The organism is Betaproteobacteria bacterium, from assembly GCA_016720925.1.
In the GTDB taxonomy this organism is placed as follows: Bacteria; Pseudomonadota; Gammaproteobacteria; order Burkholderiales; family Usitatibacteraceae; genus UKL13-2.
The window spans coordinates 1-115,343 of the sequence record JADKJR010000019.1; the positions used below are offsets into that span (position 1 = coordinate 1).

Annotated in this window: 95 protein-coding genes (1 of these 95 running past the window's edge); 40 read left to right on the forward strand and 55 right to left on the reverse strand. The window is 58.1% G+C overall.

From position 1 onward, the window contains the following. The 7 genes from IPP88_18980 to IPP88_19010 all read right to left on the reverse strand — a co-directional run. The coding region (locus IPP88_18980) for a spermidine synthase (protein ID MBL0124700.1) at positions 1-2,264 on the reverse strand (2,264 nt) is incomplete at its 3' end. A 259-nt stretch (positions 2,265-2,523) separates the two neighbouring features. Continuing rightward, positions 2,524-2,943, reverse strand: a complete 420-nt coding sequence (locus IPP88_18985) for a prepilin-type N-terminal cleavage/methylation domain-containing protein (GenBank protein ID MBL0124701.1) — start codon at positions 2,941-2,943, stop codon at positions 2,524-2,526. A gap of 347 nt (positions 2,944-3,290) precedes the next feature. Continuing rightward, a complete protein-coding gene (locus IPP88_18990; protein ID MBL0124702.1) occupies positions 3,291-4,976 on the reverse strand; it encodes a GAF domain-containing protein in 1,686 nt (561 codons plus the stop codon). Next, entirely contained in the window at positions 4,976-7,363 is a 2,388-nt protein-coding gene (gene tadA, locus IPP88_18995) for a Flp pilus assembly complex ATPase component TadA (GenBank protein MBL0124703.1), read from the reverse strand. Before tadA ends, IPP88_18990 begins: the two co-directional genes overlap by 1 nt. Positions 7,364-7,584: 221 nt before the next feature. Then, positions 7,585-8,349 (reverse strand): 3',5'-cyclic-nucleotide phosphodiesterase, encoded by a 765-nt coding sequence (locus IPP88_19000; protein MBL0124704.1) that lies wholly within the window; start codon positions 8,347-8,349, stop codon positions 7,585-7,587. Between the two features lie 276 nt (positions 8,350-8,625). Next, the gene (locus tag IPP88_19005; protein ID MBL0124705.1) at positions 8,626-9,423 is read right to left on the reverse strand and encodes an FHA domain-containing protein; all 798 of its coding nucleotides are present in this window, start codon (positions 9,421-9,423) and stop codon (positions 8,626-8,628) included. Positions 9,424-9,497: 74 nt separating this feature from the next. Next, complete coding sequence (locus tag IPP88_19010) at positions 9,498-10,298, reverse strand: Stp1/IreP family PP2C-type Ser/Thr phosphatase (protein MBL0124706.1); 801 nt, start codon at positions 10,296-10,298, stop codon at positions 9,498-9,500. A gap of 287 nt (positions 10,299-10,585) precedes the next feature. Here IPP88_19010 and IPP88_19015 point away from each other — a divergent pair, with 287 nt between their 5' ends. The 5 genes from IPP88_19015 to lpdA all read left to right on the forward strand — a co-directional run bounded on the left by IPP88_19015 (position 10,586) and on the right by lpdA (position 19,369). After that, positions 10,586-12,292, forward strand: a complete 1,707-nt coding sequence (locus IPP88_19015) for an iron ABC transporter permease (protein MBL0124707.1) — start codon at positions 10,586-10,588, stop codon at positions 12,290-12,292. A 34-nt stretch (positions 12,293-12,326) separates the two neighbouring features. Beyond that, entirely contained in the window at positions 12,327-13,415 is a 1,089-nt protein-coding gene (locus tag IPP88_19020) for an ABC transporter ATP-binding protein (GenBank protein ID MBL0124708.1), read from the forward strand. A 122-nt stretch (positions 13,416-13,537) separates the two neighbouring features. Next, a complete protein-coding gene (gene aceE / locus IPP88_19025; protein ID MBL0124709.1) occupies positions 13,538-16,210 on the forward strand; it encodes a pyruvate dehydrogenase (acetyl-transferring), homodimeric type in 2,673 nt (890 codons plus the stop codon). Between the two features lie 36 nt (positions 16,211-16,246). Next, the gene (gene aceF, locus IPP88_19030; protein MBL0124710.1) at positions 16,247-17,566 is read left to right on the forward strand and encodes a dihydrolipoyllysine-residue acetyltransferase; all 1,320 of its coding nucleotides are present in this window, start codon (positions 16,247-16,249) and stop codon (positions 17,564-17,566) included. Between the two features lie 9 nt (positions 17,567-17,575). Further along, complete coding sequence (lpdA, locus tag IPP88_19035) at positions 17,576-19,369, forward strand: dihydrolipoyl dehydrogenase (GenBank protein MBL0124711.1); 1,794 nt, start codon at positions 17,576-17,578, stop codon at positions 19,367-19,369. A 186-nt stretch (positions 19,370-19,555) separates the two neighbouring features. On the opposite strand, the gene panB is transcribed toward lpdA, so the two are convergent. After that, entirely contained in the window at positions 19,556-20,377 is an 822-nt protein-coding gene (gene panB, locus IPP88_19040) for a 3-methyl-2-oxobutanoate hydroxymethyltransferase (GenBank protein ID MBL0124712.1), read from the reverse strand. 75 nt (positions 20,378-20,452) lie between these two features. Here panB and IPP88_19045 point away from each other — a divergent pair, with 75 nt between their 5' ends. The 5 genes from IPP88_19045 to IPP88_19065 all read left to right on the forward strand — a co-directional run bounded on the left by IPP88_19045 (position 20,453) and on the right by IPP88_19065 (position 26,290). Then, positions 20,453-20,806 (forward strand): phage holin family protein, encoded by a 354-nt coding sequence (locus IPP88_19045; GenBank protein MBL0124713.1) that lies wholly within the window; start codon positions 20,453-20,455, stop codon positions 20,804-20,806. 253 nt (positions 20,807-21,059) lie between these two features. Continuing rightward, complete coding sequence (gene grpE, locus IPP88_19050; protein MBL0124714.1) at positions 21,060-21,632, forward strand: nucleotide exchange factor GrpE; 573 nt, start codon at positions 21,060-21,062, stop codon at positions 21,630-21,632. 62 nt (positions 21,633-21,694) lie between these two features. Beyond that, entirely contained in the window at positions 21,695-23,668 is a 1,974-nt protein-coding gene (dnaK, locus tag IPP88_19055; protein MBL0124715.1) for a molecular chaperone DnaK, read from the forward strand. A gap of 96 nt (positions 23,669-23,764) precedes the next feature. Beyond that, a complete protein-coding gene (gene dnaJ, locus IPP88_19060; protein ID MBL0124716.1) occupies positions 23,765-24,892 on the forward strand; it encodes a molecular chaperone DnaJ in 1,128 nt (375 codons plus the stop codon). A 264-nt stretch (positions 24,893-25,156) separates the two neighbouring features. After that, entirely contained in the window at positions 25,157-26,290 is a 1,134-nt protein-coding gene (locus IPP88_19065) for an ABC transporter substrate-binding protein (protein MBL0124717.1), read from the forward strand. Positions 26,291-26,394: 104 nt separating this feature from the next. Here the strand turns inward: IPP88_19065 and IPP88_19070 are convergent, their stop codons facing one another. Together IPP88_19070 and IPP88_19075 are read right to left on the reverse strand one after the other, a co-directional pair. After that, on the reverse strand, positions 26,395-26,952 hold the full coding sequence (locus IPP88_19070; protein ID MBL0124718.1) for a DUF4287 domain-containing protein: 558 nt from the start codon (positions 26,950-26,952) through the stop codon (positions 26,395-26,397). Positions 26,953-27,055: 103 nt separating this feature from the next. Then, the gene (locus IPP88_19075) at positions 27,056-28,711 is read right to left on the reverse strand and encodes an AMP-binding protein (GenBank protein MBL0124719.1); all 1,656 of its coding nucleotides are present in this window, start codon (positions 28,709-28,711) and stop codon (positions 27,056-27,058) included. A 336-nt stretch (positions 28,712-29,047) separates the two neighbouring features. On the opposite strand from IPP88_19075, the gene IPP88_19080 reads away from it, so the two are divergent. Beyond that, positions 29,048-29,611 (forward strand): phasin family protein, encoded by a 564-nt coding sequence (locus tag IPP88_19080; GenBank protein MBL0124720.1) that lies wholly within the window; start codon positions 29,048-29,050, stop codon positions 29,609-29,611. 236 nt (positions 29,612-29,847) lie between these two features. On the opposite strand, the gene IPP88_19085 is transcribed toward IPP88_19080, so the two are convergent. Next, on the reverse strand, positions 29,848-30,108 hold the full coding sequence (locus IPP88_19085; protein MBL0124721.1) for an acyl-CoA-binding protein: 261 nt from the start codon (positions 30,106-30,108) through the stop codon (positions 29,848-29,850). Positions 30,109-30,331: 223 nt separating this feature from the next. On the opposite strand from IPP88_19085, the gene IPP88_19090 reads away from it, so the two are divergent. Both IPP88_19090 and IPP88_19095 read left to right on the forward strand, forming a co-directional pair. Next, complete coding sequence (locus tag IPP88_19090) at positions 30,332-31,879, forward strand: wax ester/triacylglycerol synthase family O-acyltransferase (GenBank protein MBL0124722.1); 1,548 nt, start codon at positions 30,332-30,334, stop codon at positions 31,877-31,879. A gap of 19 nt (positions 31,880-31,898) precedes the next feature. After that, a complete protein-coding gene (locus IPP88_19095) occupies positions 31,899-32,561 on the forward strand; it encodes an oxidoreductase (GenBank protein MBL0124723.1) in 663 nt (220 codons plus the stop codon). An 11-nt stretch (positions 32,562-32,572) separates the two neighbouring features. On the opposite strand, the gene IPP88_19100 is transcribed toward IPP88_19095, so the two are convergent. The 8 genes from IPP88_19100 to IPP88_19135 all read right to left on the reverse strand — a co-directional run bounded on the left by IPP88_19100 (position 32,573) and on the right by IPP88_19135 (position 38,852). Continuing rightward, positions 32,573-33,424 (reverse strand): NAD(P)-dependent oxidoreductase, encoded by an 852-nt coding sequence (locus IPP88_19100; protein ID MBL0124724.1) that lies wholly within the window; start codon positions 33,422-33,424, stop codon positions 32,573-32,575. Between the two features lie 13 nt (positions 33,425-33,437). Further along, entirely contained in the window at positions 33,438-33,821 is a 384-nt protein-coding gene (locus IPP88_19105; protein ID MBL0124725.1) for a RidA family protein, read from the reverse strand. Next, positions 33,818-34,849: a pyridoxal-phosphate dependent enzyme gene (locus IPP88_19110; GenBank protein MBL0124726.1), complete on the reverse strand. Its 1,032-nt coding sequence runs from the start codon at positions 34,847-34,849 to the stop codon at positions 33,818-33,820. The genes IPP88_19105 and IPP88_19110 overlap by 4 nt, the downstream gene beginning before the upstream one ends. After that, complete coding sequence (locus tag IPP88_19115; GenBank protein MBL0124727.1) at positions 34,797-35,558, reverse strand: hypothetical protein; 762 nt, start codon at positions 35,556-35,558, stop codon at positions 34,797-34,799. The genes IPP88_19110 and IPP88_19115 overlap by 53 nt, the downstream gene beginning before the upstream one ends. Before the next feature lie 16 nt (positions 35,559-35,574). Then, complete coding sequence (locus IPP88_19120; protein MBL0124728.1) at positions 35,575-36,270, reverse strand: TetR/AcrR family transcriptional regulator; 696 nt, start codon at positions 36,268-36,270, stop codon at positions 35,575-35,577. Positions 36,271-36,356: 86 nt separating this feature from the next. After that, on the reverse strand, positions 36,357-36,656 hold the full coding sequence (locus IPP88_19125; GenBank protein MBL0124729.1) for a 4Fe-4S binding protein: 300 nt from the start codon (positions 36,654-36,656) through the stop codon (positions 36,357-36,359). Between the two features lie 137 nt (positions 36,657-36,793). Then, the gene (locus IPP88_19130) at positions 36,794-38,059 is read right to left on the reverse strand and encodes a patatin-like phospholipase family protein (protein MBL0124730.1); all 1,266 of its coding nucleotides are present in this window, start codon (positions 38,057-38,059) and stop codon (positions 36,794-36,796) included. A 223-nt stretch (positions 38,060-38,282) separates the two neighbouring features. Beyond that, a complete protein-coding gene (locus IPP88_19135) occupies positions 38,283-38,852 on the reverse strand; it encodes a phasin family protein (GenBank protein ID MBL0124731.1) in 570 nt (189 codons plus the stop codon). 283 nt (positions 38,853-39,135) lie between these two features. Here IPP88_19135 and IPP88_19140 point away from each other — a divergent pair, with 283 nt between their 5' ends. Both IPP88_19140 and IPP88_19145 read left to right on the forward strand, forming a co-directional pair. Continuing rightward, positions 39,136-41,133: an SDR family oxidoreductase gene (locus IPP88_19140; protein ID MBL0124732.1), complete on the forward strand. Its 1,998-nt coding sequence runs from the start codon at positions 39,136-39,138 to the stop codon at positions 41,131-41,133. A 640-nt stretch (positions 41,134-41,773) separates the two neighbouring features. Beyond that, the gene (locus tag IPP88_19145) at positions 41,774-42,241 is read left to right on the forward strand and encodes a peroxiredoxin (protein MBL0124733.1); all 468 of its coding nucleotides are present in this window, start codon (positions 41,774-41,776) and stop codon (positions 42,239-42,241) included. 94 nt (positions 42,242-42,335) lie between these two features. Here IPP88_19145 and IPP88_19150 read toward each other — a convergent pair whose 3' ends face one another. Genes IPP88_19150 through IPP88_19160 form a run of 3 tightly spaced genes read right to left on the reverse strand, consistent with a single transcriptional unit; the run spans position 42,336 to position 44,286 of the window. Continuing rightward, positions 42,336-43,271, reverse strand: a complete 936-nt coding sequence (locus IPP88_19150; protein MBL0124734.1) for an alpha/beta fold hydrolase — start codon at positions 43,269-43,271, stop codon at positions 42,336-42,338. Continuing rightward, positions 43,253-43,582: an AzlD domain-containing protein gene (locus IPP88_19155; protein MBL0124735.1), complete on the reverse strand. Its 330-nt coding sequence runs from the start codon at positions 43,580-43,582 to the stop codon at positions 43,253-43,255. The genes IPP88_19150 and IPP88_19155 overlap by 19 nt, the downstream gene beginning before the upstream one ends. Continuing rightward, positions 43,579-44,286, reverse strand: a complete 708-nt coding sequence (locus IPP88_19160) for an AzlC family ABC transporter permease (GenBank protein MBL0124736.1) — start codon at positions 44,284-44,286, stop codon at positions 43,579-43,581. Before IPP88_19160 ends, IPP88_19155 begins: the two co-directional genes overlap by 4 nt. Positions 44,287-44,399: 113 nt before the next feature. On the opposite strand from IPP88_19160, the gene IPP88_19165 reads away from it, so the two are divergent. The 3 genes from IPP88_19165 to IPP88_19175 are packed head-to-tail and all read left to right on the forward strand — an operon-like array spanning position 44,400 to position 48,437. Then, entirely contained in the window at positions 44,400-46,463 is a 2,064-nt protein-coding gene (locus tag IPP88_19165; protein ID MBL0124737.1) for a fused MFS/spermidine synthase, read from the forward strand. Continuing rightward, positions 46,460-47,734: a D-amino acid dehydrogenase gene (locus IPP88_19170; protein ID MBL0124738.1), complete on the forward strand. Its 1,275-nt coding sequence runs from the start codon at positions 46,460-46,462 to the stop codon at positions 47,732-47,734. Before IPP88_19165 ends, IPP88_19170 begins: the two co-directional genes overlap by 4 nt. Then, entirely contained in the window at positions 47,724-48,437 is a 714-nt protein-coding gene (locus tag IPP88_19175) for a hypothetical protein (GenBank protein ID MBL0124739.1), read from the forward strand. The genes IPP88_19170 and IPP88_19175 overlap by 11 nt, the downstream gene beginning before the upstream one ends. A gap of 223 nt (positions 48,438-48,660) precedes the next feature. On the opposite strand, the gene IPP88_19180 is transcribed toward IPP88_19175, so the two are convergent. Beyond that, positions 48,661-49,671, reverse strand: a complete 1,011-nt coding sequence (locus tag IPP88_19180) for an NADP-dependent oxidoreductase (protein ID MBL0124740.1) — start codon at positions 49,669-49,671, stop codon at positions 48,661-48,663. Between the two features lie 82 nt (positions 49,672-49,753). Beyond that, entirely contained in the window at positions 49,754-50,182 is a 429-nt protein-coding gene (locus IPP88_19185) for an SWIB/MDM2 domain-containing protein (protein MBL0124741.1), read from the reverse strand. Positions 50,183-50,392: 210 nt separating this feature from the next. On the opposite strand from IPP88_19185, the gene IPP88_19190 reads away from it, so the two are divergent. Then, positions 50,393-50,944 carry an NUDIX hydrolase gene (locus IPP88_19190; protein ID MBL0124742.1) on the forward strand — a complete coding sequence of 184 codons (552 nt, stop codon included), beginning with the start codon at positions 50,393-50,395 and terminating at the stop codon, positions 50,942-50,944. After that, positions 50,941-51,585, forward strand: a complete 645-nt coding sequence (gene pdxH, locus IPP88_19195) for a pyridoxamine 5'-phosphate oxidase (protein MBL0124743.1) — start codon at positions 50,941-50,943, stop codon at positions 51,583-51,585. Before IPP88_19190 ends, pdxH begins: the two co-directional genes overlap by 4 nt. Before the next feature lie 3 nt (positions 51,586-51,588). Here pdxH and IPP88_19200 read toward each other — a convergent pair whose 3' ends face one another. After that, a complete protein-coding gene (locus IPP88_19200) occupies positions 51,589-53,256 on the reverse strand; it encodes an amidohydrolase family protein (GenBank protein ID MBL0124744.1) in 1,668 nt (555 codons plus the stop codon). A gap of 212 nt (positions 53,257-53,468) precedes the next feature. On the opposite strand from IPP88_19200, the gene IPP88_19205 reads away from it, so the two are divergent. Further along, complete coding sequence (locus tag IPP88_19205) at positions 53,469-54,320, forward strand: zinc-dependent peptidase (GenBank protein MBL0124745.1); 852 nt, start codon at positions 53,469-53,471, stop codon at positions 54,318-54,320. A 106-nt stretch (positions 54,321-54,426) separates the two neighbouring features. Here IPP88_19205 and IPP88_19210 read toward each other — a convergent pair whose 3' ends face one another. The 3 genes from IPP88_19210 to IPP88_19220 form a co-directional block, all read right to left on the reverse strand. Beyond that, positions 54,427-54,564: a hypothetical protein gene (locus IPP88_19210; protein MBL0124746.1), complete on the reverse strand. Its 138-nt coding sequence runs from the start codon at positions 54,562-54,564 to the stop codon at positions 54,427-54,429. Positions 54,565-54,658: 94 nt separating this feature from the next. Continuing rightward, on the reverse strand, positions 54,659-54,997 hold the full coding sequence (locus IPP88_19215; GenBank protein ID MBL0124747.1) for a P-II family nitrogen regulator: 339 nt from the start codon (positions 54,995-54,997) through the stop codon (positions 54,659-54,661). A gap of 59 nt (positions 54,998-55,056) precedes the next feature. Then, on the reverse strand, positions 55,057-56,655 hold the full coding sequence (locus tag IPP88_19220) for an NAD+ synthase (protein MBL0124748.1): 1,599 nt from the start codon (positions 56,653-56,655) through the stop codon (positions 55,057-55,059). 70 nt (positions 56,656-56,725) lie between these two features. On the opposite strand from IPP88_19220, the gene IPP88_19225 reads away from it, so the two are divergent. After that, on the forward strand, positions 56,726-57,871 hold the full coding sequence (locus IPP88_19225) for an N-acetyltransferase (protein ID MBL0124749.1): 1,146 nt from the start codon (positions 56,726-56,728) through the stop codon (positions 57,869-57,871). Here IPP88_19225 and IPP88_19230 read toward each other — a convergent pair. From IPP88_19230 to IPP88_19280, 11 genes are all read right to left on the reverse strand, one after another. Beyond that, positions 57,868-58,023, reverse strand: coding sequence for a hypothetical protein (locus IPP88_19230; GenBank protein MBL0124750.1), 156 nt, complete (start codon positions 58,021-58,023; stop codon positions 57,868-57,870). The genes IPP88_19225 and IPP88_19230 overlap by 4 nt on opposite strands. 45 nt (positions 58,024-58,068) lie before the next feature. Next, positions 58,069-59,880 (reverse strand): hypothetical protein, encoded by a 1,812-nt coding sequence (locus IPP88_19235; protein ID MBL0124751.1) that lies wholly within the window; start codon positions 59,878-59,880, stop codon positions 58,069-58,071. Between the two features lie 25 nt (positions 59,881-59,905). Further along, entirely contained in the window at positions 59,906-60,685 is a 780-nt protein-coding gene (locus IPP88_19240) for a 3'-5' exonuclease (protein ID MBL0124752.1), read from the reverse strand. A gap of 4 nt (positions 60,686-60,689) precedes the next feature. After that, a complete protein-coding gene (locus IPP88_19245; GenBank protein MBL0124753.1) occupies positions 60,690-61,205 on the reverse strand; it encodes a YdbL family protein in 516 nt (171 codons plus the stop codon). Beyond that, positions 61,202-61,417 carry a hypothetical protein gene (locus IPP88_19250; GenBank protein MBL0124754.1) on the reverse strand — a complete coding sequence of 72 codons (216 nt, stop codon included), beginning with the start codon at positions 61,415-61,417 and terminating at the stop codon, positions 61,202-61,204. Before IPP88_19250 ends, IPP88_19245 begins: the two co-directional genes overlap by 4 nt. Positions 61,418-61,481: 64 nt before the next feature. Then, positions 61,482-62,378, reverse strand: a complete 897-nt coding sequence (cysM, locus tag IPP88_19255) for a cysteine synthase CysM (GenBank protein ID MBL0124755.1) — start codon at positions 62,376-62,378, stop codon at positions 61,482-61,484. Positions 62,379-62,385: 7 nt separating this feature from the next. Further along, positions 62,386-63,282: a CysB family HTH-type transcriptional regulator gene (locus IPP88_19260; GenBank protein ID MBL0124756.1), complete on the reverse strand. Its 897-nt coding sequence runs from the start codon at positions 63,280-63,282 to the stop codon at positions 62,386-62,388. Between the two features lie 255 nt (positions 63,283-63,537). Continuing rightward, positions 63,538-64,875, reverse strand: coding sequence for an aspartate aminotransferase family protein (locus IPP88_19265; GenBank protein ID MBL0124757.1), 1,338 nt, complete (start codon positions 64,873-64,875; stop codon positions 63,538-63,540). 1,248 nt (positions 64,876-66,123) lie between these two features. After that, positions 66,124-67,359, reverse strand: a complete 1,236-nt coding sequence (locus IPP88_19270; GenBank protein MBL0124758.1) for an efflux RND transporter periplasmic adaptor subunit — start codon at positions 67,357-67,359, stop codon at positions 66,124-66,126. An 18-nt stretch (positions 67,360-67,377) separates the two neighbouring features. Beyond that, positions 67,378-69,750 carry an FtsX-like permease family protein gene (locus IPP88_19275; protein ID MBL0124759.1) on the reverse strand — a complete coding sequence of 791 codons (2,373 nt, stop codon included), beginning with the start codon at positions 69,748-69,750 and terminating at the stop codon, positions 67,378-67,380. Between the two features lie 33 nt (positions 69,751-69,783). Next, positions 69,784-70,572, reverse strand: coding sequence for an ABC transporter ATP-binding protein (locus IPP88_19280; GenBank protein ID MBL0124760.1), 789 nt, complete (start codon positions 70,570-70,572; stop codon positions 69,784-69,786). A 900-nt stretch (positions 70,573-71,472) separates the two neighbouring features. On the opposite strand from IPP88_19280, the gene IPP88_19285 reads away from it, so the two are divergent. The 6 genes from IPP88_19285 to IPP88_19310 all read left to right on the forward strand — a co-directional run bounded on the left by IPP88_19285 (position 71,473) and on the right by IPP88_19310 (position 79,551). Further along, positions 71,473-72,030, forward strand: coding sequence for a sigma-70 family RNA polymerase sigma factor (locus tag IPP88_19285; GenBank protein ID MBL0124761.1), 558 nt, complete (start codon positions 71,473-71,475; stop codon positions 72,028-72,030). A gap of 76 nt (positions 72,031-72,106) precedes the next feature. Then, the gene (locus IPP88_19290) at positions 72,107-73,147 is read left to right on the forward strand and encodes a serine/threonine protein kinase (GenBank protein ID MBL0124762.1); all 1,041 of its coding nucleotides are present in this window, start codon (positions 72,107-72,109) and stop codon (positions 73,145-73,147) included. A 13-nt stretch (positions 73,148-73,160) separates the two neighbouring features. Then, positions 73,161-74,966 carry a tetratricopeptide repeat protein gene (locus IPP88_19295; GenBank protein MBL0124763.1) on the forward strand — a complete coding sequence of 602 codons (1,806 nt, stop codon included), beginning with the start codon at positions 73,161-73,163 and terminating at the stop codon, positions 74,964-74,966. Positions 74,967-75,220: 254 nt separating this feature from the next. Beyond that, positions 75,221-76,924, forward strand: a complete 1,704-nt coding sequence (locus tag IPP88_19300; protein ID MBL0124764.1) for a hypothetical protein — start codon at positions 75,221-75,223, stop codon at positions 76,922-76,924. A gap of 211 nt (positions 76,925-77,135) precedes the next feature. Beyond that, a complete protein-coding gene (locus IPP88_19305; GenBank protein MBL0124765.1) occupies positions 77,136-78,908 on the forward strand; it encodes a hypothetical protein in 1,773 nt (590 codons plus the stop codon). 259 nt (positions 78,909-79,167) lie between these two features. After that, positions 79,168-79,551, forward strand: coding sequence for a hypothetical protein (locus IPP88_19310; protein MBL0124766.1), 384 nt, complete (start codon positions 79,168-79,170; stop codon positions 79,549-79,551). Between the two features lie 6 nt (positions 79,552-79,557). Here IPP88_19310 and IPP88_19315 read toward each other — a convergent pair whose 3' ends face one another. Then, entirely contained in the window at positions 79,558-80,070 is a 513-nt protein-coding gene (locus tag IPP88_19315; protein MBL0124767.1) for a TlpA family protein disulfide reductase, read from the reverse strand. Positions 80,071-80,282: 212 nt separating this feature from the next. Between IPP88_19315 and IPP88_19320 the strand changes: the two genes are divergently transcribed. The 3 genes from IPP88_19320 to IPP88_19330 are packed head-to-tail and all read left to right on the forward strand — an operon-like array spanning position 80,283 to position 84,615. Continuing rightward, a complete protein-coding gene (locus tag IPP88_19320) occupies positions 80,283-81,011 on the forward strand; it encodes an ABC transporter ATP-binding protein (protein ID MBL0124768.1) in 729 nt (242 codons plus the stop codon). Then, complete coding sequence (locus IPP88_19325) at positions 81,005-83,374, forward strand: ABC transporter permease (protein MBL0124769.1); 2,370 nt, start codon at positions 81,005-81,007, stop codon at positions 83,372-83,374. Before IPP88_19320 ends, IPP88_19325 begins: the two co-directional genes overlap by 7 nt. 8 nt (positions 83,375-83,382) lie before the next feature. Next, a complete protein-coding gene (locus tag IPP88_19330; GenBank protein ID MBL0124770.1) occupies positions 83,383-84,615 on the forward strand; it encodes an HlyD family efflux transporter periplasmic adaptor subunit in 1,233 nt (410 codons plus the stop codon). Between the two features lie 40 nt (positions 84,616-84,655). On the opposite strand, the gene IPP88_19335 is transcribed toward IPP88_19330, so the two are convergent. Together IPP88_19335 and IPP88_19340 are read right to left on the reverse strand one after the other, a co-directional pair. Then, positions 84,656-85,426, reverse strand: coding sequence for a hypothetical protein (locus tag IPP88_19335; GenBank protein MBL0124771.1), 771 nt, complete (start codon positions 85,424-85,426; stop codon positions 84,656-84,658). A gap of 99 nt (positions 85,427-85,525) precedes the next feature. Beyond that, the gene (locus IPP88_19340; GenBank protein MBL0124772.1) at positions 85,526-88,777 is read right to left on the reverse strand and encodes a hypothetical protein; all 3,252 of its coding nucleotides are present in this window, start codon (positions 88,775-88,777) and stop codon (positions 85,526-85,528) included. 533 nt (positions 88,778-89,310) lie between these two features. Here IPP88_19340 and IPP88_19345 point away from each other — a divergent pair. Genes IPP88_19345 through IPP88_19365 form a run of 5 tightly spaced genes read left to right on the forward strand, consistent with a single transcriptional unit; the run spans position 89,311 to position 92,456 of the window. After that, on the forward strand, positions 89,311-90,096 hold the full coding sequence (locus IPP88_19345; GenBank protein ID MBL0124773.1) for a hypothetical protein: 786 nt from the start codon (positions 89,311-89,313) through the stop codon (positions 90,094-90,096). Beyond that, on the forward strand, positions 90,077-90,802 hold the full coding sequence (locus IPP88_19350) for a tail fiber domain-containing protein (protein ID MBL0124774.1): 726 nt from the start codon (positions 90,077-90,079) through the stop codon (positions 90,800-90,802). The genes IPP88_19345 and IPP88_19350 overlap by 20 nt, the downstream gene beginning before the upstream one ends. A gap of 27 nt (positions 90,803-90,829) precedes the next feature. Then, entirely contained in the window at positions 90,830-91,438 is a 609-nt protein-coding gene (locus IPP88_19355) for a choice-of-anchor D domain-containing protein (protein MBL0124775.1), read from the forward strand. Beyond that, a complete protein-coding gene (locus IPP88_19360; GenBank protein ID MBL0124776.1) occupies positions 91,435-92,022 on the forward strand; it encodes a fibronectin type III domain-containing protein in 588 nt (195 codons plus the stop codon). The genes IPP88_19355 and IPP88_19360 overlap by 4 nt, the downstream gene beginning before the upstream one ends. Beyond that, positions 92,019-92,456, forward strand: a complete 438-nt coding sequence (locus IPP88_19365) for a hypothetical protein (protein MBL0124777.1) — start codon at positions 92,019-92,021, stop codon at positions 92,454-92,456. The genes IPP88_19360 and IPP88_19365 overlap by 4 nt, the downstream gene beginning before the upstream one ends. Positions 92,457-92,683: 227 nt before the next feature. On the opposite strand, the gene IPP88_19370 is transcribed toward IPP88_19365, so the two are convergent. The 6 genes from IPP88_19370 to IPP88_19395 all read right to left on the reverse strand — a co-directional run bounded on the left by IPP88_19370 (position 92,684) and on the right by IPP88_19395 (position 99,944). Continuing rightward, on the reverse strand, positions 92,684-93,745 hold the full coding sequence (locus IPP88_19370; protein MBL0124778.1) for an AI-2E family transporter: 1,062 nt from the start codon (positions 93,743-93,745) through the stop codon (positions 92,684-92,686). 294 nt (positions 93,746-94,039) lie between these two features. Beyond that, positions 94,040-96,709, reverse strand: a complete 2,670-nt coding sequence (locus IPP88_19375; protein ID MBL0124779.1) for a cation-translocating P-type ATPase — start codon at positions 96,707-96,709, stop codon at positions 94,040-94,042. Between the two features lie 430 nt (positions 96,710-97,139). Further along, a complete protein-coding gene (locus tag IPP88_19380) occupies positions 97,140-97,961 on the reverse strand; it encodes a class I SAM-dependent methyltransferase (protein ID MBL0124780.1) in 822 nt (273 codons plus the stop codon). A 234-nt stretch (positions 97,962-98,195) separates the two neighbouring features. Then, positions 98,196-98,648, reverse strand: a complete 453-nt coding sequence (locus IPP88_19385) for a GNAT family N-acetyltransferase (GenBank protein ID MBL0124781.1) — start codon at positions 98,646-98,648, stop codon at positions 98,196-98,198. A gap of 104 nt (positions 98,649-98,752) precedes the next feature. After that, on the reverse strand, positions 98,753-99,280 hold the full coding sequence (locus tag IPP88_19390) for a TlpA family protein disulfide reductase (protein ID MBL0124782.1): 528 nt from the start codon (positions 99,278-99,280) through the stop codon (positions 98,753-98,755). An 88-nt stretch (positions 99,281-99,368) separates the two neighbouring features. Then, positions 99,369-99,944, reverse strand: coding sequence for a hypothetical protein (locus tag IPP88_19395; GenBank protein MBL0124783.1), 576 nt, complete (start codon positions 99,942-99,944; stop codon positions 99,369-99,371). Positions 99,945-100,549: 605 nt separating this feature from the next. On the opposite strand from IPP88_19395, the gene IPP88_19400 reads away from it, so the two are divergent. Continuing rightward, the gene (locus IPP88_19400; protein ID MBL0124784.1) at positions 100,550-102,793 is read left to right on the forward strand and encodes an Ig-like domain-containing protein; all 2,244 of its coding nucleotides are present in this window, start codon (positions 100,550-100,552) and stop codon (positions 102,791-102,793) included. 81 nt (positions 102,794-102,874) lie between these two features. Here the strand turns inward: IPP88_19400 and IPP88_19405 are convergent, their stop codons facing one another. The 3 genes from IPP88_19405 to IPP88_19415 all read right to left on the reverse strand — a co-directional run bounded on the left by IPP88_19405 (position 102,875) and on the right by IPP88_19415 (position 105,966). Further along, complete coding sequence (locus tag IPP88_19405; GenBank protein ID MBL0124785.1) at positions 102,875-103,984, reverse strand: collagen-like protein; 1,110 nt, start codon at positions 103,982-103,984, stop codon at positions 102,875-102,877. Positions 103,985-104,337: 353 nt separating this feature from the next. Next, positions 104,338-105,318: an HPP family protein gene (locus tag IPP88_19410; GenBank protein ID MBL0124786.1), complete on the reverse strand. Its 981-nt coding sequence runs from the start codon at positions 105,316-105,318 to the stop codon at positions 104,338-104,340. Positions 105,319-105,438: 120 nt separating this feature from the next. Beyond that, on the reverse strand, positions 105,439-105,966 hold the full coding sequence (locus IPP88_19415) for a hypothetical protein (GenBank protein ID MBL0124787.1): 528 nt from the start codon (positions 105,964-105,966) through the stop codon (positions 105,439-105,441). 321 nt (positions 105,967-106,287) lie between these two features. Here IPP88_19415 and IPP88_19420 point away from each other — a divergent pair, with 321 nt between their 5' ends. After that, positions 106,288-106,857: a hypothetical protein gene (locus IPP88_19420; protein ID MBL0124788.1), complete on the forward strand. Its 570-nt coding sequence runs from the start codon at positions 106,288-106,290 to the stop codon at positions 106,855-106,857. A 181-nt stretch (positions 106,858-107,038) separates the two neighbouring features. Here IPP88_19420 and IPP88_19425 read toward each other — a convergent pair whose 3' ends face one another. From IPP88_19425 to IPP88_19440, 4 genes are all read right to left on the reverse strand, one after another. After that, positions 107,039-107,932, reverse strand: a complete 894-nt coding sequence (locus tag IPP88_19425; GenBank protein ID MBL0124789.1) for a DMT family transporter — start codon at positions 107,930-107,932, stop codon at positions 107,039-107,041. A gap of 62 nt (positions 107,933-107,994) precedes the next feature. Further along, complete coding sequence (locus IPP88_19430; GenBank protein ID MBL0124790.1) at positions 107,995-108,321, reverse strand: hypothetical protein; 327 nt, start codon at positions 108,319-108,321, stop codon at positions 107,995-107,997. A gap of 7 nt (positions 108,322-108,328) precedes the next feature. After that, positions 108,329-108,478 (reverse strand): hypothetical protein, encoded by a 150-nt coding sequence (locus IPP88_19435; GenBank protein MBL0124791.1) that lies wholly within the window; start codon positions 108,476-108,478, stop codon positions 108,329-108,331. 7 nt (positions 108,479-108,485) lie between these two features. Next, entirely contained in the window at positions 108,486-108,863 is a 378-nt protein-coding gene (locus tag IPP88_19440; protein MBL0124792.1) for a hypothetical protein, read from the reverse strand. 747 nt (positions 108,864-109,610) lie between these two features. On the opposite strand from IPP88_19440, the gene IPP88_19445 reads away from it, so the two are divergent. Both IPP88_19445 and IPP88_19450 read left to right on the forward strand, forming a co-directional pair. Further along, on the forward strand, positions 109,611-115,202 hold the full coding sequence (locus IPP88_19445; protein MBL0124793.1) for a hypothetical protein: 5,592 nt from the start codon (positions 109,611-109,613) through the stop codon (positions 115,200-115,202). Further along, on the forward strand, positions 115,123-115,343 hold the 5' end (the start) of the coding sequence (locus IPP88_19450; GenBank protein MBL0124794.1) for a hypothetical protein. It continues 706 nt past the right edge of the window; the window shows 221 of its 927 coding nt (coding positions 1-221); the start codon lies at positions 115,123-115,125; its stop codon lies beyond the right edge, outside the window. The genes IPP88_19445 and IPP88_19450 overlap by 80 nt, the downstream gene beginning before the upstream one ends.

A 115,343-nucleotide genomic window follows, 5' to 3' on the forward strand; every position in this document is an offset into this window, starting at 1 on the left:
ACCAGATGCTGAAGAAACTTCTTGCCGCCGATACGGCGCATTTCCAGGTCCCGAACTTCATGAATCCCCAAACGGGCCAGTTGCGCCTTCAGTAGCGGCGACTGAAACGGCGTCTCCGTCAGCGGCAACAATTTGCCCTTGGGAACGGCCATGATCACCATGTCGCCAAGCCCTACTTCGTAGGCAACGTAGTCCTCAAAATTTGCCCCCAGCGCTTTCAGTATTGACGAGACCAGTTCGATATCGATTTCGTACAGCTGAATCCATTGCACCAGCACGCCATCGTCCTGCAAATGCCGCTTGATCTGGGTATAGAACTCATTGGAAAACAAGCCGGACACACCGCTTACCCATGGATTCGACGGCTCGGAGACGATGATGTCGTACTTGTCCTTTCTTCCCGCGAAGAAGCTCTTCGCATCCTCGATGTGAATCTTGCTGCGCGGATCGGTATAGGCGCGCTCGACCATGTCCCCGAACAATCGCGCGCCTTCCACCATCGCCGGTTCTATTTCGATCGTGTCAACCGATGTGATCGAGGTGCTCCCCAGCAAGGTATGGGTCGTCAGGCCCGATCCAAAACCGATATTGGCGATTTTTTTCGCATGGGGTTTATGCGCAAGCGGCAAGGCGCCGGCGAGCACCATTGTCGACTCGTCCGCGATTGATGCGTCGCCATCCATCGACATCGCCGCGTCGGTCTTGCCGTTGGTAATGATGGCCTGAATGTTGGGATCTTTAACGACGTCAATCGATGCCGTCTTTCCGTCACGGTGATAGAGATTTTTGACTTTCTGCGGATCCTGAAGGCGCCCTTGCCGATATACGCCCGAGGCCATCTTGGATGAATCAAACTCCACCAGCAGCACTGCTGACAGCACGGACAGAACGCCCAGACCGGCCGCCCACGGAAAGACCTTGTGCAACCGGATTTGCGGAAGCCGCGCGCCCAGCACGATCGCAATGCCGATATCCACCACCGCCGCAATCACAATCAGATTCTTCAGCCCGAATGACGGCATCGCAATATGCACCGCAAACAGGACGCCCACAATCGCGCCAAGCGTGTTCCACGCATAAACTTTGCCGATGCTGGACTCGCCATAGCCCTTGTCGAGCAACGCGAAGGTAATCAGCGGCAAGGACATCCCCGCGCAAAATGCCGCCGGAAACATCACCGACAACGATATGAGGTGGCTGATGAGGTTGAAGACACCATAGGAAAATTCCGTCTTGGCCAGCGACGTCATCGTCATTTGCATCGCATCAAATGTCATGCCGTACACCGGCAAGGTCGCCAAGGCAAGAACGCCTTTTGCGATGAGAACCAGTGCCAGAACGCCGATGACATTTGCATAACTGTCGATCCTGCGTTTGATCCACAGCCCGCCGAGTGCAATACCCAGAATGAATGCGCTCAGCATGATTTCGAATGCATGGGTGGAGCTTCCCAGCACCAGGCTCAACATGCGAATCCAGCCGATCTCATAGCAAAATGATGCCGCGCCGGTGAGCAGGGAGGCGCCAAGCAACAGATACAAGAGCTGGGGCGGATGCGCCCTGGCGCGCTCAGAAGCCGCCGCAGCAGCCGGTATTGACGACTCTTCGTTCGGTGCATGGATTGAAAATTTGGTGATGGCAAACACCACCAAGGCCAATGCAATATTCATCAATCCCGCCGTGAGCAACGTGCCCGGCATGCCAACCTTCTCGATCAAATAAAAGCCGCTGGCCAAAACGCCCACCGCCGCACCAAAGCTATTGGTGAAATACAACATGGACAGCGCGGATCCCGGCGTTTGCGGGTAGATGCGCATGATGGCCGCCGTCATCAACGGGAACGTCATCCCGAGCAGGATGGACTGCGGCAAGATCAGCGCGCCGCCAATCGCCCATTTAACGGCATTGATACTTTCGGGCGAGCCGAGGGCAGGAAAGATGACTTCGTAGGCGAATGCAATGGTGTTGACAAAAACACCGTGAAAGATGAGCGCCAGGAATCCGATGGCCAATTCCGCGATGGCATAGCCTAATAAGAGATTCTTCCATCGGTCGGTGTATCCCGCGCAAATCCTGGCGCCTATCGCCATGCCACCCATGAAGATCGCCAATACCAGCGTCTGGGAATAGGCCGCGTGCCCCAGAAACAGTTTCAGGTAATGACTCCAGATCGACTCGTAAATGAGTCCCGCGAATCCGGAGATGGTAAACAGAATGAAAAAAACGCTGCGGGGAACGGTCACTTTGGCTGCTGCTGGCGTCATTGGGATCCTTGAGTTTTCAAATCGGCAGAAGAACGGACTACGATAGATTCGGACCGGCAATTCAGTGAATATTATCTGCGACAGCACAGATTGATTGGAAATAATGTTTCCATGCGACAGTGAAAAAAAACAGGACACATCATGCGCAGCAGGCGCAGAAATTTCTTGGGCGATGATGCAGTGGCGACCCAATGAAAAAGGGCCGCTTCATTTCGAAGCGGCCCGTTTCAGACTTCTCTACTCAGATTGCAGTGTCCGACTAGTACCCTGTCTGTGCCTTGGCGCAGGTGGTGGTGGCAAAATCCCAAACCACGGAAGTCGCGCTAACTTTGGGGGTAATCGTCACAACGCAAGATTTCACGGCCGCGGTACCCGTCAGAGTCATGACGTTACCGGCGTAAGTTACGGTCGCGAGTTCTTTAACAGGGACCGGGAACACGGCACCGGTTACTGTCGTCACCTTGGCGTCTGTATCGCAATTCGCTAACACACCCGCCTGGTTCTGGACGCACTCGGCAATCGCCGTCTTGAATGCGGCCACTTGGGCGATATTGTCCTGCCACTTGGCACGAGTGATGTAATCCTGGTATTGCGGAATGGCGATAGCAGCCAAGATGCCGATAATCGCAACGACGATCATCAGTTCGATCAGGGTAAAGCCTTGTTGAACTTTTTTCATGTGGTTCTCCGTAACTAGTTGGGTTGGTTGTAAACACAGTGCGGTGTGTTCGCCGGGAACTTAATGCAACCGCCGTGCCAGAATTGCGGGGGCGAAAAGCAATTGCCGTGACGATTTCACACAGATCCGCCAAGAATACAAACATCAAATTAAATCCATTTGTAATCAATAACTTGAAATCTCATCGAGCGCACGTGAAGACACAAATACCTGGATCGCATGCCGAAACAACTTGATTCACCTATCCGCCGCAAAATTGTTTGTGCGATATGGCACAAAAATGCCGCCATGTACACAAGAATTCGTTGTTACAAGTGACGTTGTACATGACGGACTGACGAATCGCGTCACTTTCTGGCTGCGTCAAACCCGGGAATGGCTGCCTGATCAACGTTATCCACCTGCACCGGGTCCAGAAACTGTTCCGCGTACTTAAGATAGACCCGCTGGCGCACAAACACATCGAACAGATCCGGATCGATGTGACCGTTCTGCTTGAGCTTGCCAAGTATTTGCAAGGATTCAGAAAGCGTCTTGCCGGGCTTGTAGGGACGATCTTTGGCGGTCAGCGCCTCAAAGATATCAGCGATGCCCATGGTCCGAGCCTGGATACTCATCTGCGCACGCGAGAGCCCTTTTGGATAGCCCTTGCCGTCCATGCGCTCGTGATGGCCGCCCGCGTACTCTGGAACGTTCTTTAGATGCTTCGGCCACGGCAATGCTTCAAGCATGGTAATCGTCGCGTCGATATGGTGATTGATGATTTTGCGTTCGGTAGTGTTCAGCGTGCCATAGGGAATATTGAGGTTGTCCCGTTCATCGTCGGTCAGGAAAGTGACCGTTTCGCCGGATGATCCCTCCAATGGATAGCAGGCGATCCTGTTTACGCGTGCCTGGTCTTCAGGGCTCATGCGCTCGCTGCCAACGTTGGCGCGTTCGAGAAAGGCACGATCTTCATCAAGTTGCTGTGAACGCGCGTAAAACGTTTCCTCGGCCTGTCGCGCAGCTTCCTGATCGCCTGATTCCGCGGCCGAAAGTTTGGCTTTGAGCATGGTGATTTCGGCATCGCGCTGCAAAATGTCAAAGCGCTGCGAAACCATGTGCACGCGGTCAAAAATTGTTTCCAGCTTGGTCGCCTTGTCAACGACGTGAACCGGTGTCGTGATCTTTCCGCAATCGTGTAACAAGCCTGCGATTTTCAGCTCGTAGCGGTCCTTGTCCGTCATGCGAAAACCGGCGAGTGGTCCTTCCTGTACCGCTGCGGCGGCTTCAGCCAGCATCATGGTCAATGTCGGCACGCGCTTGCAGTGCCCGCCCGTATACGGTGATTTCTCGTCGATAGCCGTGTTGATCAATTCGATCAGCGACTCGAACAGCATTTCCAGCTGCGTAATCAGCATGCGATTGGTAAGGGCGATCGCGGCTTGCGATGCCAGTGACTCGGCCAGCCGCTGATCCTCCGCCGTGAAGGACATTACCTGGCCGTCATTATTCTGCGCATTCAAAAGTTGCAGCACGCCGATGATTTCACCGTCGTGGTTCTTCATCGGAATGGTCAGGAAAGAGGTCGATCGATAGCCGGTTTTCTTGTCGAAATTACGCGTGCCGGAAAAATCAAAGCCCTCTGCCGTGTAGGCGTCCGCAATATTGACCGTCTCATCCCGCAGCACCGCATAGGCGGCGACCATCGACGTGTTTTCCACGCCGTCTGGCTGATGGAGGGGAATGGGGTAGAACGGCACATCGTTGCCGGTTGTACCGCCCATTGCAATATGCAGACTATCGTTGAGAACGATTTCAAATTTGAGATGGCCGTCTATCACGCGATAAAGCGTGCCGCCATCCGCATTGGTGATGGTTTTGGCAGCGTGGAGGATGGTCTCAAGCAGGCGGTTGATGTCCTTTTCGGAGGACAAAGCAACGCCGATGCGGTTCAGGTATTCAAGTGAGGTGAACAGCCCCTCGTTGACGGATGCGTCCGGTAGCGCCCGAAAGGTACGACTGATGGCCTTTGCGTCAGCGTGCGAGCTCATTACTTGATGCAGACTGCCCTAACCTGCTTCAGGTCGGTCAAGCCCATCATCACTTTCTCCATACCGTCCATCTTCAGCGTGCACATGCCTTCCTCGACGCACTTGACGAAAAGTTCGGCGACGCGGGCCTTCTCCTGGACCATTTTTTTCACCGGGTCACTTGCGATCATCAGTTCATGTAAACCTACGCGCCCCTTGTATCCGGTGCCCCCGCAGGCATCGCATCCCTTGGCCCGCTGCAATGTCAACTTTCCATCCTTGCCATATTCTTTCAGCCAATAGTCGTACAGTTTCTTGGCTTCGCCCTGCGGGTCCTTTCGCCACGGCTCGGTCTGGCGCAAGTCATTGGTGAATTCATGCATGAAAAGCTTTAGCTCTTCGGCGTCGGGGGAATACGCTTCCTTGCATTTTCCGCAAAGGCGCTTGGCAAGGCGCTGGGCCAGGATGCCGGTAAGTGCATCGGCAAAGTTAAAAGGATCCATGCCCATGTCCAGCAGGCGAATAACCGCTTCCGGCGCGGAATTGGTATGCAAGGTCGCAAATACCATATGGCCCGTGAGTGAGGCTTCAATGCCAATGTGGGTCGTTTCCGCATCGCGCATTTCGCCTACCATGATTATGTCCGGGTCGGCACGCAGGAATGCCTTCATCACAACCGGAAAATCAATTACTTTCTTGTTGACCTGAACCTGCCTGAGACCTTTCTGCGTAATTTCCACTGGGTCCTCGGCCGTCCATATCTTCGTCTCCGGGTTATTAAGTGAGCCCAATACCGAGTGAAGCGTCGTGGTCTTGCCGGAACCGGTTGGGCCACAAACAAAGAATAGTCCATAGGGTTTTGACACTGCGGCGATCAGGTTCTTCTTGTTGTTGGTGGTCAGCCCCAGTTTATCGAGCGGTATCGGTTCACCTGCAGCGAGGATACGCATGACGATATCCTCAACGCCGCCCGTCGTGGGAATCGTTGCGACGCGCAGCTCGATATCGAGTGGCCCATACTTCTTGAACTTGATCTTGCCATCCTGCGGCTTGCGTTTCTCGGAAATATCGAGATCGCACATGATCTTCAGGCGCGCCGCCAACGCGCTTCGGTAACTGGACGGCACTTCAATGTAAGGGAACAGCGTGCCATCCTTGCGGAAACGCACGCCGGTCTTGCCTTTGCCGGGCATGGGTTCGATGTGGATATCAGAAGCGCCCTGATTGTAGGCGTCAATGATGATCTTGTTCACCAGTTTGACGAGTTCATTATCCGCGGCCGCGGAAAGCTCGTCATTGCCGGTGTCGATGGTTTCGCTTTCATCGTCCAGATTGGACAGAAGATCACCAATATCTTCCGACCCGACGCCGTCGCTGCCGAAGAAGTGATTGAGCGTCAAGGTGAAATCCCGCGCGGCACAAACGCGATAGACTGGCTTCTGTTTCGGAAAAATATTCTCGACGACACGAGAGCTCTTCAGATGCTCGGGGTCCGTGGTGAGGATGATCAGGCCTTCTTTGCTTTCTTCGATCGGCAGCCAGTTTGCGGACTCGGCATAGTCCCGCTTCAGGTTTTTCAGCAGGTCAATTGGACGGATACGGTCCGGCTTGAACGGCTCGTAGGGAACGCCAAAATATTTCGCAAGCGCGGCGCCCAGCGCCGGTGGCTTGACCTGAAATTCATCAATGAGAATATCTTCGACATTCTTGTTCTTGCGCCGTGCCGTGCGTGTCGCCAGTTCAAGTTCGCCTTCGGAAATGACGTTGTCGACAATCAAATATTCAAACTTGGACTTTATCTGACCCGGAATTTGTTGCCGGACACGGAAGGCGATTGCCAGCGTCTTTGACAACTCAACCAGCCCTTCTTCCGACAGCGAGGGAAATGGTGTTCCTGGAAGATGATTGATAACCTGAACGACGCCGAGCAGTTCATTGCCGCTTTCGCCGCCTGTAATCGGGGCCACCATCATTTGCTTGGTGCGGTAGCCGGTGCGTTGGTCAACGGCTTTCAGAAACGCCAGATTCGGTGAAAAGCTCTTCAGTTCGGCATCGTCATAAACGTCCTTGATATTCATGAAGCGTTTGTTGAGCGCGGCGCACCCAGCGATCGAGCTTTCCGACAGGGGCAGCTTAATATCCTTGAATGAATTCAGACCTGATTTGACTTTCGAGACGATCGACTGGCCATCATCGGACATCGTGTAAATCGTCAACCGGTCAGCATCGAACAGCTGACAAATGTCGCGCGCCACGTCCAACATGATTTCGTCGACGTTTGACGTTGAGTGGATGCGATTCGTTACCGCCTGAATTTTTTTTGAAAACGCCAGCTTGGACGACATGTCGGCGACATTCGCACCACCACTGGGAGCACCACCGGCTTTTGGTTCCAACACCGCACTCATAACCGACCACCCCGACTCTCTCAATTGTTTGACCATCCACTACAACGCCTTTGACGCCACACTGAACTGCAAGTTGCCCAAGGGCACCTACATTAATCCAAACTCCGTCGCGATACTGCGTTACTCAAGAAATTCTGTCGCTTGCATATCAAACATATGCCGCACGCCAAAATTTCAATCGCGCCTTGTCTTACTTAGGATTTTGAATTAATAGAAGTACCCTATATCGTCATTTCCATACCGTTCTCAAGCATGCGCGGCCTCCATTTGCCGGCATTTCTGCCGATTTCGCTCATGGTGAGATGAATTTCGCCGGGCTTCAAATGGGTAACCAGGACCTCCACCGGGCGGTTCAACTTCGACAACTCTTCAGCAAGCATGCTGGGGCAAAGGTGTTTCGAAGCGATCGCGATTTCGCGCTCCTTGTTGGGAAACGCCGTTTCGATGATCAGATACTTCAGGTTTTTTACGCGATTGGCGATTTCCCACAACGCATCGTTTGTCGTGGTGTCGCCACTGAAAATCAGGGTTGCATTGCCGCTGTCAAGCAAATAGCCGACCGCAGGAACGGTGTGAACGGCGGGAATTGCCGTGATCTTGCGGCCATCGAAATCGAGTGTTTCACCAACAGAAATCTCACGGTACACCATGCACATCTGGTCGCCATTGGGGATCTCGGAGAAATCCGGCCAGATCTTCCAGTTGAACAAATGCTCCTTGAGAATCTGAATCGTCGCGGCGCTGCTGTAGACGGTAACCGGGCGGTTTCTCATCCAGCAAACCGTATCGACCAGAAACGGGATGCTCGTGACGTGATCAAGATGGGAATGCGTGACGAAAATATGGTCGATTTTTACCAGTTGCTCGATGGAGAGATCGCTCACACCGGTGCCGGCGTCGATCAGGATGTCTTCATCAACGAGCATCGAGGTCGTGCGGAGGTCGCCGCCGATTCCGCCACTACAACCTAGAACCTTGATTCGCATATTGGCCTCGCACGCTCGCTTTTGAGCCACTCATTGCTCGCGGCTTTTTGAACCTTTATCCCACATGGATATCAACCAGGGTTCACCGCAAATATTATGGCGATTATGCGCCGCCAAAGGCGGAAGAAATGTGCTGCAACTCACACCCCTTGGTTGGTCCGCCCGCGATGCGCGCCCCAGGCAGCCGACCCTTCTGGCGTCTACAGGCTCTTGTGACACGAATCATCGTTTCTGCCCATCGCGTACCCAGTGACCGACATGCTGGTTTGAACTGTTTCAAGGCTTGTAGAAAAACTCCATCTTGACGCCGGCAATCTCAATGAGGTCATGATCGCTCAGCTGTTGTGCATGGCCGCCAAGCGCCACTCCATTGATTGTCGGAAACGACGCTCCTTCAACGTGCGTGATGAAGAATCCCGTCGGGCGGCGCGTAATCACGGCAACCTGCACACCAGGTTTGCCAATGGTGGTGAGATTCTTGACGAGATCGAGGGTGCGTCCTGCCGCCGCCCCCGACAACACCTGAATCGCCGAGTCCCGCGCTGGGCCGTTAGGGTCGTGCGCAGGTGGGGCAGGCCGGACGGGAGCCGGAGATGGCGGTGTATGTGCCGCTGCCGCCTGTGGCAGCGGCGGCGGTGAAGCTGCCGGTTGCATGGAACCTGGCATTGGCAGCGGCCGCAAATTTGTCTGGGTATCTGACGATGGAGCCGATGCCACCGGAGCTGCCGGGGCGGGCTTGCGGATGATCATTGTCTTTTCAAAATCGGCAGTCGACGCGGCAGCTGGCGCATCATTAAAATACTTGAGCTTGTGCTTGCCAATTTCGATGACATCGTTATTTTGTAGAAAGTGCTTCTTGATCGGTTTTCCATTGACCAGCGTGCCATTGGTCGAATTCAGATCCTCAATGAAAGAATCATTGAGGATGGTGATGATGGCCGCGTGCTCGCCAGAAACTGCGAGGTTATCCACCTGAATGTCGTTATGCGGCTTGCGTCCAAGGGTTGTCCGCTCACGGTTGAGAGTGATCTCCTTAAGCACCGTTCCATCTACACTCAAGATCACTTTTGACATAGCTGTAATCCTAAAAAATTACTTTCGATTGCATACGTGACGAACGGGAACCCCGCCGGCACGATGCTTTTTTGTCATCCAAACCAGGATTTCACTCGAGCCCAGAAACCGCGTTCCACGCCAAAATCCTTCATCACACGCACCAGCATCACTGAAACGTTATCACGTCCACCCGCATCATTTGCCGCCTGCACCAATTGCTGCGCAGTCAGGTCCAGATTCGATCTGAGCGCGATCAGCGTCATCTGGATTTCATCGTCTTCAATCATGTCGTTCAGACCGTCGGAGCAGAGCAGATAAATGTCACCTTCCAGAACGTCATAACTGTGTATTTCTGTTTCCACGTCGGGGTCAATGCCGACAGCTCGCGTCACAAGATTCTTGTTGTGTGATGACCGTGCATCTTCCTTGGTGATCAATCCCGAATCAATCTGTTCCTGAAGCAATGAGTGGTCCCGGGTCACCTGCTCAAGCGCATCATCACGCATCCGGTAAAGCCGGGAATCACCAATGTGCCCCACGGTCATGAAATTATCATAGAACACGCATGCGACCAGTGTCGTGCCCATGCCTGCACAGTGCGGATCCTTTTGGGCAGCTTCGAAGATCGCCGTATTTGCCAGACTCACCTGCGTCTGCAGAACACTTTCGGAAAGCGCTTTCGCTTCGTCGCGATCGAGCCTTTTCAAATCCTCTTTGGTCCAGGTCTGCGTCAGGCCCGCCGCGATGAGCGAAGTCGCCATACCGCTCGCGACTTCGCCAGCGTTATAGCCTCCCATCCCGTCGGCAAGTACCACGATGCCCAAATCGGGCCGGGATTCCACACAGTCTTCATTGTGACTGCGGACCCTGCCTGGATCGGTAATACTCACTATTTGCAATGCACCCGCTGTCAATGCCACATACCCTCCCGCCACCCAATCTGTCTTTTTGATGTTTCGCTAGCTTGGGCCGAACCTATTTTTTCTGCAAGATTGCGGTCGCAACCAAAGCACAAACCCTCGCGCTTTGCCCGCTGCATCCCAAACCGCGCAAATGACCTATTTACTTGGATTTATAATAACTTAAAAAAACTATTTAAGAAACACTTCCGAAAATAGCGCAATGTCTCTGATTATTCAAGAAGAAAATCGAGCCGTTGCCACAAATAACAGGGGGATGGGTGATTCCGACTCGATACGCACGCGATCTGGCCCAAACCGTGGTTGCACTGGCTATCGCTTTGTTTTTGCTTACTTTTTTGATCGTACCAGTCGGTGCGGTCTGCTATACCGCCTTCTCCGACGGTCAAGGCGGCTTGACGTTTGGGTATTTCAGCTCCTTTTTTGGCATCTCGCTAATGCAGGAATCATTCTGGAATAGCCTCTTCGTCGCGTCGGCCAGTGTGCTCCTGGCTTCGCTGATTGCCCTTCCGCTGGCCTATTTCACGATTCGTTTTGATTTTCGCGGCGCATTGCTCATTCAAACGCTTGGCGTGCTGCCCTTGATCATGCCCCCGTTTGTCGGCGCGGTGGCCATGCAATTGATCTTTGGCAGGTCGGGCTCGATCAACCTTCTACTCAACGACTGGTTTGGTTTCTCAATCCCCTTCATGGACGGGCTATGGGGTGTCATTTTCGTGGAAGGCCTGCATTACTTTCCTTTCATTTTGCTCAATCTCTCGGTTGCCCTGAACAATATCGACAGCACCATGGAGGAAAGCGCACAGAACCTAGGTGCGCATGGCTTTCGATTATTTCGTCGAATCGTCTTTCCGCTTGCCCTTCCGGGCTACATCGCCGGTGCTTCACTCGTGTTCATCAAGGTATTTGACGACCTCGGTACGCCACTTGTATTGAATGTCACCAACATGCTCGCGCCACAGGCCTACTTGCGCATTACATCGGTGGGCCTCGAAGATCCTATCGGCTATGTCATCAGCGTTATCATGGTCGCGTTTTCGTTGCTGGCGCTATGGCTGTCCGCACGCGTCATGAAGGGTAAGGATTACGCATCCTCCCAGAAAGGCAGCGCATCACTTTCGCGTCGCCGGCTACCTTTGGGCCGTTCGATTCTCGCCTACGGCTGGATCATTGTCGTGTTGTTACTGGTGCTTTCGCCCCACATCGGCATTCTGCTTCTGTCGTTCGCCAAGGTCTGGAGTTTCTCCACTTTGCCGGACGCCTACACGCTGGATCACTACAAGACTGTGTTTGTCGACAGCCCTCGCATGATCGGCAACACGCTTCTTTACTGCGGCATCGCCGCTACACTGGATGTAGTGCTTGGTACCGCAATCGCCTACCTCATTTTGCGCACCAGGATTCGCGGGCGGCAGATTCTGGATTTCATGGCGACCGCAGCGCTTGCCATTCCCGGAATCGTGCTCGCAATTGGCTACCTGCGCGTCTTCAAAGGTGTGCAACTCCCGTATACCGATTCCCCACTGACATCGATGTGGATCATCATTGCGGTCGCCTATGCGATCCGGCGGCTCCCCTACGCACTCAGATCCTGCATGGCCGCACTCCAGCAGGTGTCGATTTCACTGGAAGAAGCGGCAGAAAACCTGGGCGCCACCAAGGGACGCACGGTTCAAAGAATTGTCGTGCCGCTTATGGCGGGTGGAATACTTGCCGGGTTCGTCACCAGTTTCATTACCGCCGCAGTTGAATTATCGGCGACGATCATGTTAACAACCAGCCAGACAGACGCGCCCATGTCCTACGGCATCTATCTTTATATGCAGTCGATTGCCGGCCGCGGCCCAGGCGCGGCGCTCGGAGTGCTCGCCGTGATCATCGTTGCCCTCGGAACCTACGTTTCACACCGGATTGTTTCCGGCAGCGCACCCACCTCCAACATACCAGCCAATGCAGACCAATTATGAAAACGGCAAACCGTGTCCAATCGGGAATCCAATCATGAACGCAGTGCGTGTCGAATGCCGCAACATCGCCCTTTCCTACGGAAATACGCAAGTTTTGAAAGGCATCAATCTTGCCATCGAGCCCGGTGAGTTTTTTGCGCTGCTGGGCCCGAGCGGCTCAGGCAAATCCACTTTGCTGAGATTGATCGCGGGCTTCAATGTCGCGCAAGCAGGGCAACTTCTGATTGATGGCAATGATCTCATCCAGGTTCCACCATGGGAGCGAAATATTGGCATGGTGTTCCAGAACTATGCGCTTTGGCCACACATGACGGTCGAGCGAAATATTGCCTTTGGTCTCGAAGAGCGCAGGTTGCCGCGCGAACTGATCAATTCAAAAGTTCGGGCAATGCTGGAACTTGTCGGGTTGACTGGCTATGCCAAACGCCGCCCGGGACAATTGTCGGGCGGACAGCAGCAACGCGTGGCGCTGGCACGCACACTGGCCATTGAGCCAAGGGTATTGTTGCTCGATGAACCGCTTTCGAATCTCGACGCCAAGTTGCGGGTACAAATGCGACAGGAGCTGAAGTCCCTTCAGCGCCGGCTTGGCATCACCACCATCTTCGTGACGCACGACCAAGAGGAAGCGCTAACCACCTGTGATCGAATTGCCGTGATGGACCAGGGCGTGATTCAACAAATCGGCACGCCGGTGCAACTCTACGATCAGCCCGTCAATCGCTTCGTCGCTAATTTTGTGGGCACGATCAATTTATTTGAAGGCGACATCCAAGCCGTTGAGAATTCATCGACGTGCCGGTTTGTCTCGCGCCAACTCGGCACGGTACCCATGCCCGGCGATGCGGCAGTTATCACCCGCGGCAAGGCGCATCTCGCGATCAGACCCCATTCGCTTACCCTCGCCGATATCAACACGAAGCCGGAAACGGATCAAGTCAGCTTCGATGCGAGCGTGACGGAAACGGAGTTTCTCGGCGAATTCGTGCGCTATCGTGTTGCAACGCAACACGCGGAATGGATTGCCGATCAGCCACACAGAACAGGCGCACAGCTTTTTCCGGTCGGCTGCAAGGTCAAGCTGATGATAAGTGTTCGCGATACACGCGTCCTGCCCGCGTAGCGTTGTTTGCCACCCGCCGATTCAGTCGCCTTTTCAATGAAGGGCGTGGCACTTGCTTATCGAATCATGTCTAATACCGGCTGTGGATATTAATTACAAATAAATCAATAGAGGAGCTTTTCATGGACCGTCCCGCATTCCTTGAAAATGACATGGACCCGCAGGAAACGCGGGAATGGCTGGATGCGCTGGAAGGCGTGCTCGATACTCAGGGCCCCGAGCGGGCGCACTTCCTGATCGAGCAACTGGTGGACAAGGCTCGCCATTCTGGCGCGCACCTGCCTTATTCCGCCAACACGGCATACATCAATTCGATTCCCCCGCACGCCGAAGACCTGTTGCCGGGCGACCAGGAAATCGAACACCGCATACGCTCGCTGGTTCGCTGGAACGCGATTGCGATGGTGTTGCGGGCAAACAAGGAAAGCTCCGACCTGGGTGGCCACATTGCCAGTTTCCAGTCAGCCGCGAACTTGTATGACATCGGCTTCGATCATTTCTGGAATGCGCCATCAGCCACGCACGGCGGCGACCTGGTATTTATCCAGGGGCATTCTTCTCCCGGCGTGTATGCCCGCGCCTATCTTGAGGGCCGCATCACGGAAGAACAGCTGGAAAATTTCCGTCGCGATGTCGAAGGCAAGGGCATCACCAGCTATCCCCATCCGTGGCTGATGCCGGATTTCTGGCAGTTCCCGACCGTGTCGATGGGCTTGGGTCCGCTGCAGGCGATTTACCAGGCGCGCTTCATGAAATACCTGCACAACCGCGGCATCCTGAATACCGAAGGCCGAAAAGTCTGGGCATTCATGGGTGATGGCGAAATGGACGAACCCGAATCATTGGGTGCCATTGCGCTGGCGACGCGCGAAGGTCTCGACAACCTGATCTTCGTCGTCAACTGCAACCTGCAGCGGCTTGACGGCCCAGTGCGCGGCAATGGCAAAATCATTCAGGAACTGGAAGCGGATTTCCGCGGCTCCGGCTGGAACGTGCTGAAGGTGATCTGGGGCCGTTACTGGGATCCGCTGCTGGCCAAGGACCACGATGGGTTGCTGCAACGGCGCATGATGGAAGCCGTCGACGGCGAATACCAGAATTACAAGGCGCGTGATGGCGCTTACGTACGCAAGCATTTCTTCGGCAAATATCCGGCGCTGGAAAAGATGGTGTCGTCGATGTCGGACGATGACATCTGGCGGCTTAATCGCGGTGGCCACGATCCATACAAGATTTACGCGGCCTATTCATCCGCCGTCAATCACAAGGGCCAACCGACGGTCATTCTTGCCAAAACCGTCAAAGGCTTCGGCATGGGCAAGTCCGGCGAAGGCCAGAATGCGACCCACCAGCAGAAAAAAATGGATGTCGGCTCACTGAAGCAATTCCGCGATCGCTTTCATATTCCCGTTGCCGACGAGGTGATCGCTGACATTCCATTTTACAAACCGGCCGATGACAGCCCGGAGATCAAATACCTCAAAGCGGCGCGCATAAAACTCGGTGGCTCGCTGCCGATTCGCCATCACAATATTCCGGCGCTGAAAGTGCCTGAATTGTCAATCTTCGAGCCATTGCTGAAGAGCACCGAGGAACGCGAAATCTCCACGACCATGGCTTTTGTACGCGCTTTCACGGCGCTGACCCGCGACAAGGAACTGGGGCCGCGCCTGGTGCCCATCGTTGCCGACGAATCACGCACCTTTGGCATGGAAGGCCTGTTCCGTCAGCTCGGCATTTATTCCTCACTCGGCCAGTTGTACGAACCGGTCGATTCCGGTGAGTTGATGTTCTACAAGGAAGACAAGGCCGGACAGATCCTGCAGGAAGGTATCAACGAAGCGGGGGCGTTCTGTTCATGGATGGCGGCGGGCACCAGCTACGCCAACCACGGCCAGCACATGATTCCGTTCTACATTTTCTATTCAATGTTCGGCTTCCAGCGCATCGGCGATCTGGCATGGGCGGCCGGCGACATGCAGGCGCGCGGCTTCCTGCTCGGCGGGACGGCCGGCCGCACGACGCTGAATGGTGAGGGCCTGCAGCACGAGGACGGTCACTCGCACCTGATGGCGGCGACGATTCCGAATTGCGTCTCATACGACCCCACTTTCAGTTATGAACTGGCCGTCATCATCCATGACGGGCTGAAGCGGATGTACGAAAAGATGGAGCACATCTATTACTACATCACCGTCATGAACGAAAATTATTCCCACCCGGCGATGCCGAAAGGTGCCGAAGCGAATATTCTCAAGGGCATGTATTTGTTCCGCGAAGGCGCGGATGCGAAGAAGCCACGCGTGCAGTTGATGGGTTCCGGCACCATATTCCGTGAAGTCATCGCCGCTGCGGAATTGCTGGAACTCGACTGGGGCGTGGCATCGGACCTCTGGAGTTGCACCTCCTTCAACGAACTGCGTCGCGATGGCATGGCGGCGGAGCGCTTCAATTTGCTCCATCCGGAAGACAAACCGCGGCTACCGCATGTCACGCAAATGCTCAAGGGCCGCAAGGGCCCGGCGGTCGCCGCAACCGACTACATGCGCAGTTTTGCAGACCAAATTCGCCCATACATCAACGATCGCAAATTCACGGTGCTCGGGACCGACGGCTTCGGACGTTCGGATACGCGCAATCAGTTGCGCAAGTTTTTCGAGGTCAATCGCTATTACGTCGTGGTCGCGGCGCTGAAGGCATTGGCGGATGACGGGCAGATTCAGGCGAAGCTGGTGAGCGATGCGATCAAGAAGTATGGGATTGACGCGTCGAAGCCCGCTCCCTGGACGGTCTAGTCTTCTGAAGACTCACAATCAAACTCTACAAAAAGAATCAAGAGGAGAATTTGCGTGGCAAATCTCGTTGAAGTAAAAGTGCCCGACATCGGCGATTTCACCGATATCCCGGTGATCGAAATCCTGGTCAAGCCAGGCGATACCATCAAGAAAGAAGATTCGCTGATCTCGCTGGAAAGCGACAAAGCGACGATGGAAGTTCCATCGACCCACGCCGGCGTCGTAAAGGAACTCAAGGTGAAGTTGGGCGACAAGGTATCGATGGGTGCGGTGGTGCTCGTCCTGGAAGAAACTGCCGCAACCAGTACCGCAGGGAACGCGGCGCCTATTCAGGCACCGGCCCAAACCCCAGCACCGGCGCGCCTTCCCGAGGCGATGCCGCCGAAAGCCCCGCCAGCATTGGCTCCCAGCCCGGTAGCCTCGCAGAATTCCACGGATCCCCTTCCGGCCAACGTGCACGCGAGCCCATCCATCCGTGCATTCGCCCGCGAACTGGGTGTCGATCTGACCAAGGTGAAAGGTACGGCGCTGAAGGGCCGCATCACCAAGGAAGACGTGCAGGGTTTTGTCAAAACCGAGTTGGCAAAGCCTAAAGGCGCTACCGGTGCCGGCGGTGCATTCGCGTTCCCGGAAATGCCGTACGTGGATTTCACCAAGTTTGGCGACATCGAGAAACGCGCCCTCTCGCGCATCAAGAAGCTTTCCGGCAACAACCTTGCACGCAACTGGGTGATGATCCCTCACGTCACGCAGCAGGACGAAGCCGACATTACCGACGTCGAAGCCTTCCGCGTCAAGACCAACGAGGAAAACGCCAAGTCCGGCATCAAGCTCACGATGCTCGCGTTTCTGATCAAGGCCAACGTCGCGGCGTTGAAAAAATTTCCGGAATTCAATGCCTCGCTGGAAGCCGGCGGCGAAAACCTCATCCTGAAAAAATACTACAACATCGGATTTGCGGCGGACACGCCGAACGGCCTCGTGGTACCGGTGATCAAGAATGCCGATCATAAGTCCGTGAGCGAGATTGCCCGCGAGATGGGTGAGCTTTCCGCCAAGGCACGCGAAGGCAAGCTCTCGCCCGCGGAAATGTCCGGCGGCTGTTTCACGATTTCGTCGCTTGGCGGCATTGGCGGCATCTTCTTCACCCCCATCATCAACGCACCGGAAGTCGCTATTCTCGGTGTCTCCAAATCCTCGATGAAGCCGGTGTGGAACGGCAAGGAATTTGTCCCCCGCCTCATCCTGCCGATGTCGCTCTCGTATGACCATCGCGTCGTCGATGGCGCGGCCGGCGCACGTTTCTCAACCTATCTCGCGGCGTTGATGTCCGACATCCGCAAGCTCGTGTTGTAAGGTCCGGATATGGCTAACCTGATAGAAGTCAAAGTCCCCGACATCGGTGATTTCACCGATATTCCGGTCATCGAAATCCTCGTCAAGCCCGGCGATACCATCAAGAAAGAAGATTCGCTGATCTCGCTGGAAAGCGACAAGGCGACGATGGAGGTTCCTTCGACGCACGCCGGCGTGGTGAAAGAGATCAAGGTCAAGCTCGGCGACAAGGTGTCGATGGGCGCGGTGGTGCTGGTGCTCGATGCGGTCGATGTGGCCTCATCACCTGCGAAACCTGCAAGCCCGGCCACCCACACGCAAGCGCCCGCAAAGGCTGTGCCAGCGCAGACCTCCGGACCTGCGCCGGCTGCCGGTTCATATACTGGTGTCGTCGATATCACCTGTGAGATGGTCGTCCTTGGCGCCGGTCCCGGCGGCTACTCGGCCGCGTTCCGCGCGGCCGATCTGGGCATGAAGACCGTCATCGTTGAACGCTACGCACAATTGGGCGGTGTGTGCCTGAACGTCGGGTGCATTCCATCGAAGGCGCTGTTGCACGTTGCGGCGATTGCCGATGAAACCAGCGCCCTCGCGGCGCACGGCATCACTTTTGGCAAGCCGGAAATCGATCTCGACAAGCTGCGCGGCTGGAAGGAAAAAGTCGTCGGCAAGCTGACCGGCGGCCTCGGCGGCATGGCCAAGGCGCGCAAGGTGGAAGTGGTTCGCGGTGTCGGCCAGTTCCTCGATCCGAATCACATGGTGGTCGAACTTACCACCGGCACGCGACAAGAAAAAACCGGCGAGAAGAAAGTCATCCGCTTCGAAAAGGCGATCATCGCAGCAGGCTCACAGGTCGTGCGATTGCCGTTCATTCCCAACGATCCGCGCATCGTCGATTCCACCGGCGCGCTGGCGCTGAAAGAGATTCCGAAGAAGATGCTGGTGATCGGCGGCGGCATCATCGGCCTCGAAATGGGCACCGTGTACTCGACGCTCGGTGCGCGACTCGACGTGGTCGAAATGCTCGATGGCTTGATGCAGGGCGCGGATCGCGATCTGGTCAAGGTCTGGCAGAAGATGAACGAGAAGCGCTTCGACAACATCATGCTCAAGACGAAGACCGTCGGTGTGGAAGCGAAGCCGGACGGCATCTACGTCACGTTTGAAGGTGAAAGTGCACCGAAGGACCCGCAGCGCTACGACATGGCGCTTATGAGCGTTGGCCGCGCACCGAACGGCAAGAAAATCAGCGCCGACAAGGCCGGTGTGGCCGTGACCGATCGAGGCTTCATCAACGTCGATTCGCAGATGCGCACCAACGTGCCGCATATTTTTGCCATCGGCGATCTCGTCGGCCAGCCGATGCTGGCACACAAGGCCGTGCACGAAGGTCATGTCGCGGCCGAAGCCGCTGCCGGGCAGAAGTCGCACTTCGACGCACGGGTTATTCCGAGCGTAGCCTACACCGATCCCGAAGTAGCCTGGGTCGGCGAGACCGAGGATACCTGTAAGGCCAAGGGCATCAAGTACGGCAAGAGTACGTTTCCGTGGGCAGCTTCAGGACGAGCGATTGCCAATGGCCGCGACGAGGGCTTCACCAAACTTATCGTCGATTTGGAAACGCATCGCGTAATAGGCGGCGGCATCGTCGGCACGCATGCCGGGGATCTGATCGGCGAAATTGCATTGGCCATTGAGATGGGCTGTGATCCGGCCGATATCGGCAAGACCATTCATCCGCATCCGACGCTTGGGGAATCGATCGGCATGGCGGCGGAAGTGTTTGAAGGCGTTTGTACGGATTTGCCGGCGCAGCGGAAGTAGTGGCTTTCGCTCTACAAGTTTCGAAAACTCCAGCATTGGTGGGCTTCTCGGGGGATTTTTCTGCCACGGACCGCGCCAGTGCTTGAGTTTATGCCGTCATTGCCATAAAGAAGGGAATCCAGGTTTCACCGCTTTCACTTTCAACAGGACTATGCCGGGGGTACCCGCGCAGACTTGAAGTACACGCTATTTCTTCACCCCAAAACAGTGCTCTAACGCCGGAAACTTGCCTCCCCTAACCTCTTCCGCATACTCTGCCGCCGCTGCTGAAACCATCTTCCCCATCTCCACATACCGCTTTGCAAATTTCGGCGTGAAATCCGGAAATAGCCCCAGAATATCTTCCGTCACTAGCACCTGCCCATCACACGCGGGCGACGCCCCGATCCCGATCAACGGCACCTTCAACGATTCCGCCACCGCGCGCGCCACCGGCTCGATGGTACCTTCGATCAATAACGCAAATGCTCCCACGCTTTCGAACTGGCGCGCGATCGTCGTCCACTTTTTCGCTGCATCATCCTCACGCCCCTGCGCCTTGAAGCCGCCCATCTCGTTTACACGTTGCGGCATCAGGCCGATGTGCGGCATGATCGGCAGCCCGCGCGCGACCAGAAACTCGACTGTCTCGACCAATTCAGCGCCGCCTTCCAGCTTCAGGCCCTGCGCACCGGATTCCGCCATCGCCCGCGCACAATTGCGATACGCCTGTTCCTTTGATTCCTGATAGCTGCCAAATGGCATGTCAAGCAGCACCGCCGCATGTTTCGAACCACGCATGACCGCTTGCGTATGGGCAATCATCGTGTCCAGCGATACATTGAGCGTGTTCTCCATGCCGTAAACGACCATGCCCAGTGAATCCCCCACCAGCAGGACGTCGCAATGCGGGTCAAGCAACTGCGCCATCGGCTTGGTGTAGGCGGTCAACATGACGATCTTGCCCGGCCCCTTCATGGCTCGAAGGTCGGGGATGGAAATGCGTTTTTGCGTGGAATGGACGCTCATGGATATTCTTTCGACTTAGCGGGTTAGTGTATTGGCGTTATTATCACGTTTTGTTTAGAGGTTTCACTCAAAATCATGTCGCTCATCATTCGCTGGTTCATCAACGCGCTCGCTCTCATGCTGGTTGCGTATCTTTATTCGGGCGTTCAGGTCAATGGGATCGTCGAAGCGCTCATTGCGGCGCTGGTGCTCGGCCTGGTCAATGCGCTCATTCGGCCGATCCTGGTTCTCCTCACGCTGCCGGTAACCGTTCTCACGCTGGGACTTTTCATCTTTGTCATCAACGCCTTTCTTTTCTGGTTTGTGGCCGAGATCGTCAAGGGCTTTACGGTCAGCGGCTTTATGGGAGCACTCATAGGATCGATCATGTTCAGCGTGATTACGATCATCACCAGCTGGCTGATATCCGGCACGAAAAGCGGCAAGTAAGGTCGGAAATCCGCAGGGCCCTCGCCGCCCCAGCCAGCGGCCTGAAGCGCCTGCCGTGTGCCCGGCGCCAAATGTGCGCAGGCACATTTGACGAAACCCCGTGGCCTCCCCAGCCAGCGGCCTGCAGGCCGCTGCCGTGCGCCCGGCGCGAAATGTGCGCAGGCACATTTGACGAAACCCCGGGCTTACCCCCTTGAAATTTGTGGGATAGCCCACAAATCCTGCAGGACCCTGTTTTTTCTGGAGTTTTTCGATGTCCGATCCGACCCAAAACGCGGCGTCTGAAGCCGACGTTACGTCGGCAGAAGCGGCTGCGCCCGAATCTGCCTCCCCTGAACAACAAATCGCGGCGCTGGAAAAAGCACTCGCTGAAAGCCAATTCAAGGCTCAGGAGAGTTTTGATCAATTCTTGCGTGCCAAGGCCGAGATGGAGAACATCCGCCGCCGGTCCGCCGAAGATGTGCTCAAGGCACAAAAATTCGGCGTAGAGAAAATCGCCGATGCACTCCTGGCGGTCAAGGACAGCATGGATGCGGCGCTGGCCGTCGAGAATACCTCTGTGGAGTCTTTCAAAACCGGCGTCGAATTGACATCGCGCCAGCTCACCAATGTGTTCGAGAAATTCTCCATCAAGGAAGAAAATCCGGTCGGCGCGAAGTTTGATCCAACCCGGCATCAGGCCATTGCCGCGCTGGAATCCGATCAGCCGGCAAATACCGTTATCAACGTCATGCAAAAGGGTTACATGCTGCATGAACGCGTTTTACGCCCGGCGCTCGTGGCGGTCGCCAAAGAAAAATCGGCTGAATCACCGGCAAATTCTTGAAAAACTCAGCAACAACCCTACCTACAGAACAACTTTAACAAATCTAGATTGAGGTAATTATCATGGGAAGAATCATCGGTATCGACTTGGGAACCACTAACAGCTGCGTGGCCATCATGGAAGGCGGCGTGCCCAAGGTCATCGAAAATGCGGAAGGCGCGCGCACCACGCCATCAATCGTCGCCTATCAGGACGACGGCGAAGTACTGGTCGGTGCCTCGGCCAAGCGCCAGGCGGTCACGAACCCCAAGAATACGTTGTATGCGGTGAAACGATTGATCGGCCGCCGCTTCGAAGAAAAAGAAGTGCAGAAAGACATCAACCTGATGCCTTACAAAATCGTCAAAGCCGACAACAACGACGCGTGGGTTGAAGTCAATGGCAAGAAAATGGCGCCACCGCAAGTTTCCAGCGAAGTGCTGCGCAAGATGAAGAAGACTGCGGAAGATTACCTTGGCGAAGAAGTCACTGAAGCGGTCATCACCGTTCCGGCTTACTTTAACGATAGCCAGCGGCAAGCCACCAAGGACGCGGGTCGCATCGCTGGTCTGGATGTCAAACGCATCATCAACGAACCGACCGCGGCTGCGTTGGCCTTCGGCATGGACAAACAGGAAGGTGACCGCAAGATCGCCGTATACGATTTGGGCGGCGGTACGTTTGATATTTCCATCATCGAAATCGCATCGGTTGAGGGCGAGCATCAGTTCGAAGTGCTTTCCACCAATGGCGATACATTCCTCGGTGGTGAAGACTTTGATCAGCGCCTGATGGATTACCTGTGCGACGAATTCAAGAAGGATCAAGGCATCGATCTGAAAAAGGACGTGCTGGCCCTGCAACGCCTGAAGGAAGCCGCGGAAAAAGCCAAGATTGAACTGTCGTCCGCGCAGCAAACCGAAGTGAACCTGCCCTACATTACGGCCGACGCAAACGGCCCGAAACATCTGGCCGTAAAACTGACCCGCGCGAAATTTGAAGCACTGGTCGATGAATTGATCGAACGCACCATTGAGCCCTGCCGCATCGCCATCAAGGATGCGGGCGTGAAAATTGCCGATATCTCTGATGTGATTCTGGTCGGCGGGCAATCGCGCATGCCGAAGGTGCAGGAGAAGGTGAAGGAGATTTTTGGCCGCGAGCCTCGCAAGGACGTTAATCCTGACGAAGCTGTCGCCGTTGGTGCCGCGATCCAGGGCGGCGTATTGAAAGGCGACGTGAAGGACGTGTTGCTTCTTGACGTCACGCCGTTGTCGCTCGGCATTGAAACGCTGGGCGGTGTCGCCACCAAGCTGATCAAGAAAAACACCACGATTCCGACCAAGGCATCGCAGGTATTTTCCACCGCTGATGACAACCAATCTGCTGTGACCATCCACGTGTTGCAGGGTGAACGCGAATTGGCGGCGGGCAACAAATCGCTGGGACAATTCAACCTGGAAGGCATTCCGCCTTCGGCGCGCGGCATGCCGCAAATTGAAGTGACTTTCGATATTGACGCCAACGGCATCATGCATGTGCACGCCAAGGACAAAGCCACCGGCAAGGAAAACAAGATCACCATCAAAGCAAACTCCGGCCTGAACGAGGAAGAAATTCAGCGCATGGTGAAGGATGCCGAAGCCAACGCCGACGAGGACAAGAAGGCGCTGGAACTGGTGAATGCCCGCAATCAGGGCGATGCACTGGTGCACGCCACCAAGAAATCGGTGGCGGAATATGGCGACAAGGTCGATGCCGCCGAAAAGTCCGCGATTGAAGCCGCCAGCAAGGAACTGGAAGAATCCTTGAAGGGCAACAACAAGGACGAAATTGTGGCCAAGACCGAAGCCCTGAGCAAAGTCTCGCAAAAACTCGGCGAGAAAATGTACGCCGACATGCAGGCCAAGGCACAAGCCGACGCAGGCGCCGCGGCGGGTGGCGCGGCGGGTCCGGCCGCTGGCGGTGCAGGCGGTGGCGATGGCCAACCCAAGGAAAAAGATATGGGCAATGTCGTCGACGCCGAATTCACGGAAGTGAAAGAAAAGAAAGCTTAATCCCAACCACTATCGTGTTGGATTAATCGGCCGGGTTGGCGCACAGGATACATCGCGCTTAACTCGGCCTTCCCGTTTCAAAGTGCTGGAAGACCCATGGCAAACAAAAAAGACCTATACGATATCCTCAGCGTCAACCGCGACGCGAGCGATGAGGAAATCAAGAAGTCCTATCGCAAATTGGCGATGAAACATCATCCAGATCGCAATCCGGACAGCAAGGACGCGGAAGAGAAATTCAAGGAAGCAAAAAATGCCTATGAAATACTTTCCGATCCGGAAAAGCGCCGCGCGTACGATGCGTATGGTCATGCCGGCATCAATCCGCAGATGGGCGGCGGCCAGGGCGGGGAAGGATTTGGCGGATTCTCGGAAGCCTTTGGTGACATTTTCGGCGAAATTTTTGGCGGCCGAGGCGGACGCGGTGGCCAGCAGGTGTATCGCGGCGCGGACCTGCGATACAACATGGATATCACGCTTGAGCAGGCCGCGCGCGGAACCGAGACCAAAATCCGCATTCCCAGCCTGGATGAATGCGATACCTGCCACGGAACAGGCGCAAAACCAGGTACGCAGCCAAAGACCTGCCATACGTGCAATGGTCAGGGTCAGGTACGGATGCAGCAGGGGTTTTTCTCGATTCAGCAGACCTGCCCTACCTGTCATGGCACGGGCAAGGTCATTCCCGAGCCGTGTACCACTTGTAGCGGCGCCGGACGTGTCAAGAATCATAAGACTCTCTCGGTAAAGATCCCGTCCGGCGTTGACAACGGCGATCGCATCCGCCTTTCAGGTGAGGGCGAAGCGGGTGTCAACGGTGGCCCGCCTGGCGACCTGTATGTCGTCGTCCAATTGAAGCCGCACTCGGTTTTTCAACGGGAAGGTGCCGATCTGCACTGTGAAATGCCAATCAGCTTCACAATTGCCGCGCTGGGTGGCGAAATTCATATTCCGACCCTGGATGGCGAGGCCAAAATCAAGATTCCCGCGGAAACGCAGAGTGGCCAAGTATTCCGGCTGCGCGGAAAAGGCATCCGGCCGGTCCGCCAGACATCCGCAGGCGACCTGATGTGCCATGTAGTGGTCGAGACCCCGGTTCGGCTGACTGATCGTCAAAAGGAGCTCCTGCGCGAGCTTGAAGAAATCAACAAGAGCGATGGCGACAAGCACAATCCACGTGCGAAGAGCTTCATGGACAAGGTAAAAAACTTCTTTGCCGGCTGACCCACATTACGGATCCAGCTGTCACACCATCAATATTTTTGTTAGCCTGACGAAAGTAGACGCGAGCAATTTTGCGACTGAATTTTCGATAACAACGCGATATGTCCAGCGAAAAAATGCTGAATCCAATCTTGATGTGCGCGCGCATTTGTCAGGCGGAATACAATCACGGTGCAAGTCGCTCTGTTCACAAAGATTGAGGTGAACAAGAAAGAGAGTGCCAGTATTGCCTGGTCCAAGATTGGATAGCCTGAGGAGCTCATTATGATTGCGTATTTCCGGCGCGCTGCATGGCTTGCGTTGTTTACCGTTTTCCCACTCTCGCAAACGGCTTTCGCCGAGGGTGTCACGCCCGACACAATTCTCATCGGCCAGTCTGCCGCGCTATCCGGCCCCGCCGAAGAACTCGGCAAGGAAATGAAATCCGGAGCCGAAGCGTACTTCGATATTATCAATAAGGCTGGCGGCGTCAATGGCCGAAAAATCAAGATCGTCTCATTGGATGACGGCTATGAACCCGAAAAGGCCGCCGCCAACACCAGGAAGTTGATCACTGAGGACAAGGTTCTTGCGTTGTTCGGATATGTCGGCACTCCCACTTCAAATGCAGCGCTACCGATCTTCACTGAAGCCAAAGTTCCGTTTATCGGTGCATTCACCGGCGCACAGAGCTTGCGCGAACCGTTCAACCGGTATATTTTCAATGTCCGCGCGAGCTATTTCGACGAAACCGAGCAGATCGTCGGACATTTGGTACAGCAGGGCATCAATCGAATCGCCGTGTTCTACCAGAATGATGCCTACGGCAAGGCTGGGCTCGCTGGCGTCGAACGCGCCATGAAAGCGCGCAAACTCGAAATTGCCGCGACCGCAACTGTTGAGCGCAACACAACGGATGTTGCAGCGGCGGTAAGTACTTTGGCCAAGTCCAAAACCGACGCCGTTATCATGATCAGTGCCTACAAGAGTTGTGCGGCGTTCATCAAGGCAATGAAAGCGGCAGGCGGTTTTCAACAATACTGGAATGTGAGCTTCGTCGGTTCCAAGGCACTCTCCAACGCACTGGGCGACGAAGGGCGCGGCGTGCAGATTTCCCAGGTCGTGCCGTTCCCGTGGGCCGACGTAAGTCAGATTGTTCACAATTACCAAAAGCGAATGGGTGAACCGGAAAAATATTCGTTCACATCGCTTGAGGGATTCATTGCCGCCAAGGTATTCGTTGAGGGGCTGAAACGCGCCGGGAAAAATCCGACCCGTGAATCCCTCGTCGATGGCCTCGCGAGCATGGGCAAAGTCGATTTGGGTGGCTTCATCGTCAATTACACGCCGACGAATCACAATGGATCGAATTTCGTCGACTTGACGATCATCTCGCGCAACGGCACGTTCAAGCGCTAATCCCCCAACATACGCAGAAGCCGACAGATACTCAGACTGGAGAAGGGGCTCCAACCCATTGCGTGATTGGGGCCAAACTCTCTTCGAAATTGGTTTTTTCCGCCCTATCCAGCTTGATCGTATGCTTGCTTTAGCCAGGACTTCACTTCCAGATCAAATTCTCCGATCGCACCAATGCGTACGCGGTGGCTGACCATGCCATTCCATGTCCCCGAGGCTTCCAGTTTGCCGGTCGGCGCCACACCTTTCAGATTGATGCCAATATCCACACGCGTCGCGGTCGACGGCTGCACCAGCGCGAATTGTTTGGCGCGACGCAGACTAACGCAAGTTTTTTTGGGCGCGAACTCAATGTCCCGTCCAAATGTCGTCACCGTTTTTGCAATCGCGTCGTAGATTGGCCGTAACGCGGCTTTTGGTCCCGCAAACAGCGCATCAACGGGGTCTTCTTCCGATACGGCATCGGGCTTGCGCGCTTCGTGCGCGATCATGTTCGCGTAACCATGGCTCATTGGTCCCTCGAGCTTAAGATACGCGACGATGTCGGCATGCCGATCGGTGCCGAGCTTGCGCGCGACATTGATCCACGCCGCAAAAGTCTTGCCGGTTCTTGCTTCGAGATTTTCACGCATCCTTGTATTGGCATCATCCAACGTACTCATGTATGTCTCCCGGCGATCGTGCAATCAACAACAGCAAAAAAAACCCGCCCCAACCAAAGTCGGAGGCGGGCCGGGCTTTCTCCTCCTCGAAGTATTGAACTGACTACGGCTTGACCGGCAGTTTTTTCACTTCACGCCGCAATACCTTGCCGACGTTCGTCTTCGGCAGTTCATCCCAGAATTCGATGATACGCGGCAGCTTGTAGCCGGTGAGGTTTGCCTTGCAGTGCACCATCACCTTTTCTTTGGTAAGCGCCGGATCTTTCTTCACGACAACCACCCTGACCACTTCGCCGGATTTCTCATCAGCAGCCGCGACCGCGCAAACTTCCAGCACGCCCGGACAAGAGGCAATTACATCTTCAATCTCATTGGGGTAAACGTTGAAACCTGATACCAGGATCATGTCTTTCTTGCGATCGACTATCTTGAAAAAGCCCTGTTCGTCCATGATGCCGATGTCACCACTCTTGAACGCACCATCCCTGGCCGTCACCTTCGCCGTTTCTTCCGGCCGTTGCCAATAGCCCAGCATTACCTGCGGCCCCTGTATGCAGATCTCGCCGGATTGACCGACCGGCAGGATGTTTTCATCATCGTCGCGGATGGTCATCACGGTGGACGAAATCGGCAGGCCGATGCAGCCATTGTAATTTTCCAACGTCATCGGATTGATGCAGGCTGCCGGAGAAGTCTCGGTCAGGCCGTAAGCCTCGATCAACGCCTTGCCGGTGACCGCCTTCCATTTCTCGGCGACCGCGCGTTGCACGGCCATGCCGCCGCCCAATGCCAGTTTTAATCCGCTGAAATCAATCTTGTCAAATCCCGGCGCATGCAAAAGCGAATTGAACAAAGTATTCACGCCCGTCAGGACATTCCAGTGCCGGGTTGAAAGCACCTTAATGAATCCGGCAATATCGCGCGGGTCCGGAATGAGCACGTTCTCGCACCCGTGCTTCATGAACACCAGACTCGAGCTCAGCGCAAAGATGTGATAAAGCGGAAGTGGTTGAATGACCACCTCTTTCCCATCCACCAACCGGCCACCGGTCCAGCTACCGACCTGTTCCATATTGGCGACCAGATTGCGGTGCGTAAGCATCGCCCCTTTTGAGACGCCGGTCGTACCGCCCGTGTATTGCAGAAAAGCGAGGTCCGTATTCACCATTGGGGGGGCTTTGAATGGCGCTGAACGGCCCGCCGCAAGTGCTGCTTTCAACGTAATCGAACCCGGCAGGTTCCATGCCGGTACCGCCTTCTTCTTGTACTTCACAACGTAGTTGACCACCATTGCTTTGGGGAACCCCAGCAGATCACCTGCCTGTGTCGTGATGACTTGTGCTATGCCCGTTTTGGCGACGATTTGCTCAAGTGTGTGCGCAACATTCTCGACGATGAGGATCGCTTTCGCGCCAGAATCGGTAAGCTGGTGCTCCAATTCTCGCGGGGTATAAAGCGGGTTGCAATTCACCACGGTGAGCCCGGCGCGCAAAATGCCAAACACTGCCACCGGATATTGCAGAATATTCGGCATCATCACCGCGACCCGGTCACCCTTCGCGAGCTTCAGCGTTCCCTGGAGGTAGCCGGCAAACGCCAACGCCAATTCATCAAGCTCCGCGTATGTGAGTGTTTTTCCCAGGCATGTAAACCCCGGCAGGTTCCGATATTTGCGGCACGCCTCATTGAAGACGTCGTTTATCGACCCGTAGCTATCCGGGTTGATGTCGGCCGGTACGCCTGCGGGATAGGATTTCAGCCAGATGCGTTCAACGGCGGAATCGACGATTGCGTTCAATACTTTCTCCTCAGGATTCAGCGCGTGAGTGCGAGCACTGTTGTTCTGCTTTCACCAATCTTAACGTACTGGCTCTAAAAGCTACAAACTGGTCGGTTAGTTAAATAGGTACGCTGAGCGGGAGAATCGCAACGTCGCGACCGTGCCGCTTCTAGTATGTTTACTCTAAAAGTTGCTCATATCATTTATCTCATATTCATGCAGGCACGGTAGGCTCAAAAGTAGATTTCACTTTGGGATCTAAAGCCTTAGCCACAGTTTCATACCAGCAAACCAATTCCGAAGGAGCTATTCATCATGGCAACAAAATTCAAGAAAACCACACGTTCCGCCAAGTCCGGCAACCCGGTTGGCGACCTTGCCGGTAAGCTCAGTGCGATGGCTTCCAATTTCGGCGATCAACCTTCCGCCAAACAAGTTTTGGATTCGGCCCAGCAAATCTGGCTCGCAGGACTAGGGGCTTTTTCCAAAGCGCAAGACGAAGGAAAGAAAGTTTTCGATACCTTGGTGAAGCAAGGTGAGCAGATCGAACAACGCACCCGCACGGTCGCGGAAGCCACCATAGAAACCGCAAGAGACCAGGCCAGCAAGACGCTGCAAATGGCCACCGGCAAGTTCGACAAGCTTGAACAGGTTTTTGAAAATCGTGTTCACAGCTCACTGAACCGCCTCGGTGTGCTGACCAGCAAAGATGTGGAAGCCCTGTCCAAACAGGTTGGCGAACTGTCTGAAGCGGTTCGTGCCCTGCTCGCGCAGGAAAAGCGTGGCGCCGCGCGTCCCGCTGCCAAGAAGGCGCCGGTTAAGGCTGCCGTCAAGAAAGTCGTTCGCAAGCCGGTCGCAAGCAAGGCCAAGCGCAAGTAAAGATCAGTTTGGCGTGCTCACCCGTTGAGGTGAGTGCGGAAGTCTCCTCCTCGTCCTGCTATCAGGACGATTCGCCCCGAAATCGCAAGGTTTCGGGGCTATTTTTTTGTGCATCTCTTGCATGCAGTTGGCAGGTATCGGCGCGGGAAGAAAATAGACAAACCCTAGCACCTGCGCGCCTTTCAGAGCATTTTAAGCTGCAACACCGCGCCAGTGCTAGGGTTTGATGTCGCCGTTCACTCTTTCATCACCCGATCGACCAGCTTGATATAGGCGGTCATCGCATCGTCCGCAGACATGCCCTTCAGCTTCGCGCAGGCATCGTACTTGGCGCGCCCGACGAAATCGGTGAAACCGGGCTTGTCGCCAGTGACATCTCCCTCGGTGGCTTGCTTGAAGTGCGCGTACAGCCGCAATTTCATGTCATTGCCCGGGTCGGACTTTGCCTTGGTGACGTCTTTTGTTGCTTTTTCAAATCGTTTTTTCAGGTCGGACATTGCGTTTCTCCTCCAGAGACTTGCGTAATAATGGGTTTCAGGGGCTTTCCATCAGGGAAAACAAAGGCTAAAGTAACTGTAACGGAATCGACTGTGGCCCGCAATTTACGGGCGATTTTCAATTCGCTGCACGCAGGAGGCACCTTTTCGACGGGACAGCGGAATTTCCAGGCGACGGGCGGCAACAAGTCACCCCAATCATAAAAAGCCCACTTGACAAAACATGGCCACGACCTCACGCATCCCTGGCATTCCCCTGCTCAACCGCGAACGCATGTCTGGCATCGACACCGCATGGTTGCGCATGGAACACCCGACCAATCTTATGATGATAGTCGGCATCATGGTGTTCAAGGAAAAACTTGATTTCAGGAAGTTGCAGACGACTCTTGAACAGCGTTTTCTCTCCTACCCCCGCTTTTCACAAAAGGCGGTGCAGGATCCCACTGGCGCGTGGTGGGAAGACGACAAGAAATTCGACATTCAGAATCATGTCAAGAAGGCCAAGCTTCCCGGACGCGCAGGCAAAAAGGAATTGCAGGAGTACGTAAGCCAGATGGCGAGCGCGGGTCTCGATTTCACCAAGCCACTGTGGCAATTTCATTTGATCGAGAACTATCAGGGCGGTTCAGCGCTGCTGACGCGCATTCATCATTGCTACGCCGACGGCATTGCGTTGATCAGCGTCATGCTGTCGATGACCGCGGATAGCGCGGACGCCAGCCTCACCAAGCCTAAGCCGAAAGAAAAGAACGGCAAAGGAAAGCATGCCGGCGAGGACATGGATTTCTGGACCAGCGTGACCAAGCCCGTGGCCAGTGTGTGGTCGGGCGCGATGAAGCTCACACGCGGCCTCGTCGAGCAAGGTCTTGAGATCGCGAAGGACCCGTCAACCATGCGCGAATTTGCGACCAAGGGCATAGAGCTCGCCGAGGAATTGCGCAAAATCGCGGTGATGGAGCCCGACTCCCCGACGCGCTTCAAGGGGATGCTCGGCCGCGGCAAGCGTGTGGCATGGTGCGATCCCCTCCCGCTGGGAGAAGTCAAGGTCATTGGCAAAGCCCTGCGCTGCTCGATCAACGATGTGGTGCTCGCCACCGCAGCAGGCGCCCTGCGCGACTATATGGTGTGCCGAGGTGACAAGACAGAGGGCGTTGAATTGCGGGCAGTGGTTCCTGTCAATTTGCGCCCGATCGAAAAGGCCGGTGACCTTGGCAACCAGTTCGGGCTGGTATTCGTGGATTTGCCCATCGGGATTGAAGATCCGCTCCAGCGCATGCTCAAGGTGCGCGAACGGATGAAGGACTTAAAGGGTTCGTCGCAGCCGATCGTCGCCTTTGTACTGCTTTCCGCAGTGGGCATGGGGCCGAAAATTCTGCAGGACCAGATCAGCGGACTCATCGGTCGCAATGCGACGGCCGTGATGACCAACGTGCCAGGACCGCAGAAGCCGCTCTTCTTCGCCGGACGCGAAATAGATGAAATCGATTTCTGGGTGCCGCAGTCTGGCGGCATCGGCATGGGGCTCTCGATTCTCACCTACAATGGCAAAGTCCAGTTCGGCCTGATTACCGACGCCGGGCTGGTTCCCGATCCGGAAAACGTCATCAACAAGTTCGGCGAGGAATTTGAAAAACTGGTGATGCAGACCTTGATGGGCCCGTACGGTCCAGAGTACGAAGTGGATCTTGAAAAGGCGTTCGGGGGCGAACCAGCGTCCGGCGGGGCCGGACAGAAGAAGACACTGAAGCGCCTGCGTAAAAAGCATTAGCCGGGAATCGGCAATTACCGTGAAATCCAAACGCACCGCGTTGCTGGCCGGTGCCACCGGCCTCACCGGTGGCCACCTGCTTTCGCTGCTGCTCGCCGATTCGCGCTACACACTCGTCCATGCACTGGTGCGCAAACCCGGCCTGCCTTCACATCCCCGGTTGCAGGAACATGCTTTCGACTACGATCATCCCGCAGCGCTTTCCACTTCCACCATGGACGATGTGTTCTGCTGCTTGGGCACCACGATCAAGAAGGCCGGGTCGCAGGCCGCGTTTCGCAAAGTCGATTTCGACTATGTCGTGAACCTGGCGCACCTTGCCCGGAAGTCAGGCGCGAAGCGTTTCCTGGTGATCAGTTCACTGGGCGCCAATGCGCACTCACCGGTTTTCTACAGCAGTGTAAAAGGCGAAATGGAAAATGCCGTGCGGGATATCGGTTTTGAAGAACTGCATATATTCCAGCCGTCGTTGTTGCTCGGCAATCGTCACGAGTCGCGACTGGCGGAACGTGCTGGAATTGCCGCGTCCGGCATCATTGCGCCATTCATGTTCGGACCGATGCGAAAATACCGTCCTGTTGAAGCGCAAACGGTTGCGGTCGCCATGTTGAAAGCCGCATGGGCCAATCGCCGCGGCAATCATGTTTATGCGTCCGACCGCATTGTCGAACTGGCGGATTAACCACTGGCAAGTTAAGCAGGCCCCGTTTCGTCCGGATCGAAGAGCGATTCAAAGTTGAACTGCGGCCGATAGCCGAGCATGCGCTCCGCCTTGTTGATCACATAGACGCGGTCGATACGCTTCGGTAACGACCAGCTTCTGTGCGCAAATGCCGCCGTGGACCAGGAATAGTGGCGTGCGATCACTCGATCGGCGGACGCAAATAGTTCTTCGCATTCATTGCGGCGAAAGACCGGCGCCGCCGAAATATTGAATATTTCAAATCCGCCAATATCGGACTCAAGTGCCAGCAAATGCGCTTTTGCAACATCGCGCGCGTCCACGCCACGGTACAAACGGTAAATCGCCATCAGTTCATCGGGTTCCGGAAAACATCGCGACATGCGCAGGCTAATGCATGGCAGTCCGGCGAGTGCAGCAGTGCGGCAAATCTGCTCCGCTGCCAGCTTGGTTTCATCGTAGATATCGCGGGCGACGGGCGAAAGCTCCTCGGTCACCCACACGGCATGATCCGCCGCAACCATGGCCGCGCCATAGAGGGATGTCGTACTGGTAAAGACGAAGCGGCCCACGCCGTATTTAAGTGCCGCATCGATGAGACATTTGGTGCCGCCAACGTTGGTTTCATGAAACGCAGCCTCTGGCCGCAAGCCAACATGAGGCGCATGCAATCCGGCTGTATGCACCACCGCATCAACCGTGGAGGTCAATGCGTCGACCAGTTGCCCATCGTTGATGCTGCCAAGCCGCGTCGTTTGCGGCCCGGCGACGATATCAAGCCCCACTACATCGTGGGTTTTCGCAATGCGCATCGCGATCACCGACCCGACACGCCCTGATGATCCAGTCACGAGAACCTTCATGACTGATTGTCGCCTATTCCGCGACGGCTGCAATCATGTCGATTTCAATCAGAAACCCGTTTCGGAATTTGCCGACGGGAACGATCGCGCGCGCCGGTTTGTGATCGCCAAAAAATGCGGCGTACTCGGCATTCACTTGCGCCCAGTAACTGATGTCGGACACATATAGCGTCGCGCGCAAAACCAGGTCTCGGCGCGAACCCGACGCGTGCAAGATCGCTTCTGCATTCATCAGCGCCTGACGGGTCTGCGCTTCGATGGTTGGCAGCGCGAAATCGCCGGGCTTTCCGGGCACGCGGGGCAACTGGCCCGACACGTAAACGATACCATTGTGAATGGCCGCGGGTGAATAGTGCCCTGATGGAGGTGGCGAACCTTCGCAGGAAACGAGCTTCATGATTGCCATGGCAGTTTGTCCAGGTCCACATTGCCGCCGGTAAGAATGATGCCGACGCGTTTGCCCTTCACGTCGAGATTGCCTTCGAGTATCGCGCCCAGCGGCGGGCAGCACGACGTCTCGCAAATGATTTTCAGCAATTCCCATGACATGCGCATGGCGCGAATCACATTTTCTTCGCTTGCTAACGCTATGCCATCGACATTGTGGCGAATGATCTCAAACGTCTTGTCGCCCAGCCCGGTACGCAGGCCGTCGCATATCGTATTCGGCACCGCATCGGTTACGCGCACGCCGCTCATGAATGAACGATAGCCGTCATCCGCCCCAGCGGGCTCGCCGCCGAATACGTTGATGCCCGGCTTGACGCCCTTCGACGCGATCGCGGTTCCCGAGAGCAGCCCGCCTCCGCCCAGCGGCGACATGACGATATCCAGATCAGGTATGTCTTCCAACAGTTCCAGCGCCGCCGTCCCCTGCCCGTTCATGACGCGATAATCGTTGAACGGGTGAATCAGTTCGAGATTCTGTTCGTCGATGAGTTTCTGCACGGCGGCTTCACGCGCCGCGACGTTCGGCTCGCAATAAACGATTTTTGCCCCGTACGCCTCGATGGCGAATTTCTTGGGCCGCGGAGCATTGTTCGGCACGACGATGGTCGCCTGAATGCCACGCAGGCCCGCGGCCCACGCCAGCGCCGCGCCGTGATTGCCCGACGAATGCGTCACCACACCACGGCGGGCGTCATCGTCATTCAGCGACATGACGGCGTTGCATGCGCCGCGCGCCTTGAACGCGCCGACCTTTTGCAGGTTTTCGCACTTGAAGAAAATTTCCGCGCCGAGTTTCTGGTTGAGGATGCTGCTCTTCAGCACTGGCGTGCGATGAATATACGGCTTGATGCGCGCGTGAGCGGCGCGGATGGTGTCAATGGTGAGTTCCTGCAAGTCAATTCCTCTTTTCAAGAAAGTGTTGTCAGTCTTCCAGCTCTTCCCGGGCCATGTCGATGTCCAGCACTTCCATGGCATCGCGGCCTTTCATCTTTACCACTTTTTCGTAGAGTTTGACGGCTTGGTCTTCTTCCTTGTCACCGAACAGCATCAGCAAGCCGTTGGCGTATTCGATATGCGTGATCGGCGCGGCGGGATTCAGCTTGATGGCCTTTTCAAAATGCTCCACCGCCAGTTCCTTGCTTGCACCATACGTGAGGCGACCGACCATTCCGCCAATCTTGTCGATGATTTCGGCATGATAGGCACCCAGCGCCGAGTGCGCTTCGGCATGCTTGGGGTCGAGTTTCAGCGTCGTTTCCAGCGCGGCTTTTATCTTGCCGCCATAGCCCTCCTTCAACGCTTTCACCACGGAGATGCTCTGACTGTAACGCCCGGCGGCGTACGCGTACTGGTAGTGCGCATTGGGGTTTTTCGGCTCCGACTTCATCAGCACCGTCGCCATCTTCATGGAATCCTGGTAAAGCGCGATCTTCGTTGCCTCTTTCTTCTCCAGAAAGTTGGCGTAAATCGACGTTGCCTTGATTTCGACCGTGTGCCCTTTACCTTCCTCGGCGGCCTCGGCAAAATTGCCGGCGTGATACTGCCGCCAGGCCTCCTGCAAGCCGGCTTCCTTTGGATACGGCTCGCCGTCACCCTTGTGCAAAGCCTCCCAGTGTTTTTTCAGCGCATCGCCCGCGTAAGTGATTGACTTCTGGTCGTGTGGAAATTTTCTCCATTTGGCCATGTTTTTCTCCTCTTGGTTAACCGGAATAATTTTCCATCAAATGCTGCAAATGCTCGCGCGCGCCACCCAGCAGAAAGGGACTCAGCAGCGACATCACCTGATAAACGCCCCGCGACAGATGCTGCTCGGGGTCCGGCTCGGCGGAGAACTTGCCGGCCGGTTTGGCGCGCAGGTGCTCGTAGTTAAGCCAGTATGTCGCGATCACCATGATATTTTCAGCCAGCGCGCGAATTTCATCTTCTGTCGCCTGCATGGCACTTGTCCCTACCAAAGCCTCGCACAGTTGCATCACGACGTCACGCTTGTGGCCGATGATGATATTGAAATGCGAGCGTAGTTTGGCATCGCGCATCACCAGATCGTCAAGATTGCGATACAGGAAACGATATTGCCAGATTCGCTCGAACATGAGGTGAAGGTACAGCCACATGTCCTCCAGTACATTCGCGGCGTCGCCGATTTCCCCCGGGCCGATATCAATGGCCTTCTCGAAATCAGCAAACAGATGGTGGATGATTTCATCCTTGTTGCGGAAGTGGTAATAGAGGTTACCCGGACTGATATTGAGCTCGTCGGCGATATGACCGGTGGTGACGTTGCCCTCGCCGTTGGCATTGAAAAGGTCGAGGCTGACGTTGAGGATGCGTTCGCGCGTGCGCGCGGAGCGCGAAGGCGGCTGCGATGCGATGGGTTCTGGGGTAACGCGGGACATGGCCCGTATGATACGACGGGACGGGGCGGACGATCGAGCCCGAAACGCGGTCTGATCAAGCAGAAGTGAAACGGGCGACTTGCAACTCAGCCGGTCGAAGGCGCCTTGGGCTGTATGCGAATGGCGTCCTGCGGGCACACTTTCGCGCACTCGCCACACTGCGTGCAACGGTCCGCATCAAAAACCGGCTTCGGCGCGGCGCCCAATTGCAGTTCAAATCGCAGCGCACCGGCGTCGCAGGAATCCCGGCAGCTCTCGCAGAACACGCCCATCGCCGCCAGGCAGCGTTCGGTCAATGCAACCCGTGGCGGGGGCATTTCGCTTCGCAGCAGAAACGCGCGGCGTGAAGCATTCGCCGGTGTATTGGCGGGGGGCTGGTCACTCACGCCTGGCTTGGCCTTTGGCAAATGAAGTCAACCCAACCCGCCACACTCAAGCACTGGCGCGCCGTTTCAGGCAGAAATGGCTGTAACGGCTCGCCAGTGCTTGAGTTTGTGAATTGCACTTGGCGGTAATGTGGCTGCTATGCGGCGCGGGTTCGCGCCACCCACTGCTCAAGATCGACGATGGCATCGGTAAGGTCAACGGTCGAATCGTGAAGCCGCTTGTCGCGCGACGGCTGACGCTGTTTGAATACGCGGCTGTCCAGCGTGCGCTTTTCATCCTTGAGCGAGTCGATATTCAGACTGATGCCAAATCGGGCCAGCACCGGTTCCAGTTCATAGCGACGCTTCAGCAAGTCGGCACGGGTGCGCTGGTAAGCATGCTCGCAAACCCGCTTGCGCGACGCATAGCTGAACAGGTTGGTGAAAAACATTTCCGGGTCGTCGGTGCCGGGCTCGAACAACACAATATTCGCAGTCTTGTATTTGCTCGCGTATTTTTCGAGGCCGGTGTGCATGCGCGAATGGATGATGGTGCGAAACGTTTGCGACAGAACGACCGGCAACCCGCCCTCAACCAGTTTTTCCATCTCCGCCTTGCCGCGCCGCTTGGCCGCGTCGCCATCGAAGGGCACCAGCGGATTGACGCCGATCACCAGTTCCGCGCCGTCTTCCAGCGCCAGCGATGCATGCAGGGTCTTCTTCAGCGCGCCATCGACGTAATAGTGTCCTTCAATTTCAACCGGCGGGAACAGCCCGGGAAGCGCTGATGACGCCTGCACCGCCTTGGCAATTGGCACATGATCGTAGCCGGGGCCGCCGAACGTCACCGCGCGACCCGTATCGAGATCGACGGCGACCGAATACAGCTTGCGTTTCAGTTGCCGGAAATCGTTGGTGCGCCCAGGTTGATTGAATGCCTCACCCAGGAAACGGGCGATGCCTTCATTGTCAAAAACGCCCGCGGGTATCGCACGGAAAAGCGGCGCGAAGGATTCCAGGGTGGTGCGGCGTATGGGGCTCGCGATGTACCGCATCAGGCCCAATACCGCGAGCCCGGGGACACTTTTCAGGCGCCGTCCATACTCGCGCCAAGCAGGCTTAAGAAACAGCTCCGGCTTCAGGGCGGCGTGGCCGACCGCGCGCAACTCGTTATCGATAAACATCCGGTAGATCTCGGTCGGCGTCAACCGGTTCGCCAGGGCCGCGGTGATGAAGCTACCGGCCGAGACGCCGACATATATATCCATTTCATTCACATCGAGGCCATCGAGCGCTTCATCGAGCGCCATCAGCACGCCAATTTCATACATCGCGCCGAGCGGCCCGCCGCCGGCCAGTGCCAGCGCGATTTTCGGTTTGGCGGAAACCGATTTGCGCGCGGCCGGCGTATTTGCCAAGGGCATGATCGTGCGTTGCTTAGATACCTTCTTGGATGACGATTTCAACGAGGGCTTGATCATTCGGGCCACGATGCCTCCGGGTATGCAAGTGGTGGTAAGAACATCGGCTTCGCCGTCTTTGCCGCGATCATGAAAAAATGGGGAACATCACAATGATATTCCCCATTCTATCGGACGTCTCGGTCACGACGTGTGACCTCTGTCAAACCTTGCTTCGAAATCCGCGTCAAACGCGAGCGCTGCGTTTGTTCAGCTGATTCAGCGCTTTCTGCAATTCCGCCATGCGCGCCTGGAGTTCACGCACATTCTGGCTGGAAGGGATGCCGAAGGTGTTCAGCGTACGCGCGACGCGCGATTCAAACACTTGTTCGAGACGGGTGATCCCTTCCATTGCGCTGGCCGCCGTGGTGTTGACGCTGCCCTTCATGTTTCTCTTCAAGGTCTTTTCCGATTTGGCGGCGAATGCTTTGACTTCCTTGGCAACGTCCCGCGCCTTGCCTTCGGCAACGGCTTGCACGTTGGACTGGATCTTCTTGCCTTCCCTCACGAAAATATTCGCTTTCCGGGTCAGCCCTTGCGCGGCCTCGGCGGTCAATTCGGAAAGTCGCTCGGTTTCGCGGGCGATCGCGCCATAGACCTTGACGGCTCTGCCCTGCATGCGCTCCGCGGCACCCAACCCGGCCAGCACGACTTTGTGGGCAACATTTGCAGTGGCCGCGGCGGGCTTGGCGGCAGACCTGACGGTACGCTTAATAGCAGCCGCAGCAGGCTTCTTGACGGTTTTCCTGGTGACCATGATGATTCTCCTGTCTGAAAGATTCGATACAATGAAAAAAAGCAATGCTTGATGATCAGTTTAGGAGTGGCAATTAGAGGATTCACACTAAACAAGTTCACCGCGAGATTGCCCCGTCGACGATTCCATGTCGCAGCGCAGCATCCATCCAACATCTGACCATCGCGTCAGAAAAGACGCCGGTCATGCGCCACACGCCACGAATTCGCAGTGTATGATTTCGCCAAAGCCCGATTGATCTCCCACGGGCTCCCATAAAAACATCCCTGGAGGAACACCCACCATGACCTACTTCGTCACTGGCGCCACCGGTTTTATCGGAAAATTCCTGGTCAAGAACCTGTTGCGGCGCGAGGGCACGATTTACGTGCTGGTACGCAAGAACTCCCTGAAAAAACTCGAAGCACTTTATCCGTGGTGGGGACTCGATGAAAAACAGAAACGCGTGGTGCCCATCGTCGGTGATCTGGCCAAGCCCAAGCTCGGTGTCGCCGCAACCGATCTCACCAAGCTCAGGGGCAAAGTCGCTCATCTGTTCCATCTCGCAGCGGTTTACGATCTCGCCGCCGATGCCGCCAGCCAGCAACTCGCCAATATCGATGGCACCCGCAACGCGGTCGAATTCGCCGAAGCGGTCAAGGTCGGCTGTTTTCATCACACCAGTTCGATTGCCGCTGCCGGACTCTACGACGGCACTTTCCGCGAGGACATGTTCGAGGAGGCCGAGGAACTCGATCACCCCTACTTCCGCACCAAGCACGATTCAGAAGCCATTGTCCGCAACGAATGCAAAACCCCGTGGCGCGTGTATCGCCCCGGTATGGTGGTCGGCCACTCGCAGACCGGCGAGATCGACAAGATCGATGGCCCCTATTATTTTTTCAAGCTCATCCAGAAAATGCGCAATGCGCTGCCGAGCTGGGTGCCGACCATCGGCATCGAGGGTGGCCGTATCAACGTCATTCCCGTCGACTACGTGGTCGACGCGATGGATTACATCGCGCACAAAAAGGGACTCGATGGCGGATGCTTTCACCTGACCGATCCGGAACCGATGCGCATCGGCGAAATCCTCAACATGTTTGCCAAGGCCGCGCATGCACCGCAAATGACCATGCGGGTCAATTCCAAGATGTTCAGCTTCATTCCCAGCTACGTGCTGCAGGGAATGATGTCGGTCGCGCCGGTGCGCCGCGCACGCAACCAGATCCTCAATGACCTGGGCATTCCGAAAGATGTCTTCACGTTCATCAATTACCCGACCAAGTTCGACAATCGCGACACCGTCAAGGCACTGAAAGGCTCCGGCATCGCGGTGCCAAAACTGCAAAATTATGCGTGGCGTTTGTGGGATTACTGGGAACGCCATCTGGACCCGGACCTGTTCATCGATCGTTCGCTCGAAGGCAAGATCAAGGGCAAGGTCGTCGTCGTCACCGGCGGCACGTCGGGCATTGGTGAAGCCACGGCCATCAAACTGGCCGGCGCGGGCGCCAAGGTAGCAATCGTCGCGCGCGATCCGGAAAAGGCACAAATCACCCTCGCCAAAATCAAGGAAGCCGGTGGACATGCGAAGTTCTATTCCTGCGATCTTTCCGACCTCGCCAGTTGCGACAAGCTGGTCGCGAGCGTCTTGAAGGACTTCGGCACCTGTCATTACCTCGTCAATAACGCCGGCCGCTCGATCCGCCGCGGCATCGCCAACAGCTTCGATCGTTTCCACGATTTCGAACGCACCATGTCACTCAACTATTTCGGCTCGCTCCGGCTCATCATGGGGTTCCTGCCGGCGATGATGAAGCAGGACGCCGGACACATTATCAACATCTCGTCGATCGGCGTGCTCACCAAGGCGCCGCGATTCTCCGCCTACGTCGCCTCGAAGGCCGCGCTGGATGCGTTCTCCGGCTGTGCGGCATCCGAGTTCGTCGACAACCACATCAGCTTCACCACCATCAACATGCCGCTGGTGCGCACGCCGATGATCGCGCCGACCAAGATGTACAACAGCGTGCCGACACTGTCGCCCGAACAGGCGGCCGACCTGGTCGTAGAAGCGATCGTCTACAAGCCTGTGCGCATCGCCACCCGCCTCGGCATCGCGGGCGCGGTGCTGCACGCCATATCACCGAAGATTACGCAGATCATCCTCAACGCCGCCTTCCGCATGTTCCCGGACTCGTCCGCCGCGCAAGCCAAGAAGGGTGAGGTCGCGAAGGAAGTCGAGATGACGCCGGAGGCGATGGCGTTTGCGCAGATTACGCAAGGGATACATTGGTAACGACGCGAGGCCTAAGAGGAGGGGCCCCGCTCGCGGGGATCCGATAGGCCGAGTCGGCGTAGGCGCGCAACAGGAAGATATGCAAACTGGGACAATCGCTATGGCAGCGCGCAATTCTCACGCCCGAGGCCACCAAAGCGGCGCGCAGGCTGCGATGCGTGCTCGCCTTCAATCCTCACATACGAAAAAGTATGCTCCGGTTGAAGGCTCCGCCGCGCCTTGCCTGCGTCCGATGTCGTGACTTCTGGCTCCATCGGGAACTCTATTTATGCCTGATAGGCCGTCGCCAGCACAAAGGAATGCCATGGCAACCTGGAAACAACTCAGCAGTCAGCCGAATTGGTGATTCGAATACATCGGTGGGTGGCGCTTGCAGTAGCAATGCTTGCTCTCGGTGTTGCGGCGGTAGTCGCTTTCTTTGCCCCAGATTCGTACTTATTTCATGGCGGTGGGCGAGTAGCGGTACGCGCTGCTAGGCATCAAGACTTTATTGGGGATTTTGTAGCCGAAGATTGCCGCCTTCCTGGCCCTTATCGGGATCTTAGCGCATGTTGCGGCCGCGCAAGTCACAGGACGAGGCATCCGAAATTTTCAGGCACCCCACCTGAGATTGCCCAGCACAACTCAACCTGGATTGACCATGTCAAAACTCAAACCAGGCGACCCCGCCCCCGACTTCAGCGGCAAACTCACCGACGGCACCACCGTGAGCCTCAAGAACTATCGCGGCAAGAAACTCGTCATGTATTTCTATCCGATGGACGACACGCCCGGCTGCACCGCACAGGCATGTTCGCTGCGCGACGCGAACAAGGAGATCGCCAAGAAAGGCGCCGCCATTCTCGGCGTCTCGACGCAGGATTCCGCGTCGCACCAGAAATTCACCGATAAATACAAACTCAATTTTCCGCTGCTGGCCGATACCGACAAATCCGTCGGCAAGGCTTACGGCACCCTCGGCGGCGGTGGCTTGCTGTCGGCGGCGAAGGCCATCGTCGGCATGGCCGATCGGGTGACGTTTATCATCGATGATAAGGGCAAGATCACGCACATCATCGATTCCGTCGATACACGAAACCATGCAGAGGAAGTACTGGCGTTGTTGTAGAAACGCCATCACACAAAGGTAAAACACAAGCACTGTAGCGCCTCACAGGCCATAAACGCCCTGAAATCCCCGCCCGTGCTAGAGTTTCCGCGCTTTATGCTGGGAAAGTGTGTTTCCTGATCGCCGTAATCACCCGATTCGCGACCGGCTCCGAAAACAGCAAACCGACATGCCCGACTGCCGATACCGGCACGCACTCGGCCCATTCCAGCACGGCGGATTCGGGCGGATACACGAGGTCGTCATTCACGGTGTAGATCGACAGGGTCGGTATATCCGGCGGGTCGGCGGCTTCCATATCGGCCAGCATCGCCAGCCACGGGCCTTGATATTTCATCTGCCGCGCGCACGCGAACATTCCGACGCCCGCCAACTGTGTCCCGTGATGGGGCGCCCCGAGCGTAATGAACCGGCCAATTCGTGTTGACCCGTTTTGCGCCATGTACGCACGGGTGATGAGGCTGCCCATGCTGTGTGCAACCACGACAAGTTTCTCCTGACGGGTTGCGCGCAGGATTTCATTGATGCGCGCCTCAAGCTTTGGAACCATCGCATCGATCGATCCGGTCAGCGGTTCCAGCGTCACCGTGTAGACAGGCCCAATATTCGCGGCAACCAGCCGCTGCCGGAATCGTATCCACATCCCGCGATTGGAAAAGAAGCCGTGCACCAGCAGGATCGGCACGCCGGTCTTACTGCCAACCGGGTCGCGCCCGAGCGCCCAATCCGGAAACGCCTGGCTCCAGTTGAAGCTGATTGCGCGCGCCTTCAATTCGCTCGCCAACGCAGCGAGACTATTCCCCAGCGGCAGTGGGCGGTTATCGCGCCAGCGCAATAGCGCCGCGACCAGATAGCTCAGCAGGGCATGAGACAACCGCCAAAGCATGGCGATAAGCAGGATGAGGGCGCCGATCTGCAATGGCGACGACCCGAGGGCGGCCATGTGTCTGCCGAGCCAGACATAAAGCAGGAACTCAATCAGCAACAGTGTCAGGATCAGCGACTGCAACATCAGAGCGGCCCCCACCATTTCAACAGCCACAACACCAGCATCCCGATAGCGAGCGTGCCAAATATGCTCCGGGTCTTGAGCGCAAATGCCGTGGCGATCAATGCTGCAACAATGCGATACACATTCAGCCACTCACCCGGCGGCGCGTCGCGGAACAGCACGTCCGGCGCAATCAGCGCGGGCAGTACGGCGGCAGCAACATATTTCAGACTCTGCAGCAGCCAGCCGGGCACCTTGGCATCGGGCGGCAGCACAATGAACGACGCGCGAACACCGAGCGTCACCACGCCCGCGCAAACGACGGTCAACCAGCCGTTCCAGTCGATCATGCGCGCCCCCCGCCACGATCCGATGCAAATCGTTCGAAGAGCATGCCGACCATCACACCGGTCACGGCGCCCGCAATCAGGCCAAGCCGCAATGGCAGGGCTGCGCAAAACGCGGCGGCGGTTGCAGCTGCAATGGCCGCGGCCCAATGGCTTCGCGACAACAGGGCAGGCAATACCAGCGAGAGAAATACCAGCGGAATCGCAAAATCCAGCGACCATTTTGCCGGCACCTGTGCGCCGGCAAAAATACCGATTGCCACGCTGATCTGCCATACCCACCACATGGTTGAGGTCGCACCGAAGTAGTAGGCATCAAGTTGCTGCGGTGGCCGCTGCTTGTCGAACTTGGTGGTAATCAGCGCGAATGCATGATCGGTCAGCAGATACGAAAACAGCCACTTGCGTGCCAGGGGCGTATGCCGAAAATAAGGCGCCATCGCCGCGCTATACATCATCATGCGCAAATTCACGATCAATACCGTCAGCACGACGAGGCCGCCCGGCGCGTGCTGGGCCATCAGCGAAATAGCCGCGAGTTGCGATGCACCGGCAAACACAATAATCGACATGCCCAGTGCCAGCCATGGATCGACGCCCGCGGCGGAAGCGGCGGCGCCGGTGATCAGCCCAAAAGGCATGTTGCCGATAATGCCGGGGGACTGGTCGCGAAGACCGGCGATGAATGCCGAGCGGGTTGTGTTCATGGCGGGAAATTGATGGTCGGAGAATCCCCGAACCAGGAGAACGGCAGGAGTCATAACGATTTTACCTGCTGCCCGTTGTCACCGGTGGCTGAAAATTCCCGCGTCATGCGAAAATGGCGCCCATGCTCCTCTACGCCCTCACGATTTTTGTTTCCGCATTCCTGTTGTTTCTCATTCAGCCAGTCATTGCCAAACAGATTCTGCCGTGGTTCGGTGGCTCGGCAGCGGTGTGGACAACATGTCTCGTGTTCTTCCAGTGCGCGCTGCTGGCCGGATACTTCTATTCCGACCTGACCACGCGCAAACTTAGTGCCAGGCGCCAGGCAATCCTGCACGTTGCGTTGATTGCGATCGCATTATTACTGCTGCCAATCATCCCGGATGCCGCCTGGAAGCCACAGGGCGATGAACAGCCAAGCATTCGCATCCTGCTATTGTTGGCCGCAACAATCGGTCTGCCCTACTTCCTGCTCGCAACCACGAGCCCGCTGGTGCAGGCGTGGTTTTCCCGCAGCTACCCGGATGCCAGCCCGTACCGGCTATTTGCACTCTCCAACCTGGCGTCGATGCTTGCGCTGATCGGCTATCCGTTCCTGTTCGAACCGTGGATAAGCACCCGTCAGCAGGCAGTCGGCTGGTCGGCGGGATTCGGATTGTTTGCGGCGCTGATTGCGGCATCTGCCTGGTTTGGATTGCGATCGACTTCAGAAGCGATCGCCGCCGATGCGACGGACATTCCGGTGCCGGAGGCGATCGCCATTCCCCCAGCCCCCGCCATCAAACAGAAGTTAATGTGGATTCTGTTGTCAGCACTGGGCTCCATCCTGCTGCTGGCCGTCTCCAATCACCTCACGCAAAATATCTCTTCCATTCCGCTCCTCTGGCTGGCGCCGCTGGTGTTGTATCTGATCACATTCATCCTCTGTTTCGACGCAAAAGTGGGGGAAGCGGGTTGGTACCAGCGGAAACTGTTCGTGCCGCTTCTGGCAGTCGCCATTGTCGCCATGGCATGGACGCTGGCGGACAAGGACATGCACTTCAAGCTTTATTGGCAGATCGGTTTGTTCCTGACGGGCCTTTTCGTCGCCTGCATGTTCTGTCATGGCGAACTGGTGGCGCGCAAGCCGCATCCTGCCTATCTCACCACGTTCTATCTGATGGTGTCGGTCGGTGGCGCGCTTGGCTCGATGCTGGTGGGCGTGGTCGCGCCGCTCACGTTGCCTGCTTACTTCGAACTTGAAATTGCAATTGTGTTGCTGGCGGCGCTGGCAACGGCGACACTCTGGAAACGCTTTCACATCGGCTTTGTTGGCATCGGCGCGATGGTTTGCGTGTTTACGATTTTGGCGGCGATCTACACGGTGAAGGAGTTCCGCGAAGATGTGGTGCTGATGACGCGCAATTTTTACGGCACGCTGCGGGTGAAGGAATACACGCCGGCGGACCGCGAGAACCACAAACGCTCGTTGGTACACGGTGCGATATTGCACGGCGAACAGTACCTGTACCCACCCTACAACCGGGCGGCGACCACCTATTACAAGGCGAAGTCCGGCGTCGGCCGCATCTTGCTGCTGATGGAGCGACGCAATCCCGATGCGCCGCGCAAGGTCGGCGTGATCGGCCTCGGAACCGGTACCATCGCCGCGTACGGCAACAAGGTCGACACCGTCCGCTTCTACGACATCAATCCGCAAGTCGTGACCATCGCCAATCGCGAATTCACCTACCTTAAGGATACCCCTGCAAAGGTCGAGATTTCGTTGGGAGATGCCCGCCTCAATCTCGAACGTGAACCCGCGCAAAATTTTGACGTGCTGGCGATTGACGCCTTTTCGGGCGACTCCATTCCGGTGCATCTCATCACGCTCGAGGCGCTGGACATTTACCGGAAGCACATGAAACCCGACGGTGTGATTGCGTTTCACGTCTCCAACCGTTTTCTCGACCTGAAACCGGTGGTGCAGATGATCGCGGAAGAGCGCGGCCTCAAAGTGGCGTGGGTGCGCGACACCTATGAGGATGGCTCCACCACGAGCGACTGGGTGCTGCTGGCGAAAACCAACACCCTGCTGATGAACCCGGCGATTCTCGACGCGACCTATATCATCCCGCCCGAACCGGGCTGGAAATTGTGGACCGATGACTTCAACAACATTGTTCAAGTGATGCGATGAGTCACGTCGTTGTCCTCGGGGCGGGCATCATTGGTATCACGACCGCCTATTACCTGAACAAGGCCGGGCATCAGGTTACGGTCATCGAACGCAATCCGCACGCGGGGCTCGAAACCAGCTACGCCAATGGCGGACAACTTTCTTACAGCTACGTCGCACCGCTTGCCGGTCCCGGTGTCATTCCGAAAATTCCTCCATGGCTGCTGCGCGCGGATTCACCGCTGCGGTTCTACCCCAAGTTTGATATTGACCAATGGCGCTGGCTGTTTGCCTTTCTCAATGCCTGCAATCGACCGCAGGCAGAAATCTCTACCGTTCATTTGCTTCGCCTCGCCTATTACAGCCAGCAACTGATTCACGAAATCGTTGCCAGCGAGCCGGTCGCGTTCGATTACAGGCGTAACGGCAAACTCGTCATTTTCTCTGACCAGGAGTCGTTCGACGGCGCCAAACGCACGCTTGATTTCCAGCGCGCGTTCGGCAGCGAACAGAATGCGCTCGATGGAAACGGATGCCTGGCCCTGGAACCAGCATTGGAGAACATCCGACACCGCGTGGTCGGCGGTATCCATACGCCGTCCGAAGACGCCGGTGACTGCCACGACTTCTGCGTCGGCATGGAAACGTTATTGTCCAGCCGGGGCGTAGTCTTCCGTACATCGGAAACCGTGCAGCGCCTGGCAACGGAAACATCAGGTGGCCAGCGCCAAATCACGGCCGTGCACACCGACAAAGGTGATCTCGCGGCCGACGCATTTGTGATGGCGATGGGCGCAGCCAATGCCTGGCACGCAAAGGCGCTGGGGTTCTACCTGCCGATCTATCCCCTGAAAGGCTACAGCCTGACGCTGGACACGGGCACGGCAAAGAACGCGGCGAACTCGCCACGCATCAGCGTCACCGACAGCGCCTACAAAGTGGTCTATGCGCTGCTCGGCCGTGAATTGCGAATCGCCGGCATGGCCGACATTGCCGGCTATGACACCACACTCGACGCCGTGCGAGTCGGCTTGCTCGTCAAACATGCCCGGTCGGTGTTTCCCGATGCCGGGGACTACTCAGCCGATCTCAAACCATGGTGCGGCCTGCGCCCGGCTACGCCCAAAGGTACGCCACTAGTCGGCACCTCGCCGATCGCAAACCTCTACCTCAATGCCGGACACGGCGCGCTCGGCTGGACGCTTGCGTGCGGTTGCGCGAAGGTCGTGAGCGACATGATCTCCGGAAGCGCCCCTGGCATCGCGCTTGAAGGATTGACGCTTGCGCACTGACTCGCCGATGCACCTGCGTATCTGGCGCCACGCGCCGTTTACGGTTCCGCTCAACATCATCGCCGTCATCAGTGGCGGCCTTGCGCTGGATTCTGCATTTGGTTGGCCTGGACAAATTGTCGCCATCGCATGGACTTTCACAGTGTTCTTGTGGCTATACCGGAAAGGTGGCAGTGAAGAAAAGCGCGTGCTAATCGTCTGCACGATCATCGCCGGCACCGGTGAACTCATCCTGTCGCTGGTTTGGGGACTCTATGACTATCAGTTCCACAACGTTCCGCTATTTGTGCCGCCAGGACATGCGCTGCTCATGACGCTGGGCCTGGTATACGCGCGCCGACTGCCCATCGCAGGCATGTGGATGATTTCTATTGCGGCGCTGGCTTGGGCGATATACGCGTGGACAGGCGGATTTGATCGCTTCGGCGTGGTGCTGTTCGGCATTTACGCATTCTGCATGTTGACCAGCGGCGCGAAATCACTCTACGCGACGATGTTTGTCGCCGCACTGGTGATGGAACTCTACGGCACCGCGCTCGGCAACTGGGCGTGGCGGCCGGTGGCGCCGTGGGTGCAACTGACGTCCGCCAATCCACCATTTTCCGCGGGGGCGTTTTATTGCATGCTGGATTTACTGGTGCTGGGGGCGATGCGGGTGTTGGGAAAATGGTTGGGGGATGTACAAGTGGCGGCAGAAAGCTGAGGGAAGTTTTCCCGAGCGCATTGTGTTGACACTCAAGCACTGGCGCGGGCTCTGACGGGCAAATGGCTGGCGAGGCGCGCCAGTGCTAGGCTTTCTGTTGCCATCTTGGCGTAAAGACGGGAATCCAAGTCTCACAATGAGCTGCCGAAATCATTCTTCTGCGCGTTGATGCAAGCGCAACGCCCGCCTCAACGGTTGCGCCGCCCAGATTTCATTGCGTTGCTTAGGCAGAAGCCACCTTCAACACCAACTTCCCAAAATTCTCCCCCTTGAACAACATCGCAAGCACCTCAGGAAATCGATCAATCCCCTCCTCCACATGCTCCCTCGAGACCAACTTCCCTTCCTTCAGCCATTGCCCCAACTGCATCGCCCCCTCCTTGTACCGAGGCGCGTAATCGAAAACCACGATGCCTTCCATGCGCGCCCGGTTGACGAGCAGTGATAAGTAGTTGGCGGGTCCTTTCACAGGTTCGGTGTTGTTGTATTGCGAAATGGCGCCGCAAATCACGATACGCGCCCCTAAATTGATTCTGGTCAAAACAATATCCAGGATCTCGCCGCCGACATTGTCGAAAAACACATCGATCCCGCCTGGGCAGGTTTCCTTCAGTCCCTTGCGGACATCCTGATTCTTGTAGTCCACGCAGGCGTCGAAACCGAGTTCCTTTATCGCGTAATCACATTTTTCCTTGCCCCCGGCAATGCCCACCACGCGACAGCCCTTGATCCTGGCCACCTGGCCCACCGTAGCGCCCACGGCGCCCGTCGCACCGGACACGACGACTGTCTCCCCCTGCTTCGGCTGTCCGGACTCCAGCAGGCCGAAATAAGCGGTCATGCCAGGCATACCCAAAACATTGAGATACGTCGTCAATGGGGCCAGCGCCGGATCGACCCTGGTGAATCCACGCCCATCGGAGATGCACCACGTCTGCACATTGATCATGCCCGAGACCATGTCGCCGACGGCGAACTTGGGATGGTTCGAGGCCACCACTTCCCCGACACCCCCGGCGCGCATCACCTCACCCAGCGCCACCGGGGCAATGTATGACTTGCCCTCGTTCATCCAGCCACGCATGGCAGGGTCAAGCGACAGGTAGAGCGCTTTGACGAGAATCTGCTCGTCCATCAAAGCGGGAATTGGCTCGTCGGCAAAGGAAAAGTCGCTTCGCTTTGCCTCGCCGACCGGGCGGGCGATCAACCGGACAACACGATTCATAGTGGACATTGGCGCGACTCCAGCGATCCAAAAGCAAAAAAGCCGGCGACGCGAGTCTCGCGCCACCGGCCCGTTCGAGCAAAAAAACCGATTACTTCAGGTGCGAAGAAACCAGCTTGGTCATTTCAAACATCGAAACGACCTTCTTGCCACCGAATACGGCTTTCAGCTTTTCGTCGGCATTGATCATGCGGCGGTTGATGGCATCCTGCAGTTTGTTCTTCTTGATGTAGTCCCAGAGCTTCTTGGTGACTTCGGTGCGGGGCATCGGATTTGCACCGATGACTGCGCCGAGAACCGAACTGATCGTCATGGGTTTCATGAAGGCTGCATTCGGCTTACGCTTCGCAGCGGGCTTCTTGGGAGCAGCTTTCTTGGCTGCCGGCTTCTTGGCAGCGGGTTTCTTGGCAGCGGGTTTTTTCGCTGCGGGCTTCTTTGCAGCGGGTTTCTTTGCCGCGGGCTTCTTGGCTGCCGGCTTTTTGGCAGCGGGTTTCTTTGCAGCGGGTTTCTTTGCAGCCATGTAAATCCTCCAGTCTGTTAACGGAAATTCCCAAACACTTGCGGCGGAGCGCCCCTGTTTCAGAGAGTGAACCGAACCACAGGCGCAAATATAACGCATTCTTTGCAAGAATGTGCAACACGTCGTTGTATACACGCAACGTGGCCATCGCACTGACATATCCGCGGATGGCCCCCAGACCGACTAAGATGAACGGTTTTCTATTCCACCATGCATACGCCAACCCTCCTCTCAGCGCTCTCGTTTCATCAAGCACACGATGCTGATGAGCGCATTCATCGAGAAAGAATTGTTGCGTTTGTCGAGCGCAATTCGCAACGCTGGTGGCAGCGCTCCACTCTCGACGGACACATCACCGCTTCGGCATGGGTGCTCAATTCAACACGCACACATGCGCTGCTGCTGCATCACGCCAAACTGAATTGCTGGGTGCAGCCAGGCGGACATCTCGATGACGAAGATGCTTCGCCGGCGGCGGGCGCATTGCGCGAAGCGCACGAGGAAACCGGTCTTGCCGCACTGCAACTTGCCGATGAAAATTTGTTCGACGTCGACGTGCATTCCATTCCCGCGCGCGTCAACGAGCCGGCACATTTGCATTACGACCTGCGTTACCTCATGATTTCACCTGACAGCACGGTGACGATTTCCGACGAGTCGCTGGGTGCGCGCTGGATTGCACTCGATGAACTTGCCCGCGCCCCATTCGAACGCAGCATTTCGCGCATGGCCGAAAAATCCCTCCAACTCCCCTTCCAATGACCACCAAGACAAACCTGGCCGACCTCCGCAACGACTACATGCTCGCCACGCTCGATGAGAGTGACGTGGCGATCACGCCCCTGGGGCAATTCGATAAGTGGTTCAATGAAGCGCTTGACTCGCAACTGCCGGCAGCCAATGCAATGACGCTTGCCACCTGCGATGCGGAAGCACGCCCTTCCGCGAGAATCGTTCTGATCAGAAGCTACGACGAGCGCGGATTTGTATTTTTTACCAATTACGAAAGCCACAAGGGGCAGGATCTGACCGCGAACAATCGCGCGTCGCTGCTTTTCTTCTGGCCGGAACTCGAACGGCAGATTCGCATCCAGGGCCGCGTTGAAAAAATCAGCGCAGCGATGTCGGACGATTATTACAGCAGCCGCCCGCTGGCGAGCCGTATCAGTGCATGGGCATCACCGCAGAGTCACGTGCTGCCTTCACGCACCGCGTTGGAAGCACGGGTATCCGCGTTTGCGGCGGAGTACGGCGAGAATCCGCCGCGCCCGGCACACTGGGGCGGCTACCGCGTCGTGCCGCAGGTGGTGGAATTCTGGCAGGGACGCGTTGATCGTTTGCATGATCGCATCCTGTACCGGCTCAATAACGGCGATTGGAAGATCGAGCGCCTGGCACCCTGACGGCTAAGGCAGGCGATAGTAGTCCGGTAACGCCCTTAGGTATGCCGGAATGTTGGGATTGACCATCAACCGCGACATCCACTCGGCATCCTCGTTGGTGACGAGCGGGCTCAAAGTGGTTTTCTCATACGGCAATTTGAAGCGGCAACTCAAAAAACGCTTTGTGTCTTCCATCGTCAATGCCCCGTTTGGCGCGCCACCCGGACAGCGCGCCAATTCCGCCGCCATTTTCACTTCGGCGTCTGGCCGGAATTTCATCTGCTGCAATAGAAAATTTGCATCCATGCTGAGTCCGCGCTGCAATCGCACCGACGTCTCGGCAAGACTCATGACGGGCATTCCGCTGCCGGGGCAATTCGGCGCCATGACTTTAGCGCGCTTGCCACCGAAGGTTGCAGCCAATTCGACATCACTCGTCGTCCGGACGCTAGCCATCAATGTTTGATCACCGTAGAGCATTTCGCCGCGCACCGCCACCAAGCGAACATTTTCTTCAATGGCTTCGATCAGATTACGATACGGGTCGGCGTGCCGATCATCCATCACCACCAAATCGGCAACAAATCCGGGCGCGATCTGGCCGGCAAGTTCTGTCCAGCCCATTGCACGCGCGGGATTCCTGGTGACCATTTCCGCCAATTCGCGATCACTGAACAGTCCACTCAACTGATGCTTGTTCACCAGATCCGCAACTTTCAACTCCCCCAATATCGATTTGCTGCCGGACGGCGCCCAGTCTGGCGCCAAGCTAATACTCACGCCGGCGCGTTTCGCCGCGGCCACATTCGCGGTCTTCGCGTAAAGCAGAAAGTTCGACAGTGGCGACCAAACCAGCTTGACGCCTTGCGCAGCCATGTCCTTGAGCTGAATCTCGGTCAGTCCAACACCATGAATGGCAATGAGCTCAGGTCCAACCAAGCCACTTTTCTTGATGGCCTCATATTCACCCGCCATACGCGAGCTCGGCCCTTCGGCCACGTGCACCACCAGCAACCCGCTGTTTCTCGCTTTCAGCAGGTCGGCCCACTCGATGGCATCGCGCCCAATGTCCACGCGGCTGGTGGCTAGACGCGGCCCGATCTTCGAATTTTCGATATTGCGGACCAGGCACTCGGTGGTGGAATACGACAGGTTTGCGCGACCGCCCTGAAGGCTCGTTGTACCCCCGGCAATCGCCTTGTATTCACCATAGCGGCCAATTTCAAGCCCTAGGTTGTAATAGTCGGCGCCGGCCAGCACGACATTCGGAAACGTGATGCGCTGGTTGTACGCGTCATCGTAGAATCGCCATTCGTAACGATCCTTGTAGGCCCGTGGAATGGGCATCAGCGGATAAATCGCGTACTCCGGATGATTGTGCAAATCGATCATCCCCGGATAAATCACGCCGCCGGTTTCGATTGCCTGCGCGCGCGCCGCACCTGCAGACAACAGCTCACCCGCTCTAAAAATGGCCTCGATCCGGCCCGCGCGAATCCACAGGCGCGCACCGGCCAGGATTTCGCCCGCGTCATTCATCGTGACAATTTTTCCACTCAACAGCATGCCAGGATCGATGCTGGCGGCGACAGGTTCGGGTGTTGCGTTCACAACCGGCACGGGCGTCTGTAGCGCGCAACCAGCCAGCAGAATATGGGTAAAAACCAAAGCCAGAACTTGACGGCAATTCATGCGTTCTCCGAAATGTTAGAGATTCGTACCACGCGGTCCGCAGGCACGACAATTGGCAATAATCTCATCATATCGTTACTACCCTCGTTTGCCATGCGGATGCTTAAGCAAGACATTTTCGGCCATGCCTTCACCGAAGTAGTCCGTGATGTACAACGTCTTCGCGTTGCCGATGGCTTGAAAAGCGACCGGCAACGCCCAATCATTTGCTAATGCTGAAGTCCCTGCTGCGTCCTTTGACAAAACTATTGCGGCGTGCACGCACATTTGCTGCGCGCCCGGTGGTGCTGGTCGACGAAAACCTGTGGAAACGCGCAACGGCAGGCTATGTGTTTGTTCAGTCATTGAACGCCGAGGAGAACCGTCGTCTCAGGCTGATCGCGTCCGATTTCCTGGCGCAGAAAACGATCACTGGCGCGGACAGCCTGAAAATCGACGACCTCATCCGCACGCAGATCGCTGCACAGGCGTGCATCCTGGTGCTCGAACTCGGCATCAAATATTTCGAAGGCTGGTCGGAAATCGTCGTCTATCCCAGCCAGTTCGTCCCCGAACGCGAAGTCGTCGATGAGATTGGCCTGGTACACACCACGCGCGATGTGCTCGCCGGCGAAGCGTGGCTAGGCGGCCCGGTGGTGCTGTCATACGAAGATGTCGCCCGGAGCGGCGATCCTGAGTACGGCGTGGCAGGCTACAACGTCGTCATTCACGAATTCGCGCACAAGCTCGACATGCTGAACGGCAATGCGAACGGTTTTCCGCCAATGCAAAAAGGCATGAGCCGTGAGGCCTGGAAGCGTGCATTCATGTCGGCCTACCTCGATTTCTGTAAACAGGTCGACACAGCGGATGCACACGGCCGGCGAAGCCGCCTTAGTCGCAATCATGCGCTTGATGCCCTGCCGCTTGATCCGTATGCCTCGGAAAACCCGGCGGAGTTCTTTGCCGTCATCACCGAGGCCTTCTTTGAAATGCCTCATGCCATCGCACAGTCTTTCCCTGCCGTGTACGAGCAACTGACGCTATTCTATCGGCAAGATCCGGCGGCACGCATACCGGCCTGAGGCGCGGTGCCCTGTGCGCATTTGTGTGCATGCCAGTGCTGGAAACGAAAAAAACCCGCAGGCGCATGAGGCCTGCGGGTTTCATGTTTAGCGAAAAATGAAATGATCAGAGGTAGAGAACGGCCGGAAATACCGCGACGGCCAGCACAATCAAAATCCATTCGCTATTCCAGCGTTTGAGATGGCCCGTGTAATAGAGAATGATGCAAAGAATTGCAAATACATAAAATAAGGCCAGTAGCATTTCGCCCCCTAAAAAAATCTTTTCGTTTCCGCCGCGCCTGCACGCGATTTCAGGCTGTAAATTACCATATTCGCCCGACTAATGCCCAACTGCGCTATACGGCATCCTCGTTGGTCTCACCGGTACGAATTCGCACGACCTGACTCACATCCGTGACAAAAATTTTGCCATCGCCAATCTTGCCGGTACGTGCCGCCTTGATAATCGCGTCAATGGCTTTATCGACCATGGCATCGGCGAGGATCACTTCGACTTTTACCTTGGGCAGAAAATCGACCGTGTATTCGGCACCCCGGTAAAGCTCGGTATGGCCTTTTTGCCGGCCAAAGCCCTTGACTTCAGTCACAGTGAGGCCTGTACAACCCAGCTCGGACAGCGTTTCACGCACCTCGTCGAGCTTGAATGGCTTGATAATTGCCTCGATTTTCTTCATTCCTGTCCCCTGAAAACGCTTGAATATCGTTGAACGCCAAACATCACCGCATGGCGGCACTATTTGGCAACATACCGCGATGTTATGGGATATCGCCAGTCTTTGCCAAATCCGCGACGGGTAATTTTTGCGCCGATGGGTGATTGCCGCCGCTTGTACTCGTTGATTTTGAGCAAATGCGTGACGCGCTTGACGTCCGCATCGAGAAATCCCATCGCCACGATTTCCGAGGGCGAGCGGTCCTGCTCCATGAACAATTCGACAATCTGGTCGAGCGTATCGTATGGCGGCAGCGAATCCTGGTCCTTCTGGTCCGGTCGCAGTTCCGCGCTTGGCGGGCGGGTGATGACACGTTCCGGAATGACCCGGGAGATGCCGTTGCGATAGGTACAGAGTTTGTACACCAGCGTTTTGGATACGTCTTTGAGGATCGCGTAGCCGCCGGCCATATCGCCGTATAGCGTCGAGTAGCCGACCGCCATCTCGCTCTTGTTGCCGGTGGTCAGCACCAGGGCGCCGAACTTGTTGGACAGCGCCATCAGCAGCGTGCCGCGCACGCGGGCCTGAATATTCTCTTCCGTCGTATCCGGCGCACGCCCCTCGAATTCATGCGCGAGCGATGCCTTGAACGCGTCAAACATCGGCGTGACCGGGATTTCCGAATACTTCACACCCTGTATTTGCATCATTTCGCGTGAATCGTCCAGTGAGATTTGCGCGGTGTACTCCGACGGCATCATCACCGCATGCACCCGTTCACGCCCCAGCGCATCGACCGCAATCGCCAGCGTCAACGCGGAATCGACGCCGCCCGATAAACCCAGCAGCACACCGGGGAATCCGTTCTTGTTGACGTAATCCCGCAAAGCCACCACCAGCGCCCGATACACGCTTGCCTCGGTCGACAGCGCGGGATGCACTTCGCCCCGCAAACGGCCATCTTCGAATTCCACCAGCCCCATCGTTTCGGCGAATTCCCGCTCTTGGTAGCCGACCGAACCATCCGCGTTAATACCAAACGACGCGCCATCAAACAGCAGCTCATCCTGTCCGCCAGTCCAGTGCGCATAAAGAATCGGCACGGCACTCTCACGCACGCGGGCACGCACCACGTCGTATCGCGTCTCGAGCTTATCGATATCGTAGGGCGACGCGTTCGGCACCACGATCAGTTCCGCACCCGCGGCCTTCGCCGCGTCGACCGGTTCGGAAAACCAGACGTCTTCGCAGATCAGCACGGCAATTTTCACGCCTTCATGGTCGAATACGAAAGGCTGATCGCCAGTTTCAAAATAGCGCTTCTCGTCAAACACCTGATAATTCGGCAGTCGCTGCTTCAAATACGTGCCCGCGACCCGGCCGTTTTCCAGCAGCGACGCGGCGTTATAGAGCTTGCCGGCTTTCAATTGCGGGTGGCCCACGATCAGCGAGATGCCGTGGGTTCGTTGCGCGAGGTCCAGCAATGCCGCCGCGCACGCCAGGCGAAAGTCCCGGCGAAACAGCAAATCCTCGGGCGGGTAGCCGCATAGCGCCAGTTCCGGCGCCACCAGCAAGGTCGCGCCCTCGGCCTTTGCCCGGGTCGCGTAGTCGAGAATGCGCTCGACATTGCCGGACATGTCGCCCAGGATCGGGTTCAATTGAGCGATAGCAATTTTCATATCAGCGCGATGAAATTCTAAGAGCGGGTAATGCCTTTATTATACGGGCAGCCTTTTACCGACCTTGACCATGCGCGAAGTAGTCCTCAAAGTTCTCGATTCGCTTGCCATGATTCCCGAGGCAGAGTGGGATGCGCTTGCAGGCGGAAACCCGACGCTGCGCCATGCGTTCCTCCAATCGATGATCGACGCCGGTTGCACCACCGCCAAAACCGGCTGGTTACCGCAATTCCTGACACTCTGGCGCCCGACGGACGATAGCGACAGCCAGGAAAAACTGTGTGGCGCCGTGCCGCTCTACGTCAAAGGCCACAGCTACGGCGAGTACGTATTCGACTGGGCATGGGCGGAGGCGTATCAACGAAACGGGCTGGACTATTTTCCCAAGTTGCTTGCGGCCGTGCCATTCACGCCCTGCACCGGCGCGCGCCTCATGGCCGGCACCGCGGCTGACCGCACGATTCTTCTCGATGGCCTCCTCAATCTCGCCAGGCAAAGCGATGTGTCATCGCTGCACGTGCTGTTTCCGGAAGCCGCCGAGCATAAGTTGTTGATCGACGCCGGCATGATGCCGCGTACCGCAATCCAGTTCCATTGGCGCAACAATTGCTATCGGCAATTTGATGAGTTCCTGGCAACCATGAACCACGACAAGCGCAAGAAGCTGAAACAGGAGCGGAGAAGGGTCAACGATGCCGGAATCACATTCCGGCGCTTGATCGGGGCAGATATCACGGAAACCGACTGGGATTTATTTTTCCAATGTTATAGCCACACCTACCACACGCACCATTCCACGCCATATCTGAATCGCGAGTTCTTCGGGCTGATTGGTATGCGCATGCCGGAGAGTATTTTGCTGATCATCGCCGAACGCGAAGGCAAGCCAATTGCCAGCGCATTGAATTTGTGGAGCGCGACGACACTGTACGGCCGCTATTGGGGCGGGCAGGAATTCCACTCGGGGATGCATTTTGAAACCTGCTATTACCAGGCCCTGGAATTCTGCATCGAGCGCGGCATCCAGGTTTTTGAAGGTGGCGCGCAGGGCGAGCATAAGTTGGCCCGAGGGTTCTTGCCGGTGAAATGTCAATCCGCACACTGGTTGAGAGACGCGCGATTCTCACGCGCAGTGGAAGATTTTCTTGCGCGCGAGAGCGGCGGACTCGAGCAGTACGTGAACGAACTGGACGACAGCAGCCCGTTCAAGGGCTAATTTTTGAAATAGACAAACTCCAGCGCTGGCGCGGGTTCCGGGCCAGCAATGCCTGGAAACGCCCGCCAATAGGCGATCTTCGTCGTTGAGTCGATCCCTGCAATCTCGGCAATCGCCGGTGCCGCGATGAAGTGCAGCGTAATCGAGGGCACTTGATCGGAAGCCGCAATCCCGGAATACGCTACGCTTCTTCTGGGCTACTGATTGGCGTGCGCGATGACGGTCGAATGGATCTTCTCCGAGAACTCTGCGTTCGCTTCCGCGCGCCCGAATACATTGCGTTTTTCCAACGCAATCTTGTCGCGAATTGACGCATTCAACTCGCGATTGGCCGCAAGTTCAATTGCCTTGGCCACATAGTCGTCAACGTCCGCGGCGACAAGTTGCTGAAGCCCCATCAACCGCAGCATCGCCGCCGTCTGGCGTCCGCGCATGAATGGACCCGGTAACGAAACCACCGGCACATTTGCCGCAAACGCATCGAGACTCGTCCCACCGCCAGACCAGTGCAACGTATCCAGCATGACGTCGGCGAGCCCAAGTGCACGGCGAAACATGCCGCCACTGAGTCGCGGCAAAAACTTGAATTGGCCTTTTGCCGAAATTCCCGCCGCGGCCAATCGGCCCGCCAGCCGATTGGCAAATGCCATCGTGATCGAACGACTCCCCGCCTGGAAAAAAACCAACACACCGCGGCTGTCCCCCTGCAGAATTTTCACAAAAACATCATCCATGTCCGGGTGAATCTTGAATAGCGATTGAGGACAGAAATACAGGTGTGCATCATTCGGCAGCCCCAGAGCGGATCGCTCAATGGGCCTTTCTTCCGGGGGCAGCGCGATGTCGACGCCGATACCATCCAGCAGAATGACCTGCTCCGAATAATGCGCGGCGTAGCCTTCCGGCTCCATCGAACCGCAGCTCAAGTAATAATCGATCGCCGTGCTGCCGGTGGTGACCGGGTGCCCCCATGCAGCGAACTGCACCGGCGCCAAACGCATTGCCGACAACAAGTATGAGCCGGTACTCATGCCAACCTCCGGATAAACCAGTACGTCGAGCTGGTCGGAGAGGATCCGGTTGCCATTTTCGCGCGGCGCTTTCAGCAGGCGTGTGAAGTACTCGCAGCCGGATTCAATCCGCCGCGTCAGTTCATCTTCGCCCTGTCCGGTGTAATAGACGTAGCGCTCAAATCGTCCAGAGTCGAGCTGGGTGATCCAGCGTTCAAAATAGTTGCCCGCGGTGGACGCATAAAACCACTTGCTGACGAAACCGATTCGAAGTTTGCGCTGCCCGTCGAATCGCAGCGGCAGGCGCTGATTCAATTCAGGCGCCGCCGTTCTCACCAGTTGGCCAATGAGGCCGGCGTAACCCTGCTGCAGTTCGCGATCATCGCCACCCTGGTAGGCGAGCAGGAAATTGGAGCGCTCGACGTTGAACACCTGGTCCGCGGACTTTTGCCATTTCGGTATCTCGGCAGATAGCGCATCCAGACCGTCGGCATAGCGTTGCCGGCAGGTCGCGACCGCCGTTGCGTCCGGATAGACCATCGGCAGCAGCAGGTGCGCGTCAAGCGCCAGTGACAACACGTTTGGATGCAATCTCGCGGCAGCGATCGCGAGATCTCGCGCCTCACCTGAACTTCCAAGCTCATGCTTGATGAAAATCCGCATCGACAAAAGCTGCGCATCCAAACCATCGAGAGCCAGCGCCTGGGCCACAATTGTATCGGCCCGCTCGAACTGCCAGCCTTCCATCAACAGGCGTGTCAGGCGCCTCAATGCCGGCAAGTTACCCGGTTGTTCCTTGACGATCGATTCGTGAATCGCAATGACAGCAGGCAGATCGCCTATGCGATAGAGGATACGGCCGAGAGTTTCGCGGCAGGGAATATTTGCCGGCTCGAGGTCGACGGCTTGGCGCGCATGCTTGAGCGCGGCGGACAGATTCCCGTTATCCAATTCGCGAATCGCGAGCTGGTGGAGGTCGTTAGCGTTCTCGGGAGGCATCAGGCGAAGTCGGAACCGGCGCCGTCTACTTCCAGGCCTGGGCGAACGCCTTCCAATGCGCTGCCTGCTCATTCGCCGCCAGAAAGTCCCGCGCCATCTTTATTTCGGCATCGTAGCCTTTGTGGTTGAGGGCGCCGCGCATCAACTGAAAGCGCAGGTACACGAGCCACGTGTTCATGACATCGGTCTCGCAGTAGTCGCGGATGTGCTGTATTTCACCGCGCTGCCAGGCGTCCCACACTTGCGAGCCATCCATGCCGAGCTTGCCGGGGAATCCGCAGAGCTGTGCCATCTGGTCGAGTGCGGCGGTCGCGCGCGGCTGGTACATCGCGAGCAGATCCATCAAATCCAGGTGCCGCATGTGATAACGGCCAATGTAATTGTTCCACTTGAAATCACGATCGTCCTCGCCCATGTCCCAGAACTTCGCCGCACTGATGCCGTGAATCAGTGCCCGATAGTTGAGTACCGGCAAATCAAAACCGCCGCCATTCCATGACACCAATTGCGGTGTGTAGCGCTCGATGCCATCAAAAAATCGCTGAATCAGCACCGCCTCGCCGTCATCGGCTTTGCCGATCGACCATGCCTTCAGGCCGTCGTCGGTGCGCAACACGCAGGAGATCGCGACCACGCGATGCAAATGATGCTGCAAAAAATCGCTGCCCCCCGTGGCTTGGCGGCGGCGCTGGAACGCCAGCTCCGCGACGTCCGCATCCCCCATGGCGGCATCGATGTCATTCAACTTCCGCACACCGACGATATCGGGGATGGTTTCGATATCAAAAACCAGAATCGGTATCACCGGCTCAATTCCCTGGGTAGGGCGCAACGGATGCCGTATTTTCCGGCACTCCATCATTTGCGGCGCTCGGCAGCTTCTTTATCCACCGTCCACCCGAATCGCGATAGTACCAACCGCTTGGTGCCCGGCGAATCCAGCGCTCGGCAAAGACATTCTGGAATTGCGACTCCCAGTCGGGACGACCATTGGCGCGGGCAATTTCGCGATACAGCGTGCCGCGATCCTTGTTGTCCTCCGCCACCAGGCGTTCAAGCGTGGCGCGCATATCCGGCGCCAGTCCTGCGGCTTCCCGCATGGCAATCAGCCCATCGTGCGTGAGGCCGATCACCCCCGCCTGAAAGTGCTCTTTCAAAATGGCGTGGCGCTCGGCCAGGCTTTTCCGGATGGCCATCACGGATGGCGACTGCACATCGAAGTCGGTGTCTCCCACGGTCTCCGCTCCCATGGCGGATACGCTCACCAGGCAAAGTACCACCAGCAGGGGACGCAAACAATGCCGCGTCGACAAAGTGATTTTCATTGCTGTTTCGGCTCGGCCGGCGCCGATGGCGCCATCGCATCTGCTGGCGCAGGATTTCCGTTTGTACCTTTGCCGGAAAGAATATCGTCAAGCACCTTATCAGCCGCCTTTTCTGCTGTCTTCTGCGGGAAGAAACTGATTACATTGCAGCCCGTGATACCAACGACCACACCGATCGCCAACGCCGCCATCCACATTTTATTGATTTTCATGGCAACTATTTTACGTCCTATCCGCCATCCGGAAACACCTAAGCAGGGCGTTTTCCGATTCGCCTCATGCCGGAAACACGCCGGTGGAGAGATAGCGATCGCCGCGATCGCAAACAATATGTACGACCACCGCGTTTTCTGTTTCACGGGCAATGCGGATCGCCGCCGCCAATCCACCCCCCGAGGAAATACCGGCAAAGATGCCCTCCTCGCTCGCCAGGCGCCGCGCCATTTCCTCGCTTTCGGCCTGCGTGACTTCCAGGATGCGATCGATACGCGACCGCTCAAATATTTTCGGCAAGTAGGCTTCCGGCCATTTGCGAATGCCGGGCACGTTGGAACCGTCCGCCGGTTGCACACCGACAATCTGAATGGCCGGGTTCTTCTCTTTCAGGAAACGTGACACGCCCATGATGGTGCCGGTTGTTCCCATGGTGGCCACGAAGTGCGTGATTTTTCCACCGGTGTCGCGCCAGATTTCCGGCCCGGTGCCGAGGTAATGCGCCAGTGGATTGTCCGGATTGGCAAACTGGTCGAGGATGTGACCCGCGCGCTCCTGTTTCAGCACCTCGGCGGTATCGCGCGCGCCCTCCATGCCGATGGCCTTTGGTGTCAGCACCAGTTCGGCGCCAAAAGCGCGCATCGTCTGCCGCCGCTCGATGCTCAAATGTTCGGGCATCACCAGCACCATCTTGTAGCCCTTGATCGCGGCGGCCATCGCCAGCGCGATGCCGGTATTCCCACTGGTCGCCTCGATCAGCGTATCGCCCGGCTTGATGTCGCCGCGCGCCTCGGCCCGGCTGATCATCGACATTGCCGGCCGGTCCTTGACCGAACCGGCGGGATTGTTGCCTTCCAGCTTGGAAAAGATGGTGTTCGTCGCCGCAATGCCGCCCCGAACAGGGATGCGCTGCAGCCTGACCAAAGGCGTATTACCGATAAAGGATTCAATGGTATTCATGGTTCGATTACCGTTGTTGCAATTGGCTGGACAAAATGGAAATGAAGTCTTTCACATAGCCGCGCAGGTAGGCATCCTTGCGATACGCGAGCTTGGTGACACGCTCGGGGAACAGTTTGCTGCCGTCCAGTGCCACCAAGTCATTGTCGCGCTCACGATCGAACGCCACGCCAGCGATGATGCCGATGCCCAGACCCTGGCGGACGTAGGTCTTGATGACATCGGTATCGATCGCCGTCAGCACGACGTTGATGGTCACACCGGCATTCGCGAACGTCTCATCAAGCGCACTGCGGCCGGTAAACGCGGCGTCGTACGTCACCAATGGATACGCGGCAATGCGCGCCAGCGTCAGGCGTTTTTCACGCGCCAGTGGATGGTCCTTCGGTACGACAATGCAATGATGCCAGCGGTACAAAGGCTGGGTGACAAGCTCCGGATAGCGGTCCAGCGTTTCCGTCGCAATCGCGATATCTGCCTCGCCGGCAAGGACACCGTTGGCCAGGTCGCGCGGGCTGCCCTGATGAATCGACAGGCGCACGTCCGGATACTTGGCGGTGAACAGCTTGATCGCGGGCGGGAGAATATAGCGCGCCTGCATGTGGGTCGCGGCAATGACAAAGGTACCCTCCTCCGCGTGGGTATATTCCTGCCCAACGCGTTTCAGGTTCTCGACCTCGGCCCACAACCGGTCCGCTATCTGCACCACACTTTCACCTGCCGGCGTCAACGCCGTCAGCCGTTTTCCCTGCCGGACAAATACGTCCACGCCCAGTTCATTTTCCAGTTCGCGCACCTGTCGAGACACGCCCGGCTGAGAGGTGTGCAGAGCAACAGCGGCGGCGGACAGGTTGAGTTTCTGGCGTGCAATCTCGCGGACGTAGCGGATTTGTTGCAGGTTCATATCTGGATTTCAACGATGTGGGCACCCGGGGATGTCATATAACCGACAAGCCTTATTATTCGCCAATATACCTTAGTGCGGCATAACCCGTGAATTAGCAGTGGCCCCGCCGTGGTCGCCAATGCGCCGCGAATGCATAAAGTGAATACCAAGCGTAAAAGCGAAAACTTGCCACGGATTTCACGGATAAAAAACCGATTTAATCCGTGCAATCCGTGGCAAAAGTAGAACTCGCGTCGTCCTGTACCCAAAACCCTACTGGAGCGTTGGTATCACATCTCCCAATACGGAGACGATTTGCTGGATTTCGCTGTCCTCAATGATGAACGCCGGTGACAGCACGATGTTATCGGCGGCGCTGCGGATCAGCACGCCTTTGTCGTAGGCCTTGAGGAAGGCATCAAACGCTCGCGCACCCGGCGCGCCGGCGCGCGGCTCCAGCTCAATCGCTGCCACGAGTCCAAAGCTGCGGATATCGATGACATGCTTGACGCCTTTCAGCGAATGCACCGCCTTCGCCAGCACCGCCGCCATTTTGTTCGCGCGTTCGAACAGCGCCTCGTCTTTGTAAAGCTGCAACGTCGCAATGCCCGCCGCGCAGGCCAGCGGATGCGCCGAGTAGGTGTAGCCGTGAAACAGCTCAATCGCAGCGGCGGGACCGGTCATGAACGCATCGTGAATCTCGCCCGAGCAGATCACGCCACCCATCGGCACCGTGCCCGAGGTGACGCCCTTGGCGAAAGTGATCATGTCCGGCTCGACACCAAACACATCGGCGGCAAACGCACCGCCCAGTCGGCCATAACCGGAAATCACCTCGTCGAAAATAAGGAGGATGCCGTGCTTTTTCGTGATCTCGCGCAGGCGCTGCAGGTAACCCTTGGGCGGGAACAGCACGCCGGTCGAGCCTGCCATCGGTTCCACGATTACCGCCGCGATGGTCGAGGCGTCGTGCAACGCCACCAGCCGCTCCAGCTCATCGGCCAGATGCGCGCCCCACTCGGGCAGCCCCTGCGAATACGCATTTTCTTTCAGATTGTGCGTGTGCTGCAGATGATCCACGCCCGTCAGCATGTTGCCGAACATCTTGCGATTGGCCACCATGCCGCCCACCGAAATGCCGCCGAAACCGACACCGTGATAGCCACGCTCGCGGCCGATCAGGCGGGTACGCGAACCTTCACCGCGGATGCGCTGCCAGGCAATCGCGATCTTCAGTGCCGTATCCACCGCTTCCGATCCGGAATTGCAGAAGAACACGTTTTTCATGTTCTTCGGCGAGATGTCGATGATGCGATTGGCCAGTTCAAAGGCAAGCGGATGCGAGAACTGGAATGGCGGGCAGAAATCGAGCGTCGCCGCCTGCTTCTGGATCGCTTCAACAATCGGCTTGCGATTGTGCCCCGCGTGGCAACACCACAACCCGGCAAAGCCATCAAGTATGGTCTTGCCGTCGTCTGTCTTGTAGTACATGCCATCCGCGCTCGCCAGCATGCGTGGCGCGGCCTTGAAATGGCGGTTGGACGTAAAGGGCATCCAGTAGGCGCCCAATTGATCGGGATGCAGGTGAAGCTGGTCCGAGAGGATCGTCATGTTATTTTCCTTGCCGTTTGGTACGACAAGTTTAACAAGACCTGATGCGCGGGCCAATTATGTGTCGCGATGGATAGCTAAACACATTAGCAATACGGCAAACTCCCCGCCTGTAGGGCGTCTCCGAGCCGTTTTGGCTGGAGAACCGCGCCAGTGGTGGTGTTTTCTCCGCTACCGGGCATCGACCCGCCAAAGTGCGATTGCGCATACAAGGTAGGCAAAGCACAAAGTGCCGGCAATATCTTGCTGATTTCCCCTGTTGTGCTAACTTCGCTAGTGCCGGACTCGACGAGGTGGATGTTTGGTCCAAAAGACAATGACAAGGGAAAACGCGATGACTTCATTTCGGCTCGCCATGATTGGCATTCTCTGGGCGATATCGGTTGCCGCAGCTTCAGAAGAGTTTGAGCCTCGCGGCCGAAGGTGGGGACCGCCCAAACCAGTGCTGGAGGTTGTCCGAATAAGTGGCACCTTCGGTGCCGGAAGTGGTCGAGGACGAAGACGGTCGGTCTGCCGTTGTTTCGGGGACGACCGGCGATTTCGCAGGTCTAATTGTTCATCCCCGAGTTGAAAGTCTCGGTGTGCCTCGAGGTGAATCGATCGTAAAGGTGCTTTCGCCAGATCGTCCGCGCATTAGTTTCAAGCAGCCATCTGCTGATTTATTCGAAGTAGCGTTACCTTTGATGGCACAAAGGTTTAAGGTATTCGACCGAGAAAAGGCGACTTGTCTGCAAGGATGGATTCATCGAAATTCTGTTCAAGAAGTATGAGGGTTAGCAGGCGATCGACCGGATAAGCTCCATCAGACGCTTCACCGAATGGCAGATGGGGCATTGCTATTCTATGAGCAGCATAGTACCTGGAGCCGGGAAGCACTTTTTTTTACCCAAAGTGCAATCAGACACCGCTACTTGCGTTTCGACAAATTCGACGACAAAGCAGAAAACAAAAGATGAATGGATGGCGGTTGGCGGGAATGGATAAAGGCCGAAAATCTCATTGCCAGACTAAGAATTTTCTTCAAAAAAAATCGAACGCCGATACAAAGAAATACAGCACATGACTGGCCGCAACATGAATCCAACTCAAGCACTGGCGCGGCTTTTCGGTCACTTTCAATCGGAACGCCGCGCCAGTGCTTGAGTTTGATGGCGGTGGCGAGCAGGGTGGGCAAAGCGCAGCGTGCCCACGCGGATACCCAACGGTGGGCACGCTGCGCTTTGCCCACCCTACGTTTGCGTCGCCTGCTTACGGTGCCGTCACCTTGATCGCCTTGACCCGCTCCCCATCGTGCACCCGCTCACCCGGATAAACGATCACCTCTTCGTTCTCCGCCAATCCTTCCAGCACCTGCGTTTCCGGCCCCGAGCTCGGGCCGACGGATACGGCCTTCAAGCGTGCGTGCCCATTGTCGATGACGAACGCGGACCAGCCTGCCCCGCGCCGGAACAATGCGCCCGAGGGAACTTTCAGCGTGCGTGGCGTCTGCCAGGTAATGATGCGGCCCTCGACACGAAAATTGTCGCCGAGGCTTTGCCGCTGCTCGACCGGCGCGAGAATCTCGGCCACGACGTTCACGCGCTGCTCCTCCACACCAAGCGCGGATATCTTGGTAAATGCGGCCGGCTCGACCAGGCGCACGCGGGCGGGCAACGGTTTGCCGCCGCCCCACTGTTCCAATTCCACCGGCGTTCCGGGCGCGATCATGGCGCCATCGCGCGAAAGGACGGTGATCACCGCTTCAATGTCCGCGGGATTGCCGATTTCCACCAGCGGCGTGCCGGCGGCAACCACACGGGTACTTTCCTCAATCACGCGCAGCACGCGACCGCTCACCGGCGCGATGATTTCCGTGTGCGCACCGCCCGCCTTGCCTGCCCGTTGCGCGCCCGGCGAGAAATCAGCCAGTTCTGCCTCGGCAAGACGCAGCGCACTGATCGCGGCGGCCACCTCTTTGGCGGCGGACGATTCGCTGAGCCGGGCTGACTCAACATCCCGCAGCGTAATCATTTTGCCGGCAAACAACTTCTCATACCGCTTCAAATCCGCCTCGGCAAATACCTGCGCGGCGCGCGCCTTTTCCAGGTTCGCAGCGGCCGCATCCCGTCGCGCGGCGGCGGTTGCGCGGCCACGCGGATCGAGCATGGTGGACGAGATGGGATCCACGACCGCAATCAACGTCCGGCCGGCATCGACGGCATCGCCTGCCTTGAGCTGAATGCGCCGCAGGTGTCCGCTCACCGGCGCCGATACCTGATATCGATCCTTGATGCGCGTCTTGCCTTCCTCGGTGATGGTGGTCCGTAGCGGCCCCATGACCGCACGCGCCGTTTCCACCGGCATCGGTGTGGGCCAGAGTCCGGCAACAATCAGTGCGACGAGCAGCGCCGCACCCAAGTAGGGCAGCCAGCTTCGCCGGCGATAGACTTCCGTGTCGGATGGGCCCGCGGCTGATTTGATTTTTTGGGTTTCGTCAGGGTTCATGTGCGTCATTTCGTTGAATTATTCCGGTGCGCGCAATGCGCCGATGAGGTTGAGTTGATTCAGTTTTCGCAGCACCAAAAGCGCGGACGCGGTTGATGCCACCGTCACGATGAGCGCGGCAATCGCGTAATTCTGCGCGGTCAGGATGGTCGGCAGCCGCACCGTCTCGGTATTTACCTGTTGCAGGATAACGATGGAAAACCCGGTGCCCAGTAACAAGCCCAGCGGCACGGCAATCAGGGCGAGCGTGACCAGTTCGGTGACCAGCACCGCGCCGACTTCACGGCGCGAAAAGCCGATCACGCGCAACGTCGCCAGTTCACGCGCGCGTTCCGCGAGCGAGATTTGCGCATTGTTGTACACCACGCCGAACGCCACCACTGTCGCCAGCACCAGGTAAATGCTTTGCAGCAGGTTGATGCTGGCCGCCGTGGTTTTTTTGAAGCTTTCGCGCAGCGAATCCTTGATCGCGACCAGACTCACGCGCGGCGTGTTTTTCAATGCCCGCAGGAAATCGCTTCGGCGCGGCCCATCAACCGCGAAGCTCGCGCCGGTGACGACATCGCCTTCGCCGAGCAATCGATTCAGGGCATGCAGTTCCATATAGGCAGACAAACCAGCAAAATCTTCCGACAGGCCGACCAACGTCACCGGGCGCATCACCTTCTTGCCCTCGAGCGACTCGACCAGCAACTCATCCCCTATTCTTGCGCCGAGAATCTCGGCAAGTTTGGCGGACACCACCAGGCCATCGGAGTTGAGTTCGATTTGCCGATGGCCTGCGCCGATCACGCGATTGTGCAATCCATTTTCCGGCAAACCCTGGATGCCGAGTTGCCGATGCGTTTGCCCGAAACGTACCTTGACGAACGCATTGCGAAACGATTCCGCCGCAACCACGCCCGGAAGCTGCCGCAGGTGGTTCAAGGTTTCCGCGCTGGCCGGCTCGATCAGGCCGACGCTGATGTCCTGGCGCTGGATAACATCCCATTGGAAGTCGAGGATTTCCGCGACGCTGTCGCGAAGGCAACTCGGCACAATCAAGATTCCCGTCGCCAGCGCGAGGCCGGCGATGGTTAACACCGCCTGCAGCGGCTTGCGCTCAAGATTGCGCATGGCAATGCGGAACGAGTGGCTGAGGGCACGCCCGATGCCGGTACGCTCGATCAGCGCCGGCCGATAACTCGCGGGAGGCTCGGGGCGCATGGCATCCGCAGGCGGCAATCGCGCCGCGCGCAATACCGCGCTCCACACACCCGCCGCGGCGGCGACCGTGCTTATCACGACGGCCTGCACCAAAGCCGAATAGTCGAGCATGAAATCCAGGGTCGGAAAGCGGTAAAGCTCATGGTACATCTCGACCAGCCGATGGCCGAGGGCGATGCCGCCAAGCGCACCCAGGATCGTGCCCGCCGCCACCATGGCAAACGCAAACTTGAGGTAGTGCACAACGATCTGGCGATTGCTGAATCCAAACGCTTTCAGGATGGCGATCTGCTCACGCTGCAATGAAAGCAGGCGCGATAACACCGCATTCGTCATGAAAGCCGCCACGCTCAGAAACACCAGCGGAAAACCGATGGCAAGTGTCGTGAGCACGCGAATTTCATCTGTCACGCGGATGTGCGACGGATGCGTGGCGCGCCCGTACGTGCCGCGTCCGCCGTACTGCTCAAGCAACTGATCCAGCGACGCGATGACGGCCGCTTCCGTCGCCCCGGGGGACAACGTCAACGCGACATCGTTAAAGGCGCCATAGAGATCGAATGCCGATGCCAGCTCCTGATACGGCAACCAGAAGATGCCGTAAGAACGATTGTCCGGCAGCGCCGCGCCGGGCCGCGATTCGAAGATGTACTCCGGCGAGAGCACGACGCCGGCGATGCGAAACGGCATCCGACGGCCATTGAGCAACAATGAAAGCGTATCGCCGGGATGCAGCTCGTTTGCCTCGGCAAAGGCTTCACCGACCAGCAACTCTCCGCGACTGCGCGGGGCAAGCCATCGACCCGCACGAAGAAACAGGCGGTTCAACTCCGGTGTTCCCACGTCCGGCAGCGACCGCACCGTGCCGCTGGCCGGCTCGTCGCGTCCGGCCAGGTCAAGCGTGACACGCGCGACCACGCCGGTCTGCACGGTGGCAACGCCGGGAATCTCGTGGATGCGCGCGGCAACCGATTGCGGCGCCCGCTTCAGCTGCGCGAACACGTCGGCAAAGTGATTCGTTTCGTAATATTCGCGCTGTGTTGTATCGAGCGAATAAATAAGGCTGCGCGACATGATCATCATGGCGAGACCGCAGGCAATCACCATCGACACGGCAATGGCCTGACCGAGCATGCGTTTCAAATCACGCAGCAGTTTTCGATCGAGGTTGGATATTTTTGCCAAATGAGTCCTACCACGTGATCTTCATCATGAGCGTCACCATTTCAGGCTGCTCGGCAAGGCGCGCTCGGTATTCTGGTGAATGCTCTGCACGCGGCCATCGGAGAAACGGATCACGCGATCCGCCATGTCCGCCATGACGGCGTTGTGGGTAATGATTACCGCCAGCGTGCCGAGCTCCCGGTTGACACGCTCAATGGCCTCGAGCACGACAATGCCGGTCTGCACATCGAGCGCGCCAGTCGGCTCATCGCACAACAACACCTCCGGGCGCTTGGCAATCGCCCGCGCAATCGCCACGCGCTGCTGCTCGCCGCCGGACAATTGCGCCGGAAAGTGATCGAGGCGCGAACCAAGGTTTACCATCTCCAGCGCCTCTTCGGCGGGCATCGCATTGCGCGAGATTTCGGTGATCAAGGCAACGTTTTCCCGCGCCGTGAGACTGGGAATCAGGTTATAGAACTGAAATACAAACCCGACCGAGATGCGGCGATATTGCGTGAGCCGGTCCTCATTGGCGGACGCGAGGTCGAGGTCGCGATACTTGAGCTCGCCCGAGGTCGGCACATCGAGGCCGCCGATATTATTGAGAAACGTTGTCTTGCCGCTTCCCGACGGTCCGAGCAGCACGACTAGCTCGCCTTCGTAAAGATCGAGATCCACGCCGGCCAGCGCGCGCACTTCGGTCAGTCCGCTGCCGTAGGTTTTCGTCAAGCCACGGATGCGAAACACCACGTCGCCGCCGGTATGCACGCGGCTCGTATCGGACCCATTCGCGGAACGCCAATCATCGTCGGTTCGAACCACACTTCCCGGAATTCGCATAACGCAAGGCTCCCAAAACGCCGCGGCCAGCACGTCGCTTCCGGGATGATTTTCCACAATGATCGAATCTGCGCGATGTGCCACGGCGCTCGCATTGCCGCGCCCGGCGCTCTTGACGTCGTCATTTTAGCGCAGCAGTCGGGATGTCGAGTTGAATCGCAACGCTGAACAAGCGCGGGTAGCCCCCGCACCGCAACTACCTTCGAAAAATTGCGAAAACACCAGCACTGGTGCGGCTTTCCTGGCGTTTTCGCCAATTCAAGTACGAGTCCCGACGGTTGGCGTGAAGAATTGCGCGTCGATGGTTGTACTTTTCTTGAAGACGCTTAATTTTGGTGTCAGATTGTCCATGCTGACGCCTTTGGGAAGAAGCGCACACGACTGTTTCATTGGTGCCGCCTGGTTGGGCGAAGGCCGCCCCGGCGGGATCGGTGCACGGTTTCGAGGGCGGCCGGTGACCGTTGGCAGGTTTCCCCCACAGCCGGTTCGACCGGGCCGGCCCTGACCTGCTCGCCCCCGGACATCTTTCCTCAAGGGGGGGGGTGTGCCCCCCTTCCCGGCCCCCCTCCCCCCCCCAAGAAGGGGGGGGCCCCCCCCCCCCCCCCCCCCGGGAGGGGGGGGGGGGCCCTCGAAACCCGCGCCAGCGCTAGAGTTTGTACCCGGAAGCCCAGAAAAGAACATCAATCGAGCGACGACTGGAATCCAGTTCATTCGCATTGACAACAACCTGGACGGGACTGACTCCAGGCTGTCCAACGCAGCCCAACTTCGAGCCCCAACGTGGAACGGCTCAACATTCCTGGTGTCGGACCGCGAGGTCGTCCTCCCGGCGGTCCAGCACCTCGCGCTTCGCCTGTTTGCGGACTTGCCTGGACACCGTCAATCCCGCAAACTTGAGCCATGACAAACATTACAGCCTTGATCGAGCAAGCGAATGAAGGCAGTCAACCGGCGCTGGACGGGCTGTTCCGCGAGCTTTATCAGGACTTGAAGCGGCTTGCGCGATCGCGCATGTCGCGCTCGGAGCCGATCACGCTGCTGGACCCAACCTCGCTCATCAATGAAGCGTACCTCCATTTCGTCAGTGCGAAACGGTTGGACCTCAAAGACCGGCGCCATTTTCTGACCTACGCGGCCAAGGTAATGCGCAACGTAGTGGTCGACTTTATTCGCGTGCGCCGAGCGGAGCGGCGTGGCGGCGACCAAATTCACGTGACCTTGAACACGGATCTTGGCTTGGCCGCACATGACAAAGATGACGAGGCGTTGGGCGTGCATGAAGCTCTGCTTGAACTTGCCGAGGCCGATCCACGGATGGTGAAGGTGGTGGAACTACGGTACTTTGCGGGGCTGACGGAGAGCGAGGTTGCTGACGCGCTTGGCATTGCCGATCGCACCGCGCGACGTGACTGGGAAAAAGCGCGATTGATGCTCGCGGCAATGTTACGCGCGCCATAGCCGGGCAATGTCCGTTTCTTGCCGAGTAGTCCGTACTGAGTACTATTGAGAGTCCGACAATAATACGGGTACCGCCATGACTAATCCCACGCACGACTGGGTGCAGATTTCGAAGCTGCTGGATCTGGCCTTGGCATTGCCGCCGACAAGCCGCATCACATGGCTAGATCAACTGGATGGCCAGTTCGACGACCTCAAGCCTCAGTTGCGGGACATGCTCTTGCATCAAGGTGAAATCGAAACCAACTCGTTCTTGTCACCGATCGGCAGGCTGTCATTCGCGCCGCAGGCTACTGGTAACAGCAATTACATTGCCACGCTGGAATTGGCCTCCGGCGCCAATTTCGGCCCCTTTCGATTGCTGCGGCCACTGGGCGAAGGCGGCATGGGAACGGTGTGGCTGGCGGAGCGGACAGACGGGCTCATCAAACGCGCCGTCGCACTCAAGTTGCCCCACTTCACGCTGCAAATAAAAGGCATCGCCGAACGGTTTGCGCGCGAACGCGAAATCCTCTCCACGTTGGCGCACCCAAACATTGCGCAACTCTTTGATGCGGGAATGGATGTTTCCGGCCAGCCGTATCTGGCGCTGGAATACGTGGAGGGCGTCGCGCTCACACAATACTGCGACGACAAGAAGCTCACCATTCGCGCGCGGCTGACACTCTATCTGCAAGTGCTCGCTGCCGTGCAATACGCCCATGCCAATCTTGTCCTGCATCGCGACTTGAAGCCAAGCAATATTCTTGTTAACGGGCACGGGGTCGTGAAGTTGCTCGATTTTGGCATCGCCAAACTGATGACCGATGGCAGCGCGCACGTGACCGAGTTGACCCAACTGGGCGGTCGCGCGCTCACAATCGACTACGCCAGCCCCGAACAAATCATGGGGCAGCCGTTGACGACGGCAAGTGATGTGTACTCACTTGGGGTGCTGTTGTGCGAACTGCTCAGCGGCGAACGACCTTACCGGCTGAAACGTGGAACCCGTGCGGAGCTGGAGGAGGCAATCCTCGCGGCCGATCCTGCGCGGCCATCCTCGCTGGTAACGAAACCCTGTTCAATCAGCGTCACGTTCCGAGACCATTGCGCAACTTGCCTCGCAGCTTGCGGGTGATCTGGACTGTATTGTGGGCAAGGCGCTGGACAAGGACTTCTCGCGTCGTTATTCGAGTGTCGCGACGTTGGCCGAGGATATCGAACGGCATCTTCGGGGCGAGGTGGTACTTGCACAGCCGAATAGTCGCTGGTACCGGCTCAGGAAATTCACCGCGCGAAACAGGATCCTGATCGGTGCTGGAAGTAGCGTTGCTGTTGCGGTCGTGGCGGCGATGGTCGTGTCGATATGGCAGGGCCGCATTGCCAATAATGAGAGACGCAATGCGCAAGAAGTTCGACAATTTCTGGTGGACGCCATCAGCTCGGCTGACCCGAACCGGACAGGCGGCAGGGATGTAAACATCAAGTCGATGCTCGACTCCGCGGCGAAACGTGTGGAGACCTCGTTTGGCGAGCAGCCGGAAACGGGGTTGGAACTGACCACCCTGCTCGGCGAGTTGTACGCCACGCTCGGCGACAACGCCGCCGCGCAAAAGCAATTTCGCAACGCGGTTGCACAATCGCAAAAGAATGGCAAAACAGGGACGCTCCCGTATGCAGACCTCGTCGACCAGACTGTGAAGGTGGAGCTTCGGAACAACGCCGGGAAAGAAGCGCGATCACTGGCTGAATCCACCCTCAACGACACGCGGCGTGTATCGGGCGAGTCTTCGCTTGCTTTCGCGACCGCTCTCGCGGCGATGGCGAACGTCGAGCGGCACGATGGCAAGGATAAGGACGCCATTCCATTTGCCGAGCGCTCGCTCGAGATCACGCGCGCGCTGGCCGGATCGAAGCATATTGATACCCTCTCGAGGCTTGATGACTTGGGCGTAACGTATACCGACGCCCGGCAGGACGAAAAAGCGCTGCCAATTTTTGAGGAGTTGCGCCGCCGCGATGGCGAGCTCAACCTGCGATCCAAATCCACGCAACTGAACGCGCGGGCATCGCTCGCATTCACCTATATCCGCTTGATGCGTTATGAAGATGCAATCCGCGAGTACGCCGCGCTGGTTCCCGCTTACGAGGCACTGCTCGGAAAAAACCATCCCAAAGTTCGTTTGAACATGCAAAGATTCGCGACTATTCTGGGGAAAGTTGGCGAATTCGACAAAGCGCGCGGGCTGTTTGATGAGGCGCTGAGTCGCGGCCCCACGATCCCCACGACAGACCGTAGCCAGCTGGATGCGATGAATATGCGCGGCGTGTTCTTGTCCGGGATGCACCTGCATGAGGCGGCGCTGGCGGATACGAGTGCACCGGCGAATCATTTCAGGCAATCCCCCAATTTGCCGGCCGGGCCACGGCTCTATTACGAACTTTTGCATGGACAAACTTTACTTCGCGCAGGACACCTTGAGGCGGCGATCGACGTGCTGAATCGCGTCAGAAAGGATCGCGAAGAAAAGCAAAACGTGCTTTCGTTCGAATACGCGGCAACGCTCATTTCCCTTTCCTGTGCGTACAGAATACTCGGCCAATACGAGCAGGCGCAATCTCTGCTCAGTCGTGCACAAACCTGGCTCGATACCAACAAAATTCCGGCCGACGATCATCGCGCGCTGCGCATCGCGATGTATCAGGCCATGCTCGATTCGCATACTCGAAAAGCCGATGCCTTGGCGCGCTTTCTTGCTGCGCGCCAGAAATTCGAACCCAAATTGCATCCGAACAGTCTCGCGCGCGCTGAGCTCGATTGGGCAGAGGGCGAGCTCCGCCTCAATCTGGGGGAGCAATCCGCGGGCGAACGATTGGTCGCGGACGCAAAACGCCGTATCAAAGCGGTCTCCAGTTTGGAACCCCCGCGCCAATTCGCGCTCATCCAGGCGACTTAGTTCCCCCGCGCGTGATCCAACGCGCAACGCATGTCCGGTTCCATCGTTGCATTCCGTATTCGGAGATGCCAGCGCCCAGCAAAGACGGCGTTCCCGAAAGGACGCGATTTGCAAGCGACGGCGCAATCAACTCCCTTTGAACATGGAGGCAAATGATGGGCCGACACATCCTCGTCGCCGTTACCGATTCGCGACATCGGGATTCCGCAGGCGCAACGCTAAGCAGATGGCTCCGCTGTTTCTGTGCAACGTGCATGTTCGTCGCTGGTACCCACAACGCGGGCGCGCAAACGGACGTCCCGGTTGCTGTCAACTTCCCGAATATGGTCGTCGATTTGTTCACTGCGGTTTCATACAATCCACGCTATCGCGACGGTGCACTCTACGTCAGCGGCATTAACGGCATCGCCACTGTCGGCCTCCCCAGCACCCGCGTCGCCGAGATTTCGCGTGTAAAGAAAATTCTTTCTGTCGGCGGGCTCGGAGCGCGGTCAGGAGTCTTCGCCCTTGACGGCAATTCTTCCGAGCTTCGAGTCCACGATCCTGGTGTCCCGGGATCGACACTGGTGAGCGGCGGGAGCCAGTACATGACCGATATGTGGATGAATCGCGCTGACGCGCAACTCATGGCACTCGACGTTGGCCCGACATTGGATACGCAGCGTCGCGGCGCGCTGATCTGGATCTACTCGACCGAAACCCGCGACTCAATTACCGGCTTCCAGATTCAACGTTCGATCAATAGCCTTGACTATCCCCGTTGCCCCTGCCAGGTGGCGGCAGATCCCAACGACTTCCGAAAAATCTACGCGATCGCCAACGGCAGCGACACTGTCACGGCCCATGTTTTCAAGCTCGCACCCTACGCATCCGCCTATGGGCAAATCGTCGTCGAGAGCCCGCCCGGTACCTTCGCCGGACTTTCGCAGATTGTTGCGGACAATACGCGTGCCTACGTCACCGATTCGCAGGGCCGCCTGCATACCGTCACGCCGCTACGTCCCGCGCTGCAATTCGTGGGCGAGACGCTCAACCTCAATACAATGCTGACTAACGTCATCATTCGCGGCGAATTGGTTCGCGACACCGCGCTGCTCACCAACTATTTTTACGATGTCGGCCTCGGGCCGAACGTCAATCCCGCCGCGCAAAGCGAGATCAAGGTGTATTCGGAAGCCGTACTGGTGGCCACCATCCCCACGTCAACCAACAAGCTCGGGCCACTGACATTTTCGCCGACCGAAATCTTCTTCTGGGACGGTCCCGCAATCAAAGCCATCCATCGCGGCACGTGGGAAGTGCGCACCATCGCCAACCCACCTGCAGATGGCGCGGGTATTGCGATGCACTACGACGAATTCGATAACGTCCTGCGCATTCCGATTGCCGATCGCAATGTTGTCGCGGTGGTCCCGATCGTGTCAGTGCCATCGATTGCGCTCGACTCGGTCGTTTCGCGCAAAGTACACGGCACTGCCGGCACGTTTGAACTCACTATCGATCACCTGGCGCCACTGGCGGGCTTGCTCACGGTCGAGCCGCGCGGCACCGGCGGCAGCCACACTCTCATCTTCCGTTTCAATGCGCCAGTGATCTCCATCGGCGGCGTGAGCGCTGTCGATGCGGCATCGAATCCCGTCGGCAGCGCGACGGCAACGATCGTCGGCAACACCGTCGAAGTCACGCTCACCGGCGTGCCGGACAACCAGCGCGCTCTCATCTTCATGCCCAATATCAACGGCACCGGCATCAATGTATCGCTTGCCATCGGTTTTCTCACCGGCGACGTAAATAATTCGCGCACCGTGAATTCTAGCGACATCAGCGCCGTGAAAGCGCGATCAGGACAAACCACGACGGCGGCGAATTTCATGTTCGATGTGAACGCATCGGGTTCGATCAACTCATCCGACATTTCTGCGGTGAAGGCGCGGTCGGGCCTGGTATTGGCCCCTTAAGTCAATACGAAATACAGGAGCCTGAAAATGAAGATATTTAACCATCGATTGCAGATACTGCTCGCGACCATATCGGTAGCTGTCGTTCAGTTTTTTTTTCACGCCTCTCGCGCATGCTGCGGGCAATGTGAGCGTGTGCGACGAGGCCAATTTTCGTTTTGCTTTGATTGGCGGTGGATTGGTAACTTTTAGTTGTAGCGGAACGATCCCCGTGACCAACGCCCTGGGTGGATTCATCCCTGTGATCTCGCCTACGGTCATCGATGGTAGCGGCCAAAATGTAACTCTGACTCGTAGTGACGGATATATTTCCCTAGTGTCCTATACGGAATTGACGATCAAGAACCTAACCGTTACCGGTGGGGCCCAAGTTGCTACCGACGCTGGCGGTGTAATGAGCGCCGAAGGTGGGACCTTCAGGAATATTCAGGGGCCACGCAGTCCAATTGAAGGCCATGGTGGTGGTTCTGTATCTGTTCTTGACTGTCAGTTCATCGACAACACGCCTCTTACCTACGGCGGCGCAGTTTTTATCAATGGCGCGAGCATCAATGTGCGACGAAGCGTTTTCAGGAACAACTCTTCGCCAAGGGGAGGCGGAATTTATGCGACAGCCAGTACCGTCTCCATTTTTGACTCGGTGTTTGACAGCAACACGGCAGCACCGACGGATGGGAGTGCCGCACTTGGGGGTGCCATCTACCTAGACAATTCAGACCTCGGCATTACACGCAGCGCGCTGATAAACAATGTTGCGCAGGGTACGGCGGGCGGCGGATCAACTGCGGCCAGCGGCGGCGACGCATTGGGCGGCGGCATACGCTTGGATTCGGGGGCACGTCCCGTCAGCATTTCCATCGACAACACGACGTTAAGCGGTAACCGCGCGATAAGCGGCAGGGGCGGCAGAGGGTTTGCGGTTGGTGGCAATGGCGGATTTGCCGGCGCAGGTGCTATCTCGCAAGAAGGTGGCAACGGCGGGGAAATCAGATTGTCGAGCGTGACTTTTGCGGATAATTACGCACAGGTCGGCGGCTCGGGTAGCTGCAGTGCGCCCGGTTGTGTGCCGGGTGCGAGTGGCAATGCAGAAAACCTCATCTACCGAATTGCGAGACGAGTCGTCATGAAAAATTCCCTGTTCATCACCAAGTTCGGTGGGAACTGCATCTCCTATCCTGGGATGGACGATCGCGGATTCAATCTTGAGTATGGAAGCGGCGGATGCACCGACCCAGCCGTCGCCAGTAATCTTTATACGAACCCCTCGGTGTTACCCCTCGCGGACAATGGCGGGGCGACTCCCACCATAGCACTCGCATCCGGCAGTCCCGCCATTAGCGCCGGCGCTATTGGCTGTCTGGATATCGCCAGCGCTCCCAACACCGTCGACCAACGCAGCCTGCCCCGCAAAACACCGCGCTGCGACATCGGCGCCTACGAAACACAGCCGCTGCCGTTGGCGGCACTCACTGGTGTGCTATCGCGCAAATTGCACGGCCCCGCTGGGCCGTTCGACCTCGCGATCGATCAAACCGTGCCAATCGGTGGCGCAATCACGGTGGAGCCGCGCACGATCGGCAGCGGGCACACCATCGTTTTCCAATTCGATGCGCCGATCATTTCGGTGGGTGCGGTAAGCGCTGTCGATGGTGCAGCTAACCCGGTTGGCGCGGCAACAGCAGCCATCGCTGGCAATGCCATGGAAGTCACGCTCACCGGTGTGCCGGATAATCAACGCGCGCTTGTCTCGATGAGCAACATCAACGGCATCGGCATCAATGTTTCTGCCGCGGTCGGCTTTCTGGCCGGTGACGTGAACAATACGCGCTCGGTAAATTCGAGCGATATCAGCGGCGTGAAAGCGCGATCTGGGCAGACGGTGACGGCGTCGAATTTCATGCTCGACATAGACACTTCCGGTGCGATCAACCTTTCCGACATCTCTGCCGTGAAGGTGCGATCAGGGTTGGTGTTGTCGCAGTAGCGAATGGATCGGCGCCAATAACCCCGTCATCGCAGCGAAGGCTGGAATGACGGGGTTCGTGGCGCTTGTGGGTGGTTCCCGAATTCACGCTCGCAACGCAAAGCCATGCGATTTCGCATTTCAACATGTGCCTTCTGCATTCCGTCGGTTGCCGGTAGCCCATGCGAGCGTCATTCGATAACGTTTCGGCATCCCGCACCTGCCATTGCAGGACGAGGACATTAGCAGGCATCTTTCAACCCAATTTGATGAGGTAAACATGAAAAACTTTATGTTGGTAGCGGCCGCGAGTGCTGCCTGCCTGTCGCTTTCCAATGCAAATGCCGCCATCGATCCCAACGCCGGCACGACCACCCTTTCCGTCCAGGAAGTTCTTGCCAAAAATCATCAACCCTATGAATTCTCGCGCACGGCGTACCGCCAATTTCGAGGCGAGTACCTGCTGGACAACGGCGCCAGCATGCGGCTATCCCAGCACGGCCGGCAATTCTTTGTGGATGTGGCCGGACAGCCAAGAATTGAAGTTCGCGCCACGGCATCTGATACGTTCGTCGCCCTTGCCGGTAATACGGAATTGGTGTTTGAGCAGCATGCTAACGGCGTAGTCTCGCGGGTATTGCTCAAGCAACCCGCCGGAGGTTGACCAACACTAGCGCGCGAGCTTAATCCGCATTGTATTTTCGACCAGCGCAATCGACTCCGCACTGGTCCAGTCGCGCGATCCGCGGATCTTGGCGAGTACGCGGCCGTTCGCGTCAATCAGCAAGGTCAGCGGTATGGTGTTGGCCCCCAACATGTTTTCCATCAGCAAATTGTAGTCGACGAAATTCTCGAACGTCAGTTTTGATTTGACGACGTATTCACTGGCGGCGATCGCATCGTCATCGGTGGAAATGCCAATCACGCGAAACTGTTTTTTTGCGTCGATCTGAGAGAGGCGTTGCAGTGAACTCATCTCCGCCCGGCAAGGGCCGCACCAGCTCGCCCACACGTTGATGATCAGCGGCTTTCCCCGAAACGTGGAAAGCATGCGCGGCGGACCGCTGACGGAAAACATCCGCGCTTCGCGCAGTTGCCCGCCGACAGGGACCTCGCCAGGCGTGCCGGCCCGCACGCCGGCAGCATACAAAACACCAATCAGAAAAATCAGGATCTCTCTCATTGCCGCAGTTTACCAATACTGGGACAACGGAACGCTACACGCGTTGTCCCGCCCTTGACGTGTATCAAAGGAGCCTCGCAGCTATGCGTTAGCATGCGTTTGGGAGTACTCGTTGGGACAGCCGCCGCTAGCGCGTCATCTCGACACACGTAACGTCCGGCCCGCTTTCAGGAGCACCACGGATGGCCGAAAACGATAGTGCTTTCGTTGCAATGAACACGGACACGCCGGCGCGCAAAGAGGTGGTATTTCGCCTGCGCGAGGTCAGCAAAACCTACCTGATGGGCGAGATCGAGGTGCGCGCGCTGCATGCCGTAAATCTCGATCTCTATCGCGGCGAATTCCTGGTGCTTCTGGGTGCATCGGGCAGCGGAAAATCGACATTGCTCAATATTCTCGGTGGCCTCGACACACCCACTACGGGCACGCTTACCTACCTTGACCATGATCTCACGGCGGCGGGCGACAATGAGCTGACCCGCTTTCGGCGTGAGCATGTGGGCTTTGTGTTCCAGTTCTACAATCTGGTCCCGAGCCTGACGGCGCTGGAGAATGTCCAGCTGGTGACGGATATTTCCGACGACCCGATGGATCCCGCCGAGGCGCTTGCAATGGTGGGGCTAGAGGATCGAATCGAACACTTTCCGTCGCAACTGTCGGGCGGCGAACAGCAGCGCGTGGCCATTGCGCGCGCGGTGGCCAAGCGCCCCGACGTGCTGCTTTGCGACGAACCCACCGGCGCGCTCGATTACCACACCGGCAAACTGGTGCTCGATGTGCTGGACCGCATCAACCGCGAACTGCATGCGACCGTCGCCATCATTACCCACAATGCCGCCATCGCCGGCATGGCGCATCGCGTCGCATACCTGTCAAGTGGCGAAATCACCCGCATCGTCAGCAATCCGACGCGCCTCAAGGCAGCGGAAATCACGTGGTAGCCATGCGCCCGATCAATCGCAAACTGGTGCGCGATCTGTGGCGCCTGCGCGGACAGGTAATCGCCGTGGCGTTGGTGGCGATGTGCGGAATTGCCACGCTGGTCACCATGCGTGGTGCGTATGAGGCGCTGGTACGCTCGCAGGCCGCCTACTATGAGGCCCATCGTTTTGCCGACGTGTTCGCGTCGGTGAAGCGGGCCCCGCTAACGCTGCTTTCCCGTGTGCGCGAAATTCCCGGCGTGGCCGATGCTGACGGCCGCGTGGTGTTTGACGCCATGGCCGATATACCTGGACTCGATGAGCCGGCAACGACGAGGCTGGTATCCGTTCCCGCCGTCTACCGTACCGGACTCAACCAGGTTCAGATCCGGCGCGGCCGCTATATCGACCCGGGAGCGCGCAATGAGGTGCTGGCCAGCGAGGCATTCGCCGTCGCCAACCAGCTCAATCCGGGGGACGCGTTTGACGCCGTCATCAATGGCCGCCGGGAGCACCTGCAAATTGTCGGTATCGCAATCTCCCCGGAGTACGTGAACGAGGCGCGCAGTGATATGTTTCCCGACAACCGCCGCTTCGGCATTGTCTGGATGGAGTACGCCGCGCTTGCTGGGGCATTGGACATGCGGGAATCGTTCAATGATGTAGCAGTCACGCTGGCACCGCATGCCATCGAGCCGGAGGTGATAAATGGCATGGACCGGCTGCTGGCGCCTTACGGCAGCCTTGGCGCCTATGGGCGCGAAAATCAATCCTCGCATCGGCTCCTGCAAGGCGAGATCGCCCAGGACCGGGTCACTGCCAACGTGATGCCGGCCATTTTCCTGGCTGTTGCGGCGTTCCTGATTCACAACGTACTGCTGCGCCTGACGGCATTGCAGCGCGGTCAGATCGCGTTGCTGAAAAGCTTTGGCTATGATCATTTCACCATCGGCATGTTTTATCTCAAGTTCGCGATTGCCGCGGTGGCCACAGGTGGCGTCGCCGGCATCGCGCTTGGTGCGTGGATGGGTGCGGGGCTGGCGCGCATGTACATCAACTTCTTCCGCCTGCCGGACCTGGAGTTTGTACTTGGCCCCAGGACCTCACTGATGGCGGTAAGTGTCGCCGTGGTTGCCGCCGCGTTCGGCTCGATACTGGCGATTCGCCGCGTGCTGCAGCTACCGCCGGCGGAAGGTATGCGCCCGGAGGCGCCCGCACAGTTTTCAGCCGGTTTGCTGAATCGCATTGGTCTGCAACGCTTCATGCCGGTGCCATTGCTCATGATTTTGCGCGACCTGACGCGTAACCCGGTCAAGACATTTCTGTCGGTGCTCGGCATCGCACTGTCACTTTCGTTACTCATGCTCGGTCGCTATTCCTTCGATGCGCTTGACGAAATCATACGCATCCAGTTTCGTACCGCGCAGCGCGATGACATCACGCTGGTTTTCAATGAACTCAAAGGGCTCGAGGTGGTACATGATCTCGCGGCCCTGCCGGGCGTGCTGCGCGTCGAGCCATTCCGCGCGGCACCGGTGAAGTTAAAGTTTCGCCATCGTGAAAAACGCACCGCGATCACCGGATTGTATCCACGGCGCGAGTTGCGGCAGATTCTCGATGAAGACGAGCGCCCGATCGAATTGCCCGTCCGAGGCCTCACACTCACGCGACACCTGGCGAAAGTACTCGGCGCCACCAATGGCGACCGGGTAATGGTCGAGTTTCTCGATGGCCGGCGTCGCATCGCCGATGTCGAGGTCACGCGCATCGTCGACGAAATGATCGGCACATCGGCATACATGGATGCGCGCGCCCTCGCCGCCGTGTTGCAGGACAGCGAAGCCGCCACCGGCGCTTATCTGGCCATCGACCCGCTGACCCGCACAGCCTTGTATCACCAGTTGAAATCGACGCCAGGCATTGCCAGCGTATTCCTGCGCGAAAACATGTTGCAGAGTTTCCTCAAGACGGTTGCCGAGAATCTCTATATCAGCACCGGCGTCATAATCCTGTTTGCCTGTGTCATTGCGGCGGGCATCATCTATAACTCCGCGCGAATCGCCCTCTCGGAACGCGCGGTCGAATTGGCGAGCCTGCGCATTCTGGGCTTCTCGCGCGGCGCGGTGGGCCGCCTGTTGCTGGGTCAGCAGGCCCTGATCACGCTGGTGGCGATACCACTCGGCTGCGGCATGGGCTATCTTTTCGCCGTTTGGCTAAGCTATCTGCTCTCGACGGACATGTTCCGCCTGCCGGTCGTGGTCAGTGGCAAAACGTTTCTCTTCTCGATTGTTGTGGTGCTGGTAGCCGCACTCGGATCGGCATTGCTGGTGTGGCGCAAGGTGCAGCGCCTCGATTTGATCGAAGTCCTCAAAACCCGCGAATAGGAAAGTCCATGACGCCGACCACTCCCCTCACCCTGCACCAGCGCATAGCCAAAAACGGAGGACGGTGGATCGTGTATGCAGCAATCGGCATTGTCGTTCTCATTGCCGTCTGGCTGATGCTGAAGCCGGAGGCGATCGTCACGGAAATCAGCCCGGTCGTCGTGGGACCAATGGAGGTAACGATCGACAACCAGGGACAACTGCGCGTCCATGACAAGTACGTCATCGCCGCGCCGGTGGCTGCCGAACTCGAGCGCATCGAACTGCACGACGGCGATGCCGTTCGCAAAGGGCAACGGGTTGCAGTTTTGCGTGTGTTGCCGCTGGACGCAAGGCAACGGGAGGAAGCAATCGCCCGGCTCGATGCCGCGCGTGCGCTGTCACGGGCCGCGACACTCTCCGTGCAAAAGGCCGCATCCGACCAGAAGCTGGCGGCCAGCGAACTGGCACGAATGGAAAAACTGGTGACGCAGGGTTTCATGTCGCCCCAGGCGGTTGAGCGCGCCCGCAATGCGGACGTCAACGGCCGGGCCGAGCTGCGAGCAGCGAAAGCCCGTGAGGAAGCTGCGCAGGCGGACGTCAAAACGGCGCAAGCCGCTCTACCACCGGCAGGTGCGGCCAATGACCGGCGCACGCTGGAATTGGTGGCCAATGTCGATGGTCAGATCCTGCGTATACACGAGAAAAGCGCGCGAACGGTTGCCGCCGGAACGCCATTGATCACCATCGGCGACCCCGCCCGCTTCGAGGTGATCGTTGACGTGCTCTCCGCCGACGCCGTGAAGATCCGTCCCGGTGCGGAGATGCGACTTGAACAATGGGGCGGCGGAAAGACCCTGCGGGCAAAGGTTCGCACCGTCGAGCCGGAAGCCTTCACCAAGGTGTCGGCGCTGGGCATCGAAGAACAGCGCGTCAACATCATCGGCGACCCAATCGACCCACTGGGCGAGCGGGGGACAATGGGAGACGGCTACCGGGCGGAGGTGCGTATCGTAGTGTGGTCATCGGCTGACGCAACCATCATCCCCGGTAGCAGCCTGTTCCGCGTCGGCGAGCAGTGGCGCGTGTTTACCGTGGAAGAGGGACAGGCCCGCGAACGGACGGTCGCGGTGGGTCAACGAAATGCCACGCACGTACAGGTGCTTGAAGGCGTCAAGGCAGGGGAACAGGTCATACGCTTTCCCGGAAATACATTGTCCGAAGGCGTTCGAGTGGAGCCGCGGGCCGGGAAGGAAAACTGACCGTCAATGTCTGCGTGATCCGCCGAAATGACCTCGGCGACTAATACGCACCCAATTCCGACAGTACCGAGTCTGTCAGGTACTGAAAAGCGACCCTGAAATTATTGTCAAGCACCTCGTCTGGCGCTTCGATCCATGCGCGCGAACTGAGAAACGAACCGACGTAACTGAACTGCCTGGTCAGCGTGATGTTCCCGCGCTGGCGATCCTCAGGCGTGACAACCCTGAGCTCAACAACTGCAGCCAATGCCCCGCGTTCGTCGCGCATTGTATGGATGGCAAGTTCGCGCAACTCAATCTCGACCGAGATTGACGAGGGGTTCGCGCTCACCTTCCAAATTGTCGCGACGCGATCCCGCAATGCCACTTGCCAAGCCTTCGCGGGATCGTGTGTCTGCTGAAAACGGGCAAGCCGCGCCTGTAATTGCTCGACGCGATCACTTGGCCAGCTCTCGATCGCGCCCACACCCCATCCCGCAACGCCGCCAACCAGCATGCCCGCCAGCCCGGTCACCGGCACACAAAACAAGGCGTAAGGCCCGCAACTCAATCCGACGGCCGCACCGGCAAGTCCGCCGCTCGTTGCGCCGACTTTTGCATCATGCCCGAGCGTCTTGTTGCTGATCTGAATTCGTTCGCCCACATCCGCGGACCAGGCGACGGAGAACTGAAGTTCCTGCCCACGCGGAATATCCAGCCGCGGTGTACTGCATGCGACGAGGAGGACGCAAAGTACCAGCGCGCCCACATTGCCCGGGCGCACGCACAAGCGCAGAAAAATGTAACCCGGCCCGGACGGAATTTCGTTCATCGGCGCCATCGCCACTCATGAGGTTGACTGAAAAGAGTCTACTCCGAATAGATCGGTCGAATGGCCATGGGAGCCGCACCTGTGCTGGAGTTCTTCTATCTACTGTAGCTTTTGCCCGGAACGCGCCTTCACGGCCGAAATATCGCCAGTCTCAATTGTCCCGGACAGGTTGACGTCAACTTTGAAATTGGCGCCGGACACGGTTTGATTGGCGCGTGCCTTTGCGCCGCTGATGTCGATCGCGTTGACTGCGCGCGTGCCGTTCAAGTCGCCGATGAGAAACCCAATGGAAGCGACGGCGTTGACGCCCGCGTTGTTGACATTGAGAAGCGCGACGGTGGCGCGCGCGTTATCCGCGATGCCGGTAAGTGTCACCATGACATCGTTGCCCGAAATCGCCGCGGTCGCGCTGCCCGCGCTGGACGATACGCTCCCGACAGATGAAATCGCCGTATCGAACTGGAACACGAGTGTGTGGCCCGAGCCAATGCTGCGAGGCTCCACGCTGACGGAACCGGAAATTGGCGGCAGCGTATCGATCGGGATATCGAACGGACCCGCCGCGCCGTGTACTTTTCTCGATTGCACCGTCACCAGCGAAAAAGGCCCGGGTGCGACAGCCGGATAACGATAATTGACGCCGTAGACCGACAAATTCTGGTAGAGCGTATCGGCGCTCGCGGCCCGCAGGTCGATGCGGTAGGACGATCCGAATGCAATCGCCGTCGGCGTCACCGTGACCGGCTGCGGTGTCTGCCAGTTGGCGGACGTAAAGGTCAGTACGCCCGGCGCAAAACTCGCGGCCGATGGCCCGTTCGCACTCAACGTCACGGTCACATCCGCGGTGGGTGCGCGCCGCAGCACCACGCGAAAAACTTTGCCGGGGCCACCGGGGCTCAACACCAGATTATCGGCCTCCAGCGTTTCCAGGCCTGCGGCCTGTACCTGCGTCACGTTCATGATCGTTATCGAAATGGTCGCCGACGATGCGAGGTCGATATTTTCGGGAATGAGTTGCAGGGCAAACTGTTTGTTCGCGCCGGTGGCCTGCGTGTTGATCGTCTGCACATCGACGAATTTTGGCGCGGTGTCCGCGGCGAGCCATTCCAGGATTCCCGCCGTCGCGGTGTAATCCGTGCCCGCGGTCGCGACACTGCCGACCGCGGCGGTGCGATCCTGCACCGCGCTATAACGCATTTGAACCAATCCGGGAATCGGTGGCCGTGTCACTTCAATATGCGCCATATCGCCTGCTCGAACAAAAAACCGCGGCCCGGCCGGCACGTTGATGCTGGATCCATCGCTCAGCCACACCGCCCCGCGCGTGCCGAACACGACGGCGCGCTGGTTGGCCCCCGCGATCAGGCCGCGCACTTTGGCAAAGCTGCTCGGGATTTCCTTTCGATACCAGGTATTGCCATCGTCATCGCTGATCAGCATCCAGTTGAATTTGTTATCGCGAACCGGCTCAAAACTCGCCATTTCCATCGGCATGATCCAGCGCCCGTTGAGGAAACACAGGTCATATATGCCGGCCCACCATTCGCCGGCGCGCAGCCCATTGGTGAAAAACGTCCCGAAACGATAAGTCCAGGTATTGCCGTTGTCGTCGCTGGTGAGGATCTCGCTGACGCCGCGCAGGATCAAACGGCCGCTGGGACTGCGCAGGATTTCCTTGGGAGCGAGCAGGCTGCCGCCGGAAACCGGCAAACCCGGCACCGATTGCAGTTGCGTGTCCATGCGCCACGTGTCGCCATTGTCGTCGCTCACCATCAACCGGGGCGAAAAGGGCGGATTGAATTGCGTCGATGCGATCACGCGGGACCCGCCGACCGCCGCGATGGTATTCACCAGTTCGCCGAAACCCACCGGCCAGCTGCGGCCGCTCCAGGTGTTGCCACCGTCGTCGCTGATGTAGGCGAAGGACGTGATCTTGCCGGTGGCGCCCAGGATCAGGCGCCCGGTGGCCGTCACTGTCAACGCGGTGGCGCCCGAGTCGGTGCCCGGTAACACGCGCAACGATTGCCATGTGAGTCCATTGTCGTCGCTATAGGTGACGCCGGCGGCAAAATTGGGAAACAACAGGCGATTGCCGCGCTTGACCAGCTTGCCGACGCAACCCGGCAGGTTTGCCTGCCGCAACGCCCAGGTTTCCCCGTTGTCCGTGCTTGCGTACAAGGCATTGATCGAGCTGTTGGGTGCGGCGCAGGCATAGATCGTGTTGCCGTCCGAGCCCAGGCCATAAATCAAATCCACAAATGTCGGGCGGTCGTAAATCTTCGTCCATGTACTGAGGTTGGAACTGCTCCACACCGCGTCGCCATTGTTGCTCGTGCTGCTGAAACCAATGCCGAAATAAGTCCCGCCGGCTGACCTGGCAATTGCGTTGTTCACCACCACCGGATTGCTGGTGGCCTGCGCCCAGCTTGCGCCATTGTTACTACTAGTGAAAACGCCCTGCGGCCCCACGCGCGCCAGCGTGGCGCCGTCCGAAACAAGTTTGCCGTAACGCGCCGTGAGTTCGGTTCCTGTCCAGGCACGGGCGCCGCCAAACGGGCTTGCGCTCGACAGATTGAACAACTGATCGGTGATGCCGGTGCTGATGGTACCGGCCGGGTCGTAGGGCACATAGGTTGCCGCTTCCGCGACGTAGGTACTGCCGTGAATCACGATGTCCTCCAGCGACAGCCGGCGCTTGGTGACGGTGGACATCGCGCCGCTAGGAAGCGTGATGTTGGCGTCGCGCATCAAATATCCATTCCAGCCCGCGCCATCGGCACTGTCGATCACCGTGCCAAAGCCGGCGGCCACCATGCGGCCCACCGAAGTCGAATACGCCAGCTGTTCAAGGGGGCCGAGTTCGAACGTGCTGCGGGTCCAGCTCACGCCATCATTGCTGCGATAGACCAATCCGCCGATCGACCAGGTGATAAAGATATTCGAGACCATCGTCGTCCCATAGGCCAGCAGGCGTCCGTCGCTGGTGACGAACAAACGATTCAGCATGACCCCATCAAAGCTGCCGAACGGCGTGCCGGTGACGGTTGTTTCGGGAAACGGCTGCCGGCTCCAGGTGTTGCCATTGTCATCGCTCAGGAATACGTAGGTGCGCCCGACAAACGGAAGGTCGCCGCTGGCCGTATCTTCAAGCCACGCGCCGATGGCCGCAAGCCGGCGTTGGGCAAATCCGGAATTTGGGCCGAATTCGACGACATCGGTAAAACTGATTCTTTCCGGCGAGCCGTTAATGGTGACATTCTTGTAAGTCCAGTTGACGCCGGCATCATCGCTATAGAGCATCTGGCCGCTGTTGCCCACCCCAATCAGGCGCCCGCTTACTGTCGATGTCATCGAACGCCAAACGCCAGCGGGACTGGCATCGCCGCGCACGTTTCGAAACATATCTCCGGTTCGGGCGCACAGATTGCTGCTGAGGCCGCAGCCGATCAAGCCACACAACAACAAAGTCCAGTAACGCATTTCGCTCCCTTTTAAACAAATCCGTCATGCCCCCAACGATTCTGTTGAGTGCGCATTACCGGATCGCGATACGCGCCGTGCCAGCGCCTTACATGAAATTCGACTCGCAGATGCGCAAAGGCACTGCAAATCTCCAACAAGAGCTTACCGGAATTCCCGTCGGCACATAGGCTATGCAACGCGTGGCAAACCCTAGCACTGGTGGGCCTTTCCTGCAGAAACGCCGTGGAAAGGCGCACCAGTGCTGGGGTTTGATCGCGGATTCGAATCTTGCACGCCGATGGTCATTTCGTCTGGCGGCATTCAACACCCGTCGTATTCAGGGGATTGACCTCCGCCAAACATCATGCGGTAATAGCGGCTCGGTCGCTTCCATGCGGCCAGCCTTCACCAGGGAGAGCACCATGAAAAACCGATTCGGCGCGCGCCGTCTTGCATTCGTGTTGGCCTTTTTTGCATCCGTTGCCTTCTCCCCCGCCGCAACTGCGGCGCCTCCGCAGAGGATCAGCTACCAGGGTTCACTTTCCTCGGCGGGCAATCCCGTCAATGGCGCGACGAGCGTGACGTTTCGCTTGTACAACGTGCCGACCGGTGGCGCTGCGCTCTGGACGGAAGCGCAAAGCGTCAATGTCGTCAACGGCCTCTTCAGCGTGGCACTTGGCGGCACCACGACCTTCGCCAGCGCGAACCTCGCTTTTGATGTGCCCTACTTCCTCGGCATCACGGTCGGCGTCGATGCCGAAATGACACCCCGGCCGCCGCTGACAAGCGCGCCCTATGCGTTGCGCGCACAGACGGCGGAAGGGCTCACGGCAGTGCGCATCGTGCCGAATGCGGGTAATCCTTCGCTGATTGGCGGGGCTTCCATCAATGCCATATCGACTGCCGTCGCGGCCACCATCAGCGGCGGCGGTGGCAGCGGACTTGCAGGAGCGCCACCCAATGATACCGGTCTCAATTTGTCAGCGAACCAAATCAACGGCGCAGCCAGTGCCGCGGTGATTGCCGGCGGCTCAGGCAACCAAATTACCCACAACGGCACGGCCCAACCGGTGTTCGGTACCATCAGCGGCGGGCAGGGGCAATTCAAACTTTGCCTACTTCGGCACAATCGCAGGTGGACGAGCGAATGTTGTCGGACAATCAGGCTTCAATACTTTTGGCGGCACGGTGGGTGGCGGATTTGGTAACAACGTATTTGACGGCTATGGCACGATCGGCGGAGGATCAGGCAATCAAGCGGGGTTTCTTGCTACCGCACCGGGTGGGGTAAACAACATTGCGACTGGTGCATACAGTTTCGCGGCAGGGCGCGGCGCCTTTACGGCACTGAGCGCAACCGTCGGCGCTGCTCGCCACGCCGGAACATTTTTGTGGGCGGATAGCAACGCCAATGGCACCACATTGCAGCAGTTTTTTTCCACGGCGGAAGATCAGTTTGCCGTACGAGCGCGTGGCGGTGTGGCGTTTCGTGTCGCGAGTACCACAGACGCGAATACCGGTGCGGGGTGTTCGAGTTGCCCGCCGGTGGCGCGGCATCGTGGAGTTGCTCATCCGATCGCAATCTCAAAGGAAGCCATTAGTGACATTTCGCCTATGGAGTTCCTGGGCAAGGTTGCCGCCCTTCCACTTTCCACATGGAGCTTCAAAGGAACCGATCGCCGTCACATGGGCCCGATGGCGCAGGATTTTCGCGCCGCCTTCGGTCTTGGCGTTGACGACAAAAACATCACCACATCCGACGTCGGCGGCGTCGCCCTGGCAGCCATCCAGGGCCTATATCAACTCCTGCATGAACGCGACGGCGAAATTGCGCGGCTGAAATCAAACGAACAGGAACTCGCGAAACTCAGGCGCGAACTCACCGAGATCAAATCCGCCCTCGGCCTCAAATAACGAATCCGCGCGTAAGGCCCTCCGGTCATGAACGCCCGATATTTCCTCGCCGCGACCCTAATAGCGATGGCTGCCCTCGCTGCGCCATTTGTCCATGCTGCCGGACAATCGAGCACCAATTACTTGATCGCCAAAGACAGCGTCAATTCCGGCATCGCCAACACCAGTTCGGCGAACTACACCTTGAACTCGACGGTCGGCGAAGCGGTGTCCTCGACGCAAACCAATAGCGCGAATTACCGTATCGATGCCGGATTCCGCGCGCAGGCAGTGGTGAACGGGCCGGTGATGACTTTGTCGCCGCCAACGCTGAACCTGGGCAGCAATCCGGTTGGCGTGGCGACCGCTTCAATGAACTTGACGGTCGGCAATCAGGGAACGTCGACACTCACGCTTTCCGCACTCTCCCTCACAGGAACGAATCCTGCCGATTTCGCGCGAACAGGCTCCTGCACGCCCACGAGCACCCTGCTGCCGGCCGCGACATGCACGATTACGATCACATTTACGCCGGGCGGCGTCGGCGCGCGTAGCGCCACCTCACCGTCACCGGCAATGACACCATCAATCCGACACGTAGTTCGAGCCTCATCGGGACCGGGCTTTCCAGTAATCCATCAATCAATCTCACCGTGAGCGGCGCGGGCACGGTCGCGTCCGCTCCGGCCGGCATTGCCTGTCCCGGCACATGCAGCGCGAGTTTCACGCCGGGCAGCGCGGTCGTGCTGACGGCAAGCCCTGCCGTGGGTTCGATATTGCAATCCTTCACCGGTTGCGATGCAACCACCGGACTCAGCTGTACCCTCTCGCCACTCAATGCCTCGCGCAATGTGACCGCCATTTTTGTCACAAGCGCGGCAACAGTGCCTGGCGCGCCAATCATTGACACCGCGATTCCCGGCAATGCCCAGGCGACCATTAATTTCACGCCGCCCGCATCGAATGGCGGCAGTCCCATCCTCGGCTACACCGCCAACTGCGCTGTCGGCCCATTCAGCGCGAATGGCAATGCATCGCCGATCACCGTGACCGGGCTCACGAATAACACAAGCTACAGCTGCAGCGTGATTGCCATCAACGGTGCCGGTGCCGGACCGCCATCGGCGAATGTGAGCGTGACACCGGTTGTTTCGGCGCTGACATTGCAGCAGGTTTTTCGCGCAAGACACACGGCAGTCCGACGCCCTACGACATCGTCATCGACCCGATGGGCGGCATGACGGGCTTCGTTACCGTGGAGCCGCGCGCCATCGGCGCCGGTCACATTATTGTCTTCGAGTTCAACGCAACAATCACCAATCCGGGTGGCGTCAGTGTGGTCGATGCCAATGCCAACGACATTGGTTTGGCCAGCTCAACGGCTTCGGGCACAAGTGTTGTTGTCACGTTGACCGGCGTGCCGGACAACAAGCGGGTCATGGTCAGCCTGTTCGGCGTCAACGGCAATGCCAGCGCCAGTCGCGCGATTGGCTTCCTGGTCGGCGATGTGTCCGGCTCACGCACGGTCAACGCCGTGGACATCAGCGCGGTAAAAGCGCGCGCCAATCCGGTGGTCGGCGCGGGCAACTTCCAGCATGACATCAATGCAAACGGCGCGATCAATCAAGTTGACGTTTCCACCGTCAAGGCCAGATCGGGGCTGGTGCTTCCCTAGCAGGAGTGGCTAAATTGGTTTTTGTTCGCATTGCAATGGCAACAGCACCATCAAATTAAAAGGGCACCTTCACGCAGTGTGAGATCGGATCAACCGATTTGCACAGGACACGAAAAGAGACAAGGAAGTGCGATTTCGCCCGTGGCGCCTGGCTGTCCAGCTTTTCGACTTTGTAAAACATTGACAGTATCGTTACTGCCCCACCGAGGCCAAAACCCTGGGCCGCCCTAACCTTCCTTCTGGCCTTTAGCCAAGCCAGGACGTGCAATCCACAATTGCACCAGTGTCAGACCGACTGCCAGCACCGGTGGCCCGATGAACACGCCGATGAAACCGAAGGCGATCACACCGCCGAATACACCGAGCACGATCAGCAGGAGCGGCAGATTGCTGGAGCGGCTGATGAGATAGGGCTTCACGACATTGTCGATGGTACTGATGAACAGTAGCCCCCAGAGAAACATGAAAATTGCCCAGCCGGTCTCGCCGTGGAATACCAGCCAAATTGTCGCGCCACCCCATATCAACGGCGGGCCAACCGGCACCAGTGAAAGGAAGAACGTGCCCACGCCCAACAGCAGCGCAGCCGGCACGCCGGCTATCATGAAACCGGCCACGGCCACCAGCGCCTGCGCGAGCGCGGTGCCAAAAACGCCGTGCACGACGCCGGTGACGGTATGCTGGATGGTAAACAGCAGGTTGGTCGCGAGTTCACCCGCGAGCCGATCGAGCGCTTTCCGGATCGATGCCATCAGCAAATCACCATCGCGATAGAAGAAGAACCCGATGAAGGTCGCCACCACCATCTGCAACAATCCCTGACCCACGGCTTTGCTGGTGGCGATGAGGAAATTGCGCGCCGGCTCGATCAAGCCCTTGGACTGCGCGGCCAGGCTGTCGCCGGACGACGCGAGGTCCCGCCAATACTGCGCCGTGAATTCACCGACCAGCGGAATCCGCGCCAACCAGTCCGGCGGCGCCACCGGTCCGCCTTCGAGTGTGGACTTGATGGTATCCGCCAGCGCGGTGATGTTGTCGGAAAGACTCATCGCCAGCAGCAGCGAAGGGCCGATCACCAGCACCACCAGAATCAGGCTCATCACCAGTGCGGCCAGTGTCGAATTCCCCCACAGCAATTTGCGCAGCCTGGCATACAACGGCCAGCTTGCCGAACACACCACCGCCGCGAAAAGGATGGCCGGTATGAACGGATTGAGAACCAGGTAACAGCCGACGATGACGATGACGACCGCGGCGAGCTGGGCATATTGGTGCATCCGCTGCACCATCGTCTTTTGCGTGCGGGGCGTCGATTCGCTCATGATGGAAAAGATAGCGGCATCAGGCGCGACAGGCTTGTGGGTTTCCTCAAATTCATTTTGACCATGGCTCTCAATCGATCAGTAACTGTTGGCACGGATGTCGTTCCTTGCTCATTGCATCTTACGGCGACTGCTTGCGAAATTCAGGTTTGCTCGTCCATTTTCCTGCGCACATTAAACTCAAGCACTGGCGCGGCACTTCAAGCTTTTTCGACCTGTGTGCCGCGTGGATGCTAGGGTTTGGCAAACTGGCGAACATTATCATCCGCGCTTCCGGTTGCTCCACGCCTTCTCAATCTCCGCCACTGCAAACGCCATCCCCGCCGCGCCCAGACACACCATCAACTCGATGGCGCTCAATGGCTGCGTCTTGAAAACCGGATTGAGCCACGGCACGTAGATGATCAGCAGTTGCAAAATAAAGGTGAGCACGACCGCGCCCAGCAGCGGCAGGTTCGACAGCAGGCCAATGCGAAACAGCGATTCACTTTCCGAGCGAATCGCCATCACGTAGGCCACCTGCGATAACGTCAGCGTGGTGAATACCATGGTCTGCCAATGGGTGTCGCCGATGTAAATGGACCCGGCCTGCAACAACAGGCATAGGCCGGCAATCAGCAGACCCATGCCAAAGATGTGCGGCAACATGCCGGCAAACAGGCTTTCCTGTGGCGGCCGCGGTGGCCGCTGCATGATGCCGCGCTCGGCCGGCTCCGCCGCCAGCGCCAGACCCGGAAGGCCATCAGTCACCAGGTTCACCCAGAGGATATGTATCGGCAAAAGTGGAATCGGCAAGCCCAGGAACGGCGCCAGGAAAATGATCCAGATTTCGCTTGAATTGCCGGTCAAGGCATAGCGAACGAACTTGCGGATATTGTCGTAGATGCGGCGGCCTTCGCGCACCGCAACAACGATGGTGGCGAAGTTGTCGTCCAGCAGCACCAGGCTCGATGCCTCGCGCGCGACGTCGGTGCCGCTACGCCCCATCGCCACGCCAATGTCGGCGTGCTTCAGCGCGGGTGCGTCATTGACGCCATCGCCGGTCATGGCGACAAATTCTCCCTGTGCCTGCAGGGCCGCGACGATGCGAATTTTCTGCGCCGGATCGACGCGCGCATAAACGCGTATTTCATCGACGCGCTGGCGGAACGCATCATCATCCATGGCCGCGAGTTCAGCGCCAGTGACAACGCCGCTGTGATGCGCATCGACAATTCCCAGGCGCTTCGCAATCGCGAGCGCGGTAGCCGGATGATCGCCGGTAATCATCACCGGCGTGATGCCGGCCGACAGGCAATCTCGCACGGCAGCCATGGCCTCATCGCGCGGTGGGTCGATCAAACCAATCAGGCCCAGGAAGCTCATTTCGGTCGAGAGTACCTGCTGCTCATCGGCGCCGGGCAAACTTTCCAGGCTGCCCCGCGCGAACGCCAACACCCGCAGACCCTGTGCGGCCATCGCACCCGCCGCATCAAGAATGGCGGCGTGCTGCAACGGTCCCTCCCCGCCTTCAACGTCAGCATGCCATTGGGACTTGCAGTGCGGGATCACCGATTCCGGCGCGCCCTTGGTGTACGCAACATAACCATGATCGATCTGGTTAACGGTGGTCATGCGCTTGCTCTCGGCATCGAAGGATATTTCCTCAACCCGCCGATAGATCAATTCAAGCGCCGCCTTGTCGAGGCCCGATTCCAGCGCCGCCTGCGCCAGCGCCGTTTCCGTCGGGTCGCCGTGCCAATTCGTTTCGCCGCCGTCCGCGGACGCCCCCGTGTTGCGCCGGGCATCGTTGCAAAGGGCCGCTGCGCGCAGGGTTTCAATGAATAGCGTACTTCGGGATTCGGGCTCCGCATTGCTGACCTTCGACTTCGTGCCACTCAGGGCAATGGTCATTCCATCGACCTGCATCTGTTCCGCGCGCATCCGGTTCTGCGTCAACGTGCCGGTCTTGTCGGAACAGATGAACGTGACCGACCCGAGCGTTTCAACGGAAGGCAGACGGCGGATCAGCACATTCTGCGAGACCATTCGCCGCGCGCTAAGCGCGAGCAGCACCGTGACCACCGCCGGCAATGCCTCGGGTATCGCTGCCACCGCGAGACTAAGTGCCGTCAAAATCATCAGCACCGGCGGCTCGCCACGCAGCACGCCCACCAGGAACACCACGATACAAATGGCGATAACGGCCAGGGCAAGGCGCTTGCCCAGAATGGCGAGGCGCAATTGCAGCGGCGTGCTGCGATCGGAGTCCTGATCGAGAAAGCCCGCGACTTTCCCCAGCTCGGTGACCATGCCAGTGGCGACCACCAGTCCCGCGCCGCGCCCATGGGTCGCCGTTGTCCCCTTGAAGGCCATGTTGAGCCGATCACCCAGCGAGCTGGCTGCCGCCGTAAGTGGCAACGTGTGTTTTTCGACCGTGACCGATTCGCCAGTCAGCGCCGATTCATCGATCTTCAGTTTGGCGATATGGATAAGGCGCAAGTCGGCGGGAATCTGGTTGCCGGATTCCAGCAATACAATATCGCCTGGCACGAGTTCCGAGGCGGGTATGGATTTCGTTTGCCCGCCGCGCAGTACCGTGGCATGCGCCGTCGCGAGTTTCTTCAGCGCCGCCATCGCGCGATCCGCCTGCCAGCTTTGCGCAAAACCGATGGCCGTATTCAGCAGCACGATTGCCAGGATCACGAGCGTGTCGACGATATCGCCGATGAACCCCGAGATCACCGCCGCCGCGATCAACACCAGTACCATGAAGTCCTTGAGCTGCTCGACGAGCAGTTCGATCAGGCCGCGGCTCGCCTTGCTTTCGATGACGTTAGGCCCGTGCTGCAAGGCGCGCCGGCTGACTTCGTCTTCGTGCAAGCCGTGTTCGGGGTTGACATCGTGGTGACGCACCACGGTTTCAACATCATGCAGATGCCAGTCGTTCATGATTTCAATTGATATGGTCGTTGACGATGGCTGGGGGTACGTGATGTGTGATCTGTCCGTCAAATGTCAGGCGGCAAGCACACGGCGCGCGGCAAAACGGCTTGCGGGCCTGCGCGCGACTATGGATCGATTTTCGCGCCGCGCGGTCAACACGCCCTGCGCGCCGGGACGTTTTGTCGCAAATGATCGATCAATGGTACCCCGGAGCGAGCAATGTCTCTTTGCTTTGGCGCAAACGTCCAAACGTTACACCCCCCCTGCTTGGCGGGATTCTGGCGCGCGTAACCACTCAAGCGCCGGCCATGAAGCCATTGACGATGACGAACTCCCCTGCAATTGACTCAGCTACATCGACAATCAGCCGTGCGCGGATCGCGGCAGCAGGCAGAAATCAGAAGTAAACCGGGCTAACCTGGCTGAACCTTCTCGCCTATTTTCCCGGCTTCACAAACCGCAGCGTCATCCGATCTGATTCGCCTATACCAAGATACTTCGCGCGATCCACTTCACCTTCGGTCAGTACCGGCGGCAAGGTCCAGACACCTTTCTTGTAGTCCTTGGTGTCCTTGGGGTTCGCGTTGACTTCGCTTTTGGCATCGAGCTTGAATCCCGCCATCAGCGCATGTTTGATCACGAAATCCTCGGTCATGTAGCCGGTCTCGATAGCCTGTTTCAACTTTGAGCCGGGTTTGGCGCGATGCTCAACCACACCCAGCACGCCGCCTGGCTTCAGCGCATCGTAGAAACTCTTCATGAAGGCATCCACGTTGTCGTCGTCCACCCAGTTGTGCACATTGCGAAATGTCAGCACGAAATCCGCGCCGCCCTCGGGACGAATATCCAGCGCCGCCGGCACACCCAACGGCACGATTTTCACCTTGTCGTAGATCGTGGGTTTGGTCGCGAGCTTGTCCTGAAAGTTCTTGAGGCCGCGAGTCGCTTGCGCCCCGATTACCGCCACATAGCGGCCATTGTCACGCAGGTAAGGCGCCAGCAGCTCCGTATACCAACCGCCGCCTGGAAAAATTTCCACGACGGTCGATTCCGGCTTCACGCCAAAGAAGGCCAGCGTTTCCACCGGATGTCGGTAGACATCGCGCGCGCGATTGACGTCGCTGCGGTGATCGCCCGCCATGATCTTGTCGAGCGAAGCGGATTCGGCGGCGATCGAGTCGAATGCATTGAACACAACCGCCAGCGTGCAGAGCATGATCGGCAGAGCATTTTTCAATGATGGTGTGCGAAGTGACATGTCATACCTCGGTTGGAATGGTGATGGGTCGCCTGTGGTGGCGAAAACGCTAGTTTAATCGGGCCGACAAAAAAAGGAGGCCGATTTGGCGCACACGACGTGTACTGTTGCTTGGTGTTGCTCAAAATACCAAAGTCCAGCATTGGCGCGGTGTCTGGCGCCTTTATGGCCCGAACGGCGCGTGGATACTGGGGTTCGCCGGGGTTTTCGGCGGGCTCCGTTGAGTCACATGCATCACGCCGACGGCTCGTCCATCGGGAAATCGTAACGGATGAAGCCGCGGTGCTCGGCCATCGTGTCGTACAGCTTGCGCGCGGTGGCGTTGTGCGCCTGGGTAAGCCAGTACATGCGCGTGGCGCGCCGCGTGCGCGCGCTGGCGGCGACGGCTTCGATCAGCGCCCGCGCGACGCCTTTCCCGCGCGAAGCGGGATTCACGTACAAGTCCTGCAGATAGCAGACGGTTTGCGTCCAGGTGCCGGTATGAAACAGATAGTGCGTGATGCCGACGAGGCGGCCATCCACCCATGCCCCAAACGCATGAATGCCATCATCGGCCAGTAGCCGGCGCCATGCGATCGCATATTCGGCATCGGAGGTTTCGGTCTGATAAAAAGCCTTGTAGCCGCGCGCCAGTATTAGCCACGCGCCGTGATCGGCTTCATCAAGATGGGCAATGCGGATTGTCATATGTTCGGGCGGCGGGATATTCCTGGGCCGGTTGCAAAGCCTTGGTCACATTCCTTGTTTTCGACCGCGCATGAATCGCATAAATCCTTCACTCGGCCTTTCCCTCAGCCCTTCACCAGCGCCGCATTGATTTCCGCCAACAGGCCATCCAGCGCGTCTTCGCTGTAGCCTCGATGCACGCTGACCACCTTGCCATCCTTGCCGATGATCACCATGTGCGGAATACCATTTACCCCATAGGCGCCAGCATGGACTTTTCGCGGATCGTTGGTGAGCGTGATGCTGAATGAACTCAATGCGCGCGCAACACGACGAAATGTGTCGCGCTCCTCGATATTGACGGCAACCACCTTCACACGTTCCTTGGCGCCTTGCTGAAGGCCCTCCAGCATGGCGAGTTCGGATCGGCACGGGCCGCACCAGGACGCCCAGAATGTCACCACCATCACGCGCCCCGCGAACTGTGTGGTTTCAACCTCGTCTCCCGCACGGGTAATGCCGAGTGCTGCAGGTGGTGCGTCGCCAGGCAAGAGCTTTTTCTCATTGGCTTTGTCTGCCGCGGTCACGATCCCGGCGGCCAGAATCAAACATGCGAGTGCGATGGAAGCAATGGACACAACGATTTTGCGCATTCAGGTCACTCCTCAATGACTTCAGTTGCCATACACGTGCTAGCCCGGCTCGCGCGGGAGTCAACAACGACAGCATTTCCTTCTTCCGTCATTGCTTCAAGCAAGCCTCAGGCTTGGTTCGCTCAATCAAGGTATATCGGGTGGTGGCGCGGTTTACTTCTGTCAACGTAAAGGCGTCTTCAGTCTGCGCGGATATCGGATTGATATCCGGCGGCCATGCGGCGCCGCTGTCATAGGCCCACACCATCGAATTACCGGCCACGGTCCATGCGCCGGTGACAGCCTGCTCATGCGCCGGAACATTCTCTCCCGGTTCGGCGAGAAACTTCCCATCCACCTCGAGCGTGACCTGATAGACCATGTTTCCGCGCGTGGCCGCCCAGACACCCGCATATCGGCAACGAGCGCGCAGCGGTGTTGCGGATGCCGCTGCTGTGCGATCCGCCGTCCAGGCGATACAGGCCGCATATTTCTCCACCACGGCCAATGGCGATGTTGTCGCCTGCGTTGACGAAGCCTGATCGAGGCACGACCCGGTACGTTCGACCTGCTTCTGGAACAACAACTTGTACGCCAGCGTGAGCAGGATCAGCAGCGCGACAATCCAGGTGATGACAAGCAAGCCCCAGTTTGCCCGGGCCGTTGTGGAATTTTTTGCGGACATGCAATCGTTTTCCGAGTGAATTTTCGATTTAGCTGGTATTGGTGGGGCTTGGCGCGTACTGGCGTGCCTTGGCGAGTATTGACTTGCCTGTGTGAGTGTACCGGATAACGCCTGTTTTTAGACCTCAATCTCCAGCACTGGAGCGGCCTCCAAGGGTTTTTTCGCCTGTAAGCATTGCCGGTGCTGGTGTTTTTGATTAACTTTGGCGCGGCAAACTGCTTCGGCCAACAAAATTCACGGTTTGTATGATTTGAATCAAATTTGTGCCGTGCTATATCTTTACACATTATATAAACCGTGAAACCATTTGCTCGACGATGTAGCCAAACGATCCAAACAGATCAAACAACCGCGGGCTCAGGACACCCGCATCCGCGTGACAAATAGCTGAACGCCCCCTGCAAATCAGCAAAGACAAGACATGTTCCACAGGCGCACAACTTACCAATTGCATTTATCAAGGAGTTTGTGCCATGCATGTCCATCACGTCACCTTTCGAATCCTGTTGTTTTTTACCAGCCTGATCGCGCTAACCGGCGCGTTTACCGGCGCACTCGCCGATAGCGGGAACTCATCCCTGCAGGTCAAACCGACTTCCGTTTCAATGCGCGTCGGCGAAACGGCCACGATTGCGGTCACAAGCTCCTCTGGCTCCATTTCGGCAACTTCCGGCGACAGTTCACTGTTGACCGTTTCCTATTCCCGCAATGTCGTCACCCTCAAGGCGTTGAAGGCCGGGTCGACCAGCGTCAAGATACGGCTGCGGTCAGATGGTCATACCACGAGCCGGAGCGTGCCGGTCACGATCAGCTCTGCCAACACGGCAAGCCTGACGGTTTCTCCGACATCGCTCAGTTTGACGGCCGGCAACACCGCAAGCATCGCGGTATCCAATGCCTCCGGAACGGTAACCGCCATGTCCTCCGCGCCCTCCATCGCAACCGTCACCTATGCAAATGGCGTGGCCAGTGTCGCGGGATTGAAGGCCGGTTCCGCCACCATAACCGTCACGGATAGCAGGACCAGCAAGACCGTCGCGGTAACCGTGGCAGCGGCATCAGTCTCGTTGTCCGTATCGCCTTCATTTGTTGCGGTCAGTGTCGGCAACACCGGCACCGCGACCGTCTCCAATGCCTCAGGTACGGTCACCGCGACGTCATCGGATCTTTCGGTCGCAACCGTGAGCATTTCCGGTAACACCGTCTCCATCAAGGGCATCAAGGTCGGCACTGCCGCGATCACGGTCAAGGACAGCAAGACCTCCGCCTTGGTGCAGGTTTCCGTCGCAAGCGGACCGGTCCCGACGCTGGGTGGTTATGCGCTGCTGGCCTGGAACGATCTGGGCATGCACTGCGTGGATGGCAAGGATTACTCGGTGTTCTCGATCCTGCCACCGTACAACAACCTGCACGCACAACTGGTAAACAAGGTCACCGGCAAACAGGTGACCAGCGGAGTCACGTTGACATATGAAGCCATGGCGGATGACACGGTACCCAGTACCGATCCGCTGTTTGGTTCGATCAACACGACGAGCGTTACCAAGACCAATTTCTGGGGCTACGTGAAGGCGTTGTTCGGCGCCAGTCCAGCGCCCGATGTCGGACTGAACCTGAGCAAAGACCCGGGCAACCGTACGCCATCGCTGGCGCCCCAGCCAATGTCGTTCGCGTCAGCCACCGGCTGGTATCAGGCTGAAGGCATTCCCATTGTGCCGACGGATGACCAGGGCAAGAAAAATTTCTACCCCATGGTGAAGGTGGTGGCCAAGGATGCTTCGGGCAACGTGCTGGCAACGGCGAAAACCGTGCTGCCGGTCAGCGACGAAATGACCTGCAAGGCTTGTCATGCGTCGAATACGTCAGCCGATGCGCGGCCAACCAATGGCTGGTTGAACGACATCGACCCGGAAAAGGACTGGAAGAAAAACATCCTGCGGTTGCATGACGACCAAAAACTGGGCACGCCCGCCTACAAACTTGCGTTGGCGGCAGTCGGCTACAGCAGCACGGGACTTCACGCGACCGTGCAGGCAGGCCAGCCGGTATTGTGCGCGGCATGTCACTCGTCAAATGCGCTGTTGACGACCGGCCAGCCAAACGTTCGCGCGCTCACGCATGCCTTGCACACCAAACATGCCACGGTGAAAGATCCGTCCGGAAATATCCTGGGCGCGGTGACCAACCGCACATCCTGCTACATGTGTCACCCTGGTTCCGAAACCCAATGCCTGCGCGGCGCAATGAGCAGTCAGAGCCAGAGCTGCCAGAACTGTCACGGCAATATGGCGGACGTCGGCAACACCGCGCGTACCGGCTGGCTGGAGCAGCCAAATTGCCAGGCCTGCCACCACGATGGTCAACGCGAAATCGTCGGTGTCACCGCCAATGGCAAACCCAAAGTCTGGGCCGACACACGGTTCGCAACCAATCCCAATACGCCGGCGACTGGCTTCAGCCTGTATCGATTCAGCAAGGGGCATCGCGGCTTGCAATGCGAAGCCTGTCACGGGGCAACCCACGCTGAATACCCGAGCACGCATGCGCAGGACAACGCACTCAGCATCGGCTTGCAGGGCCACGCCGGAACCGTCGCTGAATGCACCGCCTGCCATCAGACAATGCCGACGACGGTCAGCGGCGGCCCGCATGGCATGCACACGACGGGCGATGCCTGGGTGAAATCCCATGAAAACGCCAGCAAGACCGGTTGCACGGCCTGTCACGGCGCGGACTATCGTGGCTCGCCGTTAAGTGAAATCAAGGTGGCGAAGACGATCAACAAAAAGAACTTCGCGGCCGGGCATCAAATGAGTTGCTACGACTGCCATAACGGACCAAATCCGTAGTAAGAGATCCCCAGCTCGTGGCACGCATCCCGCCGACTTCGGTCGGCGGGATTTTTTTTGTCTTGGTTTTGCGTGATAAATCTATGGCGAAATGAACGTCGCGCGCCAGTGAAACGGTGTTGAGCCAGGCGTCGCATGAGGCGTAATCTCAACTGAAATAGTGTCTCCCGCGACGACCGTCACATTGTGTGTCTGGTTGAAATCAGAACATCGGCCCGCGACGTTGCCGCCGCCTGAGCCGATGACGGTACAGATCATCAATGTCTGCAGACCGTTTTTCAAAAGTCTCAAATCGTAACTCTGGCCAATACCTGGATTCCGGTCCGCAAACGCGTGAAAGTTCTTGATCGTTCCGCCGATTGGCAGCACGTAACTCGCGTCAGTCTCCACAATGCTGGATTCAGTAAAAAGCCCCATGTACGATACGCTTGCATTAGACGGTGTAACAGTCCCCGTGCCCCCACCGATGACCTGACCTTGTGGCCCAAACCGCGCACCGGTCGCACCGGTGGCGCCTGTTGGTCCGGCGGGCCCAGTCAATCCAATTGGGCCGTTTGGGCCGGGGACGGTGGACGCAGCGCCCGTCGCGCCGGTTGCACCCGTCAGGCCAGTGGGACCGGCGGGACCGGTAGCGCCCGTCAGACCCGTTGCCCCCGTAGGACCCGTCGCCCCTGTTGGACCTATGGGGCCGGTTGCACCTGTCGCACCGGTCAGGCCTGTTGGTCCGGTCGGTCCCGGCACCGTAGAGGCCGCGCCGGTTGCCCCAGTCGCACCGGTCAACCCGATCGGGCCGGTCGCGCCCGCGGGACCTTGCGGACCGGTTGGTCCGGCAGGACCTTGCGGCCCAGGCACCGTGCCAATCACCTGCGCGACCGGAATCGTCGCGGAAGTGATGGAACCCGTGATCTGCGACCCACTGATCGTGGCACCTGCAGACACGCCATCCGCGCTCACCGCGTGCAAGGCATACGGACTCGACGACAACACGCTTCGCGGCGAAAGTGTCTCGGCCCCTGCGGAGATCTCAAGGAAATAGGGAACATTGAAGGCGAGGCTGCCGAGCGGCGCGGCACTCACCAGCGCGCCTGTCCCCAGCGCCACATTGAACAAACCATTGGTCACCGTCACGTTCTGCGATTCGGTCCAGAGCGGCGTGCCATCCGTGAGCGTGGCGAATAGCGAGAAAGTCATCGTCACGGCAGGCGGACTCGTCACGGGTGTACCCGTTGCGTTGGTCAGAAATCCCTGGTAATTGATGGTCTTGGGCACTTGAGCGTGGGCAGTTCCCCACGACAATGTCACCGCGAGCAACAGAACAATCGCTCTCGTTGAAATTCCCTGTTCGTCGGTTTGGATTTGAGAATGTCCGGCCAGATCGCTGCCTGCCGGGCGACTTCAGTCCAGAAAGATGTACGAGAGCCCAAACCGGACGGATTCAACCCGGACCGTCAATATCACGTGGATCGGCGTGAAGAAGTCTCCGCAGAATTCGCCACGGATATCAGTGAGCCTGGGAATTTTTCCCGGACCCCGCGTGGGCTTGCCTATTTGCCGGCGTCTTCCACACCCGTCGCCCGCTGCCACGAATTTTCATTGCGAAAAACTTCGTAACGCACAGTCTGAGCAAATTCTTCCCGTGTAAGTATGCCGCTCGCCCCACGCTCAATTCCGGCGACGATCTTGTAGACCACCCTGTCCTTGCCCGGCGCGGCATCGACGGATTCTTCGACCACCTCGTATATCGCCCAGCGGTCGTTGTACTTGCCATTGCTATAAAAGTGTCCGCGTGCGATCAGGTCTGGAGAAAGCTGCGGTCCATGGTGATGAAGGCGCGCGAGGCGATAAATTCTCGACAGGTCTTCTTCCGTGACGTCGACATAGAGATTCATCGTCCGCAACGCGTATTCCAGATCCTCGTGGGAAATCTCCACGGGCGCCGCACGGGCGCTGCCAATCAACATGTTCGCGGACGTCGCGTCACGCCGTCCAAGTTTGGCCGGATAACGGCGCCACGGAAAGAGATAATTGAACGCGATAGCGGCCGCCAGCAGGATGACTGTATTCAATAGTACCGGGGTCAGGACGTAATAATAGCCAAGCGTGTGTATTGCCGGACCACCAACCACGGCCGCGAGCGCGGTACCGCCGCCTGGCGGATGGATACACCGCAGATAGTGCATGGCACCAATAGCCAATGCCACCGCCAGTGCACCTGGAATGAGCGTGCCGGGCAACCACATTGCGACCGTGACGCCAATGAGGGCTGAAACAGTGTGACCGCCGATCAACTGCCACGGCTGTGACAGGGGCCCGTGGGGCACGCTGAACACCAGCACCGTTGATGCCCCCATTGATGCAACAAGAAGCGCCGCGCCTTCCGTCCCGACGAAATAGGCGCTGATCACGATGATCATATAGACGCAAACAAATCCGCCCGCCACGGATACGAGCTTTTCCACATGGCTCGTGGTATTGCTCTCGAAACCGATGAAAGCCAGGAACTGGTTCTGTACGTAATTCAGCATGTCATTGTCTTCCTCATCACCACGAAAGGTGAAAGTCGAATTGTCTCTTGCGGGCAACGATCGTCAATTCGGTGGCGATCATGTTGCTATCCATTTGTATCCTCCCGAGGAAACGCCCGGTCAGGGCGCAAAGTTTGCGAGTGGCACGGCGGCCACGGTGCGCCGCCAGCGCAGCAGGCCGATCGCGTACGCGGCAAAATAACCGAGCATCGTGCCGAGGATAACGAGCGTCAGCGGGCTGCGGCCGAAAGCCTGCATCGATTGCCCCATCTCCGGTCCCGACAACGCAGACAACGTATAAAAACGATAACCCACACGCGCGACCAGCAACAGCGAAAGCCCGATGCCGATATGCGCATTCGGCGTATAGAAAAAGCCTTCCCCGGATTTTTCAAACCGCGTGAGACGCAGGCCCCACACCGCGAGTCCAATTCCGGCTATCGTGCCCGCGACAAGCGCCGCAAGCCCCTGTGGTGCCTTCAGCGTTACGGACGCGAGCAAGGCCAACAGCAGCGGCAGAAAAATGGCCGCGAACCAGTGGCGCCAAAGGCGCGATCGCTGCCTGCCGATCAGCCGGCGCATACGCGAATACAGGCGCCATATCACCAGCAACGCAACGGCAATCATGATGAGCGTGGATTGGGTCATGCTTTTCCTTCCTTGTTGATCGCGGCGCCCCGAAGACGGCGCGCACAATGACGCACGCAACGTCGGCAAGATTAAGCAGTTGCCGCGGAATGCACAAGCGGCACGCGATAAAGACACGTCTTCCCGGCGCGAGTCACCATGTGTTTTTGGATCACGCATGTTTTCACATGTAGTGAAACAGATGGTCGAGGATGGCTGACCATCGCATTTGCCGCAAAATGTGATCGCGCAAGAACAGCCACCACCTTGCCCGCACGCCCGGCTTAAGGTAGCGTTGTGCAAGCGTGGCAATTTGTTCAAAACGACAACCGGAGCGACAAAATGCTTTTTTCACTGAAGACAAGATTGTTTGTCATGGCTGCCATGCTGATACTGGGCGGCTGTGCCACCACTTACGGAAATAACCCCGCCGAGAGGCGCCAGGTGGTGCAGAACATGAAGGCCGAGGTACTGGCGGAGCTTTATAAAGCGCATCCATCCGCAAAGGCCGAGATCGCCGCGGCGACCGGGTACGCGGCATTCAGCAACGCGAATGTCAATGTGATTTTCGCCAGCTTCAGCGGGGGCTACGGCGTCGTCACCGACAACAAGTCCGGCAAGAACACCTACATGAAAATGGGTGAGGTCGGCGTCGGATTGGGCATGGGCGTCAAGGATTTCCGCGCGGTCTTTGTGTTCCACGACAAGTACAGCCTGGATCGATTCGTCAACAGCGGCTGGGCGTTCGGCGGCCATGCGGACGCCGCCGCCAAAGCCGGAGACAAAGGTGCTGCCGTCGGTGGCGAAGCGCTGATCGACGGCATCACCATCTACCAGTTCACGCAAAGCGGCCTCGCGCTGCAGGTGACGGTGAAGGGAACGAAGTACTGGAAGGATGATGAGCTGAATTGACGTTGGCGGATGAGCATGCGGGCGTGTTGAAGGCCGCAAATGAAATGACAAACTCAAGCACTGGCGATGCTTCCCGTGGATTTTATCGCTGCGATGCCCGTGGATGCTGGGGTTTGGCCAATTTTCCCTGGGATACGTGAACCTCGCTCCTCTTCTTGCGATCGATCGGCCACACAAGCCGCTAGCGCGTAAAAATCAGTGCCATCCCGACAATCACAATCACCGCCCCACCCCACGCGCCTGCGGCCGGTCTTTGCCCGGTGCGCATCCAGATCAACGGCAGAATGATGACGGGCGACGTGGCGGATAGCGTGGAGACGATACCGACGTTGCCACCGGAAAGTGCAAACAGCAGCAAGGTCATGCCGATGGCGAGTGCGAGAAAACCACTGAGCGCGGTGACGGCGAAGACGCGGAGGGTCAGTGGGTTTTTTTGCCGGACGGCGGGAATGGGCAATTGCATCATGGCGGTAAGCGCCATGGCGGCAATGGCGACGCGCAGCATCGACGCCGCGAATGGGTCGACACCCGACGCCATGACAGGACGCATGATGAGTGAGGCCACGGCCTGGCATGCAGCAGCGGTCAGGCCCAGGCCGACTCCAATCCACAGCGCGCCTTTCACTTCTTCCCATCGATGTGTTTGCGCCCGGCTGCTGCCGAAGTAGATTGCCATCGCGACACCCGCGAATGTGAGCGCGACACCGAGGATAGCTTGCGGGTCCAGCGCTTCGTCCAACACAATCCAGCCAAGGATCGCGGCCAGCGGCGCATTCATTGAGAACAAAATGCTGGAACGCCGCGGACCGATGCGGTTCAGCGATGCAAAGAGCAGCGTGTCGCCGGCAAAGATACCGATCAGCCCCGAGAGAAGAATCGGTGGAATATTCTGCGCATTCAATTGCTGCCAGTCGCCGGAAATCCCGACATAGGCGCCCAGCAGCAAGGCAACAAAAACTTGCCGAAGCCTGTTGAATGCGGGAGCGCCAAGATGGCCGGCGGGACCGGCGGAGATCAGCGCGGTCAGCGCCCAGCAGGTGGCGGCGCCGAGCGCGGCAAGTTCATAAGTCAGCATGAGCCTGGGAGAGTGAGATTCGGACTGTTGGTGGCGGGAATTCGTTTGTGGCCGTACTCAGGTCATTCACGGCGCATCCCGAACTCCGCATACCTGGCTTTGAATTCCGCATGCCTGGACAAGACATCCTTTAGCTGGCTCACGAAAGAAATTCGCCCATACAGGTTGGCCTGTTGAAGGCCATCCAGAACAAGATGCAGCTCTTCTTTCTCTGCTGCGGACAATTGCGAAGAGGCGACGACTTCCTTGCGCAGGAGAACAATTGCTTGCGGCGAATCACGCTTCATTCCTGCAATATTCTGGACGCACTGAAAGACAGTTTCCCAATTCATGACAATACCCGGAGAGTGTAAGTTAGGTACGGAACGGACACGACGTTCATATTGCATTCGCGTTTCATTTGCGCGCCTTTCCGCGCAACGTGACTGAATGGACGCGCAGATAGCGGCGTTTCATGATTCGGTTCCTGACCTGAATCGTGCCGGGCCGCGCTTGCTTGCGGCAACGGTCGATATCGATATTGCTGCCCGGCCGAATGCCTTTCATGCTCCCGTTATTTTCCGATCGCCGCCGCGAGACCTTCAGGGTCGGCAACGCTCACCCAAAGCGTGGAGTGTTTCCAGAAGCCGATGACTTTGGGAATCTTGTGCACGAACGCGATACTCAAACCCTTGCGATGGTTCGTGCCAAAAGTGATCCCATCATCGGTGAAACTGAGCCGCAATCCCACGGCCGTATACCAGCGGTGCGGGCCGGTGATGAGTGTGTGGTCGACGTTGTTGAGCGTGGTCTTCACCTTGAACCGCCCGAAGGTCGCGATGAGCTCGCCCTTGGGAGTAATTTTCACGCCGTCTTTGTCGGTCACACCGAGCAGGAGGAACAGTGCGCTCCATCGCTTGTCGAGCCGGTACGGGAAAAATTTTGTGGTCATGATCCAGATTCTGCCTTCCTGCATGTTTTTCGGAATGGATGTGGATCTGGGTTGCCTTGCCAGAACAAATGGCGCTTTGCCGCTTTGTTCTTCGCCCTGAATCCTGCCGCGCCGTGATCAACGCACCAGCCGCAGTCCCATCTCGGTTGCCATAGTGCACGTTTACCGAAGTATTTGCGCGTTCAGCTCAAAAGATTGCGGGTCCCGCGTTGACCGGGGCCAGCGGGCATACATCAACCGCTGCATCAGCATGTGTCGCGCGTCGCAAGAGTCGTGCGGACTGAATTTGACCCCTATCCGGCCTGCGCCAAACAACCTCATAGCAACCAATGTCAAGCACTGGCGCGGCGATTGGGGACTTTTCTTGCTATAAGACCCGTGGATGCTAGTGTTTTTCGCTATTGTATTGGGGAATGGGAGGGGCGCCCATTGTTGCAGTGGAACACGTATAGCACTGGTTCTGGAAAAAACGTGGCCGGTCCCCTATTGCCCTTTTGGCGTTGGCAGGAGGGTGGTCGATAGATCGCGGTATTGACGACAGGGTCAAGAGTCTGTAGACACCATGTTCGGGTTCTCGGGGTCGGACGGTGCCGAAAGTACGGATCAACATGCGGTGGGATCGCAGGCTGATTTCGTCGCAATGCGCGTGAAGTAATCGAATTCCAGAGGTTGCTTCGGTTGGTCGAAATTCTTTTCCGTTTCACGGATTGCCACCAAAGTGTATTAGTCGTCACAGGGGAGAGAACCATGTATACATCGATTGGCGCAGCGCGTGCACGACACTGGAATGCCGCGATTTGGCGGATGGCGCTGTGGGGAACCACCCTCGCGCTCACCTTCGCCGGCGTGGTCGCCGATGCCATTACGCTGACGGCGGTGCAGTCGCGAAAGGCGCATGGCGCAAGTACCTATGACCTGACTATCGACAAGTCGCAGAGCATCGGCGGCGCCATCACGGTGGAGTCGCGCGCGATTGGCGCCGGCCACCAGATTGTGTTCCAGTTCGATGTGCCGGTCACCAGCATTGGAACGCCCACCGCGTTAGACGAGGCTGGCGACCCGGTCAGCATCAGCCTGACACCCTTGACCGGAGGTAACGATGTCATGGTGACGCTCGCCATTGTGCCGGACAACAAGCGCGTCACAGTGATGTTGCCGGGCGTCAACGGCGGGGGCGACGTGTCCGCATCGCTCGGTTTCCTGGTGGGCGACACGAACAACTCGGGGTCCGTGTCCGCCGCAGACATCCAGCAACTGAAGGCGCGCGCGGGGCAGGGAATCGCTTCCACCAACTTCAGATTCGATCTCAATGCGACCGGCGCGATTACCGCGGCCGATGTCAGCGCGGTCAAGGGCCGCCTCAATCGGACGTTACCCGTAGCGACGTCGACGGTGCTGCCGCCCGACCCGGCGAGCGTTGCATCGCCGATTGACCCAACGGTGGCTACCAACATCCTCTCCGCGACGGCATTTCTCTATACCGGCGCCAACCCGATCCAGACCGGTGTCGCGCCCGGCACCATCGTAGGTCAGCGCGCGACGGTACTTCGCGGCAAGGTGCTGACCCGCGCCGGTGCGGCGATTTCCGGCGTAAAGATCAGCATACTCAATCATCCGGAACTGGGGCAGACGCTGTCCCGCGCCGATGGCATGTTCGACATGGTGGTCAACGGTGGCGGCTTGCTCACGGTCAACTACGCCAAGGCCGGCTTTCTTTCCGCGCAACGGCAAGCGAACGCAACATGGCAGGACTACACCACCCTCGCCGACGTGGTGCTGGTGCCGCTGGACGCACAAGTGACAAGCATCGATCTCTCGGGCAGCACCGCCTTGCAAGTCGCACGCGGCAGCTTGACGACCGATGTTGATGGCTCGCGCCAACCCACGTTACTTTTTCCGCAAGGCACCCAGGCACAGTTGGTGATGCCCAACGGCAGCACCCAGTCGATCGCCACGCTCAACGTGCGGGCCACCGAATACACGACCGGCCCGAACGGGCCGAAAGCCATGCCCGGCGAGTTGCCGCCGAGCAGTGGGTACACCTATGCCTTGGAGTTGAGCGCTGACGAGGCAATTGCTGCCGGCGCGACGGAAATACGCTTCAGCTCTCCAGTGCCGTTCTATGTCGAAAACTTCGTCGGTTTTCCGGTGGGATCGCTGGTGCCGACCGGATTTTACGACCGCGGCAAGGGGCAGTGGGTGGCTTCCAACAACGGGCGCGTCATCAAGGTGCTCGGCATCACCGGCGGCTTGGCCGAGTTGGACCTGGATGGCACGGGCGCGCCCGCAGGTGCCGCCGCCCTGATCGCACTGGGAATCACCGATGTAGAGCGGCAGCGTCTGGCCTTGCTCTACACACCCGGCCAGCAACTGTGGCGGGTACTGATTCCCCACTTCAGCCCATGGGACTGCAATTGGCCATTTGGCCCCCCGGATGGCGCCGGCGCGCCGGGCGGTGGCGGTGGTGGGGGCGGCGGGCCAAAACCTGGTCCGAAACCCGACAAGCCCAAAGACGAACCCTGCAAGAAAGGTGGATCCATTATCGGTTGTGAACCCCAGACGCTGGGGGAAGTCGTGCCCGTGGCGGGCGCGCCGTTCAGCCTGCATTACCAAAGCAACCGGGTACCTGGACACCAGGCCGCAAACACCCTGAAGGTTCGGTTGAGCGGCAGCACGCTGCCTGCAAACCTGCAGCGCATCCATCTGGAGATTGCGATTGCGGGACGGACAACCACGAAGAGTTTTGCGCCGCAGGTGAATCTGGTCGACAGCTTTGCCTGGGACCGGAAAGATGCCTACGGCCGAACGGTGCAGGGTCAGCAAGCAGTCACGGTGCGCATCGGCTACGAATACATTGCGCAATACTATGCGACGCCGGACACGTTCGACGCGAGCTACAACCGCTTCGGCTCGATGCCGATCGGAACCGCGAGCGGCGGCGCTGGCGCGGTGGTCTTTTCTCGCCCGAGTGCACGATCGACAGCTCCCCCGATCATTCTGTGGCAGGACTACGAGGCGTCCCTGGGAAACCTCGACGGTCTCGGCATCACCGGGGGATGGAGCGTCAGTGTCCATCATGCCTATGATGTTGGCGGCCGGACACTCCATCTCGGAAACGGAGACCAGCGGAACGTTCTGGCGCTGGGCGCGACCATGGCCACGGTGGCAGGCACGGGCAACCTGGGCAGCGCAGGTGATGGCGGGCCGGCGTTGCTGGCCCAGATGACCGAGCCCCGGGGACTTGCCGTGGGCCCGGATGGCAGTCTTTACATCGCGGACAGCGGCAATCACCGCGTTCGACGCATCGGGCCAGACGGCGTCATTACCACGGTGGCGGGGATGGGCATTGCCGGCCCCGTGGGTGATGGGGGACCGGCTACCCAGACGCGGCTGAACGCGCCGTACGGGCTGGGCATCGGACCCGATGGCAGCCTGTATATCGCCGAAAAGAACACGCATCGAATTCGCCGCGTCGGGCCCGATGGCATCATCACCACCGTGGTTGGTACCGGCGTCGCCGGCTTCGCGGGCGATGGCGGGCCGGCAACCCTGGCCCAGATCAACGAACCCCGGGGACGAATCGGCGTGGGGCCCGATGGCAGTCTGTATGTTGCCGACTTTGGCAACAACCGCGTTCGGCGCGTGGCACCCGATGGCATCATCACCACGGTGGCCGGAAAAGGCACGACCGGCTTCGCCGGTGACGGCGGGTTAGCCTCTCAGGCAGAGCTGAACGGGCCCTACGCAGTCGCGGTGGGGGCCGATGGAGCCTTGTATATTGCCGAGACCTTGAACCTGAGAGTTCGGCGCGTAGGAGCCAACGGCATCATCTCCACGATAACAAACAGCAGGACCCAGGATATTGCCGTGGGTCCCGACGGCAGCTTGTATGTGGTCGACTTCCACGCCATTCGACGCGTAAAACCCGACGGAACCATCACCACCGTGGCGGGCGGGGCTTTTGGCTTCGCGGGCGATGGCGGGCTTGCGACCCAGGCCCTGCTGGCCTCTCCCGTTGGAGTCGTCGTGTCGCCCGATGGCAATCTGTACATCGCCGACACCGACAATCTGCGTATCCGGCGGCTCGGCTCGCCCATGTCCAGTACTTTCGACAGCGAACTTTTGATCGCCGCCGCTGACGGCAACGAAGCCTATGTCTTCTCCGGCACCGGCCGCCACCTGCGCACGCTCGAAGCCCTGACCGGTACCGTGCGCCATCAGTTTGCCTACAACAGCGCCGGTCGCCTCGCGACGGTCACCGACGGCGCAGGCAACGCGACTACCATCGAGCGCGACGGCAGCGGCAACCCGACGGCCATCGTCGCGCCTTTCGGGCAGCGCACGACGCTCGAGGTGCAGGGCGACGGCTATCTCTCCCGCGTCACGAATCCGGCCGGGGAAGCGATCCAGTTCACCTACAACAGCGGCGCTGCCGAAGGCCTATTGGCCACGCTGACCGATCCGCGCGGCAACGTGCATCGATATCAGTACGAAGCCATCGGCCGCCTCATCCGTGATGAGAACCCGGCCGGGGGCGTGACCACGCTGGCGCGCTCAGACATCACCGATGATCACTACACGGTCACCGTGACGACGGCCTTGGGACTGGTGACGACCTACGACGTCGAGGAACTAACCAATGGCACCACGCGCCGCGTACGCATCGACCCCACCAGCGCTCGCACCGAATCGTTGCTCGGCATCGACGGCAGTCGCCTGGTGACCTATCCCGATGGCACGGTATCGAACACGGTCAAGGGACCCGATCCGCGATTCGGGATGCAGGCGCCCATCATGAAGTCACGCACCGTCACCAAGCCCGGAGGTTACTCCTCGACCCGCACGATGACCCGCGCGACGACGCTATCGAATCCGAGCGATCTCTTCAGCATCACCGCGCAGACGGACTCGGTGGCCATCAATGGGCAGGTGTATACCAGCACGTATTCAGCCGCGACTCGCAAGGTCACCACGACCACGCCAGCCGGCCGCCAGTCGTTCGTCACGCTGGATGCGCTGGGCCGGATCGTCGCGTCGCAGAGTGACGCCGCTTCGAGCCTCGTGCCCGTCCAGTTTGCCTATGATGCCCAGGGGCGCCTCACCCAGGCCAGTCAGGGCGCGCAGTCCTGGTCCTACGCGTATGACGCAAAGGCTCGTCTGGCGTCCCGGACCGACGCAGGCGGTGGCAGCACGTCATTTGCCTACGATGCAGCGGACCGCGCCACGCAGGTGACGCTGCCCAGCGCCCGGGCTTACGGCTTTGCCTACGACGCCAGCGGCAATCGCACACAGGTCACGGTACCCGGCCTGGGCGCGCATCTGCTCGACTACAACGCGATCGACCAGGAGGGCGGCTATACGCCTCCCGGCAACAGCCCGTACGTCACCGCGCACGACTCTGACGGAAGAAGGAGCCTCGTGACACTTCCCGGCGGCCGGACGGAAAACTTCACGTACGACAGCGGAAACAGACCCATGGGCGTCAGTTATCCAGAAGCCACGGTTGCGCTCACCTACGCGGCGGGTGATCCCACGGCGCGCATCGGCGGTTTCACCCGGACGCCCGCCGGAGCGGGAACCGCGCAGCAGGTTCAATTCACGTATGGCGGCGATCTTGTCACCAGCGCGACCTGGACCGGCGCGGCGGCAGGTCAGTTCACCTACACCTATGATGGCAGATTCAAGCTTTCGAGCATGGCTCTCTCCGGCGGCCCGACGACCGCGCTGACCAAGGACAATGATGGCCTGCTCACGGCGCTGGGACCATTCACCATCGCGCGCGCGGGACCTGCCGGCGCACCGAGCCAGATCGGCGATGGCACGCTGGTTATCGCGCAGGCATACGATACGATGGGCCGGGTGGCAAGCCGGACGAACACCGTCGGCGGACAGCAGAAATATGCGGTGCAGTTCACGTACGGCAATACGGGCCGCATCATCACCAAGGTCGAAACAGTCGCTGGCGTCGCCCACACCTACGACTACTCATACGATAGCGACGGTCATCTCAGCCAGGTTCAGAACGACGGCGTGATCGTCGAGCGCTATACCTACGACGCGAATCGCAACCGGATCAGCCGTCAATTTGGCAACGCCGCCGCAGAGACGGCTACTTACGACAGCCAGGACCGCCTGGTTGAGCACGGGACGACGACCTGGCAGTTCAATGCCGATGGATACCTGACCGGGCGCGGCAGCGATAACTTCCAATACAGCACCACCGGCGAGCTGCTCCAGGGCAGTCGTCGGCGGTCAGACCGTGACCTATGCCTACGATGGATTGCGCCGGCGGGTGAGCCGCACCGATGCCGGGGGCACGACACAGTACCTCTACGGTAACCCGGAAAATTCATTGCATGTCACCCACACACGCAATACCTCTGGCGTGCTAACCACCTATTACTACGACGAGGGCCGTCGACTGTTCGCGCTTCAACGCGGCGCGATACGCTACTACGTCGCCACCGATCAACTCGGGTC

Coding starts and splice junctions, on each gene's coding strand:
- IPP88_19365 (MBL0124777.1), top strand. CDS start 92,019: ATGACGGGCTTCGTTACCGTGGAGCCGCGCGCCATCGGCGCCGGTCAC.
- IPP88_19245 (MBL0124753.1), bottom strand. CDS start 61,205: ATGAAAATCACTTTGTCGACGCGGCATTGTTTGCGTCCCCTGCTGGTG.
- IPP88_19265 (MBL0124757.1), bottom strand. CDS start 64,875: ATGACGATCCTCTCGGACCAGCTTCACCTGCATCCCGATCAATTGGGC.
- panB (MBL0124712.1), bottom strand. CDS start 20,377: ATGAGCGTCCATTCCACGCAAAAACGCATTTCCATCCCCGACCTTCGA.
- tadA (MBL0124703.1), bottom strand. CDS start 7,363: ATGAGTGCGGTGTTGGAACCAAAAGCCGGTGGTGCTCCCAGTGGTGGT.
- IPP88_19395 (MBL0124783.1), bottom strand. CDS start 99,944: ATGTCCGCAAAAAATTCCACAACGGCCCGGGCAAACTGGGGCTTGCTT.
- IPP88_19280 (MBL0124760.1), bottom strand. CDS start 70,572: ATGCGAATTCCGGGAAGTGTGGTTCGAACCGACGATGATTGGCGTTCC.
- IPP88_19200 (MBL0124744.1), bottom strand. CDS start 53,256: ATGAATTGCCGTCAAGTTCTGGCTTTGGTTTTTACCCATATTCTGCTG.
- IPP88_19310 (MBL0124766.1), top strand. CDS start 79,168: ATGAAAAACTTTATGTTGGTAGCGGCCGCGAGTGCTGCCTGCCTGTCG.
- IPP88_19340 (MBL0124772.1), bottom strand. CDS start 88,777: ATGACATCGACAGTAAGCGGGCGCCTGATTGGGGTGGGCAACAGCGGC.
- dnaK (MBL0124715.1), top strand. CDS start 21,695: ATGGGAAGAATCATCGGTATCGACTTGGGAACCACTAACAGCTGCGTG.
- IPP88_19155 (MBL0124735.1), bottom strand. CDS start 43,582: ATGATCGACTGGAACGGCTGGTTGACCGTCGTTTGCGCGGGCGTGGTG.
- IPP88_19345 (MBL0124773.1), top strand. CDS start 89,311: ATGAAAAACCGATTCGGCGCGCGCCGTCTTGCATTCGTGTTGGCCTTT.
- IPP88_19170 (MBL0124738.1), top strand. CDS start 46,460: ATGAGTCACGTCGTTGTCCTCGGGGCGGGCATCATTGGTATCACGACC.
- IPP88_19135 (MBL0124731.1), bottom strand. CDS start 38,852: ATGGTCACCAGGAAAACCGTCAAGAAGCCTGCTGCGGCTGCTATTAAG.
- IPP88_19190 (MBL0124742.1), top strand. CDS start 50,393: ATGCATACGCCAACCCTCCTCTCAGCGCTCTCGTTTCATCAAGCACAC.
- IPP88_19180 (MBL0124740.1), bottom strand. CDS start 49,671: ATGTCCACTATGAATCGTGTTGTCCGGTTGATCGCCCGCCCGGTCGGC.
- IPP88_19110 (MBL0124726.1), bottom strand. CDS start 34,849: ATGCCATGGAAGTGCTGGACATCGACATGGCCCGGGAAGAGCTGGAAG.
- IPP88_19205 (MBL0124745.1), top strand. CDS start 53,469: ATGCTGAAGTCCCTGCTGCGTCCTTTGACAAAACTATTGCGGCGTGCA.
- IPP88_19020 (MBL0124708.1), top strand. CDS start 12,327: ATGAACGCAGTGCGTGTCGAATGCCGCAACATCGCCCTTTCCTACGGA.
- grpE (MBL0124714.1), top strand. CDS start 21,060: ATGTCCGATCCGACCCAAAACGCGGCGTCTGAAGCCGACGTTACGTCG.
- IPP88_19415 (MBL0124787.1), bottom strand. CDS start 105,966: ATGACCCAATCCACGCTCATCATGATTGCCGTTGCGTTGCTGGTGATA.
- IPP88_19285 (MBL0124761.1), top strand. CDS start 71,473: ATGACAAACATTACAGCCTTGATCGAGCAAGCGAATGAAGGCAGTCAA.
- IPP88_19290 (MBL0124762.1), top strand. CDS start 72,107: ATGACTAATCCCACGCACGACTGGGTGCAGATTTCGAAGCTGCTGGAT.
- IPP88_19070 (MBL0124718.1), bottom strand. CDS start 26,952: ATGAGTACGTTGGATGATGCCAATACAAGGATGCGTGAAAATCTCGAA.
- IPP88_19320 (MBL0124768.1), top strand. CDS start 80,283: ATGAACACGGACACGCCGGCGCGCAAAGAGGTGGTATTTCGCCTGCGC.
- IPP88_19300 (MBL0124764.1), top strand. CDS start 75,221: ATGTTCGTCGCTGGTACCCACAACGCGGGCGCGCAAACGGACGTCCCG.
- IPP88_19130 (MBL0124730.1), bottom strand. CDS start 38,059: ATGCCCTTGGCAAATACGCCGGCCGCGCGCAAATCGGTTTCCGCCAAA.
- IPP88_19405 (MBL0124785.1), bottom strand. CDS start 103,984: ATGACTTTCTCGCTATTCGCCACGCTCACGGATGGCACGCCGCTCTGG.
- IPP88_19235 (MBL0124751.1), bottom strand. CDS start 59,880: ATGCCTCCCGAGAACGCTAACGACCTCCACCAGCTCGCGATTCGCGAA.
- pdxH (MBL0124743.1), top strand. CDS start 50,941: ATGACCACCAAGACAAACCTGGCCGACCTCCGCAACGACTACATGCTC.
- IPP88_19185 (MBL0124741.1), bottom strand. CDS start 50,182: ATGGCTGCAAAGAAACCCGCTGCAAAGAAACCCGCTGCCAAAAAGCCG.
- IPP88_19380 (MBL0124780.1), bottom strand. CDS start 97,961: ATGTCACTTCGCACACCATCATTGAAAAATGCTCTGCCGATCATGCTC.
- IPP88_19160 (MBL0124736.1), bottom strand. CDS start 44,286: ATGAACACAACCCGCTCGGCATTCATCGCCGGTCTTCGCGACCAGTCC.
- IPP88_18985 (MBL0124701.1), bottom strand. CDS start 2,943: ATGAAAAAAGTTCAACAAGGCTTTACCCTGATCGAACTGATGATCGTC.
- IPP88_19385 (MBL0124781.1), bottom strand. CDS start 98,648: ATGACAATCCGCATTGCCCATCTTGATGAAGCCGATCACGGCGCGTGG.
- IPP88_19045 (MBL0124713.1), top strand. CDS start 20,453: ATGTCGCTCATCATTCGCTGGTTCATCAACGCGCTCGCTCTCATGCTG.
- IPP88_19330 (MBL0124770.1), top strand. CDS start 83,383: ATGACGCCGACCACTCCCCTCACCCTGCACCAGCGCATAGCCAAAAAC.
- IPP88_19080 (MBL0124720.1), top strand. CDS start 29,048: ATGGCAACAAAATTCAAGAAAACCACACGTTCCGCCAAGTCCGGCAAC.
- IPP88_19355 (MBL0124775.1), top strand. CDS start 90,830: ATGAACGCCCGATATTTCCTCGCCGCGACCCTAATAGCGATGGCTGCC.
- IPP88_19220 (MBL0124748.1), bottom strand. CDS start 56,655: ATGAAAATTGCTATCGCTCAATTGAACCCGATCCTGGGCGACATGTCC.
- IPP88_19165 (MBL0124737.1), top strand. CDS start 44,400: ATGGCGCCCATGCTCCTCTACGCCCTCACGATTTTTGTTTCCGCATTC.
- IPP88_19270 (MBL0124758.1), bottom strand. CDS start 67,359: ATGAACCCTGACGAAACCCAAAAAATCAAATCAGCCGCGGGCCCATCC.
- IPP88_19445 (MBL0124793.1), top strand. CDS start 109,611: ATGTATACATCGATTGGCGCAGCGCGTGCACGACACTGGAATGCCGCG.
- IPP88_19215 (MBL0124747.1), bottom strand. CDS start 54,997: ATGAAGAAAATCGAGGCAATTATCAAGCCATTCAAGCTCGACGAGGTG.
- IPP88_19115 (MBL0124727.1), bottom strand. CDS start 35,558: ATGGCCAAATGGAGAAAATTTCCACACGACCAGAAGTCAATCACTTAC.
- IPP88_19100 (MBL0124724.1), bottom strand. CDS start 33,424: ATGAAGGTTCTCGTGACTGGATCATCAGGGCGTGTCGGGTCGGTGATC.
- IPP88_19430 (MBL0124790.1), bottom strand. CDS start 108,321: ATGCAATATGAACGTCGTGTCCGTTCCGTACCTAACTTACACTCTCCG.
- IPP88_19410 (MBL0124786.1), bottom strand. CDS start 105,318: ATGCTGAATTACGTACAGAACCAGTTCCTGGCTTTCATCGGTTTCGAG.
- IPP88_19120 (MBL0124728.1), bottom strand. CDS start 36,270: ATGTCCCGCGTTACCCCAGAACCCATCGCATCGCAGCCGCCTTCGCGC.
- dnaJ (MBL0124716.1), top strand. CDS start 23,765: ATGGCAAACAAAAAAGACCTATACGATATCCTCAGCGTCAACCGCGAC.
- IPP88_19150 (MBL0124734.1), bottom strand. CDS start 43,271: ATGGTGGGGGCCGCTCTGATGTTGCAGTCGCTGATCCTGACACTGTTG.
- IPP88_19000 (MBL0124704.1), bottom strand. CDS start 8,349: ATGCGAATCAAGGTTCTAGGTTGTAGTGGCGGAATCGGCGGCGACCTC.
- IPP88_19390 (MBL0124782.1), bottom strand. CDS start 99,280: ATGCGCAAAATCGTTGTGTCCATTGCTTCCATCGCACTCGCATGTTTG.
- lpdA (MBL0124711.1), top strand. CDS start 17,576: ATGGCTAACCTGATAGAAGTCAAAGTCCCCGACATCGGTGATTTCACC.
- IPP88_19370 (MBL0124778.1), bottom strand. CDS start 93,745: ATGGTGCAGCGGATGCACCAATATGCCCAGCTCGCCGCGGTCGTCATC.
- IPP88_19425 (MBL0124789.1), bottom strand. CDS start 107,932: ATGCTGACTTATGAACTTGCCGCGCTCGGCGCCGCCACCTGCTGGGCG.
- IPP88_19085 (MBL0124721.1), bottom strand. CDS start 30,108: ATGTCCGACCTGAAAAAACGATTTGAAAAAGCAACAAAAGACGTCACC.
- IPP88_19225 (MBL0124749.1), top strand. CDS start 56,726: ATGCGCGAAGTAGTCCTCAAAGTTCTCGATTCGCTTGCCATGATTCCC.
- IPP88_19105 (MBL0124725.1), bottom strand. CDS start 33,821: ATGAAGCTCGTTTCCTGCGAAGGTTCGCCACCTCCATCAGGGCACTAT.
- IPP88_19260 (MBL0124756.1), bottom strand. CDS start 63,282: ATGAACCTGCAACAAATCCGCTACGTCCGCGAGATTGCACGCCAGAAA.
- aceE (MBL0124709.1), top strand. CDS start 13,538: ATGGACCGTCCCGCATTCCTTGAAAATGACATGGACCCGCAGGAAACG.
- IPP88_19145 (MBL0124733.1), top strand. CDS start 41,774: ATGTCAAAACTCAAACCAGGCGACCCCGCCCCCGACTTCAGCGGCAAA.
- IPP88_19090 (MBL0124722.1), top strand. CDS start 30,332: ATGGCCACGACCTCACGCATCCCTGGCATTCCCCTGCTCAACCGCGAA.
- IPP88_19140 (MBL0124732.1), top strand. CDS start 39,136: ATGACCTACTTCGTCACTGGCGCCACCGGTTTTATCGGAAAATTCCTG.
- cysM (MBL0124755.1), bottom strand. CDS start 62,378: ATGAATACCATTGAATCCTTTATCGGTAATACGCCTTTGGTCAGGCTG.
- IPP88_19400 (MBL0124784.1), top strand. CDS start 100,550: ATGCGCGTCGGCGAAACGGCCACGATTGCGGTCACAAGCTCCTCTGGC.
- IPP88_19250 (MBL0124754.1), bottom strand. CDS start 61,417: ATGAAAATCAATAAAATGTGGATGGCGGCGTTGGCGATCGGTGTGGTC.
- IPP88_19440 (MBL0124792.1), bottom strand. CDS start 108,863: ATGACCACAAAATTTTTCCCGTACCGGCTCGACAAGCGATGGAGCGCA.
- IPP88_18990 (MBL0124702.1), bottom strand. CDS start 4,976: ATGAGCTCGCACGCTGACGCAAAGGCCATCAGTCGTACCTTTCGGGCG.
- IPP88_19210 (MBL0124746.1), bottom strand. CDS start 54,564: ATGCTACTGGCCTTATTTTATGTATTTGCAATTCTTTGCATCATTCTC.
- IPP88_19065 (MBL0124717.1), top strand. CDS start 25,157: ATGATTGCGTATTTCCGGCGCGCTGCATGGCTTGCGTTGTTTACCGTT.
- IPP88_19335 (MBL0124771.1), bottom strand. CDS start 85,426: ATGAACGAAATTCCGTCCGGGCCGGGTTACATTTTTCTGCGCTTGTGC.
- IPP88_19315 (MBL0124767.1), bottom strand. CDS start 80,070: ATGAGAGAGATCCTGATTTTTCTGATTGGTGTTTTGTATGCTGCCGGC.
- IPP88_19375 (MBL0124779.1), bottom strand. CDS start 96,709: ATGAACGACTGGCATCTGCATGATGTTGAAACCGTGGTGCGTCACCAC.
- IPP88_19005 (MBL0124705.1), bottom strand. CDS start 9,423: ATGTCAAAAGTGATCTTGAGTGTAGATGGAACGGTGCTTAAGGAGATC.
- IPP88_19435 (MBL0124791.1), bottom strand. CDS start 108,478: ATGAAAGGCATTCGGCCGGGCAGCAATATCGATATCGACCGTTGCCGC.
- IPP88_19420 (MBL0124788.1), top strand. CDS start 106,288: ATGCTTTTTTCACTGAAGACAAGATTGTTTGTCATGGCTGCCATGCTG.